This window comes from Bacillus sp. CH_48 (assembly GCF_038008465.1).
Taxonomy (GTDB): Bacteria; Bacillota; Bacilli; order Bacillales; family Bacillaceae_G; genus Bacillus_A; species Bacillus_A thuringiensis_S.
Genome location: NZ_JBBOZF010000001.1, coordinates 5,103,377 through 5,218,719 on the forward strand (window position 1 = coordinate 5,103,377; position 115,343 = coordinate 5,218,719).

Genomic DNA, 115,343 nt, shown 5'->3' on the forward strand with positions numbered 1-115,343 from the left:
CAGATGCTGAATGTAGCTTTTCAAAAAGAATTATATTACTGAAACTGATAGTACTTTGAATGTTTCATTTTTAGCATTTCATTATTTAGATAACGATGAAGAAATTAAATTATTTAATGTAATAAATACAAGAACCAAAGGAAATGGTTCGAATCGCTTTCTTAGTAGAGAAATTGATTACCTTATCTAGGTTTTTTAAACTATTTTTCATGACGCATTAATACTTATAGTAATTTTTCTACTTTTATTAAATCCGGTTGCACTTCATTTAATTACTGAATATTTTATAATGAAGCTTCTTTCTGCATAAAGTTATCGGTTTACTTTCAAATTCACTTCCGGGTATTTGGTCATCAGCCTTTTAAGGGTTGAGCCGTCATCCTTCTGTTTTACATACTGGTCAAAAAATGCCAGGCTGAATTCGTTGATAATACGATGAACTTCCTTTGGGTTTTCACCTGGGCTCTGCAACAGAGGGGAGAACAAATGTAAATCAGTGAGGCTTGTATGATCCGTATGAGGTATGACCATTGACATACCACCACCAGCTAACCCACGTCCATATCGCTCCCTCACTTCATAGGGATCTGCTTCATCAGGCTCTTCTGCACTCATGAGTAGAAATGGTTTTCCAATTCCACTTTCAGGAAAGATTTCTCCATACAATGTACCATCCATATTGATAGCTGCTTTGACACGAGAATCTTTTGCAAGTATTTGTGCTGCGGTAGCTCCACCGTAAGAGTGACCAAACATTCCAATTCGCGAAGTATCCATTCTTCCTGTAAAGAAGCCGATCTCATCGTTTTGATTAAGTTTCTCTATCTGATTAAGGACAAAGCTGACATCTTCCTCCCATAATTTTATGTGGCTATCCCCTTCATCAGTTAAATTGATGGGCTGTACGTAAGCAGTTCGACCATCTGGAAAGACGGTAGCTGCAGCATCAAAGGTATGATCGATACTTAGAACAATATATCCTTGACTAGCCAACTCCTCAACTTGAAACGTGTTTTGATTACGAAAACCATTAAAACCATGAGAGAAAAGTAATATGGGATAATGATTCTCTGAATCTGAGAGTTGTAAATCCATAAACGAATGAGATTTTACCAATTCCATGTGGCTGAATGCAAATGCAGGAATGGACAATGTTTTTTCCAATCCCTTGGAAAGCTCATTTATGTTACGAATATAAGGTTCTGGATCCCCTTTACTTTTTTCAGCTGTAGGATACCAAATTTGCACCATCAGTTCGCGCCGATCGGTTGGATTTTTCGAATATGGTTCATTTCTCTGATGATCAATCCAATGATATACCTTCGTACCGATCCTATGTGGGCCGGTTGGTTCTTCAAATGAAAATACTGGCATAAGTAAGGGTAGCGCCACTGCTACAGACAAATAGATACATAGCAACGAGGTCTTAACTATGAATATACCCCAACTTCTACAGCCCTTTTTCCGCCCAGTTAATAAATAGCATAAAATTAAGATAACTGGGGATACATATGCCGGAATCATCTGCCACCTAAAACCTTCTGCCAATAACTGAACTGTAACCATTACAACGGCAATCAAAGTAGCTAATTTAGACCACTTTTTCGTTTCTCTGCCTATTAACAGTATCCAACTCAATAGACTAAAATTCACTACTATCAAAACAACTTCCCAGAAATTCATTGGCCTATCTCCTTTGAATGTATTTTACTTCTAATTAAAGAGGTAGTTTTCAGCCTAAGCAAAAGCAGATGAACCCCCTATATAGTTGCACCAATTATGCTTAGTAACCGTTTCATCCACTCTACTCCTTTCTTCAAATTAAAAACTTAAAATGCCCAGCTACCTTTACGGAAAATTGGTTCTACAGTTCCATCTGGTAGAATACCGTCGATGTCCATCTCACTGCTGCCAATCATAAAATCCTCATGTGTTACTGAAATATTTGCACCTAACGTTTCAAGCTGATCGTTTTCTAAATCTCTTCCATCCTCTAAGCAAGTTGGATAAGCTTTACCAATCGCTAAATGGTTCGATGCATTTTCATCAAACAATGTATTAAAATATAAAATTCCCGATGCTGAAATTGGTGATTCATTTGGTACAAGTGCTATCTCACCTAAATAGCACGAGCCTTCATCCACATTAATAAGCTCCTGTAATAAATCATGTCCTACCTGTGCTTCAGCTTTAACAATTTTTCCTTCTTCAAATGTCAGTTTAAAGCCGTCGATAATATTCCCTTGATAAACTAATGGTTTTGTATTGCTTACATAGCCATTTACACCTTGTTTCATCGGTAACGTATAAACCTCTTCGGTCGGCATATTAGCCATAAAGATAGTATCATCAGGAGTTTTACCACCTCCAGTAATCCATTTATGCTGTGGTGCTAATGCAATTGTTAAATCAGTACCTGGCGCTGTATAGTGAAGCTTTATATATTTTTTATTGTTCAGTAGGACCGCACGAGATTCTAAATTTTTTACATGTTCACGCCATTTTTCAATAGCACTGCCTTCACCAATACGAACAGCTTTAAAAATAGCCTCCCATAATGCTGGTACTTGATCCTCAGCTGCTAAATCCGGGAACACCTTCGATGCCCACTTTGGTGAAGGAACTGCTACCATAGACCAAGCTACTGAATCCTTCATTACGGCGTTGCGATTGTTGCTCAGAGCAGCTCCTGCTACCTTTTGATAGGTAGCTAGACGATTAGATGAAATACCTGTAAATTTATCAGGATCTGTAGCATCTATCATTAATAATGCTCCTTTACATTCGATCAGCTCATCATTCATTTTGACTATCCACTCTGGGAAGCGATTAAATTCTTCATCTGAGGCATAATCAAAGTAAGCACGTTCCATTTCTTCATCCGAGAAATTAACATGAACACGCCCTGCCCCAGCCTTATAAGCCTCTTTCACAACTATACGGGCGAAATCCAATGCATCCACTGATGTATTGACTAATAAGTATTGCCCTGGTTGAATATTCACACCGATTTTCACCGTAAGTTCTGCATATGCTTGTAATTTTTCTTCAAAAGTCATATTATTTACCTCACTTTTATCAAATTGGTTTTGAATTCCCATCACTAACTTGCTTTCATACCATACTTTCTGAACAGGTTTTCTCAGAATTTTTCTTGCCTATTTTTTATGTTTTTCATCAAGACATGATAACAACTAATGGCTATTTTCTACTACTCATATATTTAATTTCTAAACTTTGATTCAATTAATATTGGTTTGTTTTTAAAAAAAATCTAATCAAAGGGCATCAAACACTACATAAAGTTATAGAGTTCTTTATTGTGAAAGCTCACTCATTTCTTCCCAATCTTTTCAATGTGGTTGCACCTAAAGGCTTACCATCAATGGGGCGTTTAACATTCTCAATCACTCCTTTATCTTTACAAAAGCATTTTTGATAGATAAATATATCATTTGACATAAGATTAAATCATTTTAAACGAATTATCAAGCCGTAAAATTTAATTTTTAAAAAATTCGGTAAAAAACCTATGTGAAAATGGATTCTATCAAAGGGAGCGATAACAAAAAGATTTTTTATACACACATGGATAAAACACATGAAAACTTATATATAAAATTACAAGTTCAACTCTCACAAAAAAACGGAATAAAAATAAACAGCGGAACTAGCCCACTGTTTACTTTGCCACACCTTCATGTAATTTTTCTGTATAATCCTTTACATCTTTCCAGCTATCTTTCGCTGTATGTAAATCTTCTTTTATAAACGTAAACTCTTCCGGACTAATTCCTTTTACGTTTTGTAGTAAATTATTATATTTTGCACCTACTGTATACCATTGGTTTGATATGTTTTGTAGTGCTGTAATTGCTGCATCAATTGTTTCCGTCATGTTTGTTGTTTTATTTTTTACATCAGTCAAAATTACGATTTCTGCTTGTGCTCCTGAAATTCTATCTTTTAAATTAGCTATCTCTCTTTCTGCATTTGCGATATCTTTTTTTGCAACCGCAATCATCGGCCCGCCAGCAAGACATGTTATTAGCGCTACGCAAAGTACGCCACCAGCAATGACCATATCATTACTCTTTTTAATCGAATCGTTATATGTATTTATTTGTTGCTCTAGAGCTGGAATACCAGCATTCGTACTTGCCAATATCGCTGTTAACTGATTTGTATCCTCTTTGAAACTATTTGTATCTTTCGCCATTCTATCGCGAAAAGCTTTCAAATTTCCTAATAATCCATCTACCTCATTTTGATTCTTTACAATATCCGCATACAACTTTTCTAAATCCGCTTTTAATTTTCCGCTATCCTTTTGGTCAATCGCTATTAACATGTCGTTATAATACGATTGAAAAGTATTATTGTAATTTATAATATTTTGATCCGTTTTCATAATTTGAGGCTTCATATTATTTAACCAATATGCTGCATTAATTTTTGCATCTCTTTGATGCTGAATCATATTCCCTTTAAATTCACTATTAATCGAACTTATTTTACTTAAATCCGTCTCTTGTTGATTTTGAATTAATTTTGCATATGAATCCATTGCAAATATACTCGATGTCGTTTGTGCCATTACATCTTGGAATCCAGCTGGTCCAAGAGAATAGTTTTTCACATTTTCTTGTAGTACCTTTACATTTTGTTCTGCTGCAAAAGGATGTAAAGGAGATACGTTACTCGTTGCCACCCCAGCAATCATTACCGCTAAAAGACATTTTTTATAAAATCTTTTCTGCATACTTTTCACCTATTTTCTTTATAAGAGTATAAAAAGCTCCTGCTCACAACTGAACAGGAGCTTCAAATCATTCATCAACACTTAACGCTCTAACGATTCGTATTCAATTATGCTTTTTTCGTATCTACTACTTTAATATCTTCAGCATAAATCTTTTCTGCATAGTCTTTAATATTTTTCCAGCTATCTTTCGCAATGTTTAAATCTTCTTTAATGAAAACAAGGTCGTTTGGACTAATTGAATCCACATTTTGAAGTAAAGAATTATATTTTGATCCCATTGTGTACCATTGGTTTGAAATATTTTGTAACGCTGTAATTGCAGTATCAATTGTATTTGTTAAATACTCTGTTTGTGTTTTAATGTTCGTTAATCCAGCTACTTCTAATTGCGCAGTTGTAACTTGTCCTGTTATCTTTTGAATTTCTGCTTGTGCATTATCAAGCTCTTTCTTCGCTAATACGATTCCAGCTGTACCACCGCCTACAGCTGCTGCACCACCTGCAATTAATGCTACTCCTAGCGGTGTTCCTGCGCCCGTAGCAATAACTACTGCACCACCGATAATTGCAATTGGTCCTAGAGCTGTCGCAACAGATGAACCGATAATAATTGCATTATATTTACTAATTGCTTCATTGTACGTTGTAATTTGATTTTGTAATAGCGGAATTCCTGCATCTTGACTAGCTAATATAGATGTAATTTGATTTGCATCACCCTTGAAGTTTTGCGTATCCGAAGTCATTTTATTTCGGAATTTCTTCAAGTCTTCTACTAACTGATCCACTTGTGCTTTATTTTCATTAATACTACTTGATAATCTAGTTAAGCCTTTCGTAAGAGTCGCTTTATCCTTTGCATCAACTGCAGCAACTAAAGTATCATAATAGTTTTGGAATTTCGTATTGTAGTTAATGATATTTTGATTCGTTGAAATAAGCTGTGGTTTTAATACATCTAACCATTGCTTCGCATTTCCTCTAGCTGTATCTTGGTGCTGAATTACTTTCCCTTTTAAAGCCGCATCAACAGACGATACATTTCCAAAGTTAACATTACCTTGTTTAATAATTGTTAAAGCGTACAGATCCATTACTAAAGCATTTGAACCTGTTCTTTCCATTGCATCTTTTAGGCCTTCTGGTCCTAATGAATATTCTTCATAGTCATTATAAGCTTTTGCTACCGCATGAACTGGAGCTTGTTTCACTGTACTTTCAGCTGCATACGTATGAGCCGGCATAATATTTCCTGCTGCAAATACTGCCATAAGTGCTGATAGAGCCATTACTTTATAAGGTTTTTTTGTCATTTTTCTTCTCTCCCTATATCGCTAATTATTTTTCTGTTTAATGTACTTCAACGTTTGTAACGTAATCTTCAAATTGATTTGTTTGCTTATTCATTTCATCACTTACTTTTTTAATTTGATTGAAATGTTTTTGAAGTAAACTACTGTCTGTATACGTGCCTTCTTCGACATTTGTTTGAATTTGAATCATATTATTATTTAAAACTTTCCAATCCGTTAATAACGTTTCTAAAGTTGTAATTTGACGATCAATTAATTCTGTAAAGCTATTTACTTGATCTTCAACGAATGTAATTTGAGTCGCCTCTGCTTCAGTTTGTGATAACTTTTGAATAAGTGGCAATAACTCCTTTTGCTTTTGTTGAATGCGAAGAGCTGCTTCCCTCGTTTGACTATCTGCAGCATTTACAATTTCATTACTTAAAGTACCGATAGAAACAAAATCGATTGTTTTCGTTTGTGCAGTTTGATTTGTGATTGTAAATACTTGTTTACCAATATTAATAGAACCTTTAATGATTTCTTGAGGTCTATTCAAAATAGTAGTTAATTCAGCTTGAATTTCACCTTGAATTCTTTTAATATCTTCTCTTAATTTCACAATATCTCCACTTGATCCTTGCAGTGTTTTTATTGCTTCATCGGCTTTAATTGATAAGTTGTTACTATCTTTGTCTAATACTGTTTTAAATCGATTTAACTCTAATAAATCTTGCTCCATACTCTCTTGTATGCTTTGTACTTGCAATTGTAATTTTCCATATGCACTCATAAAATCTGCTTTTGCTTGCTGATCTTCATTTACGTTTCCTGCTAATTCATAGAGCTTACTATAATAGCTATTAAATCTAGTGCTGTATCTCATCATCTCTTGATTTAAGTCAATTAGCTTCGGATTATATTCATCAATCCATTCTCGTACATTCGCCTTTGCAAACTTTTGATGATTCGTTAAGCTACTCATCGCATTTACCTTAATATCTGGCTGTTGTAAAATAATTAATCCGTATGCTTGAATAAGCGGTGATTGTGATCCTAACATTCTAATTGAATTGGATAATGTATTTGGAGCAATTACATTTTGTGCATATACTGTTTTCACTTCCGTTTGCCCCTCCTTAGCGTAAGCGCTTACAGGAATGAAGCAACTCGTAGATACTGCTGTAACCAATAACCCTGTAATTAAAGTCTTTTTCACTTTAACTCCTCCTATGTATTAGCAACTATTACTATCGCATTTTATTATTCTATTTTCTTACCTATAATTTGAGATGGTTAAAATAGAGAACGTTCTCACCGCGATCCATGTACGAACCACCTCTCTCGTATTGCTACAGTACTTACTTATCATCACAAAACATTTTATTATTTTTCATATGTGTTTAGTATGAATAATATTGTATAAATTTTCTATTTCATCGAAATCCCCACATTCACACAGTGAATATATTACATAAAAATATTATTCATTTTAAACTAAACAACATACGTAAATATGAAATTTCGTTTTGTTTTCATATATGTTTTGTACTGTAAGGTCATTTAAACACAGCTGTTTATATAACGTAAAGAAGTATTTTCATTCCCTTTATTTTCAAGCTTTCGTGTCCTTATTTCAAAATATAATCCGATTCACTTTATAGATTGAAATATCTACATATCACAACAGAAAACACTACTTGAAAATAACTGATAAAATTATATAAATATAATTTTCGAGCCCATATGCAATTATGCATAGCATATACACAAAAAGGATAGCTTCATTTTCACGAAGCTATCCTAAAAAAATCTTCTTATTTTTTCAAATGATATGGAACTGTCGTAATAACAACATTTCTTTTATAAAGTAAATACGCACGTATGAGTAAACTGGATTGATTATGAAGAATGTTATGCCAACCTTTTTTTGGAATGAACTGTGGTATAACGACCGTAACGCGGTAATTCGATTCACTTGCCTTATATTGCACTGTATCGATGAACTTCGTTAGCGGCTGGATAATACTTCTATAATGAGAATGTAATGTAACAAGCCTAACTTCAGGTTGCCACTTTTTCCATTTCTCTTCAAATTTCTTTTCCTCTTCCCTGTCAAAAGCAACATATACAGCAATAACTTGATCTGCCGAAAGAGCCTTAGCATAGTTCAATGAATTTTCTACTACGTGAGTCATACCAGCTACCGGAACGACGATTACATTTCCCTTAATCGGAACAAGTGGTTCACAAGTTTTTAAACTTAACTGATCACCTACCGCATCATAGTGCTTCTTAATTCTGTGGAATAAGAATATGATTGCAGGTAAGAAAATAAGTATCGACCAAACTTGTGCAAATTTAGTTAAAAAGAACATGCTCATTACGATAAAACTAATAACTGCACCAATTAAATTAACCGTTAATCTTAAAGCCCATCCTTCAGGTTTTTCCCGAAGCCATTTTAATACCATCCCTGTTTGAGAAAGTGTAAATGGAATAAATACACCTACTGCATATAGTGGAATTAAATGTTCTGTTTGTCCTTGGAAAGCTACAATTAAAATAATCGAAGCAACTCCAAGTATAATAATACCGTTTGAGTAACCTAAACGGTCTCCTCTAATCGTAAACATTCTCGGTATGAATTTATCTTTTGCAAGGTTAACCGCTAATAAAGGAAATGCAGAATAGCCTGTATTAGCAGCGAGAATTAATATTAAAGCTGTTGTACCTTGTATGAAATAGTACATGAAATTACGTCCAAATGTTTGTTCAGCAATTTGAGAAACAACTGTTACTTCTTTACTCGGAGTCACTCCGTAATAATAAGCTAAAAATACAATTCCTGAAAATAACACAGCAAGTAATGCACCCATTGCAAGCAATGTTTTTGCAGCATTGTTTGGCGCAGGATCTTTAAAGTTCGGAATTGCATTTGAAATTGCTTCAACACCTGTTAAAGCAGAACTACCTGATGCAAATGCTCTTAGTAATAAAAATAAACTAATTCCTGCAACTGGTGTTCCAATCGGCGCATGTAAAGTAGGTGAAACATGACCAGTTAAAATATTATATATGCCCACACCAATTAATATAAATAGTGCTAAAACGAATAAATAAACAGGATATGCTAGCACGGAAGCTGATTCCGTTACTCCTCTTAAATTTAATATCGTAATTAATATAACAAATATAACCGCAATAATTACGTTATGTGCATGTAAGCTAGGAAACGCAGAAGTAATTGCATCTGTACCCGCGGACACACTTACCGCAACAGTTAAAATATAGTCAACTAATAAAGATCCTCCAGCAATTAAGCCTGGATTCATCCCTAAATTTTCTTTTGATACAACATACGCTCCCCCGCCATGCGGATAAGCAAAAATAATTTGACGATAAGATAAAATAAGGGCTGTCAATAATACTAATACCCCAACAGCGATCGGAATGGAATACCAATAGGCGATCGCTCCAACACCTGCTAAAGCAATTAAAATTTGCTCTGGACCGTAAGCAACTGATGACAATGCGTCAGAAGATAAAATAGCTAAAGCTTTCGTTTTATTAAGCTTTTGTTCTCCAAGCTCCGTTGATTTTAACGGTCTTCCAATTAAAAATCTTTTAATAGATGAAACCAATGCTGTCCACTCTCCAATAATTTTGTACGAACTTTTCTGCTTGTTACAGCCAGTAAACTATTTCTTCAGAAAACAAAAAATGTCTACAAGCCATAGCGAAATAGACTTGTAGACATTATTTTTTTTGTCGCACAAGCTCCACCTTCCTTCTCAATATAACGCTTACGAGGTTAGCTGTCGGATTCGGGCCTATGAGTAGCCCTACCTTTTTCAAGGATTCACCCCATCGGATTATGTACTAATCCGTAAAAACGGGTCCCCCGTACCATGCGGTTTCAGCGATTTAGAAAATTGAAACTGTGGATTATAATACTCCTTTATTTTCAAAAAGTAAACAAAAATTTTTAATAAGAAAAAAATTAAAATGATTGCGCATAATCCGCTGAGAAATATACATAATGAATACTAAAAAATCCACAAAGGAGACCCATATGTCTAAAGAAAAGAAGCCTATTTTTTCCGATTCATATTTAGATGCAGTAGCAAATGAAATTAATCAGTTATATGGTAAACGTGAACAGGAAATAAATTTGACAGATAGAACGAAAAGAAATAAATGATTTGTCATACAAAAAAATAAAAAAGATAGCAATACACTTATATATTGCTATCTTTTTTATTTTTTCATACATCTAATTCTATTACAGATTTGTTAAAGGTCATCTCTTCATACACCTTTAAATTTTGATATATAGTTCCTAATAATGGTGCCGGTATAGAAAATTTCTCTGCTACATCCAGTAAATATCCTTGCAAGTGCTTCCCTTCAATAAATGAACCCTTTTCCATATCACGCTGCATCGATGACTTCATATCATACGAAATTTTATCAATCGTTTTCATATGTTCCTGGGCAATATTTTCCTTTACTGGAGCTCCTAATACTCTCATGATTTGTACAGATTCCTCAAACACATTACGGATAAAATCACGGCCGCCTTCACTTTCACGGATTGGTCCAATTGGTGCACGCATTAACGTTGTCACACCTGACATTACAGTAATAAATAAATATTTATGCCACATATCTTGCGTAATATTTTCACTTAAAACAAAACTAGACTTCGTACCTGCAAATGCTTTAGAAATATGCTTTACTCTCTCTGAATTTTGAGACTTAATTTCTCCAAACACAAGTCTGTTGGCAACACTAGTTTGTACAATTTCTCCTTGATCGTTTAACGTCGTCTCGATAAAGCATAAACCGCCAATTACTTTTTCTTCGCCGAATTCTTTTTGTAGTAGTGATAAATGAGCGATACCATTTAACAATGGAATGATTACAGTATTTTCGCCAACAAACGGCTTCAAATCTTGAATAGCCTCGTTTAAGTGATACGCTTTTGTTGAAAATAAAATGACATCAAATGGAGAAGTTCTCTCTTCTTTCGTTATTAATTTCGGTTGGAAGGAAAAATCCCCGTTAACACTTCGGATTACAAGTCCTCTTTCCTCTAATTGTTTTTTCCGTTTACTACGAACAAGAAATGTAACATCTTCTCCCTTTTCGACTAATCTGCCACCAAAAAACCCTCCGACTCCACCAGCGCCTAATACTAAAATCCGCATACAGCATCCCCCTTTTCAAAATACAATTTTACAACTTTTAGTATACATAACATTATACATGTCCTCTGCTAAATAAGCTGAATTTTCACTCTCAATTGAGTATAAAACAGTGGTTATTTTCAAATAAATTTGGGCATGTTGTTTCTATAGCATATATGGAAAGGAAACAATGTAGATGGAGGCAATACAAACAATTGAGGAAAAAGGTGTAGCAACAGCTATATTCCAATTTATATTCCCGTTTTCGTTTAAAACTGGATATGAACAAAATATGTTCCCTTTCTTACAAAAAAACGATTTTCGTCCTTTTCGGCTCGATCATCTCGATGATGAAAATACATATTATGGGGAGTTTAAAGTTTCACATCAAAATATGGAAGCATACTATCTCTCATTTACAAATAAAATTCTCTTTCCTCACTCAGAGCATCAAAAGGGCTTGCAACGTTATTCAAAAGATCTTAACTTAACTGGACATTTAACAACAAACCTTATTTCAATTCCATTCAAGATACACTCTATTGATGTAACACTTTGTCCTTATGAACTTGGCTTCTTAACAATTCGAACAGAAGTAAACACTGCTCCAAACATGACTTTATCTGAAGCAATCGAATTCGCAGATCGCTTCCGTGTACTTGAAACTAAAACTGATACAAATGAGTCTATTTGTATTGAATGTAACGGAAAAAAGTATTCCCAAGTTGAAAAATTCATTTTTGGTTATTTATTTCATGGCGTAACTGATTTCTTTGAAAAGAAGAGATTAAGAAGTTCATACTTTCAAACCTTCCCTTTCTTTGAAGACCAGAGAATGTACGTCCAAACTTTATTGTCACTAAAAGAAGGTATGGAACTTAATGAAGTGGATGTTTATCGTACTTCCAGTCTTTCCGGATTAACAAGTGATGGTAAGCCATATGTGAGTGCAAGTAACCTTCCTTACATTCATAACTATTTAAAAAAACACGCTTACCAGAGATGGGCTCCAAATCGTTATTTCATTATGGAAGAACATATTTTTACATGTGTAACAAATGAAGGAGAACGCGAAATCGATAAACTTGCTAGTCAAATGTACGGAGAATTTTATTACGCTTTATTATTAAACCTATTCCATAAAATTGTTTTATTAAAAATGGCAAACGCCTATGCTGAGCTAAATATTGAACAAGATACTAATGAAATAGAGAAATTAATTTATTCGATTAATTCGTTCACTGCTAATTATTTTTCTTTAGAATTAGTATCTCAATCACAAAGTGAAGATATTTTCTTCCGCTTAAGAAAACTTTTTAATATTGAGGTTTTATACTCGAACGCGAAACAAAATCTTGATAGTTTGTTTAAATATCAAGAAAATGTCGCCTCAAAAAAAGATAGTCTCTTATTATTAATTTTAACGCTCTACTCTGTAGTAGGCCAAATGTTAGGGTTTACTATGATCGATCTTCTAAGAAACACCGATTCAAACAAAATATCGTCACCTCTTGAATTTTTCGCTCTATTAATTGCGATTAGCGGCATTGTCATTTCACTTATTTTAGGGGCTCAAGGGTTATACCAATGGGCTGTGCAGCACAAAAGAAGAAAAGCATGGGTAAAACAAACTGTACTGTCTGCTGTAAAAGAAAAAGAGGATAAAAATTAAAGAAGGTTATTTCCAAATATGTGGTATGCTGCAGTAAATGAAATTTTTATCAGCGATTTTTCAAATATATCGAATTACCGACAAATGACAGAACCGTATAACAAAAAAGGTACTCCAAAATAAAGCTTGGAGTACCTTTTTATTATACGAATTCAGCTTACTTCCCTGCTTCGATTTTCTCTAATGCAGCAGCTACTTGCTCTTCCGTTAATTCATGTTGTATTACGTAGCGGTTACGTGGACTTACACGACATTTATGAGAACATGCACGTAAATATTTCGCTTCGTTTTCTTCAGAACATAAAATTTTCTTATTACATTCTGGATTTGAACAGTTTACATAGCGCTCACATGGTTCACCTGTAAAGTGGTCTTTACCAACGATAACATGTTCTTTTTGATTTACTGGTACAGCGATACGCTCATCAAACACGTAACATTGTCCATCCCAAAGCTCACCTTGTACTTCTGAGTCTTTTCCGTACGTTACAATTCCGCCGTGAAGCTGACTTACATCTTCATAACCTTCACGAACTAACCAACCTGAGAATTTCTCACAACGAATTCCGCCTGTACAATAAGTTAAAATCTTTTTACCTTCAAGTGTTTCTTTGTTTTCTCTAATCCAATCTGGTAATTCACGGAATGATTCAATATCAGGTTTAATCGCACCTTTGAAGTGTCCTAAATCAAATTCATAATCATTTCGTGCATCAATGATAACTGTATCTTCTTGTTTCATTGCCTCATAAAAATCTTTTGGCTCTAAATACTTCCCAGTTATTTCGTGTGGGTTAATGTCATCTTCTAGACGAAGTGTAACTAATTCTGGACGAGGACGTACGTGCATTTTCTTGAATGCATGCCCTTCTTCTTCATCTATTTTAAATACGATACCATCAAAACGTGGATCATTGTTCATTGCTTCCATGTATTTTTCTGTTTGCTCTACAGTTCCAGAACAAGTTCCGTTAATACCTTCTTTTGCTACAAGAATTCTTCCTTTTAATTCAAGTGAATTACAAAATTCTAAATGCTCTGCCGCGAATTCTTCTGGATTTTCAATTGTTGTGTACATGTAATATAGTAATACTCTGTATGGTTTTGTAGTTGCCAATGTATTTCTACCACCTATCTAATTTTTAAAATCATGTATAAGTTAACGTTCATATCAAAACATATATAATAAGAAAATGAATCCCATTTTCTTTTCTTTATACTATTTTCTATCAGTTAACAAAAATAAAAAAACAAGATTACACATCAAAACACTATGGTTATGTTGTAATCCCAATATATTATATATCATACAAATGCAATTCCATCAATTAATATGCTGTATTATCGGCTTTATGTTCACATAAATTTCAAAAACAGCCCTTTAATTCACTATGTTTCCCCATGTCATCACACCATAAACTCCCAATTCATTTTACATTATCACACCATCCATTGCATAAAGGCATATAATTTGCATTAAGGAAACTTTCGTGTTCAAATGAAATTATCACATAACATATTTAAATGTATTGAAATAATGAGTAAGAATAAATACAATAATTTCATCAAGTTAACATTTTAAAGGGGAAAACTACTATGAATAAAGATATAACAAAAGATGAACATCTCCCTTCTGAAAGTACAACTGTACAATCAGCTCACTTAGCTTTAAGTGGAGAAACAAAAGGCTGGAAAAGACTGTTACCATTTTTAGGGCCCGCTTTTATCGCGTCCGTTGCTTATATTGATCCTGGCAACTTTGCTACAAATATCGCAGCTGGTTCACAATATGGATATTTACTATTATGGGTTATATTCGCTTCTAACTTAATGGCTGTATTAATCCAAACTTTATCGGCTAAATTAGGAATTGCTACAGGAAACAATTTACCCGAAATAGCTCGTGAAAACTTTCCAAAGCCTGTGTCTATCGGCTTATGGATACAAGGTGAACTCGTTATTATGGCTACAGATTTAGCTGAATTTATCGGGGCAGCACTCGGATTGTATTTATTATTTGGAATACCTATGTTACCAGCTGCTTTAATTACAGCAGTCGGATCATTTATTATTCTTGAGTTTCAACGCAGAGGATTTCGCTCACTAGAAGCTATTATTACAGGGATGATCTTTATTGTAGTAATAGCATTTGGGATCCAAGTTTTTTATGCAAAACCAGAATTAAGTCCCCTTCTTTCAGGACTATTTATTCCGAAATTCCAAGGTGTAGACAGTATATTACTTGCAGCAGGGATTTTAGGTGCGACAGTTATGCCGCATGCAATATACTTGCATTCTGCATTAACACAACGCCGCGTGGTTGGAACAACTGACGAACAAAAGAAAAAGATTTTTCGTTTCGAATTTATCGATATTATTATTGCAATGGTTATCGCTGGAGCAATTAATGCAAGTATGTTAATTGTAGCAGCTGCACTATTCTTTAAAAACGGTATGCACGTTGAAGATTTAGATGTTGCTTACACTCAATTTACCAACTTAGTAGGTCCTGTATCGGCTGCATTATTTGGGATTGGACTTTTATCAGCAGGTTTATCAAGCTCTTCTGTCGGTACAATGTCAGGTGATATTATTATGCAAGGATTCATTCGCATGCATATTCCGTTATATTTACGCCGATTTATTACAATGATTCCACCACTAGTTATTATCGCTTTAGGTGTAAATCCAACTTACGCTCTCGTTATGAGTCAAGTTGTCTTATCATTTGGTATTGCATTTGCACTAGTGCCACTTATTATGTTTACAAGTAATAAAAAGATTATGGGTGCACTCGTTAACCACCGTATAACAACATTTATCGCATGGATAATTGCAGCACTCGTTATCATTTTAAATATTTTCTTACTGTATCAAACGTTTGTAGGGTAATGAAAAAAGGGTATTCCAATTTTAATTTGGAATACCCTTTTTCAATTCATTATTTGTATTAATCCTATAAAGTCTTTTTAAAATAAATTATATAATTTATTTCCAGCCAATAATTTCCCTACAATTTGAATAATCTTTATTTTCAGATTAAATTATATAATAACAAATACATTCTATTTTCATGTGCAAAGGAGCGAAAATATGTTTCCTTTATTAAAAACTGAAAGACTTATTTTAAGAGAACTGACCGAAGAAGATGCACCGCGTATACTACAATGCTTTTCTAATACTAATGTACTGCGCTATTATGGCCAAAAACCGTTACAAGATGTTGATCAAGTGAAACAAATCATTCATAACTTTAAGCTCAGTTACAATGCAAGAAACGGTATAAAATGGGGAATCGAATTAAAAGACAAGAAAGAACTCATCGGTACCATTGGTTTTCACGATTGGTCTTCTGAGCATAAACGAGCCAATATAAGTTATGCCTTTTTACCTGAACACTGGGGAAAAGGATATGCGACTGAAGCTGTTTCTGAGGTTATATCATACGGTTTCCATACGATTCATTTAAAGCGGATCGGGGCAATTGTATTTCTTGAAAATGAAGCTTCCAATAAAGTACTATTAAAATTAGGTTTTGAAAAAGAAGGCGTTCTAAAAAATTATATGTATCAAGATGATATCCCATATGATACGAATTTTTACGCTTTATTAAAATCGGTTTAATAGAATTCATGTGTAAAAAACCTTACTTTTAAAAAGTAAGGTTTTTTGTATTTATTCATTAGCAATATAAGCATTCTTATAAGTATAAACACCACCAAATTGATGTTTTTCAATCCCTTTTACATACTCCTTTTGTACATACGCTGAGCCAATATGATAAAGCGGCGCCACCGCAGCATCTTCTAATAATACCTGCTCGGCTTCTCGCAACGCTTCCCATCGTTTTTCCCTATCTAGTACAAAATCCGTTTTCGCTTTCTTTATTAATTCATCGTAACGAACATTAGAATAATTCATTTTATTATTCGGATTCCCTGTCGTAAATAACTCTAAATAACTAATTGGGTCTTTATAGTCAGGTCCCCAATTTGCCATAGTTATATCGTAATCACCTGTTTGTTCTAACTGTAATTTTTGCTTAAATGGCTGTTGTTTAATTTGTATCGTTAATCCATGCAAATACTTTTCTAAGTCACCTTTTATATATTCTGCCATACGTTTTGCGTTATCTTGTTCAAATGTTAGAAACTCAAGGTTTACTTCGCCTACTCCAAGTTCTTTTTTCGCTTCTTCCCAAATCTTTTTCGCCTTTTGTAAGTCATATAGAGAAAGATCTCCGTTTTCTTTTCTAAAATCTTTGCCAGTCTCTTCATTTACATGACCAACTGGTACAAGTCCACTTGCAGGTTTTGCTCCGTTATTAATAAAGTGAGCAACGAAATCATCTTTATTTAACGCTAATGAAATAGATTGACGCACCTTTTTATTTGCTAACGCGGTATTTTTTTCATTAAAACGAAGCATAGCAATTCCAGAATCACTCGACATATGTAATTCCTTATTCCCCTTATACTTGTCTACAACTTGCGAATTAATAGGTACCCGGTCCAAATCTCCGGCTTCATATAAATTTACAGCTGTCATTGTATCCTTCACGATATGAAAGTTTATTTCGTCTAGTTTCACTTTCTTTTGATCCCAATATGTAGCATTTTTCTTTAATTGAAACTCTTGTTCATGCTTCCATTTTTCTAATACAAATGGACCGTTATATATGAGATTACTAGGTTCCAATGCATAATTGTTTCCTTTTTCTTTCAAAAATGATTCATGCTGTGGTAAATATATAGGTAATGCTAACAACTGTAAAAAATACGGAATTGGCTGTTCTAGTTCAACTTCTAACTTATAATCATTTATAACCGTAACTCCAAGTTCATCTAGAGACATTGCTCCCTTATTAATCTCTTTCGCATTTTTTACATAAAAGAGCATGGACGCATATTGAGATGCTGTTTCAGGGTTAATTGCACGTTTCCACGCAAACATAAAATCATTTGCTGTTACATTATCCCCATTTGACCATTTTGCATCTTTACGCAAGTCAAATGTATATTTCTTACCATCTTCACTTCTTTTAAACGATTTTGCTATGGCTGGAGTAGGCTGATCTTGATCATTTAATACATATAACCCTTCAAATATATTCTGCATAACGTGCGCTGATGTACCATCTGTTGTTTTCACAGTGTCCAGAGAAGGAATTTCTTCTGATACTGTTACATTTAACACTTGTTTTTTAACCTCTATGTCACTTTTATCCGCTTTATTATTACAAGCTGTTAATAATAAAGATGTAACAAGTGCCATTACCATTAAATGGCTCTTTTTTCGCTTCATGAGTTGTTCTCCTTAAATATAAAATATTATAAAGCGTAATATATTATAGCAGAAATACTAACAGAAAGATGCGACATTCTTTTGAATATTTATTCGTTCAAGAAAAAAGCTATCCTTTTAAAAGGATAGCTTTTTCAACTGCCACATAATTATCTATCTTTGCAGACCTCGTTTATAACGACTTGCTTCAAATATAATACTCTCTTCATCTAACGTTTTACATTCACCATTCCAAACGACACGTTTTCCGTTAATAATTACATCGCTTATATCTTTACCACTCGCAGCATATACAAGGTGTGATAACACTTCATCTGCTGGTTGTAGATGCGGCTTGTTAGACGGGTCAATCGTAATAAAATCAGCACACTTACCAGCTTCTAGTGACCCTGTTTGTTTCATCCCGATTACTTCCGCAGCTCCTTTTGTCGCAAGAGAAAGAGCTGTTTCAACTGGTAATGCTGTTGCATCTTGGTGAATACCTTTTTGTAATAAAGTCGCTATGCGCATTTCTTCAAACATGTCTAAATTATTGTTAGATGCAACACTATCTGTTGCAATTCCTACTTTTATTCCTGCTTCTAGCATCGCTTTTACATTCGCTATACCAGAACCTAGTTTTAAATTACTATTCGGATTATGAGCTACTCGAACATCATGTTCTGCTAAAAATGCACGCTCATCATCATTTAATACTACACCGTGTGCAATAACTGTTGGGCGTTTAAACAATCCGCAGCTCGCTGCATATTCTACTGGACGTTTTCCGTACTGTGCTTCAATATCACGTACTTCACGCTCTGTTTCAGAAAGGTGGATATGAACCATTGTTTGATTCTCTACTGCAATACGAGCACACTCTTCTAACAATTCTGTACTACATGTATATGGACTATGTGGTGCAACCATCGTAGTTAACATGCCACTTTCTTTATAATAACGCTTCACATATTTCTCAGCTTCTTCAATCGCTTTCTTTTCATCGTCTTTCGTTCCGAAGCTAAATAAAGTCCTTGAAACAGCAGCTCGCATCCCGCTCCTTGATACCGTTTCCATAATTGCGTCTTGATCTACTCCAATTGGATTAAACATGTCAGAGAATGATGTTGTACCACTTTTCACCATCTCAAGTAATCCTAATTCCGTACTAGCGACCGCAAGCTCTGGAGTAAATTGACTTTCCAGTGGCCAAATTCTCGTCTCAAGCCATGGCTGTAATAACATATCATCTCCAATACCTCTTAGGAGACTCATTACAACGTGTGTATGTGTATTTACAAGCCCTGGTAAAACCCACTTTCCTTTCATGTCAATTACTTCATCTACTTCAAAATCATTTGCAAATTCTCCGCTCTTTACATCTATAATTTGATCATTTTCTACAATGATATATCCATTTTCTATCACTTCGTTTTGTTCATTCATCGTTACAATTGTAGCGTTTACATAAGTTGTTTTCAAAAGTATTTCCCCTTTCAACTCTATGAAGTTCCCTTTAATGAAGTTACCACCATTATAGTAACTTATTAAGGATTAAGAGTCAAAAGATAATTTGAATTCTTTCATTATCTTTTCCTTCAAAATGCTATATTGTTTTTCATTTGTATCTGCAAATGCTTCTTCTCGATTTGATCCTATATCCATATAATTCAGTTTTTTATTAAATTGAGCCTCTGTAAAATCAAACCTCTGTCCATCTATAAAGTTATAAAAGTGCCACGCCTCTCTTGCTTTTGTCTTTTTAATCTCTCCTCCGTATATGTCTTGAACGACTAGAGCTGTAACACCACATTGTCCCTTTGCTGGATTTTCAATTGTCCACTTTGAGCTTGTTTCAATCGACCACGATCTTATTAGTGCTTCATATATTTGCTTTCTCTTTACATGATCCATTCTCAGCTTCTCCTACTATTAATTGTTTTACACATCATATTTCAAAAGGGGCAGTAATCGGTCCTTAAAAACCGTTGATGGTGTCTCTCCGATTAACTTTGCTCCCATATTCAAATAATATCCTTTTGCATTCGGATCACTATCAATCGTAAAGCTTTTTATTCCTAGTTCCTTTGCTTGCTCTATTACAAACTTCCACATTATTTTTCCATACCCCTTTCCTTTATAACGAGGATGAATGTATAAGAAATCGAGAGCTTTATCGTTACGTAAAAATGAGAAAAACCCAATCTTCGTATTATCGTTTTCTAAAACATATACAAATTTTTTTTTATGTGCTCATCGGTAATTGTTAAATCTTCCTTACAAGCAAGTATGAATTCTTCACTATAGTTCCACGTTGCTTTTGAATGTAGTGCGAGTTCACTTAATTCATTTGCTTCACTTAATAACGCCGTTCTTATCTTCATGATTCTTTTTCCTCACTTTCAATATGTAAACTACTAAATTGATTCGGAAAGCACTTCAAAAAACCTTTTATTTTCATAAATTAGAAATTACTTTTATAAATCTTTATTATAATCAGTACGATTTTTAACAATTTATTTAAAGAAAAAGAACGCCATCCCTAAAAGTCGGCGTTCTCTTTTTCTAAAATTTAATCTTCAAGCTCACTCATTCGTTTTACTATTTCGTACGATACACACCTATACAGTTTCTACTACCGCTTCAAGCATTGTTCCATTTTTAGCATAGTTCGTATGCCAAGAAAAAGCTTTTTCTAAAATATGAGGAGTTTGTCCACCTCTTGTTTTTGCTTCTTCGTAATAAGCTCGTAGCTGGGCACGATACATTGGATGTACGCAATTCTCAATAATAAGTTCCACTCTTTCTCTTGGCGCTAATCCTCTTAGGTCAGCATACCCTTGTTCAGTGACGATAACATCTACATCATGTTCCGTATGATCTACATGAGAAACGAAAGGAACGATACTTGAAATGTTACCACCTTTCGCAATCGATTTAGTAACAAAGATAGCTAAGCGAGCATTTCTCGCAAAATCACCAGAACCACCAATACCATTCATCATCTTTGTACCTAAAACGTGAGTAGAGTTAACATTTCCGTATATATCTAATTCTAAAGCAGTATTAATCGAGATCAATCCGAGGCGGCGAATGATTTCAGGGTGATTAGAAATCTCTTGTGGGCGCATCATTAATTTGTCTCGGTATTTTTCAAAGTTAGAAAATACTTGTTGCATTTTCTCTTCAGAAAGCGTGATCGAGCAGCAGGAAGCGAAATTAACTTTCCCAGCGTCCATTAGATCAAAGACCGCATCTTGTAAAACTTCAGAATACACTTCTAAATCTTCAAACTCCGAATCTAGCATGCCGTGCAATACTGCATTGGCAACTGAACCAATTCCCGATTGTAACGGTGCTAAACTCTTTGTTAATCGGCCTACTTTAACTTCTTCTCGAAGGAACTCTATTAAATGTTGTGCCATAATGACAGTTTCTTCATCTGGAGGAACAATTGTCGATGGTGAATCCAGTTGATTCGTAAACACAATCCCCTTCACTTTTTCAGGATTTATCGGGATACCAATTGTTCCAATTCGATCATCCGTTTTTACGAGCGGAATTGGAAGTCTTTCCCCTTGTTTACCTGGTTCATATAAATCATGCAGCCCCTCTAATTGCGTAGATTGAGCCATATTCATTTCAATAATAATGGACTTAGCATTTAAGGAAAATGCTAAGGAATTTCCAATTGAAGTGGTTGGAATAATCATACCATCTTCAGTAATCGCAACCGCTTCCAAAATAGCGACATCTATATCCATAACGTCAGCACGGAGTAGCTCTGCTGTATGAGATAAGTGCTGATCTACAAATAAAAAGTCTCCGTTATTAATTCCTTTTCGCATAGTCGCATCGGCTTGGAAAGGCAATCTTTTCCCTAAAATTCCTGCCTCAGCAAATAATTTATCTACATCCGAACCTAAAGAAGCTCCTGTATAAACATTTACTTTAAAAGATTTATCGTTCTTCACTCGATTCACCAGCGCAAATGGGACTGCTTTTACATCCCCAGCACGTGTAAATCCACTTAAACCTAAAGTCATTCCACTTTCAATCCATGAAGCTGCCTCTTCAGGTGTAACTACTCGATCTTTGAAACGTTGATCCCTAATTCTATCTAAATTATTCTCCATATGTAATCCCTCTCTCAATGAATATTCATAATTATTTTACACATTAACACTATCAAAATAGGGATTTTTGTACAGAATGCCGAAAATTCAGATAAAAAAGCAAATCTAGGTTCTAAAGCAGAAAATTTTAGAATCCTAGAAGCTTACGAAAATAGCTAGCGTATGATTGACTAACTGGTACTCTCTCACCATTATCCATTGAAAGTACAAAAGTAGAATGGGTATCAGGGTAAATCGCTTTAATATGATTAACATTTACAATAAAGGAACGGTGGCATCTAATAAAGGAATCTTTCGGCAACAAGTATTCGAATTCTTGTAGCGAGTACTTATGTGTTCCTGTTAACTCTTCTGAATTCACATACGTCTTTTTGTCTTTAGCTTCTAAATACATGACCTTTGAAAAAGGAACCGGAACCCATCCGTCTGTTGTTTTTAAAGTAACGACTGACTTTCCATCCGTTAAAGCGGGATAAATTGCCGTCACGCACCCCTCAATCTTCCCATTATTTGAAAACGGTACGGCCATTCCATGATAAGGAATACCGAAAACGTCCCGGTTAATAAACTCAGAGGCTTTTTGCTTCGTTACCATTGCTTTATGAGCAATCGTTCCTTCTTTAATAGGATCCCCAGCACTAATCTTTAAATCAATTCGTTTACTTGGCCGATAGTAAATATATTCTTTCGTATTCGAAACGGCAATTGATATTTCATCTGAAAATAATTCTCCAACTACATCTAGTAGTATACCTAATGTTTTATCTTCCATAGTATGAACACCTCATTTACTATTATACTACTATTATGATTTGTAAAACCGTTCAGCACTTTGAACGGTTTTACAAATCATTTAGTTCACCTTAGCCCCATAACATCTTGCTACTGCAACTGCCTGTGCTATATCTAATTTCACATTTTTCAAATCAAAACTTGTAAAATCAATTCTATCAACTACCGCTCCTTTTAAATTTGCACCACTAAGTTTCGCCTTACCTAATTGTGCACCGGTTAAATCCGCTTCACGTAAATCTGCTTTTTCTAAATTGCATTCATATAGGTCCGCTTCCATTAAACGTATACCCTTTAATATTTGTTTACTTAAGTTGGCGAACCTTAAATTCGTATATGACCAATCACCCGATATGATAGTTATTCCGTCTAAATTCGCTTCTTCAAAATCAGAGCCGGTCATTTTACATTCTTCAAACTTCGATACGAATAAATTCGCACCAACAAACTTACAATTCGCAAATGTAGTTACTTTATGAATAGAAGCGTTAAAAAGTGCACCGGTAAAATCACATTCTATGAAATTACAATTTTCAGTAGAAATTTCCGATGCATCTATCCCTCTAAAACGGCATTTTATGAAAGTACAATTCTTCAATTCCTCTTCTTTAATCAAAACATCTTGAAAATCTATTTCTACATATTCTTTATTTACAAATTCACTCATAACTATTCCTCCGTTCTCTCAAAGAAACCTCACTTCAAAAAAGTGAGGTTTCTTCTCATACAATATGCTTATCTAACCATAAAATCAAATCTTGAAATACTTCATCTCGATTTACTTCATGAAACATCTCATGTCTCCCATTTTCATATAAACGCAGTGTTACATCTTTCACGTCACATTTTTTATAATTTTCATACACTTCTTTTACACCTTTCCCCATATCCCCAACAGGATCACGATCTCCTGAAAAAATATGTATTGGAAGGTTTTTCGGTGTTTTTTTGAACTCTTCTAGTTTATTTACTTCTAATACACCAGAAAATAATTCTCGATAAAAACTTGTCGTACAAATGAATCCACATAACGGGTCCGCAATATATTTATCAACTTGGTTATTATCTGAAGATAACCAATCAAATTTTGTACGATTTGGCTTAAAGTTCGAATTAAAGTTTCCGAAAGATAAAAAGTTTAGCATTGGACTTTTCGTTTTCTCCCCGCGTAGTTTCATCTCGATTGTCGCTACTTTATGGCCGATACTTCCTAAAAGCCCTGGATTTCCACCTGTTCCTGAAATCAGAAACCCATCATATAGTTCACCCCTAAGTTGTACAGCACGTCTTGATAAAAAAGAACCCATACTATGTCCAAGTAAAAATAACGGGCATGTCTGCTCTTTTCTTATCGTTTCTGATACAAAAATAACATCAGACACAGCCTCATTCCAACCTACATTTGGTTTAAAATGACCATAATCTTCTTCTCTTTTCACTGTTTTCCCATGTCCTTTATGATCATGTGCATAAACACCATACCCCGCTTCTAATAACGCAGCAATAAAGTCTGTATAAACACCTGCATGTTCTGTCATACCATGTGCAATTTGAATAATCCCTCGCGGATCTCCTTCTGGTAACCACTTGCGTAAATAAATTTCTGATCCATCCAATGCCGTAACGAAACTTTCCTGTACGTTCATTTCGTCAGCTCCCAACTCTATTATGTATCTTTAAAAATGAATATCCATTCATTATTCTTACTATGTATTATATGCAATTGCCTTCATTATGACAAATGACTCACTTTTCTAATTAGCTCTTAAATTAATATGTTGACGAACCATCCGTAAAATTATATAGTTACTTACATAAAGTAATTATTATATTTTTGGGAGGTTTCTATTATGATGCCATCATTATTTTTAGCACACGGATCACCAATGCTTGCTATTCAAGATACAGACTATACAAGGTTTTTAAAAACACTTGGAGAAACATATAAACCGAAAGCAATTGTTATTTTCACTGCTCACTGGGAAAGCGAAGTATTAACGATTTCTTCATCAGATAACGAATATGAAACAATTTATGATTTTGGAGGTTTTCCTCCTGAGTTATACGAAATTAAATATCGTGCGAAAGGTTCTTCTAACATTGCATCTATGTTAGAAACGAAATTTAAAAACAAAGGTATTCCAGTCCATCATAATATGACGAGAGGTTTAGATCATGGCTCATGGACACTCTTGCACCGCATGTATCCAGAAGCAAATATTCCTATCGTACAAATATCAGTCAATCCTTTCCTTCCTGCAAAAGAACAATTTGAAATTGGAGAAGCACTAAAAGGACTTGGACAAGAAGATATTTTAGTAATCGGTAGCGGTGTTACCGTTCATAACTTACGAGCACTGAAATGGAATCAAACTACCCCCGAACAATGGGCAATTGAATTTGATGATTGGATTATTAAACATATGCAGACTACTGATAAAGATGCATTATTTCATTGGGAGAACAATGCCCCTCATGCACAATTGGCAGTACCAAGAGCAGAGCATTTTGTTCCTTTATTTATCGCTATGGGAAGTGGTGAAAATAACGGTGAAGTCATTCACCGCAGTTATGAGCTTGGTACATTAAGTTATCTTTGTCTCCAATTTTAAAGAAAAGGATGAAGCAATCGTTGGCTTCATCCTTTTTCTTTTTCATTCACTTAGTTAACTAACTTCCAAATGTCGTTTCTCTGATACCTCTTCATTCTTATTATGAAAATAAACCCAAATGCACGCAATAAATAATAGTGATGAAGTAGAAAAGAAAACATATTGGAAGCCCGCATGTGCTGCAATTTGTCCACCAAGTACTGGTCCAATCATATTTCCTAAAAACTGAAACGATTGATTATACCCAAATATTCTTCCCGTTACATGGGTTGGTGTATGTTGTTTTAGTAGAGTTTGTACGGAAGGTAATAGTCCTGCTTGTGCAATACCTAATAAAAAGCGAAGAATTAATAGTTGCCAAGCTGAGGTTACAAATGCTTGTGGAATAAAAATAATTCCTGCAGCAAACAACGCTACAACTAACGTTTTTTGAGGACCGATATGATCTGATAATCTACCTAACTTAGGAGCTGCCATAATAATCGCTAAACCTGTCGCAGACATGACTGCGCCTGCAATCATTTCAATATGAGCTGTTCCTGGGCCTTCTAAATTCTTTACATACAATGTAATAATAGGTTGAATTGACATGTTCGCAAGTTGAATAATAAATGTTGTTACAAATAAACTAATAATTAAATGCTTTGCTGGAACCATCGTCCATACTTTTTTCTGTTGTACTTTTTTTGCTTGAGCGGAGTGATTCTCTTCATGTAGGAAGAAAAAAACGATGAGAAAAGAAAGGAATAAAAAAGCTCCTGTAACAAGAAAAACATGGCGCATTCCAATTAACTCCGACAAATAACCACCAAGTAATGGGCCAAGTAAAGAACCGCTCACGCCCCCAGTTGAAATTGTGGAAATTGCCCAACCTGAATGCTCTTTCGGAGTTTCTGCTGCAATAAATGTCATCGCCGTTGAAAGGAAACCAGATACCGCTCCCATCAAAAATCGTAGTGCGACTAGTTGATACACGTCCGTTACAAACCCCATAAGCGTCATAATAATCGCCATACCAAGGCTCGCACGAATAAGCATCAATTTCCGTCCATGTATATCACCAAGCTTTCCCCATATTGGTGATACGATCGCACCCATTAAAAATGTTATACCAAATGCAAGTCCCGACCACTGTGCAATACTAGAAGTGCCAGTTACTCCTAATTCCTCAATATAAAAAGATAAAAAAGGAATTACTAAACTCATACCGGCTGCAGTGGTAAAACAACCTAGCCAACAAATCATCAAATTTCGTTTCCAGCTGGCCATTTTCACACCTTCTTTCTTTAGATACCCATTCTACACCCTTTCTTGTAAAAAGTTTAGTAATTTGCTTTATTTGTAAAATTTACTACAAAACCCGCTATTTTCTAGTGAAAATCACTACATCTCTACATTATTTTCATAAAAAAAACAACTCCCATATATGGAGTTGGTTAATTACTCTCTACCGGTATTAAACGTGCATTACAACATCGCTCATAAAACTCAACCGGACCTGCTTGTCCAATAATTGCGTATTCATATCCTTCTTTCTTCATACTATGTAAACAACGATATAACAATTGCTTCCCTACACCATTCACACGATTTTTTTTCGCTGTGCCCATTGGACCAAACAATCCCTTCTTTCCTCTCACTACATCATAACAAGCGAAACCTACTATCACTTCTTCTTGTTCTGCTATATAAATAGGTAAATTATCTTTATATGTACGAAATCCATACTCTATTGAATGTAACCAACGTTCACCAAATTCCTCTTTAACAAAACTTGCTAATTTTTCAAAATCAGAAGGGCTAGCCTTTCTAACAGTACAAATTAAATGATTATAAGTAGGAACAAAACATTTTAGATCGACCGCTAAATCTCTTGGCTCAGCTATAATACGTAATATATCTTTTTTTATTTGTACATTTCCAATAAACGTATCTACATGAAATAGTGCATATATAACATGTCCTTCATTCATTATTACTTGCTGGAAACGTTCCATACGTTTCTTCGCTATTTGTAAAATTTCTAGCACCTTATAAGATACCTTATATTGTCCTATTTTTTCATACTCTTGATACGGTGAATCGTATTGTTTTCGTATTGAAAGTTTTTCTGAAAAATCTATCCCCACTTTACGGAACAAATACATATACAACTCGCTACAAACTCCAGTACCTTCTTTACACATACCGATAAACAGATGAGCTGGTTGAATGATATTACTTTCTGCCTCTTCTGCTGCAATCTTCAATATGTTATGAACACGTTTTGTAAATTTATACTCCTCCATATGTATCTCCACCCCCTATTACTTTACTAGTAAACCGTAACCATAAATAAGTGAAACGATTATTCCAACTACCAATATACCTGGCAATAAATTTGCCACCTTAATTTTAATAACACCAAGTAAGTTCAATCCAATAGCGGCTATCATAATACCACCTGTAGCTGTCATTTCCACTATAAATTGATTCATTAATTCTTTCGGGACCAAACTATTAATTTGTGTTGCAAAAACCGCGATCCCTCCTTCGTATAAAATAACTGGAATCGCCGAAAATACTACACCAATTCCTAAAGTTGTCGTTAATATAATAGAAATAAATCCATCGATAATCGCCTTTGTAAATAAAATATCATGATTGCCGCGAATCCCGCTGTCGAGTGCACCAAGTATGCCCATCGCACCTATTGCAAAAATTAAAGTAGCAGTTACAAAGCCTTCTGATATGCTCCCTTTCCCTTTTGATCCAACTTTATTTTCTAGCCAATCTCCTAACAGTTTTAACTTTCTCTCTAATTGTAGCCATTCCCCGATGACGGTACCAATCACTAAACTTAGTATGACAACAAGAAAATTTTCACTTTTCAATGCCATTTGAAGCCCAAGCACAGTAACCGCTAAACCGATTGCATGCATAATTGTTCCCTTCATACTTTCTGGAATCCTACTAAATAATTTACCTAGTAAAGTACCAAATATAATACAAATCCCATTTACAACTGCTCCTAATATAACCATTTCTTATTCTTCACCCTTCGAATTCTTTATTTCTATATTTTGGTTTATACATTGATTTACAGGTTATCTATATGTTAACTTAATATTGAGAATATTAACAAATGTTTTCCACAACATAAACCGCAATTTTTTTTGTAGTAATACATAATGTGAAACTTTAATTAACGTGAGTTTTATTGCCCACAAATTGCGGTATAAATTCAAAAGGGACGGTATTTATGAAAACTTTACTAAAACGATTTCTGTTAATAGCCTTTTGCATTACACCAATTGTTTTATTAATTAACTACTCTTTTACTTCAAAAGCGAAAGACAAACCCGATTTGCAAAACAAATCTAGTAAAACCGCTTCAACAAGTGAAAAGAAAATAGAAGACCCGGAAATTACACTCACTTTCTCTGGTGATACAATGTTCGATTGGCAATTACGTCCTGTAATCGAAAAAAATGGGGCTGATTATCCATTCCAACATGTAAAAGAAGAAATAACAAAAGCTGATATTTCTTTCGTTAATTTAGAGTCAGCATTTACAACGAGAGAAAAGAAAGCTCCTGGACAACTGTTTTGGATTAAAAGTGATCCATCCACGCTACAATCTATAAAAAACACTGGATATGACATCGTAAATATCGGAAATAACCATACACTTGATTATGGGCAAGATGGATTATTAGACACGATTTCTCACGTAGAAAAATTAAAATTCCCTTATATCGGAGCCGGAAAAAATGCAAAAGATGCATATACAGCACGAGAAATGACTGTAAAAGGGAAAAAGTTCAAATTTCTTTCCTTCGTTCGATTTATGCCTGATACGAACTGGGTAGCTGGTAACAATAAACCTGGTGTTGCAAACGGATATGATTTAAATCTCGTAACAAAAACAATTAAAGAGCAAAAACAAGATGCAGACTATTTAATCGTCTATATGCATTGGGGCGTTGAAAAATCAAATCGTCCGGTAGAATACCAAAAACAATATGTACCTAAAATGGTTGAAGCAGGAGCTAACGCAATTGTCGGAAGCCATCCACATTGGTTACAAGGGTTTGAGTATTATAATAAAGTTCCTATCGCTTACTCATTAGGTAACTTTTTATTCCCGAGTTATGTGAATGGGAAAAGCGCCGAAACTGGCGTATTAACTTTAACTTTTAAAGGAAAGGATGTACAAATGTCATTCAATCCTTACATCATTCGTAACAACCAAGTTTCCCCTGTAAATGTGGAAGAAAAGAAAAAAGCTCTTCAATATTTACAAACAATTTCAACTGATGTAGAAATTGATGCTACAGGGAAAATAAAAAACAAACGAAACTAGACAGCTCAAGATCTATTTCTCTGTAACATACATTACAGAATAGGTGATGAACATGCTGAAAGACTTATTAGAAAATGTAAGTTTGTTAGAGAATATTTATAAAATATCTATAGCCGTTCTACTTTTATGTTCAATTTTCTCTGTTAGACTTCTAAAAAAAATAAAACGCGAACGAAAACTTACTACCTTTGAATTTACTATGTATGTAATCATTCGTATTGCGATACTCTTTTGGTTAACTAGCTTTATCCTTCTTGAATATGGAAAATATTTAGTTTAACTATAAAAAGATAGATACAAGTAGCGTTTCTACTGCTTATATCTATCTTTTTTATTTCTAGTAAAACCGTATGTTATCCCTTTCCTTCTATTAAATAAGTAAATCAAACAAAATAGGATTTTTATTAAGCTCCATAAATTGAATATTATTTTCTTTAAAGCGAGTAATTAATTGCTCATAATCTTCTTTATGTTTCAACTCTACGCCGACTAACGCTGGACCATTTTCTTTATTATGTTTCTTAATGTATTCAAAGCGCGTAATATCATCTTCTGGTCCTAATCCTTTATCAAGAAATTCTCTTAGCGCACCTGAACGTTGCGGGAATTCAATAATGAAGTAATGTTTTAATCCTTCGTAAATGAGCGAACGTTCTTTCATTTCTTGCATTCTATCAATATCGTTATTTCCACCACTTAGCGTGCATACAACTGTTTTACCCTTTATTTCATCTCTATATAAATCAAGCGCTGCAATAGATAGTGCACCAGCCGGTTCAGCTACAATTGCATTTTTCTTATACAGTTCTAAAATCGTCGTACAAACTTTTCCCTCTGGTACTAAAACAATGTCATCAATTACATCTTTACAAGTTTCAAATGTTAACTTTCCTACTTTTTTAACAGCTGCCCCATCAACAAAACTATCTATTTTCTCTAATGCGACATTTTCATTTTGAAGAAAAGCCTCTTTCATAGATGCAGCTCCCATCGGCTCTACACCAATAACCTTTGTAGCAGGACTAACACCTTTCACATATGTACCAACACCTGATGCTAACCCACCACCGCCGATTGCTGTAAAAATAAAGTCAACCGATTTCTCCATATCATGCATAATTTCAACTGCAACTGTCCCTTGACCAGCAACTACATACGGATCATCAAACGGATGAACGAACGTCATTCTATTTTCTTCACAATAGCGCTGCGCTTCTTGGAAAGAGCTATCAAATGTATCACCAACTAATACGATTTCCGCAAAATCACCACCGAAAAATTGTACTTGTGATACTTTTTGTTTAGGTGTTGTCGTCGGCATGAAGATTTTTGACGCAATCTTCAATAAATTACACGTATAAGCAACTCCTTGCGCATGATTACCAGCGCTCGCGCATACAACACCGTTTTGTAATTGTTCTTTCGATAAACTTTGAATTAAATTGTACGCACCACGAATTTTGAAAGAGCGAATCAATTGTAAGTCTTCTCGTTTTACATAAACGTCACAATCATATTTCTCAGATAAAACTGTATCACGTTGTAACGGTGTTTTAATAACGATATCTTTCATGCAATTATGAGCCATTAAGATATCTTCAATTTTCACTCTCTCCTTTACCTTCTGCACCATTATATATCATCCTTATCTCTTTTAAATTGGCTCAATCAAAATCCGGGATTTTTAGAACTGCACCTGTATTCGCCGATGTTACCATCTGTGCATAACGTCCAAGCCAGCCAGTTTTCACTTTCGCTTCTGGTCGTTTCCATTCTTTTTTACGCTTATCTAATTCTTCATCACTAACTCTTACTTCTAGCAAGCGTTCTTCAACATCAATACATACAATATCCCCTTGTTCAAGAAGTGCAATCGTTCCACCCGCAGCTGCTTCTGGTGAAATATGTCCTACTGAAATACCACGTGAAGCACCCGAGAAACGACCATCCGTTAATAGCGCAACATCTGCACCTAATCCCATTCCAGCAATCGCTGAAGTTGGCGCTAACATCTCTGGCATACCAGGGCCACCTCTTGGTCCTTCATAGCGAATAACAACTACATCGCCTTTCTTCACTTTTCCAAGCATAATGCCCGCAAGCGCCTCATCTTGTGAATTAAAAATAACGCAAGGTCCTTCAAAACGCTTTACCTCTGTTGCACCGCTTTTAATAACCGCTCCATCTTTCGCAAGGTTTCCTTTTAATATACGTAATCCCCCTTCTTCACTATGAGGGTTTTCGAGAGAATGAATAACTTCCTTATCTTTAATCTCTGCATGAGCAATGTTTTCTCTTAACGTCTGCCCGGTAGCCGTTATTCGGTCTAGATGAAGCACCCCTTCTTTTCGGCTCATCTCTTTCAAAATTGCACTAATCCCGCCCGCTCGATCAATATCTTCCATGTGCCAATTGGAAGCAGGGCTTACTTTACATAAATGTGGTACACGTCTTGAAACGGCATCAATGCGATTCATATCGTAATCTAAACCCGCTTCTTGTGCGAGAGCTAATGTGTGCAATACTGTATTCGTTGATCCACCCATTGCCATATCAAGCGCGAACGCATCATCAATCGCTTCTTCCGTTACGATGTCTCTCGGTTTAATATCTCTTTCAATTAAAATTTTTAATTTCTCTGCTGCTTGTTTAATTAACTCTTCACGTCTTGGATCAATTGCTAAAATACTCCCGTTACCAGGAAGAGCTAAACCTAACACTTCACATAAACAGTTCATAGAGTTCGCCGTAAACATTCCGGAACAAGAACCACAAGATGGACAGCCATGATCTTCAATATCCTTTAATTCTTCTTCTGAAATTTTCCCAGATTGATAAGCTCCTACTCCTTCAAAAACAGAACTTAAATCGACAACTTCTCCTTTAGATGTTTTTCCTGCTGCCATCGGGCCGCCTGAAACAAACACAGTCGGAATGTTAATACGTAGTGCAGCCATCATCATACCAGGTGTAATTTTGTCACAATTTGGGATACAAATCATGCCGTCAAACCAGTGTGCATTTACAACCGTTTCTACTGAATCTGCAATAATTTCACGACTCGGAAGAGAATAACGCATACCGATATGTCCCATCGCAATACCATCGTCAACTCCAATCGTATTGAATTCGAATGGTACCATACCTGCCGCGCGAACTGCCTCTTTTACAAGTTTCCCAAACTCGTTCAAGTGCTTATGCCCTGGAATAATTTCAATAAAAGAATTACAAATCGCTATGAAAGGTTTATCAAAATCTTCATCTTTCAAACCAGTTGCTTTTAATAAACTACGGTGCGGCGCTTTATCAAAACCTTTTTTAATCATGTCACTTCTCATCTTGTCAAATCCCCTCTTACGTATTTTTCACTTACAATCACTTACTCTATTTTTTCACTAATTCTTTCGGTGCATGAATCCAGCTCATCATTTCACGAAGCTCTGCCCCTACTTTTTCTAACTGATGATTTCGCTCTGCTTTTTTCATCGCATTATACGTTGGACGCCCTGCTTGATTTTCTAAAATCCATTTCTTCGCAAATTCACCTTGCTGAATTTCTGTCAAAACTCGTTTCATTTCTTTCTTCGTTTCATCTGTAACAATTCTCGATCCTGTTACATAATCTCCGAACTCTGCCGTATCTGAAATAGAATGGCGCATGTTCGTTAAACCGCCTTCGTACATTAAATCAACAATTAACTTTAATTCATGTAAACATTCAAAGTATGCAATTTCAGGTCGATATCCACCTTCTGTTAATGTTTCAAAACCAGCTTTCACAAGCGCAGTTACCCCGCCGCAAAGCACTGCTTGCTCTCCGAATAAATCCGTCTCTGTTTCTTCTTGGAATGTCGTTTCAATTACGCCTGCACGTGTACAGCCTACACCTTTTGCATACGCAAGAGCTAAACTTAATGCTGTTCCTGTTGCATCTTGATGTACTGCCACTAATGCCGGAACACCATTTCCTTCTTGAAATACACGACGAACGAGGTGACCTGGACTTTTTGGCGCGACCATCGCTACATCTACGTAACTTGGCGGGTTAATTTGTCCGAAGTGAATATTAAATCCATGTGAGAAAAGTAACATTTGTCCTTCACGAAGATTCTCTTCTACCTCTGCTTTATACACATAAGCTTGCTGTTCATCTGGCAATAACATTTGTACAACTTGTGCGGTTCGAACCGCTTCTGAAACAGACATTACTTCAAATCCATCTGCTTTCGCTACTTCATACGACTTACCAGGACGAACACCAACTACAACTTCTACACCAGAATCACGTAAATTTTGTGCTTGCGCATGACCTTGTGATCCATAACCAACTACTGCAACAGTTTTTCCTTGTAATAACTCTACATTTGCATCTTTCTCATAATATGTTTTCATATTCCATACACTCCTTATAATTTATTTACTTGCAGTACATCAATTAATTTTTTCAACTGACTAACAAGTAATGTCGCTTCATTTTCAGTACAAACTGCTGTGAGTTTCATTTCAGAAACACCACTTGTATCTCTTTCATTTAAATGTAAAGAAGAAATATAATAACCACGCCGAGCAAAAATCCCACTTATACGTAATAAGACGCTTGGCTCGTTATGAATAACGAGTGAAAAAGTATGACTCATTCTTCCCACCTCTTCATAATCATTTCGTTATTCCCTTTGTTTGGCGGAACCATCGGAAATACGTTTTCACCTTCTTCTACACAAAAATCAACTACGGCAGGACCTTCATGAGCAAATGCTTCTAACATCACTTGTTTCGCCTCTGTTGAATTTGTCGCTCTTAATCCCTTCACTCCATAAGCTTCTGCCACTTTCACAAAATCTGGCGATCCAATTTTTGATTCTGATAAACGATTTTCATAAAACATTTCTTGCCATTGCCTTACCATCCCTAAAAATTTGTTATTTATGATAAATACTTTTACAGGGATGTTATTTTCAGCAATTGTTTGTAGTTCTTGAATGTTCATTTGAAAAGAAGCATCACCTGCAATACAAATGACAAGTTCTTCTTTTTTAGCTAGCTGAGCACCAATTGCTGCTGGAAAACCAAACCCCATCGTTCCTAATCCTCCAGAGGTAAGGAACGTCCGAGGTTTTCTTGCTTTATAGAAGTGAGCAGCCCACATTTGATGCTGTCCTACTTCTGTTGTGACAATCGCTTCACCATTCGTTAATTCACTTACTAAGTTGATCACATGCTGTGGTTTTAACTCAGATTCTTTTTGCTTATAAGAAAGTGGATATTCTTCTTTCCATGCCTTTACTTTCTGAAGCCATTCGTCTGTTTGTGTATAAATAGACATATGTAACAACATGTGTAACGCTTTTTTCACATCACCAACAATGGGATGCTCTACAGTTACATTTTTATGAAACTCAGAAGGATCAATATCAATATGTACTTTTTTCGAGTGCGGAGAAAAAAGTTCTAATTTTCCTGTTACACGATCATCGAAGCGAACACCTAATGCAAGTAGTAAATCACATTCTGTTACCGCCATATTAGCAGCGTATGTCCCATGCATACCAAGCATCCCTAAAAACAATGGATCTCCCGGTGGATATGCACCAAGTCCCATTAAAGTTGAAACGACTGGAATACGGTTCTCCCTTGCGAATTCAAAAAGTTCATCGGATCCACCTGAATGAATGACACCTCCCCCAATATAAAGAAGCGGACGCTTTGATTTTGAAATTGCTTTAGCTACCTCTCTAAGTTTCATGCTGTCTGGTACAAGTTCTGGTTTGTACCCCGGAATATCAACTTCTTCATTAAAGAAACTGGTGACTTTTGCATTTTGAACATCTTTTGGAATATCGATTAATACTGGTCCCGGGCGTCCGCTTTCGGCGATGTAAAAAGCTTCTTGCACAATTCGTGATACATGATTTACATCACGAACTTGGTAATTATGCTTCGTAACAGGTACTGTAATTCCGACAACATCCGCTTCTTGAAATCCATCTTTACCAATTAAAGGCGTTGCAACTTGGCCGGTAATGACAACTAAAGGAATCGAATCCATATAAGCGTCTGCTAAGCCGGTAACTAAATTTGTCGCCCCTGGGCCAGAGGTAGCAAAGACTACCCCGACCTTTCCAGAAGCTCTCGCATATCCTTCAGCCGCATGAATGGCAGCTTGTTCATGACGAGTTAAAACATGTTTCAAACCACTTTCGTATAACGCATTGTATACTGGTAAGATCGCTCCGCCTGGATAGCCGAAAACGGTCGTTACACCCAATTTCTTCAAACATTGAATCACGTGCCCAGCGCCTGTCATTTCTTCACACTGTAACTTCTCATACGCTGTATACTGCTGCTTCATTTCAATTAACTCCTCTCCTTATTTATGCTAAGCTTTCCGTCAGCCCGGGAACACGTACTCCTCTTTCTCTCGTTAATTTTTTAAATTCTTCGGTCAATTGTTTCGTTACACTTCCTGGTTTCCCATCTCCAATTTCTCTCGAATCAACTTTTACAACTGGAATTAACTCCGCTGCTGTTCCTGTTAAAAATACTTCATCCGCTACATATACATCATGGCGAGTGAATGGTCTTTCCTCACATGGAATACTCAGTCGTTCACATAGCTCGATAACACTATTTCTCGTAATACCTTCTAATGCTCCTAAATAGGATGGTGGGGTTAATACTTTTCCATCTTTCACAACGAAAACATTATCGCCAGAACCTTCACAAACATATCCTTGTTGATTTAACATAAGAGCCTCTAACACTCCTGCTTGTGCCGCTTCAATTTTTACAAGTACGTTATTTAAGTAGTTCATTGACTTAATGCGTGGATCTAATGCATCTGGCGTATTACGTCTTGATGCAACAGATACAACGCTTAATCCATTATCGTAAAATTCCTGAGGGAATAACTTTAATTGTTCTGCAATGATAATAACGCTCGGTTTCACACAACTTCTAGGGTCGAGCCCTAAGTCACCTTTTCCTCGTGAAACAATTAAACGAATGTAAGCATCCGCATACTCATTTTTTTGCAACGTTTGTAAAACTGCTTCTTCCATTTCGTCAACTGTCAGTGGGACTGTAAGTAAAATAGATTTTGCCGATTCATATAATCGTTTTACATGTTCTTTTAAACAAAATACATTTCCTCCGTAACTACGAATCCCTTCAAATACACCGTCTCCGTATAAAAAGCCGTGATCATATACTGAAACAACTGCCTTTTCTTTTTCTACAAATTCCCCATTCATGTAAATGTACTGGTTTCCCATCTCACATCGCTCCTCTTTTTTTCTCTATTTTTTGCAATCTATTTCTACATCGATTGCTGAGATGAGTATTTTTTACAGAATATTCAGTATATAAATATTAAAAATATACTCGTCTCAACAATCGATTACTTACATACTTGTAGCAATCCATTGCTGAGACGAGGGAATCGTGGTACCACTCAGCTTCCTTACACTTCTCACGAAATATAAGCTCTGCAAGTCCAATTAGACTTTTGTTTTTCTATCGGGAACAAACCCGCTACTTTTTACTAATTTTCAAAAGTAGTGCTCCGAGGTGATTTTCAATGAGTGCATTGTTACCACCCTCACAGCCTCGGGGCAGCTCTCTGAAACAATCTTTATCATTTACTCTCCTCTTCCACGCATTCTCTTATTCTATTTTCTAAAATAAAAACTCTCGCCTCAGCAATCAACTACTACAATTTAGTAGCTTTGATTGCTGAGGCGAGAGTTTCGCGTTACCACTCAGCTTCCTTATACTTCTCGCGAAATATAAGCTTCGTAGGTCCAATTAGACCCCCGTCCTTTTACCGGAGACGATGCCGCCGCCCTCTACTCAGTTTCCCTTTCGCAAGCGATGCTCCGAGGTGATCTTCAATGATTTGATTGTTACTACTCTCGCAGCCTTGGAGTAGCTCTCTGAAACGATCATAATCATCTACTTTCCTCTTCTTTGCATATACAACATATAAAGTTAGAAAATTTTTAATTAACTTTTATTTGTTACACGTATTATAGGACGTTGTTCTTTTCTTTGTCAACATGTTTTTTCAAAAAAAATCTAAATTCATTCTATTTATTTTTTCTCAAATCAAAATTGGAATGAATTACTTACATACACTCATATATTGCTTAAGTATGTTTGCACTACTACATAAAGAAAAATTTATGAGGAGATGAGAAAACTATGTTAAAAGGGAAAGTAGCGTTAGTTACAGGAGCAAGCCGAGGAATTGGACGAGCGATCGCTAAACGTTTAGCAAATGACGGTGCATTGGTTGCTGTTCATTACGGTAATCGAAAAGATGACGCTGAAGAAACTGTTCATGAAATTCAATCAAATGGTGGCCAAGCTTTTTCTATCGGCGCAAATTTAGAATCCTTACATGGTGTAGAAAACCTTTATAAAGCTTTAGATACTGAATTACAAAAGCGCACTAGTGAAACACAATTTGATATTTTAATAAACAATGCTGGCATTGGTCCTGGTGCTTTTATTGAAGAAACGACTGAACAATTTTTTGATAGAATGTTTTCAGTAAATGCAAAAGCACCATTCTTTATCATTCAACAAGCACTGCCACGTTTACGTGACAATAGCCGAATTATTAATATTTCATCCGCTGCGACCCGCATTTCTTTACCTGATTTTGTTGCATATAGTATGACGAAAGGCGCTATTAATACAATGACTTTTACACTAGCAAAACAGCTTGGAGCACGAGGAATAACGGTGAATGCAATACTTCCAGGATTTATTAAAACAGATATGAATGCAGAACTCTTGAGCGACCCGATGATGAAGCAGTACGCTACTACTATTTCCGCTTTCAATCGCTTAGGTGAAGTAGAAGACATTGCCGATACTGCTGCATTTCTTGCTTCTCCAGACAGCCGCTGGGTTACTGGACAATTAATTGATGTGAGCGGAGGATCTTGTTTATAAAAAACATATATTTTCAAATCTTTTTTATTGCGCAATAAAACAATTTATATAATACTATATAAAACATATACATTTAGGAGGATTACAGCAATGTCCGAAAAAACATACGAACTCGCAACCTTCGCAGGCGGTTGCTTTTGGTGCATGGTAAAACCATTTGATGAACTTCCTGGTATTCATAAAGTACTTTCTGGCTATGCAGGAGGTCATGTAGAAAACCCAACATATGAACAAGTAAAAACCGGAACATCTGGACATTTAGAAGTTGTTCAAATTACATTCGATCCTTCTATTTTTCCTTATCAGAAATTACTAGACTTATATTGGCCACAAATCGATCCAACTGATGATGGCGGACAATTCTTTGACCGTGGTCCATCTTATCGTACCGCTATTTTTTATCATAACGAAACACAAAAAGGGCTTGCTGAAAAATCAAAACAAGCTCTTGCAGAAAGCAGTATGTTTAAAGATCCAATCGTGACTGAAATTCGTCCTGCTGCACCTTTTTACGAAGCAGATGACTACCACCAACATTTCTATAAAAAGAATCCAGAGAAATATGCTACTGAGCAAAAAGAATCTGGCCGTGAAGACTTTATTAAAGAAAATTGGCAAAAAAAATAATAAAAACGCATCGTGCTTTTTTAGTACGATGCGTTTTTATTTTTGATAAAAGTACCATACAATTAACAGAACAATTGCTGTTAGTGACCAAAGTACTATCTCGTTTTTCACTCTATTCTTTTTCTTAGTCATTTCATTCCCTCCTAATAACAATTAAACATATTCAAGTTTTTCTTTGTTTAATTGTCCACCTTATATACATGAATACATCCTTACAAATTCTAATAGCAAGACCACCAATAATTCCGATTGCAATTGAAATTACTAACATCTGTCCAAAACTAAAAGAATTTGTGTACGTTATGTAGAGAACGATACATATAAGTAAAACATCCGGTAAAGAAAGTAAAAACCTTTTAAGCATTCCTTTATCTCCTCTATACTTTATTTATATCTTCTACTGTAATTTTGAAAGAAAGTTTGTTCAAAAATTCCATTTAGACCCTCATTTTACGAAAAATAATAAGAATCCCTTTTTAAAAGAAATTCTTATTCAGCAGATTTAAGTTTAATTATTTTCTACATATCCTATTCCATAATTACTCCTAAAATAGAATAATATTACTAATCATTTATTGTAAATTGACTATTTGCCAGGCGACCGAATGTCGCGCCAGCTACCTACATCACATTGGCCAAATTCATTATTACCTACCGCGACCACCGTGCCGTCTGATTTTAGTCCGACTGTATGTGCACAACCAGCCGCTATCGCTACAATATCGCGCCAATCGCTTACGTTACATTGACCATACTCATTCCAGCCCACGCCCACCACGGTACCGTCTAATTTTAGTCCGATTGTATGATTCGTACCAGCCGCTATTGCTACAATATCTATCCAGCCACTCACATCACACTGGTTATGTTTATCATTCCCCACTGCTGTCACCGTACCGTCTCGTTTAAGACCAACAGTATGAAGATACCCAGCCTTGACCGATACAATACCTCGCCAGCTACTTACATTGCATTGACCATATCGATTATTTCCCACAGTCGTCAATGTGCCGTCCAATTTAAGACCGACTGTATGCCAGTCACCCGCTGTGACTGCCACAATACCTTGCCAACTGCTTACATTGCATTCTCCTTCTTTATTTCGGCCCACCGCTACTACCGTGCCATCCGATTTAAGGCCAATAGTACGACGCCACCCTGCCGCAACCGCTACAATATTATGCCAATCGTTTACATCACATTGTTCATGCTTATTCCAACCCACTGCTATCGCAGTATTGTCACATGTAAGACCGATTGTGTGAGCATTACCTGTGTTCGTCGCCATATGAACATTGCCTGCTGCAACTGCTTCAATATCTCGCCAGCCACATACATTGCATTCTCCTTCTTTACTCCGGCCCACCGCTACTACCGTGCCATCCGATTTAAGACCAACAGTATGACCACGCCCCGCCGCTATCGTATCTTTTGACCATCGCTTCAATTTTTCTTTCGGTAAAATGTAATCCATGTTTTACCTCCTTGCATATAAGCAACTGTATCATAATAGATATTTTTATCAAATTTCATTATAAATCTACATTTACAAAGAAAGCTTATTTTACTTCTTCAAAAAATAAAAACCTCCAGTTTAAATACTAGAGGTTTTCTCGTTATTTCTTCAAGCGGTCAATAAAATCGTTCAATTTATCTAGCGATTTCATATTCAGATTGCAAGCTACACCATCTTTGCAAATGTAGTTTCCCTTTTTAACGAAAGTTCCTGGTACATCACCTTTAATTTCAACTAAAAACATTCCTACTTCTTCATGCCCATGACATAATGAACAAATGCTTTTTTTATTTAAACTTTGGAACGTTCCTTGCAGACCAACAAATTTATTTTTATCATTTTTCGCTATAATAAATTTCCTGCTTGATCCCTTATCAATCCAGCTTAAATAAGATATTTCTTTCATATCCATTTCTTCCATATCAGGAAGTTTTAACTTTTTCGCCTTAGGAAATAACTTTTTTAATGTTTGTGCTGTAACTTCTTGAAACGGAATTACATACGGATTTATTTTCATTAAAAATGATTCTGCATCTTCTCTATTTTGAACTGTTAATACCGTATCAATTAAATCTTTCTGTTCATCCGTTAAATTCTCAAATACATGTATTATCTTTTCAATCGCAAGCGATTTTAACGCTTGAATAACACCTCTATCATTTGCCGTTGCATGCCCATTTGCTAAAATATAAGCTTGTGATTTTATAAAATTATATTGATCACTTCTAATAAACGCTTCCATCTTTATCACTCCATACAAATTGTTGATCTAGTTTTATTGTATACAATGATTACGTTTTTTGATATGTAAAAGATAACTTAGAAACAAACATTACATATATCACTTATTCTCTACCGCTGCATTTCCTGACAAAAGAAGCCATCATCTGTTTTCCATTCCGCATATAATACGTCTTCAAATTTAGTAATTCCTTTTTGCTTTATTTGTTTATAAAGCCATCCTTCATCAAATCCCGCTTCCCTCAAATTATCCTTAACTACTTTTCCATCACTAATTAATGAAATTGGTAAGTATACAGGCTTATGTTTTAAACTTAAATCATTTATAGTAGGAGATTCGTATTTACTTTTTTTCAGAACGCTTATGTTTCCGTTAGGCTCCAATATCATATATTCAACTTCTCGGATTGAAAATATATCTTTTTGTTGTCTTAACATTTGTTGTAATTGGTTAATGTCCAAATGATTTGATTTTAATTGTTCTCTATCAATATGCCCATTACGAATGATAATAGAAGGGTATCCTTCAAAGAACTTTCTTGTCCTTCTAAATTTTTGTGTTATTACTTCTATTGCGTAAATTAATATTACCCATACAAACACAGCGTATAAAATAGACCATACTCTCACCTCAGGATCATATACAGTGTTTCCAACTAGTTCTCCGATTACAATCGCAGAAATAAAATCAAAAGGGGTTAGCTGTGATATTTGTGTTTTCCCTAATATTTTAGTAGCAATTAATAAAACAAAAAAACCAACAAAAAGTTCTATCGTTATCTGTCCAAGATGATTCATATGTGTTCACCTTTCTGTAATATGAAATATAACGTTTTTATTCCTATTCACATTTCTATACAATACTATTGCGATTCATTTTTTCTATTATCATGCCCATTCACACCCTATATATCCAATACATACAAAGCAAAAAGAGTCTAGTTCAAAATAATATTTGAACTAGACTCTTTTATGCTCATTTAGAATACACAATCTTTTTAATCGTTTCCCCAGAAAGAAAATATTCTTCTGCAAGTTGATGAATAGCAATCCCACTTTTAAACGCTTCTTTAATTGCTTTATTTCTTTCATCTAGTTGTTTTCTTCCGCCAGATCGTGTACCCCATTTATAATGTTTCGTTTCTTGTTTCGGAATGTAAATTGTTTCACCTTGTATATACTTTTGAATTTCAGTAATTAAACTCTCTGGTAAAACAGCATTAGCTTTTACGTATTTCATTTCTGCTCGCCCCTTATTTTTTATGGTTCATTTCAATAAGGTGCAAAGCCAAATATAAAAAATGATACGAGCTCATATAGGCGATTGTATATTACTTGTCTACCTCACGCAAAGTATCGCCATTTCCATACTTGGCTTTGCATGAGACGTTGCAGTGTCTGGCAATTGAATTATAATCGCCATATAAACACCTCCTAATATACCTTTTGCATTTTATTATATGATAAAATCCCTCTCCTTGCATCTTCATACTTTTTCAGCAATAAATAATTAATTTTGATATAATACTTTTTATTGAATCAAAAATCATTGTGAGGTTACGTTATGAGGAAAAAAATTATCATTACAATCGTTACACTATTCTTTATTATCACGGCATTATTCGGAACATACAAATTGATGAACGCAAGAAGCTTTCAATTATTTGGAGATTTAACACAACGCGTAGAAACAAATGAAAAAGTGATCGCTTTAACTTTTGATGATGGCCCTACTAACAATGTAAAACAAATATTACCGTTACTAGATAAATACAACGCTAAAGCTACTTTCTTTTTAATTGGAAATGAATTAGAGAAAAGTCTATCATTAGGAGAAGCTATCGCGCAATCTGGGCACCAGCTTGGAAACCATACATATTCTCATAAAAGAATGATTTTCAAAACACCTTCTTTTATTAAAGATGAAATAGAAAAAACGAATTCATTAATCCGCCAAACAGGATTTACAGACGAAATTGATTTTAGACCGCCTAACGGAAAAAAATTAATTGGACTACCCTATTATTTAAATAAAAATAATATTGAAACGATTATATGGGATCTTGAGCCCGATACTTTTTATAAATCTGCGGCTGATAAAATTAAATATGTTAATAAAAATGTAAAACCAGGTTCTATCATTTTACTGCATTCTATGTATGATGAGTCTGATGACAATTTAAAAACGATTGAAGGTATTTTAGATTCTTTATCTAAGAAGGGCTATCAGTTCGTAACAGTAAATGAATTGCAAAAAAGAGCAAAATAAAAAGAAAGGTAGCGTATCTTTGTATGATACGCCACCTTTCTTTTTATATAATGCCAAGTACATTTAAGAATACGATAATAATCGCAATTGGTGCGATAAAGCGAAGTAAGAATAACCATAATACGAATAGTTTATAACCTTTATTTTTACTTACACCTAGCTCTTTCATTAATACATCTTTCTTCATTTTTAAAGGAACAAAGATAGAAACTAATAATACACCAAGTGGCATTAATACGTTACTTACTGCATAGTCCGCTAAATCAAAGACTGTCTTTCCGAAAATCTTCAGATCACTTAATATACCGAATGATAATGCTGATGGTACCCCAACAACGAAGATTAATAACCCTACGATTAAGGCCATTTTTTCACGTTTCCCTTTACCTTTTGATGTTAACGACGCAACACTAATTTCTAACATCGAAATTGCTGATGTAATCGTAGCGAAGAAGAATAGTAATAAGAAAACGATGAAGAATAATTTTCCGAATGCCATTTTACTGAAAATAGCTGGCAATACGATAAATAATAGTCCTGGTCCTTGAGATGGTTCCATTCCGAATGCGAACACAACTGGGAAAATTGCAAGTCCTGCAAGTAATGTAATAACAAGAGTTAATGCTACGATAGAAAATGCTGAACGTGGTAAGCTTTCTTCTTTCGGTAAGTACGAGCTATACGTTACCATAACGGCTACCCCGACAGATAACGAGAAGAACGATTGCCCCATTGCGTATAAAATAACTTCTGATGTTACATGTGAGAAATCAGGTTGTAAGAAGAAACGAACTCCTTCTCCAGCACCATCTAATGTAAGTGCACGAACGATTAATACAAAGAATAAAACGAATAGTGCTGGCATGAAATATTTATTTACTTTTTCAACACCATTTTGTACACCTTTACTTACGATGAAAATAGTAATAAGAATGAATAATAGCTGTGATCCAACTGCTAAATATGGATTGGAAATGATTTCACCAAACGTAGCTTCGTATGCTCCATTTCCTTCCCATAGTCTACCTGTAATTGCATTCCATAAATATAATAAAATCCAGCCTCCTACAACACTGTAAAAAGAAAGTAATATGAAACATGTTACAATTCCTAATTTACCTAACCAAGGCCATAACGTTTTAGGAGCAATCTCTCTATATGCATCAACAGCCTCTTTTTGTGTACTTCTTCCAATAACAAATTCAGCTAATAATAGCGGTAAACCAATTAATAATGTGAAACCGATGAAAATTAGGAAGAACGCTCCGCCTCCTCCAATGCCGGCCATATATGGGAATTTCCAAATCGCCCCAAGACCAATTGCCGAACCTGCTGCAGCTAATACGAAACCTAATTTCGATGTCCATTGCTGTGAATTCATTTATTAATCTCCTCTCTGTCTCTTTTTCTTTGTTACAATTCGGTATTTATATTGTTCTATCAATACTCTTTTCTAATACGTTCACTTCCTCCCTAATAATAAAAAACGCCCCTACGTAAATACGTAGGGACGACAAAAATATCGCGGTACCACCCTAGTTGTGAAGAATACTAAGAAACCACCTAAATAAAAATGCCCCTACGCAAAAACGTAGGGACGATAAAATATCGCGGTACCACCCTAGTTATGAAGCCACACCAAAGTTAGGACCTAAATAAAAAACGTCCCTACGTAAATACGTAGGGACGATAAATATCGCGGTACCACCCTAGTTGTGAAACAATCTTCACCACTTTATTTGATAACGGTATAAACTACCGTCTTTCATTTCCTCATAATGCGAGATTTATGAAAGATGCTCCAGGACGAACTTCATGAATAATCTATATACTGATTCACACCAACCATCAGCTCTCTGAAATAGGGAGATATTCACTACTATACCCTTTCATTGCCCAAATATTATTTTCCGAATTGATTACTATCATTTTTATCACACATTAAAAATAGTGTCAACTTATATTTTGAATTTTTATGTATTACAATCTATTTAAAAATTTGAAATATAAGTTTTAGTTTAGAAAACAAGTAGATTAGTACATAACGAATTCTAACAGGCAATAGAAAAAGAATTACGTATTATTGATACTTATTCCAGAAGAAAAATCATCTAGAAACATAACCTATCTCTATCTGTATTAGTTTTTAAGAGTTTGATGGATACCAAGAAAATTTCGCATCACTATCCAGTGGTCTATTTTTCGTTTCTTCTTTAATTACACGAAACCATTCATTTAAAATTTGAGTTTTGGGCAATTGAGCAGCAAGGTTATCTTCCCAAATTATATGTGAGAACCAGGCTTTCGTTTCCCATTCAAACTGCAATTGTGCGAACGAAATTATAGGGTGATCAGCTTCACGAAATTGCTCATTTACTGCATTTGAAACTTCTGGAGCTTGCGGTAACAACTCGTTCTGAATTCTATTTCTTATCGTCACATTTTCTAGCTGATCCCAGAAATACAATTGCCCATTTATTTGATAAAAAATATCAAATGAAGCCTCACCTTTCTTCAAATTCAATAATACGAAAGCACGTTCCACATCATTGTCAGCCGCCTTTACAGCATTAACAATTATATTTTGTGCCATTGATACCCAGTAACTAGTCGCTTCCTCTACCGGTGATTCAACATACAATTCTTCACTTAATTCATGAAGAGTGGCTTCTTGCTCATTTACTTTTTCAACTTTTTTAAAAAACCTATTAAAAAAACCCATAACTTCCCCCTTATTACTGTTTTCTATTTCACAAAATAAAAAATAGATTTTTCTTGCTCATCCACATTTACTCCTGGCGCGTATGTATGAACTTGTTGCAACACTTCTTCTATTAGCAACTCTAACTCCTGCACACTATTTTCTGGATTCCCTATTAATGTGTCCGCCATACGTTCATATAATTTTTCAGGTTTAATAGTCATTCGTTCCACATTATTAGGCATCCATTTAAACGCTGGATGATGTACGTACATTTTATTCAAACCAAATAAAACACCGAATACGTTCCTTTGTACTTCGCAAATAACGTCATAAAGCATAAGCCAATCTTTCCGTTTTAAAAGCGCCTTTCGATTGTGCCAACGATTACTTAACCATAGATTTTCTGAAATCATCCGTTTTACTAGTTCATCTGGATATGCCGCTACTTTTTCTTTTAATTCATTCACTTTCCCTTCTCCATACAAACTAACACCATCATGAACGGATGATACAATACATTGTTTTTCATAACTTATATCATATTGATCCACCACATCCGAAATCACTTTCTCTACTGTCTCTGTTAAAAAGTTACTAATCTCTAATTTAATTCCCTCTTTCGTTAAATACGTTTCCGACCATTCTTCTTCCTCATACGGATGATACGATAATATTTTCCCATCAATATGATAAATAGGGGCCCTACGATCCTCATCTTCCGGCGGTGTTGACCATAAAATATGTAATTCTATATCTGAATGTTCATCTTCAAGCTTTCTAGCTACTGAACCCGCTAAAATAATGGCTTCTACTTTCGGATTTTTCCTATAAATCTCTGACATCTCTATCGCTTTCTCTTTTAATCCCATTTCATTTCCCCCTAAAATTGCAGTAATCCCCTATATTCCATTTATCTATTTCGATATTACAGCTTGCATTACCTTTTCAAATTCCTACTGCATCATATTTCTATCCAAAAGCGCTGAATAACTTCACCAGTACGAGAAGAAACTATTTCATTTTCTAACACACCGCCGACCTTTTGAATCGTTTTAGCAGAACCGATATTGGATTTATCGCAAGTTATTAATACTTTCTGCAATCCTAATTTTTGCGCTTCAGCTAATGCAAGCTTTAGTTGTTTCGTAGCGTAACCGTGGCGACGTTTATTCGGATGGACACTATATCCAATATGACCGCTTTCCCGTAATAATTCTGGATTTAATCTATGTCTAATATTCACAAAACCTATAAGTTCTCCTTTTTCAAAACTTAAAAACTGACTAGATGGCATTCGATTAGCTAGTAAATTTTCTCCTAATTCTTGTTTACTCACTTTTTCAAACCATTCATCAAGAGAATCAAAGTTTTGTAAAGAACTACTTCCATGTGGTTGTTCCCCTGAGTGTAAAAACGCGTGTCTATACGCTGTAATATGCTCACTATATTCATGGGTTGGTTTTAATAGTTTCATTGTTCTTCTCCCCCTCTTTATTCCATAAAACAAACACCTTAATAGCAGTTATTCACTATTAAGGTGTTTCTATCCTTTTTATTCAAATAACCCCATACTCAAATAACGTTCACCTGTATCAGGCGCAATACATAAAACTTTTTTACCAACGCCTAGGCGTTTCGCTATCATGATTGCAGCGTAAACAGATGCTCCAGAAGACGGACCAACTAATAATCCCTCTTGTCTAGCTAAGTTTCTCATTGTCGTTAAAGCCTCTTCGTCTGCAATTTGAATAATTTCGTTATACACTTCTGTATTTAAGTTTTTCGGGATAAACCCTGGGCTTGTTCCTACTAGTTTATGAGGACCTGGTACACCACCTGATAAAACGGGAGATCCTTTCGGTTCCACTACTGCAATATATAAGTTTGGTAATTTCTCTTTTAACGTTTCACCAGTCCCTGTAATCGTTCCGCCTGTTCCTGCCGTTGCAACAAAGGCGTCAAGCTCTCTATCCATTTGTTCATAAATTTCAAGCGCAGTCGTATAGCGGTGAATATTCGGATTAGCTGGGTTTTCAAATTGTTGCGGAATAAAACTATTCGGTATTTGCTTTTGCAATTCTAACGCCTTCGCAATTGCTCCTGGCATTCTTTGTTCTGCTGGTGTTAAAACTACTTCTGCTCCGTATGCTTTCAATAAATTAATACGCTCTTTTGACATATTATCTGGCATAATTAAAATCGCTTTATACCCTTTAGCTGCTGCATTCATCGCTAAACCAATCCCTGTATTCCCGCTTGTCGGTTCAATGATTGTATCTCCTGGTTTGATGAGACCATTTTCTTCTGCAACGTGAAGTAAATTATAAGCAGCACGGTCTTTCACACTGCGCGATGGATTAAACATTTCTAGTTTCACATACACATCTGCTGCGTCTTCCGGAATAAATTTAGATAATCGGACGACAGGTGTATCGCCTATTAATTCTGTTACGTTTTCACATAATTTCATAGCGCATCCCCTATTCTATCGTTTTCTTATCACTTGGCAGTAACCATGAAGTGAGTCCAATTAATGGTAGACAACTACATAATAGCATAATAAATTGCAGGCTATATATATCTGCTAATTTCCCAAGAACTACTGCACCTAATGCTCCAAGTCCAAACGCAAGACCTACGATTAATCCTGACACCATTCCCACTTTTCCAGGTACAAGCTCTTGTGCATATACAACAATTACACTAAAACTACTTGAACTAATAAAACCGATACATAAAAATAACGGTACGACCCACACAAGTGAGACATGTGGTAATAACAGTGCAAGTGGCGCTGAACCTAACATTGAAAATACGATGATATTTTTCTTACCAAATCGATCTGCTAACGGTCCTCCGAAGAAAGTTCCTAACACACCAGCAATCATAAATGCGAATACGAAATACTGGGCATTTTTTATAGATAAACCGTAATGCTCTATTAAGTAAAATTGATAGAAATTCCCGATACCAGCACCGTACCAAGAGCGTACAAAAGTAAGAAAAACAAGAAGTATAATAACGAATTTAATGTGTGTACTTACAATTGCATTTTCCGCCTCAAGCGCAGCCCTCTTCTTCCTTCTTACAGCGCCGGTTGCTAATTCATTTTTGTACCAATTCGATACGAAAATTAATAATACAATTCCTACTGCTGCAAATGCTGTAAAACCTAATGAACCAATTTGACCGAGTGGAACGAAAATTAGCGCTGTAAAAATAGGAGCTAAGGAATTCCCCGTGTTTCCCCCAACTTGATAAATCGCTTGCGCTAACCCTCGTTTTGCACCTGCCGCCATATACGCAACACGAGCGCCTTCTGGATGAAAAACTGCGGAACCTAAACCAATAAATAAAACAGAAATAATAACAATAATAAAGTTTGGTGCAAACGCGAGTCCAATCATTCCAAGCATGCTTGAAAACATACCGAGTGGTAATAAAAATGGTGATGGCTTCTTATCTGAATACATACCAAACACCGGTTGCATAATCGATGACGTCATATTTAAAGCAAACGCAATCCACCCTACTTGCATATAGGATAAATTCATCGTTTTTTCCAAAATAGGAAACAACGCCGGCACAACTGCTTGCATCGAATCATTTAAAAAATGCCCAAAGCTAATCGCAAATAAAATTCGATATATTGTCGGTGTTTCTACAGTTTTTTTGTGTGAAACTGCCTGCATATGTGAATCTCCCCTTTCTGTACAAAATATATATTTATTACAGTAGGTGTAATAAATTCTGACTTTTGAAACATTTCTATTCTATACTGCTTTCATTTCTTTTTCCAGAAATATAACTTAACTCCCGTCATTGGCTTGCATCCTTGTAACTTTCAGCGGTAAAACAGTACAAAAAAAGACAACCCAATCACATACTGGGTTGCCTCTTACATTAAATTGCAAAATGCTTATACTTCTCGTAATCACTCGTCTTACATTCTATTTCTAATTTGGTACCTTCGTTTTCGTAACTCGTAGATAAAACGTGTGCATGATTATTGAAATACGAAACTACCTGTCCTTGATCATACGGAATTAACATTTCACATTTCGTATATTCTTTATAAATATGGGAACGAACCATTTCTACAAGCTCTTCAATTCCAACATGTTTCTTCGCAGATAAATACACGCGGTCTTCTTGTATTTTCGGAATTTCAACATCCACCATATCTGATTTGTTATAGGCATAGATTGTTGGAATATTTTCTACTCCAATTTTCTTTAACGTTTCATTTGTAATATCAATTAATTGTTCATAATTTGGATTTGCGTAATCTACAACATGAATAAGTAAGTCTGCTTCCGCTACTTCTTCTAATGTTGAACGGAACGCCTTCACAAGATGATGTGGTAATTTACTTACAAATCCAACTGTATCTGTTAATAAGAATGATTTATTATCTGGCAAATCAATATTTCGTACAGATGTTTCTAACGTCGCAAATAACATATCTTTTTCAAATACTTGTTTTTCTTCTGTACCATTATAAATTTCAAGCATTGCATTCATCGTCGTAGACTTTCCTGCATTCGTATAACCTACTAATGCTACTACAGGTATTTCAGTTTTCTTACGTTGCTTTCGCTGCGTTTGACGCTGGGCAACGAGCGCTTCTAAATCTTTATTTAAAACTGAAATTTGTTCTTCAATTTTACGACGGTCTAACTCTAACTTCTTCTCACCGACACCTTTATTTTTCGTACCAACGCCGCCGCTCTGTCTTCCTAACGATTCACGAAGACCGATTAAACGAGGCATCATATACTGAAGATGGGCTACTTCTACTTGTAGCTGTGCTTCTTTCGTTTTCGCACGTTGCGCAAAAATATCTAAAATTAAAATGGTACGATCAATTACCTTACAATCTAAATCCTCTTCTAAATTTCGAATTTGTGAAGGAGATAATTCATCATTAAAGATGACCATATTCGCATCTATTTCTTTTACATACGCTGCTACTTCTTCAATCTTTCCTTTTCCGATATAATGCGACGGATTTACTCGTTGTAAATTTTGCGTTACTTGCCCAATTACCTCTACATCACAAGCTTCCGCAAGATTTGTTAACTCTTCCATCGAATATGCAAAATCATCTTCATTACCTACATTTACTCCAACTAAAACTGCTCTTTGTAATACTTCTTCCATATATTTATTCCTCCATTTCGATTACGTAAAATAAAAAACACAGGTCGCTGCCTGTGTTTTCGTAAACGGATAAGGGTTCATCAAAGAAATAGAAGAAAGCTGTGCTTTCATCCTATCTCATAGTAAAAAAAGTCCCAAAATCGTATACGTATCCACAATAAGTGTTCACCTATACAATCCCATTCTATTTATAAAGGCAAAACAAAAAGAGGGCGTATTCGTCCCTCCCTCTTTTTCACATATAAGCTTAATAAAGGGTTCCTTTAAAATAGGCAGACCAATCCCGTTCACTCTGTACACAGACAGAGCCTTTGAGCGCTATTCAATTATTGGCACAAAGTATTGAGACGTAATCTGATTAAGATCAAAGGAAGCCCCTCCGTTCATTTTAAGTTACATAAAGTGTAGCATAAGTAATTCGCTTTCACAAGGTTTAACAACCTATATCACACTAAAGAAAATCGTTATATTTTTACTTTAATCGTCATTTTTTGCGAATTTTTCTCACAATAAAAATAACAAAAGCAATTATCAATTTTAGAAACTTCTCGTATATTATTTTTACAACACTCGCTAAATTCCTTCATAGTAAGTTAAGTCGTTCAATACATCAAAAATCTATATTGACATTTTTATAACCTAATATTAGTATCAGGTTATAAAAATAAAAATTAGGAGATGTTCCTATGCATTCTAAATCTCGTATTACTGCAATTGGTACTTATGTTCCAAATCAAATATTGTCTAATAACGATTTAGAAAAGATGGTCCATACGAATGATGAATGGATTGTACAAAGAACAGGAATGAAGGAAAGAAGAATCGCTAGCGAAGAAGAATATTCCTCAAACTTAGCCATTAAAGCAATTAAAAATTTATGTACAACATATAAGAAAAACTTAGAAGATGTCGACTGTATCATTGTCGCTACTACTACTGCTGATTACGTTTTCCCTAGCGTTGCTTGCCAAATACAACAATACTTCAACATACCTCATACACTAGCTTTTGATTTAAATGCAACTTGTGCTGGTTTTACATATGGACTACACGTCGGTAATAGCTTAATCACTTCTGGATCACATGAAAAAGTACTTGTCGTAGCGACAGAGACATTATCTAAAGTTACTGATTATACCGATAGAACGACCTGTATTTTATTCGGTGATGGTGCTGGAGCTATTTTATTAGAAAGAGATGAAGACACCCCAAGCTTTATCGCTGCTCACATGGGAACAAACGGTGATGGCGGCATTCATCTATATAGAACAAACTTATCTACTACTATGAATGGCACACCACTGCAAACAAATGAAAAAATCGTTCAAAATGGAAGAGAAGTATATAAATGGGCAACACGTACAGTGCCAAAAGGCATAAAAGATTTAATACATACCGCAAATATGCCAGTAGATGATATAGACTGGTTCATACCCCACAGCGCTAACTTACGAATGATCGAATCTATTTGCGAAAAATCTCAAATTTCAATACAAAAAACATTAACGAGCGTGGAATATATGGGGAATACCTCTTCAGTCACCATTCCACTCGCTCTAGATTTAGCTATAAAAGAAGGGAAGTTAAATAATGGAGACACACTTTTACTATACGGATTCGGTGGTGGTCTTACACATTTAGGGCTTATTGTAGAGTGGAATTTAATTTAAGTGTATAAAAAGAGGCTCTAGTCAGTAACTAGAACCTCTTTTTCATTTAATTTCTTGCCCCTTTTCGAGACCATATCACAACAGGAATAAGTAATAACGCTAACACGCCTCCAGCCAATGACAATACCGCATAACTTGAATTCGCTACTACCATACCTGACATCGCTCCACCAGAAGCTCCAGCTAGCGCAATAAAAACATCTATTTTCCCTTGTGTTTTAGCACGTGTAGACGGTGTTGTGGAATCAACGATTTGTGCTGTACCACTTATCAATCCGAGGTTCCATCCTAGCCCAAGTAAAGAAAGAGCAACGATTAATAATAATAAAGAATCACTTGGCGCTATCGCAGCTATGACACCCGCTGCAAGTAAAATCACTCCACCAGCTATACTCATTGTAGTTCGGCCAATTTTATCAATTAACATTCCTGTAACGAGAGATGGAAGATACATTGCACCTACATGAAAACCTATCACAAGTCCTACTGCACTTAAACCGTGACCGTGGTGTCCCATATGAACTGGCGTCATCGTCATAATCGCAACCATCACTATTTGCGTAAGTATCATTACGATTGCTCCAACTGTAATACCTCGTTTATTTTCTTTCGCTTCTTCTGTTACTGGTTGCCCTTTATATGTATGTTCCTGTTTATATCTTTCTATTATGTTAGCAATAATTAACGGATCTGGACGAAGCATAACAAAAAGAACTAGACCCGCCAGTATAAATGCTGCTGCCGATAGTATGAACGGACCTGCAAGTTTAGGAACTCCAATTGAATGAGCAAAACTTCCCATTACCCCTACTAAATTTGGTCCTGCAACTGCACCGAAAGTCGTCATTACCATCGTAATACTAACAGCCGTTGCTCTCTGCTTCTTATCTGCTAAATCTGTACCTGCATAACGAGCTTGTAGATTCGTGGCTGTACCGGCACCATATATGAGTAAAGAAATAAGTAAAAGAATAATACTATTTGTTAAAGCTGCCATTACAACACCAATTGCTCCAAATCCACCTACTATGAACCCTGTTGCAAGACCTATCCGGCGTCCATATCGTTGCGAAAGCTTCCCTACTATGAAAGCTGCTAATGCCGATCCTAATGTAAACATAGCAGTTGGTAATCCTGCAAATGCATCTGTTCCAAGCATTTGCTGCGCAAGAAGTGCTCCCACTGTAATACCAGCAGCTAGTCCTGCACCGCCAAACATTTGTGAAATGCTGACGATTATTAACGTTCGTTTGTATAGTTTTTGTTGCTCTTCTTCTGTGTACACATGATTATCTATTAAAGCCCCTGCCTTATCTAGCAATTCCCCATCCTCCTTTTAAAATTAAGCCCTCTTGTTAATGTACTATGTATAACGTTACATATTCAATGGCATTTTCCATTCATCCCTTTCATTCTAAAAAACTTTCTAATCATACTCGACTTATCCCATGCTATATTAAAAATACTACTATTCACAATATGCAAGGAGGAAACAATGAAAAAAACAGGCTGCTATAGCCTGTTTTTCTTTACGCTTCTTCTACTAATCTTCCCCTTCTCTTTTTACTCAAAGCTTTCCCTTCCCAAAACAACAAACTTACGAAAGCACAAATTAAAATAATTGGCACACTTGCTTTATATAAATCTGTAAAACTCATAGCCATCTGATTCTTGGCATAATGATTCACATCATTTGAAAATGTGAGTACCTCTTTCTTTATACTTTCCTCTTGTTTTTCAACTTCTTTTGTCACTTGCCTCATAACTTCTTCTCTTTTTACATCTCTATATTCTACTGGAACTTCTCTTAATATTTCATCCGTCTTGTCGCGAATCAATTCTTCCTTTTTCTCTTTACTTAATCCTATTGTCATTGCATTTTGTTTCTTATTTATATTCGACTCTAAACTTTGATTCTCTATTTTCTCTTTAGTCATTTGTAAAATTTCAGTTTGCTCAGCACTATTCACATGAATATTACGCACCTTTTCTTCTGCATAACGATATACTTTTTCTTTATTTACAGTTAAATTGTGAGTTAAGTTAGAGACAAATATTGCAACCGCCAATACAATTCCAACTTGTCGTAACATTGATACAACACTTTGAGAAGCAGTTAACAGTTCTCCTTCAAATGAAGAAGCACTTAAAACTGTAATTGGCCCCACTACTAAACCATATCCAACACCTAATATCATACACGGAATAATAATTTCTATATTTGTTGAATGAACATCAATCATTTGCAACCAATAGTAGGAAAGCCCCATAACAAGAAATCCTGACAAAATAATAGTTACTTTTCCGAGTTTTTTAATTAAAGTTGCTGCAACTGGTGAGATTAAAAATATCATTGCTGAAATAGGTGTCACTAAAAAAGCCGCTTCAATTTCCGTCCGACCTTGTAGTTTCGTCAAGAACGTTGGAAGCAATACAGTAACTCCAATTAAAAATAAATTACTTAATATAACAACGATAGACGCTCCGACAAACATTCGATCTTGAAATAACTTTAAATTCACCATTGGGTTATGAATCTTTCGTTCTACTAAAACAAATAGAATAAGAGAAATAGTGCTAATTGCATAACAAGACAAAGCAACATTACCTTGCCATCCCCATGTATTACCTTTTACTAATATGAGAGTAAATGAAAAAATTGCTGTGCTACTTAATAGTAGTCCTATCCAATCTATTTTTGAGATAATACGTTCTTCATTTTTTATTTGTAGCATGATGCAACATAACACGATTCCTATTATACAAACCGGAACATTAACGAAGAACACCCATCTCCATCCTAAATTTTGCGTAATAATTCCACCTATCACTGGTCCCATAGCAGCTGACAATCCTTGTGTTACTCCTAAAATCGCAAGCGCAACATGCCTCTTAGCTAATGGCATAGCTGATACACCAATTACCATACTTGTTGGAAATAAAATCGCCGCACCAATACTTTGTATAAAACGAGAAAAAATAAGAAAATCACCTGTATTAGCAAAAGCGCAAAGTACCGATCCACCACCAAAAATCACCAGACCAAGAACATACATCTTTGCTTTTCCAAAGATATCAGCTATCCGCCCTAACGGAATGGCAAGTACTGCAATCGTCATTGTATAAACATTTAATACCCAAGACATCTTTTCTAATGAAGTATTTACACTCGATTGTATTGCTGGTAAAGCTATATTCATAATTGTCGTATCAATCATACAAAGAAAGATACCTAGACACATTAAAAAGACAATCTTAATACCCTTTGATTGTTCCATCTTTATATACCCCTTTATTTATTGTGAACGCGTTTTTCATTCTTCTGTTTTATTGTTTTCTTCCGCCTCTAACTCTTCTAATTTTTTCTTCAAAGTCTCTACTTGTGCACTATACGATGCAATACCTACATCTAGTGAAATTTCTTCGACGAAAGTAATACCTACTCTCCACTTTTCATATTTCAATCGAAGATCTGCAATGTACGCTTCTTTTCTTTCAATTTCATCTTTAATCCATTTTTTTATCGTCACATCATCACTATAGTTGCCAAAATACATTCTCATTAAAAAATCCGAACGTAAAACATCCTTCTCTACAGGCGTCTGCATATATTGATAAAACTCTTCACGTCCTTCATCTGTAATAAAGTACATTTTCTTATTCGGTTTCCCCTCTTGCATGACAACCTCTTTTTTTATTTTCCCCTCATTCTCCAATTGTCGTAACGTTGGATAAATCATTCCAAAACTTCCATCAAAAAAGTGGGTAAATACGTCTTCAAAAACAATTTTAATATCGTAACCAGACATTTCTTTTCCCATTAATAAACCTAAAACAACATCTCTTCCCTTCAAAGTAAAACCCCCACATATTATATAATCAATAATCATATTAACAATGTTAATATGATTATTGATTATATACCTTATTCTGTTAATTGTAAAATGTTTCTAAATAAAAAAGCCCCATAATTTGGTTTTACCAATTCACAGGGCCATTTTCTTATTTACTCCTTCACACCTACATCTTGCAAAACTTCAATATCCTCTTTCATTTCATAATAATAAGAAGGCAATTCTATACCATGTTCTAAGAAATAATCCTCTATGAATGAAATAATGATTTTTAACGTTTTCACACGGGCATACAATTTATCGTTACTTTCAATAATATGCCACTTCGCATTTGGCTTACTTGTTCTTTCAAACATGTCTTCCATCGCTTCAACATACTCATCCCATTTTTCACGATTACGCCAATCTTCATCTGTAATTTTCCATCTTTTCAAAGGATTTTTCTCTCTATCGTTAAATCTCTTTAACTGTTCCTCTTTACTTATATGGTAGAAGAACTTCCCTATTATGTAATGGTCATCTGTTAGTAGTTTTTCAAAATCATTAATCTCATCATATGCTCTCATCCACTCTTCCTTTGTAGCAAAACCTTCAACACGCTCAACTAACACACGACCGTACCATGAGCGATCAAAAATGGTAATTTGCCCGTACTGTGGAATTTTGCGCCAGAAACGTTGCAAATAATGGTAACGTTTTTCATGAGGTGCAGGCGCTCCAATTGGATCTACTTGGAACCCACGTGGGTCAAGATGTTCCGTCACCCGCTTAATTGCCCCACCTTTACCAGCCGCATCCCATCCTTCCATAACAAGCATAACCGCGATTTTTTCTTCTTTCAAAATTTGTTGTAATGCTAATAAGCGCCTTTGATATTTTTCGAGTTTCTTGTTGTACTTAGATTTTGATTCAATTTTTTTCGTTAAATCTACTTTAGCAAGATGTCCATTTTCCATAAAACAAATCCCCCTTGTTGTATGACAATGTTATTTTAACATATTTTTGGTAATTTTTTCATATCCTAAAAAGCTGTGTAGGAACATCTCTACACAGCTTCCTTCTCTAATTTCACATCTACAAGCACATTTAACTACATTAAAATAAATAATTTATACGGAACTCTTAGTATATTCTTTTTTTAAAACGTAAAAATAGCCCTTTTAAAAAGGGCAGTAATCTAAGTATAGAAAAAACAAATTTATTCTTTCTTACTACATACGTAATTATGCCAGCTATAAGAGTAGTGAATAAGATATTGATTCACTACTCACAATACTCACTTTACATTATATGGTATATTTACTCGTAAAAAGAAGATAATAACAAGTAAATCCATTAAAGAATGGGAGCTCTCAAAAAATGAAACGAAAAATATTAACTCTCTTTACGCTTATATGTTTAGCACTACCAATGCAAGCTAGTGCTTACACATTTCAGTCACTACCGATTGCGTCAAAGTCTAAACAATGGTATGTCGAAATTGATAAATCTCATAACTCAAACAAGCAAGCAATCCAGCCAAAGCAAGGTGTATTTGATACGTATAGTTTACTCGTAAAAAACATCGGTCATGATGTATCAAACGTATCTGTGGAAATACTTGATAACAATCCTACCTCTAAGGCTACCTTTAAACCTACTACACCTAATGAAAATATTTCTAAAAGTCATACAAGCTTTGAGTACATGGTATTCCCATTAGACTTTAATAGTCATAATTTTAAAGTTGTGATCACTTGGGAAGAAAAGAATTTCTCTTATAACGGCCATCCGGTAAATGAAGGTAAAAAAATGAAACAAACATTTGTATTTAATGAAGAATAAGTCCTAATTTCTTTAGGGCTTATTCTTCTTTTTTGAAACCTGCTTGTATCGCTTCCGTCACTTTTTTTGTGATTTCTAATTTTGTTGCTTCGATACTAATTTTTTGCGCCAAATATGTATGGAAGGCTTTTCATTACAAAGTTGTTTTATTAATACTGGTTGATTATATGCTAGGTTATTTTCTATATAGGTCTAGCCCTCTTTTCCCATATAATCAATTAAATCGACGAATACTCGGTACAGACAATGCTATTCCAATTGTTAAAATTACTAAACTAGCTAGTGTTATAATAGTTATCTCGCCACCTATGACAGTAGCTAACCAGCCTACAACTACATACCCTAATGGCAATAAAGCAAAAGAACCCAACATATCAAGACTTGCCACTCTTCCGAATGCTTCTTCTGGTACAAGTTCCTGTAAACTCGTTTCCCAAATGAGTCCAAATATCATCATGCCAAATCCTTCAATTGCCATTAAGAATATTAAAGCGGGTGCCCAAGAAATGAATGGCATAATTAATAAAGCAATACCACTCATTAAAACACCTCCATAAGCCAGTAATCCTCTCTTATGCCACCGCTCTTTCCCACCAAATATTAATGCAGCAATTACAGCCCCACCACCAGAAAAGGCCATGCCAAGTCCATACACGTAAGCTTCAAAATGATGATGAACATTAAATAACCACGGAATTAATACGACGATAATGCCGGCATAACAAATATTTATAAAAGAAAAAACTAAAATTGTAATCCACAGCCACGGATGACTTTTTAAAACTAATACACCTTCCATAAACTCTTGTTTGTAATTAAGCTTACTCTTTTCAATGGGTTTTACTTTTTCAAACTTAATTTCTTTTAAAAATAATAAACATAAAAATGATAATAAGTACGTTACTGCATCTAGTCCGAAACCTATCCCTGCAGACGCAACCGATACGATTAACCCACCAAGTGCTGGTCCAATTAATCGTATACCTTGATTACTCATTTGAGTGAGTGCGTTAGCTGCATTACGAATTTCAGGAACGAATACTTTCGCCCTTACAGCAGAATATGCTGGTTGGAATATCCCTTCCATAAGTCCGTATAAGGCAACGAGAATGTATAAAACTGTAATTGTTAATAAATCCATAAATATAAGCGATGCAAGTAATAGCATTAATATACAGCGGAGTATATCCGTAAATAACATTAATTTAACCCGATCAATTCGGTCTACAATTAAACCTGCAAACGGTAAAGCGAGAATATTAGGTAGCATGGACATTGCCATTGTCATTCCCATCACAACTGTTGAGCCAATTAATGAATACACAACAACTGGGAGTATGACCATAGTTATCGAACTACCTAAGGCCGAGAGTAATTGTCCAATCCATAAAAATTTAAAGTGTGGTGATACTTTAACCGGTAATAATAATTTACCAACATAACCTAAACTTTTCTCCTTTTGTATTTCTCCTTGCATGTCTCTTCCCTCTTTTCGAATGACTATAGAATTTATAATTTATAACTTAAAATTTATAATATTCAATTTATAATTATATAAGAAACAATTATGTTATGGTAAAATTATCAAAAAAATATAAAGGAGAATACATCATTATGCCTCTAAATTCACATAACATCGAACACCAGATCTATACAATGTGTATGATCCAACGTAACAATGAAGTTTTACTCATAAAACGCCCCAACCATCGAGGTTTCCCTGGCTACATCGCTCCTGGCGGCAAAGTAGATTTCCCCGAAAGTATCGTTCAAGCCGCTATAAGAGAAGTAAAAGAGGAAACTGGATTACTTGTTTCGAATTTAACTTTTAAAGGATTAGATGAATATGTAAATCCGAAAGGTAATGTTCGGTACATGGTATTTAACTACTGGACAGACTCATTTGAAGGTGAACTTCTTTTAAACCCTCCTGAGGGCGAATTATTATGGATACCAATCGATACAGCACTACATCTTCCTATGCAAGATTGGTTTAAAGAGAGATTCCCATTATTTTTTGAAACAGGCACTTTTGAAATTCAACGTGTTTGGGATAATGAGCTAAATAAACAAATTTCTATGACAATTACCCATACATAAAAAAAGCTTGGAAACCTGTCCAAGCCTTTCTTACTTCTAAGTAATTTTTTCAATCTTATAATGAATATGTAAAAATTTAAGTCCAAATATCCACATGCTATGATGAGCTGTTAACATTTTATCCTTATCCTCTGTAATGACGAAAGTCTCTGCTAACGGTAAACGGATTGTTAAGAACCGAGTATGTAAATAAATACCCTCATCTCCCTGACCATTTTCTCTTAACTTACTAGTAATGATTAAATCATGACTATCATTATATATTTTCAAAATACCAGTCATATTCGAATAAGGTAAAGGTAAGGCGATATTCATATATGTCTCATTCTTATTTGTATGCTTTGAATAAAGAGCTACAAAAATAGATTCACCTGCTTCATTTTTCCTTAGCCAAGCCCTTACATTCTCTCTTCCATCTTTCTCATCCATTACACCAATGATAGAGCCATGCATCGGTTCCCACTTGTCGCCCATTCCTAAATGTATTTGTCCTACACGCTTGCTCATTTTCTCATAACAAAATGCAAATGGGCGGAACCAACGAGCCCATTTAATATTTGATTGCAACTCATACTCTGTTGTATTTTCATAAAAACGAATAATACTTAAAGGTACCTTCGTCACGTCAAATGACTCACTATGAAAGTCATTTACTTTATCAACTAAACCGTTGTATTCCTTACTGCCTACTAAGTTGCCGCTATATAAAAAAGCCTCACCAATTGCCACACTTCCTCTTAATTTACTCATTGGTTTCCCATAGTATTTATAATTCGGAACACTCTTTTCGATCATCCAGCCGACAAATGCCGGTAACGCTACTCCAATTCCGTTGACAACACCGTGAATCCAAACCATTTGAGCAATTGTAATCGTCATTACATGCTTCAAATTCCCGTATGAGTATATAAGTGAGAACATAATTGTAACCATGAGTGTACTAGACGAAACGATTAGAAGAATCTTTGCACTGATAGCATTAAATTTTGCTCTCCAAACGTAAAATCCATACCCATAAATCGCACATAAATATAGAAACACTGCAAAAAATTCAAATATTCTCGAGTATGTAATTCCTATTGCGACTGTCATAGGTGAAATCATGATGATAAACATAATAACATCATATACTTTACTTCTCTTTTCTCTTTTTCTCCCTATTAAACCAGCTGATAATGGCAATAGAAACGCCGAATAATGAAAATGTGCAGCTGTGAGTAAAACAATGTCAGAGCTAAACTGCATAATTGAAAGTTTTGCTACTGAAGCAAAAAACCAAAAACCACCTAAAAACAAATAAATAAACGCACTATCTATGGCGGTCTCTTCTAACGGCTTCCATCCTCTTTCTAGCAATCTACTTACACCAAATAACGCAACAATTCCTGTATATACAAACCAAACTAGCGCAAATACATAGTGATTTGTGACGAAAGCTAGCATTGCACAAATTGCTGCAATTGGATATAAAAACGATACGAATTTATAAAATAATAAATACGAGCCATCTCTTTTTCTTTTATCAATAATACAAAGTGACATTGGTATAAATAATAAAACAGATAATAATATAATTGCTTCAACAGGATTTATATTCGACCGCTCACATAATAGAAAAACAACATAACCAGCAAGCCCAAATATTATATTTTTCATATCGTTTATTTCCTTTCCACAAATGTTCCCTTATATGAAAAAAGCGAGCCAATTAACGGGTTTCGTACTTGTACATGAATTCGAAAACACTGTAGTGTTGCATCATAACTTTCAACAATTTTTGCTTCACCATACAAGAATTTTGGCAACGGAATTTTTCTTCCAAACATATAAAACCATTGTTTCTTTGAAGTAATATGCATTGCCCCTAACTCATCGATATGAAAATGTAGTGTAGAAACGAGTAAATGTGGTTCGCCAAAATAATCTACAATTTCATTTTCGTTTTCATCCAATTGCATAACTGCGTTAAAATATCTTTTCTTATTATGAAAATAAAAAGTACGGTTCCACCTTACTAATTCTTGTCCATATTCATCTCGCTCAGCTATGTTTTGTATCGTAAATGGAATTTCCTCTCCTCGTTCCGAGAAAAATATTCGAAACTTCGATGCAATTTTTAATATGAATTTTACGAAAAAAGAACCACCGTAAATTTCATCCATCTTTCCTTCCCCTGTAAAACTATTTTCTTCTGTAATCGCATAACGCTTCTGCAATTCAGGATGAAGATTTTTATAGATATCCCCTAATAATCGTTCATACATATTAGCCATACACTTATCCCTTTCTCGTCCTCTTGCAATTTTTCGCGCTTGGTAAATCGAAACTATTTATATAACCGATAATTGATAACCCCATTAGAAGAATATTTAATGTAATCGGATTAAACGGACCTGTAAAACTTGCGATATTCGTAAATCCTGCCGCTATCGTTAAAACCAATAACACAATAATATGCAGTATAAATAATTTTCGTTTTGTTAGTGGCAACAGCCATACGACACCGAAAATTATTTCTAACACCCCAATTATTTTAAGTATATATACACTATTTTCATTTGAACCGATTAATACAGAAAGCATCTTTACTTCTTCTGAATGAGTAAACAGTAGTTTCGGCACTATCCCTTGATATATCCATACAAAAGCAAATAAAGAACATACGAGCCAATACGTCATTGTTCTTCTAATTAGTAACCTAGGATGAAGCCCCTTTTCTAACCATAATTTTAAGGCATCAAAACTCCAAGCGGTCGCCCAACCTAATAACGGACGAAAAATATAGGAATCTATTACATTTCCTATACGACCAAATCTTGTATCATAATCATATTGTGTCTCAAAATGGATGTATTCTTTATTCGGCGTATACTTCCAATAACCACGTCCTATTTGAATAAGAGATAATGTATTATCCGTCCAAAATTTTAAAGAGGAAATTCTTTCACCAGTTTCTTTTCTTATTTCACCTATTGATTCCCCTTCTCCAGCTATTTCAAGCCCAAATCCAATCTTTGTTTTATACAAAAACTTCTGTGGTTCTCCTTCTTTTTTCTCTAAATACGAAATTTCAGTAAAGCGAGCATCCCACTCTGTATGTATATCTGGTTCTTGCGTATATTCCCATAATTTTTCCATCGTCGTGTTCATTTTTGTCGCAACATAAATAGGCTGTTTCCTTTTCATTCTCCCCACCTCCTATGCACTATAAGTTTAATGTACATGCAATGAATTTATTTTGCTACATTTTTCACAAACTTCCTCATAAAAAAGAAAGAATTTTTAAAATATATATAAAACACTTGATTCCACGAAAAATTTAAATTATTATAAAACAAATGTTACCAACAACTTCATAAATCAAACACTCTCGCCTAAAACGTGAGATAGAGGTTGCGATACTTATGAGTATTCTAATGGAGACACAGAGATGTCTATGAACTTAGATGAAAGGAAGTATTGCCGAAATTGATAAATTTCTCTGCATTTATCAATTGGGGCTGTTTTCGAATAGAAACAGAACTGTCATATGTACAGACGTGTACATATGAAGAGCTATCTACAAAAAAGAGATATCATTTTTTTATGATATTCCTTTTTTGGCGGTTTTTTTATTAGCTCCGTTTTCTGTTTCCCTTTTCCTGTAACAGCACCATCCTCACTTATTTGAGATGGTGTTTTTTGTTTGTCTTTCTGGTAACTACAGGAGTATTGGGATTTATATATTTCCTAATCTATTCTTAAAAATAGACGAAAGAAGGAATTTGTAATGGAAACAATTGTTCAAAAATTTGGTGGCACTTCTGTCGGAAGCGTCGAACGCATTCAACATGTAGCAAATTTAATTATTGAAGAATATGAACGAGGTCATAGCATTGTCTCTGTCGTTTCAGCAATGGGAAAAAGCACAGATGAACTTGTCGCACTCGCTAACGCTATCACAGAAAATCCAAGTAAACGTGAAATGGATATGCTTCTATCTACAGGAGAACAAGTAACTATTTCATTATTAACAATGGCACTGCAAGCAAAAGGCTATCATGCAATTTCATTAACAGGGTGGCAAGCAGGTATTACGACAGAATCTGTACATAGTAGTGCACGGATTACTGACATTCATACAGATCGTATTCAATCTTATCTTGCTGAAGGCACGATTGTTATCGTAGCTGGTTTCCAAGGTATAAGTGTAGAAAATGAAATTACAACGCTTGGCCGTGGTGGTTCTGATACGACTGCTGTCGCACTAGCCGCTGCACTTAAAGCAAAAAAATGTGATATTTATACGGATGTGACAGGCGTATATACGACGGACCCACGAGTTGTAAAAGATGCTTACAAATTAGATGAAATTTCTTATGACGAAATGTTAGAGCTTGCTAATCTCGGTGCTGGCGTATTACACCCGCGCGCTGTTGAGTTTGCTAAAAATCATAACGTAGTTTTAGAAGTTCGCTCAAGTATGGAACAAGAAAACGGAACAATTGTAAAAGGAGAATGTAACATGGAACAACAATCAATCGTTAAAGGTATTGCATTTGAGGATAACATTACACGTGTCACAATTAAAGGACTAGAACAAGGCTCGCTTTCAACAGTTTTCTCTACATTAGCAGCAGCACACATTAATGTAGATATCATCATTCAAAGTATTACAAATGAAGGAACTGTACATCTCTCCTTCTCCATTCACTCGAATGATTTAAGAGAAACTTTAAAAGTTTTGGAACAAAATCAAGAAACTCTTCACTACGAATCTGTAGAACATGAAAATCACTTAGCAAAAGTATCAATCGTAGGATCTGGCATGGTATCTAACCCTGGTGTCGCTGCAAATATGTTCACTACTTTAAAAGAAGAAAATATTCATATCAAAATGGTAAGTACATCAGAAATTAAAGTGTCTGTCGTTATTGACCGCCTTCATTTAGTAACAGGTGTTGAGGCGTTGCATCAATCATTTATGGCGAAAATTGAGCCTTTAGTGCAAATGAGCTAATTTGATATTTTCAGTAACGCTTATAAAAAAATCATATTAATCTACTTCCTTCCTATTAAATAAAATGCTGTTCGTTAACAAGATGCTATATGACATATAAAAAAACACCTTGTCACCTTTTCATATACTATGACAAGGTGTTTTTGACTGAAAGGAATTTGTAACTACTTAGTAGTATAATTATGAGGATGATTAAATAATAAACTTTTATACATAAGGAGATAAGACTATGGCAAAAAACAAATTACTACGAATGGACAATGTCAGCATCGTTGTAGAATCCCTTGATAACGCAATCTCTTTCTTCGAGGAGATTGGCTTGAACCTCGAAGGGCGAGCCACTGTCGAAGGTGAATGGGCTGGTCGCGTAACTGGACTCGGCTCTCAGTGCGTAGAGATTGCTATGATGGTCACTCCAGATGGCCACAGCCGAATTGAACTTTCGCGATTTCTCACCCCACCTACTGTATCAGATCACCGAAATACTCCTGTAAACGCCCTCGGTTATCTACGCGTCATGTTCACCGTTGAAGACATTGACGAAATGGTATCCAGACTCACTAAGCATGGTGCAGAACTCGTTGGCGAAGTAGTTCAATACGAGAACTCGTATCGTCTCTGCTACATTCGTGGAGTCGAAGGAATTTTAATCGGTTTAGCGGAAGAACTCGGTAATAAATAAGCAAGTGACGTTTTATAAAAAAGAAGGAATAGCTCTATATTTAAGCTATTCCCTCACTTCTATTAAAACAGATGAATGTTTTCTTTTTTACAAGCTGCACGTAAATCGTCAGGCCATACAGAAGATTGAACTTCACCGATATGTGCTTTACGTAAGAAGTACATGCACATTCTTGATTGTCCAATGCCACCGCCGATTGTTAATGGTAGTACGTCTTCTAATATACCTTTATGGAAATCATACTCACGTTTGAAGTCTTCACCAGTTTTCGTTAACTGCTCACCAAGTGATTTACTATCAACACGAATTCCCATTGATGATAATTCAAATGAAGATTGTAGTACTGGGTGCCAGAATAAAATATCACCGTTTAATTTCCAATCGTCATAATCAGCCGCGCGTCCATCATGCTTTTCACCTGAACGAAGTGCATCACCAATTCCAATAATAAAGACTGCACCGTGTTCTTTCGCAATTGCGTGTTCACGATCTTTCGGTGTTAATTCTGGATATTTATCTTCTAGTTCTTGAGAAGTAATGAAAACAATCTCTTCTGGTAAATACTTTCCAAGGAACGGATATTTTTCAAATAAGTGATCTTCTAAATCTTTGAATATTCCATAAATTGTTTGTACTGTTTTTTGTAAGTAATCGACAGTACGCCATTCTTTTTGAACGATTTTTTCCCAATCCCATTGGTCAACGTAAATGGAATGCGTTGCATCAAGTTCTTCATCACGACGAATCGCGTTCATGTTTGTATATAAACCTTCACCAGCTTCGTATCCGTATTCATGTAATGCAAATCGTTTCCATTTCGCTAGTGAATGAACAATTTCTAATTCTTCTCCTGAATGTAACATATCAAATTCAATTGGGCGTTCTACACCGTTCAGGTGATCGTTTAATCCTGATTTTTTCGTTACGAATAATGGTGCAGATACGCGGAATAGTTCAAGGCGTTTTGCTAATTGGTCCTCGAAAAATGTTTTAACTTCCTTAATTGCGATTTGAGTCTCTCTTACTGTCATTAATGATTGATACATGGTGGTTTCCTCCTAAAATGTTTGGATGTTGTGAAAAGAAGCCAACAAAAAAAGCCCTTCTTTCCCAAAAAACTGGGACGAAAGGCTTTGGTTCCGCGGTACCACCCAAATTAGCAACAGAGGTTGCTCACTTATACAGTACGGAGATGAAATATCTCGATACTGTTCTTCTTGTAACGGCGAAGTTCCCGGCTAAGTCTACTTTCCTATAAAGGATTTCGGTTAGCAACTCCAGGAGGTTCTTCATAATAGGCTTCGTATCAGGCTCACACCACCCCTGACTCGCTTAAACTACGTCCTACTACTACTCGTCCTTTCATAGTCGTTTTGTTGTCACATCTCTGAAACATTTTATTAATGATTATTCTATACAAAAAATAAAGAAAGTCAACAAAAAGTTTTAAAATGTTTTTCAATTCTTTATTTTACGGCTTTATTGATTGTTGTTAATTTAACATCTTTACTTTTTCTGCCTCGTCAATCCAAAAAATGTTTCACTGATCGAAACTAACGTATACACAACAATTAATGTGATCGTTCGGAATATCGAATCCGCAGTATTTCTTATTATTTTCATTTTCTTTATAATTCCTTTCAGTTTACTTGCAATTTCATGATATACTATAGCATTCAAGCAGTTTATTTTTACTTAAAGTAATCATAGTCATTTATAAAGAGTATTTTCTAAATCATTGACTATTATCAAATAAGATTTTTATATAACGGAGTGATCATATGAGTAAAACGAAAGCAAAACCGAAAAAAGGTGTAGGACAAGGTACAGGAAGTAAAGGATGGAACCGTTGGCAATCAAGTGCAAAGAAAAAGGCAGCTGCCAAACCATACAAAAGTAAAGGTACAAAGAAGTAATTTAAATAACATTTGATTTCTTTACTTTGTAAAAAACAAAATATAATTATTACAACAAAAAAGCTATGCCCCTCATAAATTTGAAGGCATAGCTTTTTTATATTAAATCATTAAAATATCTCGAATTTCTTCCTCTGTGATTGAGGACAATTTCTCTTCTCCCGGCTCAATCACTTCAGCGATTAAATTTTTCTTACTTTCTTGCAGTTCATGCATTTTCTCCTCAATTGTTCCCTGAGCTACTAGCTTTATAACTTGCACTGTATTTTTTTGTCCCATTCGATACGCTCTATCGGCCGCTTGTTGTTCAACAGCTGGATTCCACCATAAATCATATAATATTACTGTATCTGCACCAGTTAAATTAAGTCCGGTACCACCAGCTTTTAAAGAAATGAGAAAGAGATCTTCTTCTCCTTCGTTAAACCGATCGCACAGCTCTACACGTTCCTGCGCTGGTGTACTCCCGTCTAAATAAAAGTATGGAATTGCTTGTCGATTTAACTCACGACCAATAATAGAAAGCATCTTCGTAAATTGAGAAAAAATTAATATTCTCTTCCCTGTACTTCTACATTCCTCTAGAATCTCTAACAGTTGTTCAAATTTAGCTGAACTTCCTTTGTAATCATCAACAAATAAAGCGGGATGACAACAAATTTGTCGCAATCTCGTTAAACCAGCTAAAATTCTAATTTTATTTTTACGTAACGTGTCTTTGTCTAAATGCTTCAACGTTTCTTCCCTTAACTTCGCTAAATAAGCAGCATAGAGACTCTTTTGATCGGGTAATAACTCCGATGATTGTAAGTGCTCTATTTTCTCTGGCAACTCATTTAATACGTCCCCTTTTAACCGTCTTAATACGAATGGTTTCACTCGCTTCGCTATATCTTCACGCCTTAAATCACCGAACTCTTTTCTTCCTGGTAATAATTCCGGGAAAACGACATGGAAGATAGACCATAGCTCTTCTAATGAATTTTCTACAGGTGTCCCCGTTAGTCCGAAACGGTATTCAGCTTGAATTGTTTTCACAGCTCTTGCCGTTTGTGTTGTAGGGTTTTTAAACGCCTGTGCTTCATCAAGAAATAGTGTATGAAATGGTCTTGCATATAATCTTATATCTCTTCTCAGTAATGGATATGACGTAATTATGACATCAAATTCCGCTATATCTTTCAAAATCTTCCGGCGCTCTGCTTGGTTTCCATCTGCAATAACCGCTCTAATATGCGGGGCGAATTTTTTCAATTCACTAAACCAATTATAAACAAGAGATGATGGTGAAACGACTAATATAGGCAGCTTCTTTTCTCGAATCTCAGGCAAAACAGAATCTATAAAAGCAATGCTTTGCAACGTTTTTCCAAGTCCCATATCATCTGCCAAAATACCGCCAAAACGGTAATAAGCAAGTGTTTTCATCCATTCGAACCCATATACTTGATACTTTCTCATTTCTGCATTTAAAGTATTTGGCACAGCAAACTTTAATTTTTTCGGATTTTGAATGTTTTCTACTAACTCTTGAACAGAATCATCCACACTTAAAACATTGCCTTCATGAAGTCCATTCATCCATTTTACACTCCGAATAAGCGGAACATTTACCTCTTCTCCATGTAAAAATTCTTTCCGAATACCTGATTCTTTTATAAACTGATTAATTTCATTAAACTCTTTACTCTCTAGCGATAAAAAAGAACCGTTCGCCAATCGATAATATTTACGTTTCTCTTCAAGGGCCGCTAATACACCTTTAATTTCTGCTTCTGGTATTCCTTTTATATCAAAACGAAATGACAACCAATCAATTCTTTCTTTTCTTCTCACTCTAATAAGAGGAACTACATCCCCTTTACTAATTCGCAATTTAATTGCTGTCGTCGCATAAATATCAACTAAACCTTTTAATGTTGGCACGACGTGATATAAAAAGTTATACTCAGCTTCTTCATTATGCATAAAGTAACCGCCTTCTGTTTTTGCAAAGGCACTTTCACTCATAATGTCTAAAATCTCTTTTTCCTTTTTCTCATCACGATTAAAAACAGACGGCTGTCCATCCTCTTCTAGCGGATTAATCATGACGTTCCCATAGTGAAATTCAAGACCTGCTAATAAGCGATTTTTCACGCGGTCTAAATACAATTTCGCTTTTAGCGAAGGTGTTTCAACACGATCCGATATTACTTCATCAATGTGTACAGTTCCGAGCTTCATTAATCCTGGTACAACTTTCCCGACGAAATGTTCCATCTTACTTTCTGGAATATAAAACTGATTACTATTTGAGCGACTTATCATCTTTTGTAATTCAATAAGTCGCATACAATCTTCAATGTGTAAGTGATATAATTTCCCATCGTAAAGTGCATTGTTATACATATCCATAACTCGTACACGATTTAGACCATCTATATGAATTGTAAATCCGCCATTATTTCCCTTTTTAAATTCAAAGTGTAACGGCAACAAACCTTTTGAAACTTGTAATCCCTGAAACAGTTGTTCATTTTGTTTCAGCTGTACATATTCAACTTTAGAAAGTGAAGAGAGCATATCTTTCCATGAAGCTGGTGGTATGAATATCATACTTTCATCTTGTTTCGCATGTACTTCTAGCGCATCCTCATACATTTTTTCGTTATGATACATTTTAATGAGCTGCTGGATAATCGCATCCGTTTCTTGTTTAAAACTATGTACATCTGGCGTATATGTAAATTCATTTGAACAATGAAAAGACTCTCTTTTCTCCACCTTAGAAAGAAATTCTCTAATATGATTTATGAAATACACTTTGGCAAGTTTCAATTGAATTCCAAGTAGAGCTCCACCACTTCTCGTAGCTACTGGTGTACATATAAACTCAACATCTAATATTTCGCGTGTATCAAAACGGTGTTGTTTACTTTTTGGCCTCAGTGGTTTGTCCGCAAACAGCTGAAACATACCACTTGTCAATTGATCGTTTCTGTTACTAGTGGAGCTCATTCCACCTGTTTGTTGATTATAGTTTATTTGTATTAATACTGCTGCAACATGTTGACAATACGTTTGAAAAGACGATAATGAAGGACAACTACATTTTGCAACAACATCACCCTTTTTAGCTTTTTCTACTGTAACATGGAAATCCTCGTTCCCTTTTACTGTAGCCTCGCAAATTTCTTTATTTTTATCATAATGATTTATTATCACTTTATTTGATTTATAATAGGCTTCACCTCTTTTATATGAGGTCTCTCCGCACACTTCTTTAATAATCGATTTATTCAATGTGAAACTCATCGCTTTGACACTTCCTTAATATAAAACCATTTTCTCTTACTTAACATTTTACATGCTCCACGAGAAAATATAAAATGTTGATTTAACAAAAAAGATGCTTATTTATAAGCATCTTCTTCACTCTATTTCCATCAACCTCTTCGCCTCAAAATACAACACTTGAATAAACTTCTTTGTATTAATTCGCGTATGACCAGAAGATGCAAGTTCATCTTTCGTCATTTCTGTCATCCGTTTTCTAACTACAGTGAAATCGAAAAATTTTGGAGCATAGCTTTCAAATTTTGGATTTGAAAAGTCTGTTAGTCCTAAAGAAGCCAAATGATTTAACGACTGATAAATAGCTCGACGTACTCTTTGTTCAGACGCTTTTTTCTCTTTATCAATATCCGCCTCTAAAGCTATATCCCCTAATTTCCTTATCGTAATATGATGAAAAATTTCTTTTAACGCAGGAAAGCCAAAGTCAAATGTCTGTGCCTTTTCTTGACCATATAAATATTCCAGCATACTAAGTAAATCTTTACTTCCATTCTCTCCCGCAATACCGAGTTCTGATAGTAAAAATCGCCCTAAATCCCCTATCTTTTTTCCTTCTTGTACTGGTTCAGTACGCAATTGCGGTTTTTCCCACTGAAACACGTTATTCAATGATTTTTGAATATCATGTATAGAACGCTCCAATCTAATACGCTCTATCACTTTGCGTACAACAGATACAACTTCGATTTTATTTAATGGTTTTGTAATATAATATTCTACACCAAATGTATATGCCTCACCTATAAGCTGCTTCGATTCCACTTGAGAAATCATAATAATTTTCCCCGTGAAAGTTGACGCAATGTGACGAACTGTTTCAATTCCGTCCCTCATCGGCATCAACAAATCAATAAATAAAATATCTATTTTTTTAAAATTTAGTTGATCCGCTTCAATAAAAGCTCCGTCATCCGCCTCACCAATTACTTCTCCAAGATCTCCATCTTCAATAATTTGCGACAGCATTGAACGGAAAACTTCATCATCGTCTACGATATAATAAAACAAATCTATTCCCCTTCCCGCTTTAAACTGCACTCCGGTAAACAAACGATAAACTTACACCCTTTTCCGGTTTCATTGTCTTCTAATCTTACTTCTCCGCCTAGCTCTGTTACCATTTCATGTATGTAAGAAAGTCCAATGCCTGTTGACGGTGTTCCTGTTTGATCATACTTGGAAGTAAACCCGGGCTTAAATACTAATTTTTTATACTTTTGTGCAATACCAGGGCCATCGTCAATTACTTCAAATATTACATGTTGCTCTCGTTTATATAAATCAATATGAATGAGACCTCTATCTTCAATTGCTTCCACTGCATTGGCAACTAAGTTATTAAAGATTGATAGCACTGTATACACGTGATATGCAGCGTGTTCACCTTCTATATATTTAGAAAAACGTATATCTTTCTCTAGCATTCCAGCGTACTTTTCATTTATTCTTACAATCATTTCTGTAAGCTCATGTCCTTCTACATACTCAGCTACATTTTTATCTAATAACAGTTTAGATAATCCCGCAAAAATTCTTTGATTATCCTTTTTTATTTCGTGCACTTCTCCTGCTATTTTCAATGCTGTTTTACTATTGGGATCATCGTTCGCTTGTAAATTTCGATATAGTTGATATGCTTCTTGTGTAATTAACTCTGCATTTTGTAATGTCTTTTTCAAATGAACAGATTCCACATATAAATTAGAAAGATGCATTAACATGTTTTCATTTTCTTTTCGAACTTGCGATTCTTTTAATTTCGTTTCATATAAATTCATCATATTTAAAAAACCAAGTGCAAAGAAACTACGAAAAATAGCAATAATAATAAGTTTATTTACTTCAGAAATCGTTATTGTTGTACCGAGTACTAACATGTGATAGAACGCAAGTTCTGACATACTTGCAACAATTTCAATTGAAATGCCAAGGCATCCAATAATGATTGGTTTCTGATGGAACTTATTTACCCTGCAAAGCGAAAAAAGACTGCCATAAATAAAATAATAGAAGAACACAGGATAACGCAAATAAAATGATTCTGTCATATGAAATGAACCTTGCATGATCCAGTCAAGACATACTCGGAATAAGACTACAGATATACCAACAAGAATACCTGCAACTCCTGCTGGTACTCTTCTTAAAAATAATAATAAAAAGAAAAATAGCGGTGTACCGAAGCTAACTCGAAACGTATCATTAAAGGGATGAAAGTTCAGCTCCCCAGCAATAGGAACAACGACCATTAATATAATTAAAAGGGACATATCTTTCTTCCATAATTGATTCCAATTCAAAGGTGCCACTTCCTATACTTTTTTTCAGTAGTAAAGCGAAAGCCCGCTTATTGTTATAAACGGGCTTTTTTTCTATATTCTAACCTTTTCTACCGCTTTTATTTGGCGGTACTCCGGCTCCCATATTGCTTCTTTCACTGCCATCTTAATATCGTTATCACTTAAGTTCACTCTTGCAACACCTTCTGCAACTGCAACTTTAGCTACTTCAATTGCAACCATTTCTGAGATATTACGTAATTCTTCGACCTCTGGTAAAATAGGTGCTCCTGGCTGACTTGTATCTACCATACTTGCAACTGCTTCAGCAGCTGCTGCGAACATTCCATCCGTCATAACGCTTGCACGTACTACAATTGTTCCAAGACCAAGCCCTGGGAAAATAAGTGCATTATTTGATTGTCCAATCACATACGTTACACCGTTATATGTAACTGGTTCAAATGGACTTCCTGTTGCAACTAATGCTCTTCCTTCTGTCCACTCGATTACATCTGCTGGCTTTGCTTCAGCAAGCGGTGTTGGATTCGACATTGGTAAAATGATTGGTCTTTCTACGTGAGAAGCCATTTCTTTAATAATTTCCTCTTTAAATGCGCCCGCAACAGTAGATGTACCAATTAAAATTGTCGGTTTTACATGTTTCACAACTTCAGCAAGTCCGATCATATCATTTTGCTTCCACTCACTTACTTCCGCTTCTTTTCTTGCGTACGGAATTTGGAAATCAAGAAGGTCTTCCATATTATCTGTAACTAATCCGTTACGATCAATACACCAGAAACGCTTATATGATTCTTCTTCAGATACGCCTACGCGGACCATCGCATCTCTAACTTGATCTGCGATACCGATTCCAGCCGTACCAGCACCAAATACAACAACGCGGTGTTCACTTAATGGTACACCAGAAGCTTTCACTGCCGATAACACAGCAGCAAGTGAAACTGCACCTGTACCTTGAATATCATCATTAAATGTACAAATATCATGACGATATTTATCTAAAATTTTTCGTGCATTTCGAGAACTAAAGTCTTCCCAATGTAAAAGTGCTTTCGGGAATTGTTTATTCACTGCTTGTACAAATGTATCAATAAATTCATCGTAAGCTTCACCAGTTATACGAGGGTGACGATTTCCAATATAAAATGGATTGTTTAATAGTTCCTCACGATTTGTACCCACATCTAAAATTACCGGTAATACACGGCTAGGATCGATACCAACTGCGGCCGTATAAACAGCTAATTTCCCGATTGCGATGTTTATACCACCAACACCCCAGTCACCAATTCCAAGTATGCCTTCTCCATCTGTTACAACGACTAAATCAATGTTTTCAGCTGTTGCACCGATATTGGCGAATGCTTCTTCGATACCCGACGGATCGTTAATTGATAAATACACACCACGCGGTTTACGGTATTCATGACTATACCTTTGAATTGCTACACCGACTGTTGGTGTATATACAATTGGTAACATTTCACGTAAGTGATTTGTTAATATACGATAAAATAATACTTCATTTCGATCATGTAACGCTGTTAAATATACGTTCTTTAATAAATCATCCGGCTGAGAACAGAATTGTTCATATGCTCGGCGTGCTTGTTCTTCTAATGTTAAAACTGCTGGCGGTAATAACCCTTTTAAACCTAATTCTTCTCTCTCTTCTTGCGTGAAAGCGACCCCTTTATTTAAAAGTGGTGTCGATAATACTTCTACTCCTCTTAATGTCGTTTCTAATGAACCATTAGAAGCTACTGTAAACTTACTCATAACATCCCTACCTCTATTCATATATAGCATTTCTATATTGTAAACAAAAAAGAGGGGATTGTCCCCCCTCTTCTTTTAATTTTTCTTTAAAAGAGTTGCTCCTGCAATCCCTGGGTGCGTCATTTCGAATGGATCTAGAATTAACTCTAAGTCTTCTTGTGACAGTACACCGTTTTTCACACAAAGTTCTCGAACGGATTGACCTGTTGCAATTGCTTCTTTCGCAACGCGAGCTGCTGCTTCATAACCGATATGAGGGTTCACGGCTGTAATAATTCCTACACTCTTCTCAACATACTCTTTTAAGCGATCTTCATTCGCTTCAATTCCTTTTAAGCAATTATCTGTAAAGGCACGGAAACCGTTATTCATAATGCTAATAGATTGAAGTAAGTTGAAAACAAGTACTGGTTCCATAACGTTTAATTCTAACTGTCCTGCTTCTGAAGCAAGGCAAATTGTATGGTCGTTACCAATTACTTGGAACGCAATTTGATTAATTACTTCTGGCATAACAGGGTTTACTTTCCCTGGCATAATAGATGAACCTGGTTGACGAGCAGGCAACATAATTTCCGCTAAGCCAACACGTGGACCTGATGCCATTAAGCGAAGGTCATTCGCAATTTTAGACATATTCATCATACATACTTTCAGTGCTGCTGATACTTCTGTGTATGCATCCGTATTTTGCGTTGCATCTACTAAGTCTTCTGCACCAACAAGTGGCAGTTCACTAATTGTAGCTAAATGTTTTACAACTGCTTCAATATATTCTGGATCTGCATTTAAGCCTGTACCAACTGCAGTTGCTCCCATATTTACTTCATATAGATGTTGACGTGATTGCTTGATACGTTTCATATCACGTTCAAGTACGCGAGAATACGCTTTAAATTCTTGTCCAAGACGAATTGGCACAGCGTCTTGTAAATGTGTACGACCCATTTTAATAACATGATCGAACTGCTCTGCTTTTAATTCAAATACATCGTGCATATAACCCATCGTTTGTAATAAGCCTTCTAATGCATTTAATGTTGCAATATGAATCGCCGTTGGGAATGCATCGTTTGTTGATTGCGCCATGTTTACATGACTATTTGGACTAATATAATGATAGTCTCCCTTTTCCATTCCTAATAATTCAAGAGCACGATTGGCCATGACTTCATTTGCATTCATATTCATTGAAGTACCTGCTCCGCCTTGGATTGGATCTACGATGAAATGATCATGCCATTTTCCATCAAGAATTTCTTGAGCGGCTTCTGCGATCGCGCCGCCCTTGTTCAATTCCAATCTTCCTACATCTGTATTAGCAAGCGCTGCAGCCTTTTTTACAATTGCGAATGCTTTAATTAAGCCTTCATGGATTTTGTATCCTGTAATTGGGAAGTTTTCTACTGCACGCATTGTTTGTACGCCGTAGTATGCATAGTTTGGCACTTCTTTTTCACCTAAAAAATCTTTTTCAATTCGAACACCATTTTTAACTTCAGTTAATGTTGCCATGATTATTCACTCCTTAACGATTTCTTATGCTGCTTTTGTTTCTTTGACTGTTTCTACATATTGTTTTGCTTTCTCATTATCGAATTCGCCTTCCCACTTCGACATAACAATGGCCGCTAATGCATTTCCTAATACATTGACAGATGAGCGAATCATATCTAAAATGCGGTCAATTCCCGCAATTAACGCGATACCTTCTAGTGGTAACCCCATTGAACCTAACGTTGCTAATACAACAACGAACGATGCACCTGGAACTCCCGCCATACCTTTGGATGTTAACATGAGAACGAATAATAACGTTATTTGCTCCGTTAATGACATGTGCACACCGTACATTTGTGCAACAAACAATGCCGCTAACGCTTGATAAATAGCCGATCCAGTCAAGTTAAATGTATAACCTGTCGGAATTACGAAAGAGGCAACTGCCTTTGGACAACCGAACTCTTCCATTTTTCTCATTATATTAGGTAAAACAGCTTCTGAACTTGCTGTCGTAAACGAAAGAATCAGTTCTTCTTTTAAAATTTTCATTAATGTAAAAATGTTTACGCCAACCATTCGTGCATTAATACCTAATACAATCACAACGAATAGTATAACAGTTACGTATACAGCTAGCACTAGTTTTCCTAGCGGAAGTAATGTCGCTACACCAAATTTTGCAACCGTAACGGCAATTAATGCGAATACACCAAATGGTGCAAATTTCATCACTTGATTTGTAACCCAAAACATGGCTTCGAGTACGCCTTCAAAAAAGTTAAAGACAGGCTTTCCTTTTTCCCCAATTGCCGCAACTCCTAAGCCGAATAATACTGAGAAGAATATAATCGGTAATAGGTCACCTTGTGCAATCGATTCAAATACGTTTTTCGGTACAATGTGAACAATTGTCTCAGCAAAACCTTTCTTCTCGGTTGCATCTGCAGTTTGTTTATAAGAAGAAATATCACTTTGCTGTAAATTACTCATATCAACACCAGTACCTGGTTGGAATATATTCGCTGCAAGTAATCCCATTAAAATAGCAATTGTCGTAATAATTTCGAAATAAAGAATTGTCTTACCGCCCAGTTTCCCAAGCTTTTTCATATCTCCTACACCAGCTACTGCAACAATTAATGCTGAAATAACAATTGGTACTACAATCATCTTAATTAAGTGAATAAATATATCTCCAATTGGTGTGATATAAGAAATCGCCGTTTTATTGCCATAAAAGACTGCCCCTACTACAATCCCTAAAACAAGCGCTACAAAAATTTGTGTTGCCAATCCGAATTTTTTCATTTATGTTCATCCCCTTCATGCGAACGCTTTCAATTTGAATTTATAAAAGCTACTTACACATCTTATAAGCGAACCTACAAAATCATACAAAAACCTACAAGTTCGTCACAAAAAATTCAAATATTTTTCTTCTTTTTTTCATTGACACCATTTTGTTAAAAAACGATAAAATAAACTTGATAAGTAATCAGATTGTTTCGTATAATCAAAAAGATATATACTTAAAAAAAATCGAAATGAAAAGGAGTGGATGTTATGAGAAACTATACAAAGAAATTCGTCCTATCTTCTTCTTTTCTTTTTCATTTTCTTAAAAAGGAACAAAGGCATTCGCCTTTGTTCCTTTTTTATTGCGATCTATATAGGGGGAATAGTTATGAGACCATATAAACGTGTCTTAATTAAATTAAGCGGCGGTGCACTTGCCGATCAAACTGGAAATAGCTTTAACTCCAAACGATTAGAACATATCGCAAACGAAATTTTATCCATTGTTGATTTAGGTATCGAAGTATCCATCGTCATCGGTGGCGGTAACATTTTTAGAGGTCATCTAGCTGAAGAATGGGGAATTGATCGCGTAGAAGCTGATAATATCGGTACGTTAGGTACAATTATTAACAGCTTAATGCTTCGCGGTGTTTTAACAAGTAAAACAAATAGAGAAGTGCGCGTTATGACTTCCATTCCATTTAATGCAGTAGCTGAACCATACATTCGTTTGCGTGCAGTCCACCATTTAGATAACGGTTATATCGTTATCTTTGGAGGCGGAAACGGGCAACCGTTCGTGACGACAGATTATCCAAGCGTACAAAGAGCTATTGAAATGAATAGTGATGCCATATTAGTCGCAAAACAAGGTGTCGACGGCGTTTTTACAAGTGATCCAAAGCATAACAAATCAGCAAAAATGTACAGCAAACTAAACTATAATGATGTTGTTAGACAAAATATACAAGTCATGGATCAAGCAGCATTACTGCTTGCCCGAGACTACAATTTACCAGCACATGTCTTTAACTTTGATGAGCCTGGAGTGATGAAACGAATTTGTTTAGGGGAGCATGTAGGGACGTTGATTAATGATGATGCTTCATTGCTGGTGCATGAAAAATAATGATTTCCCACCAAAAAAGGGTGTCTTTTGTAGGCACCCTTTCCTAATTCATCATCACAAATAGAAGTCAACCAATCCCGCTACTTTCTCCTTACAACGCTCCCAAAAAGATAACTTTTCAAAAAACTCTTTCGTCATTTCTTTCGAATCATGAAAATCCTCTGTTAACGCCTTATTAACTTGTTCTACAATAGGACCACCATAAATATAAAAATTCATTTCATCATTTATATTGAAGCTACGCGAAGTAAAGTTTGTTGTACCTATAACAGTTAACTCATTATCAATCAGCATTAACTTTCCATGAAACATTCCTTTTTTATACCCATATACAGTAATCCTATTATTAACAGCCTGACGTATGTATGGATACGCCGCTTCTTTTATAAGAGGTAGATCTGGTTTATATGACCAAAGTATTTTTACTGTAACACCACGCTTTTGCGCCGCGATTAAAGCATTCATAGATTCTTTATTTTTCGCTATAAAATACGGCGTTGCAATTACAATTGAGTGCTGAGCTTGTTTTATGAGCTCTATATATTTCTCAGCAACGTAATGGCCATTGTAACTAGTCATAGTATGTAATGTATTCCCTTTGCTAGCCTTATTCGTACTTCTCTTTATATCTTCTTTCGTATCTCGCTTCCAATCTAAAGCGAATTGCTCCTCTAAATCTTTTGCTCCTTCTCCTTTAAGCCGTACATGATAATCACGCCAATATCCAAATCGCTTATCTTTCCCCAAGTACTCATCTCCTATATTAAATCCGCCTGTATAGCCAATTTCTCCATCAATCGTCGTAATACGGCGATGATTACGATGATGTAGGGAATAAAACCCGAATGGTAATTCCTGTTTTCTACTATATGTAAAATGCACGCCACTTTCCTGTAATTCTTTTTTCACCTTTCTTTCAAATGATAAATCGTTAAGTAAATCGACAGATAAATATACGTTTACTCCTTCTCTCGCCTTCTCTTTTAATAAGTTTAAAAAAGTATGGCTACTTTTATCATCCGACAAAATGAAAAAGTACGTGTAAATAGATTGCTTCGCCTCTCTTATATCAGTAAATAACTGTTTATAAAATGACTTTCCTTCTACATATAATTGAAAATCACTATAATGAGGAGCGTACTCTGTCGGCATATTTTTCCCGACTTCCATTTTTCTTCCGAGCGTAACGTCAATATGCATCCAAATTAAAACAAAAACGAAAATAGTAATTACAATAGAAGTAACTCGCAATATTTTTTTAATCATTTTGATTTCCTTCCGCTCATTTTCTTTCCACCTTTCTATTTTGTCATTCAAATTTAGATTTCATGCTTCATACAAAAAAGGATGCGACTTAACGTCACACCCTTTTCATATTAAACAAAGTTTCTCGCATCATTATTTCTTCCAAACTTATAAATAGCAATTAAGAAGAATGCTACTGCAAAGGCAAATAAGATTAAAATATTTAAATACAAATCTGAAATTGGAATTCCTTGTTGTAGTTTTGATACTGTGTCTAATAGCCATCTCTGCGGAAGAAAATCAGCTACTTTTTGTACCGCTTTTGGCATAATGTCATAAGGAAAATAACATCCAGCCAGTAAACATGTCGGTACAATAATCATATTTTGCAGTGCATTTGCTGATGCTGAGTTTTTCGAAAAAGCGACAAGGACTAACGATATTCCAATCGCTATTAAAGCAAATAGCATGAGTACACCAATCATCACTATGAAAGGCATATTGATATTTATATGAAAAATATTCGTTAGGAATAAGATTGTAATCAGAATTTGTACTGTTAATAGCAGCATATTTACCCCGACATTAGATAATATGAATTTCTTCCCATCTATCGGCGTTGATAAGAGTCTAAAATACGTTCTATTTTCTTTTTCTTTTAAAATATAACCTGATAAGTTCGCTGCTGAAAATAGCATAAACATAATAAGGTAACCCATCGTTTGGTTTGTCATATCTTTATTTTTCGAAGTATCTTCTAGCGTCTCAGTTTTCATTTTAAATGAACCTTTTTGATATCCTGCGTACATAGTATCAAATGCACTTTGATCTGTTCCTGCTACTTTACTAATAGCTGCTACATTATCAATATAATTGTATAAATATGATTTTATAAATCCTGTTACTTGATCACCTTTAATCGATGAAATTTCAATATGATTTGGTTTCCCTTCTCGAACACTTTTTGAAAAACCAGAATCTAATGTAATAACTCCATCAAGTTTTTTGGAAGTGAGTTTATCTTCTACTTCAGATTCTTTAATTTTACTTACCTTTACATGATTTAATCCTTCTAAAAATTTCACCGTATCATTTGCTATAGATTGATTTTCTTTATTAATAACCCCGATATTTAACGTCCCTTGCCCCATATTCCCATACATCGAGAAGGAGATTAGTGTTCCAATTATCGGCAAACTAATAATAATGAATAACCCTTTTTTATTTTTCAAAAGTACAGATAACGTTTTTTGTATGAGCCATAAAATATCTTTCATACTATAGCCCCTCCCGTCTACGTAATGCAATAATTGCAATTAATAAAAAGAGTGCTGAAATGCCAAGGTTTAAACATATTACCGGTAGTGCTGCTCCTACATCATTTGCATAAATAATTTTCATAACAGCTGTGTTTGCCCACGTTAATGGTGATAAATTCGTAACGAAATTTTCTTCTATTACGAAATATGCACCACCAAAAATAGAGGATAATTGCACAATAACCATAATAATTGCTCTAGATGATTCCGGTGTTTTTGTAATATATCCAATTCCTAAACCGAAGCTAATTGCTAGAAAAATTTGTGTTAATAAAATAAGAAATATGATTCCAAGATGGTCGCCCCAATTCGCTTGAAAAACAAATTTACTAAATAACATGACGAGTAATATGCACAGAGCATTTGCTACTAGGCTACCAAGTACTTTTCCAATGAATATTTCAGCCTTACTTATAGGTGCAGCAATGAGACGATCTCCTGTTTTACGTATTCGTTCTCCTCGAATTAAAGAACTCGCTCCCATCGCAGCATATAGTGCAATCATCGTTGTCATTACAACCGCGTAGTAATCCATAGAACCTGGTTTTTTCGCAGCTTGTAAAGATGTTTCTTTTATATAATCATTATGATTTCCGCTTGAAAAAACTGTGCTCACCTTACTAGGATCTACTTTTGCAACTTCGGCCGCTACATTGTACTTATCAACAAATGTTGTAAGCATGCCTTCCACAATACTTCCCTCAACACTACTTTTGTCACTTCCATAAAATTTTGCACCATCTTTATTTAACTCTACATAAGCAGCATATTTATTTTGCTTCACTTCTTCTTTCCCATCTATACCTTCGGAAGCTTTTTTAAAATGAATACCCGATTTATCGACTTCTTTCGTAAATGCTTCGAACGATTGAGAAAATGTGCTACTCGCTTCATCTTTGTAGAGCACTTGTATATCTTTAATCGCTTGACTATCGCTATCAAATGCATTCGTTAACGCTGTTCCTAACACAAGCATAAGTACAACCGGAAATGCTAACATAAAAACTAAAGTTCTTACGTCTCTGAAATCTCTTTTAATATGCATAACTGCAATATTGAAGATGTTCAATTGATGAACCTCCCTTTACCTTTTCTTCATTTACCTTTTATTTATCTCGTAAGTTTCTTCCAGTCAACGTAAGGAATACTGTTTCTAAGTTCGGGGCCTGCTCCTCTACCGAACGAATTTCAATATCATGATTAATGAAGTGCTGAATAATTTTATTTAAATTGTTTACTCCTGCATCCGAGTTTACTTTAATTACGTTCTCTTCAATTTGAACAGCTTTCACACCGTTTATCTCTTTTAACTTTTTTACATCTAAATTTTCTACTGACTTCACTTCAACCCAAATATCTTTCGTATCAGTAATAATCGCTTTCAACTGTTCTTTCGTACCTTCTGCAATTACTTTACCGTGATCTACAATTGCTATTTTCGTACAAATCTCTTCTACTTCTTCCATGTAGTGGCTCGTGTAAATAATGGTACTTCCCATTTCATTTAATTTTCGAACAGACTGGAGAATATAGTTTCTTGACTGTGGATCAATTCCCACTGTCGGCTCATCCATAATAATTAACTTCGGTCTATGAGCGATCGCACAAGCGATATTCAATCTTCGTTTCATCCCGCCAGAAAAGTTTTTCGGATAACTTTTATGTTTATCACTAAGCCCCACAAACTGAAGCGCTTCCTCTACTCTTGCTTTTAGCTCTGCTCCTCTTAAACCGTACAATCCAGCAAAGAATTTCACATTTTCATAGGCAGTTAACTCTTCATAAATCGCAATATCTTGCGGAACGATACCGATATTCATCTTCGCAAATCGATTATGTTTTTTTATATTTTTTCCTAATATGCTAATTTCACCTTCATTACTTCTTAACAACCCAGCAATCATATTTATCGTTGTACTTTTACCAGCACCATTTGATCCTAAAAAGCCAAATATCTCTCCTTCTTTAATAGATAAAGACATATTATCTACCGCGATGAAATCACCAAATTTTTTCGTTAAATTTTTAATTTCTAATGTATTCATCATTTCACCCCTATTTCGGTTTCTCTGCTTTTAGTATAAACAAAAAAAATGAACCTGCTCAGTGCAGAAGTTCATTCTTTTCACATGAGATTATTCACTTTTTTCATATGAGATGGTTCATCTTCGTCCCATTCTCTTATATCGGCAACAACATCGTCACTGAAAAACCACTTGTTCCATCTACAATAATTTTCCCATTTACAGACGCTGTTCGCTCCTCCATCCCCATAATACCGAGACCTTTCTTAACAAGAGCTGCGCCTTTTCCGTTATCCTTCACTTGCACCTTAACCATCTTATTAAGTACATGAATATCTATAGAAATAACTGTCGCATCAGCATATTTCATCGCATTTGTTAGTGCCTCGGTAACATTTTCACCAATAATTTTCCACTGAATGGGAGAAATCATATCTAAGTTTCCCTTATATACGAAAGGAATGTTTACATCATGCTTACTAGCAAACTCCTCTATGAATAATTTCATACGGTGAATGCCAATTTGCTCAGTTGGTGGCTTCATATTTTTTAATGTAATGCGAATACTTTCAATTCCATCTTTTGAAATATGAATTGCATTTTGTAATAACTCCGCAGATTTTTCTTTATCTATCCCCATTAATCTCTTTGCAGCTTCCATTTGAATTAATGCACCTGTCATCGAGTGACCAATTTTATCATGAATTTCTTGTGATAACCGATTTCTCTCTTCTAGCTTAAATGTGTATTCTGATTGTCTTATGTACTCTTTATTTTCATGTAAGTTTTTCGTAAGTCGTTGCATATCTTTTCGCATCTTATCATTTTGCGATTCAAGCTTTACTACACGTGATATATATCGATCTGCCATAGTTAAAACGAGAAAAGAAAATGCAACAATTAATCCATAAGTCATTCGAATGCTTTCATCTGTAATTGTAATTGGAAGCATCATAATAACAAAGCGTGACCAATTCTTGTCTATGTAATGGAATGTAATTTCGTATAAATTCAAAGGTAAAAACAAAATAAAAAACGGATGAACCCTCCATGTTAATAACATAACTACACTAATTGAAATACAAATCAATATTTTTTTGTACGTATCTTTTTTTAATATAGAGATTAGCACGTTTACAGAAAGATATAAAAGCAAAGCAAATATAACCCATGGTAAGTTCGTAACATTTGAATGTATGTAACTGAACACAATATATATAAAGACAATTAATTTACTTACAGTTAACCAAAATTCCATATCATTAATCTACTTTCCCTGTTAAGTAGTAAATCGCAATTTGTGTGCGATGTTCAAGTCCCGTTTTCCCTAAAACTGATGTAATATAATTTGCGATTGTTCCTTCAGATATAAAAAGCTGTTTCGAAATTTCTTTATTTGAGAAACCTTTTGCAATTAATGCGATAATACTAAGCTCTCTTTCAGTAAAAAGACTTTTATCTATTTTACATTCTTCCTCTTTACTTTCCATTAAATTGGACTTAATTTTATCGAGAACTACATCTTGCATAACAGTTTGGCCATTATATACCCCTTTTATTGCATCACGAATACGCTCCGGATCGTTATTTTTTAATAAATACCCTTTCGCTCCGTTTTTTACTGCATCCAAAATATATTCATCATCATCAAACGTCGTTAAAATAAGCGGTTTTGTTTTCGTCTCTTCACAAATAAACTTCGTCGCCTCTACACCGTTCATATTTGGCATACGAACATCCAAAAGAGCAATATCAACTTCATGCTTTTTACAATATGCTACAGCTTCTTCTCCATCATTTACTGTATCTACCACTTCGAACTCTTCATATGTATTTAAAATAATTTTCATGCCTTCTCTAATAAAAGAATTATCGTCTGCTATTAATATTTTAATTTTCATGTTTGTTAGTATGGACCTTCCTCCTACTAACATTCACATCCTTTCTCCGTATAACATTTCCTACTTGCTCATTATATACTTCTGCTTACCATTTTTTCACACTTTTTTCATCTAGCTCTTCTGCAAAAAATATATTATTCTTTTTTTACAAAATGTGTAGGGTGACTTATCATTCTTTACGTCTATATAATAGAATGCGTCAAAAAGGAGGGAGAGACCCATTGAGGAAAAACAATTAATTGAAAAAGCACAACAAGGAAGCGAACATGCTTTTCGTATCCTCGTGCAAACATATCGTCATTATATTTTTCAAGTTATCTTTTCTATTGTAAGACATGAAGAAGATGCGAAAGATGTTACACAAGAAGTATTCGTAAAAATTCACGCCTCTCTCCCAAATTATCAATTTCGCGGATTAAAAACGTGGATGGCACGTATTGCCACCAATCACGCTATTGATTATAAGAGGAAGAAAGCTCGAGAAAGTGAAGAACTCTCCTTATGTAAAGAAAATGAGGAAAATATACAGTCCTCTCATAATATTGAGGCTTTATTATTGACGAAAGAGCAGAAATTACTCATTGCTCAAAAACTGAGAGAACTTCCTGAAAATTACCGTGACGTCGTTCTCGCACATTACTTACAAGAAAAAAGCTATCAAGAAATTGCTTTACAGGAAAACATTGAAGTAAAAACAGTCGAAATGAAACTGTATCGGGCAAGAAAATGGATTAAAAAACATTGGAAGGAGGAAGAGTTTCTATGATGCATTATTCAAAAGAAGATTGGCGCAATTATACATTAGATTTTATAGAAAGCAATGAACGTGAATCTATGGAAGAACATCTTTATGAATGTGATCATTGTTTAGCACTTTATATGGAAAGTATTGATGAACAACATGAAAACCTTCCAATGATAAATGATGATTCATTTACGAACGAAGTTATGACGCAAATTAATTTTGAAACACTACAGTCTAATGAAAATATAAAAACAACCTCACTAAAGCGCACGATCATTCACTACATAATTGCGACTGCGGCTACAATTATTTTTATGGTAAGTGGTTTATTTCAGTATATTTTTACAGCGACATCAAATTTAGAGAAATCTTCAAAACATAACGAGTCTTCTATCTCACAACAAATTGTAAACAAATCGGTAGACACATCGAAAAAGGACGGAGGTTCAAAGCATGAATAAAAATCCCTTTTTAGCACTTGTATTAGGGCTAATTCCTGGGCTTGGACATTTATATTTAAAGAAATTTGGACGGTTTATTTTATATAGCGGAGGGGCTGTATTTCTATTTATCTTTGCAGCATTTTGTACAATAGCATTAGGAGCCCGTGATATTGCTTTTCTTTCTCTATTTTTACTAGTCGTGTTATGGGCAATCAATTTATTAGATTTAGTTATCACTATTATTAATCAATCGAAAAAACAAGCTGCCGGAGAATTCATAGAATCCTCTAAAGAGAGCGAACGATTTTATATCATTCTCTTATCCATCATCCCTGGACTTGGCCATTTTCAATTAGGACTTATGCAACGCGGACTTACATTTTTAGTAGCTTGCACAGGAATCGGAAGTATGATCATTTTCGTTGCACTTTTAACATCGCAAGAAAGTTTTCTTATCTTCCTTATTACATTACCTGTTTTATGGATTTACAATTTCTTTGACGTTGTTCAGCAACTCCAGAAAAAAGAACGTGGCGAGCAATTAGATGATCGTACTATTTTCGAAGAGTTTGAAGAGCACCGCGAGCAAGGAAAGAAAAATAAAACATTTGCTTCTATTTTAGCGATGTTCCCCGGAGCAGGTCATATGTATTTAGGCTTACAACGCCGTGGTCTTCAGCTTATGGCAGCCTTTTTACTATCTATTTATTTACTCGACTTATTAAGACTTTCTGCGTTTTTATTTTTAGTGCCAATCATTTGGTTCTATAGCTTTTTTGATGCTTTACAGCAAACAGCAAAATACGGAAAAGAACGAGTACAAGACGAACCCATTATCGATTATTTTATAAATCATCAAAGATGGATTGGTATCGGATTAATTACACTCGGTGTTTATTATTTATTAGATCAAACAGTCCTTCCTATTTTGAATGATTATTTTGTAACTATATTTAATATTCATCTTAGTGAACTATATTATCGCTATTTCCAAACATCTATCGTTGCGCTCCTTTTAATTGGCGGCGGCTTTAAATTGTTACTTGGAAATAAAGAAAACAAAGGTGGGACAAGCGAATGAGGACTTGGCGTGTTGGAACATTCTCAATGGGGCTTTCTATTATATCGTTAGGATGCTTTTTACTATTTTCAGTCGTAAAAGGAATTCAAGTATTAGATACACTAACTGCATGGTGGCCAGTTTTACTTATCATACTTGGAGCTGAAGTTTTACTATACCTTCTATTTTCTAAGAAGGAACAATCATTTATTAAATATGATATTTTCAGCATTTTCTTTATCGGCGTTTTAGGAAGCGTCGGAATTGCTTTTTACTGTTTATTATCAACTGGATTACTAGAAGAATTTCGTCATTCTATTAACACAACGAGACAAACGAGTAATATTCCAGACGGACAATTTGATATACCTGAATCTATCAAAAAAATTGTAGTAGATGCAGGGCATCAGCCTCTAACGATAGAGGGAAATAATACAAATCAAATTCACCTTTTGGGAACTTATGAAATGACGACGAAAGCAAATGAAAAACTCAATTTAAAACAAGATGATTTCCTTTCAGTTCAAACGGCTGGAGAAACGATGTATATCAATTTAAAATCATTACCTGTTCAACATACGTTATTTAGTTCAGCACCACAAGTGAAACCAACGCTTGTTCTTCCACAAAATAAAAATGTGGAAATCCGTGCTTCAAATAACGAACTATCTCTTTATCCAGGTCAATTACAAAATAATTGGTTTGTACAAGAAAGCTCAAGAGTGTCTGTCCATCTTGCAAAAGAGAGTGATGTTTCTTTAACAGCAGTAACGAATCAAAAAGAAACACACGGAAGCACACCTTGGGAACAAGTAGAAGATTTAACAAAAAAAGAAAATACTTCTTCAGAAGAACATCCAGAATTAAACAACCAAGAACATTGGTATAAAAATTCAATTAAAACTGGAAATGGCACGCACAAGTTAAATATTGAGAAAACTTATAATTTAAATATGAGCGTTATTGAAAAATAAGAAAAACCTTCCGCAATTGCGGAAGGTTTTTCTTATATAATCGCTTTAATTCCTTCTAACACTAATCCAATCATAAATCCGCAAACCGCCCCGTTCACTCGGATCCACTGCAAATCTTTACCGACATTATTTTCAATCATTTCGATTAACGTTTTATCGTCTAACTTATCAAGGTTTTCTTGTACAAGCTTACCAATTTTCGAATGGTTCTTCTCAATAAGATTCACAACTTGTTTTTGTAACCAATCTTCTATTTTTTGAACTGTCTGTTCATCTTCTTTTATTTTATTCATTTGTTTTTGTAAAAATGGAATAACATATTGATTAGCAAATTCTTCATTATTTACAAAAGCAACTGCTCTTTGTTGTACTTGCTCTAGCATCTCTTTTATTTTGTCAGTAGCATTCCAATTCGCAATCCACTTTTCTTTCCAATTTTCTAATTCCTGTAATAAAGCTTCATTTTCTTTTACATTGATAATTTCTTGACGAATCTTCGCTAATATAAGTTGTCTTGTGCTATTATCAGCCTCTTGTAAGCTGTTAATATTACTAATGATAAACTTCTGCAAAATACCGCCAATTTTATCTTCATCTACAATATTCATAAATGATTTCAAAGTAAACTGCAAGAATCCATCTACTTTTATATTTTCCATCGCCTTCATACCTAAGCTACCGAGCTGGTAACGAGCTTCATCTTGCGCTGTCCAATCTTTTACCTTCACTAATATGTAATCAAGTGTCTTTTCATCATATTCTTGCACAACTAATTGATCAACAAGCACTTGTAAAATATTACTTGTATTGATTGTATGTAAATATGTTTTTAATTCTTTTTCAATAATAACAGCTAACTTTTCTGTATCTATTGTAACAATTGCTTTCTCTGCAATCGTTACAATCCCCTTTTTCACAGCATCAGACTGCATTTCTCTCTCAGCAATTTGCAGTACCATTTGTGCTAACTGCATCTCTTTTACTTTATTCGTAATACTTTCTTTCGTTAGCCATTCATTTTCTAACGTATGAATGAGCCCTTTCGTTACCCGTTTACGGTTTTTAGGTAACAAAGCTGTATGCGGAATTGGTATTCCCATCGGATGACGGAATAAAGCAGTAACCGCAAACCAATCCGCAAGTCCCCCAACCAATCCAGCTTCAAATCCACCTTGTATAATCTCTCCAGCTACCGTTCCTTGAAAAGGGATAGAAGCCGCAAAGCCGACACCCATAACCCCAAGCGAAATACCCGCTATATATTTAGTCTGTAATAACATCGTATACACATCCTCTTATTATGTAAAATAAAGCTTTTTTGTTATATTTATTCAATATTAGTTATCCTTTATATATACTATAAAGAACTATTGTGAAAATAACAAAGATTTTTATGTACATGAAAAAATGAGGCTACAACTAGCCTCATTTTTCTTATATCGTTAATTCCAAACCTTTCCTATAATATTCATTCATTACATCTTTAGGAACCATGCTTCCACCCGTTCCCCACACAATATGAGTACCTTTTTTCACTTTCTCTGTTAACTGTTGCTTTTGTAAATACTCATCTTCTTTACACACTTTCACTGGCCCTATCATACCTGCTAGTGCAGAAGGCTCTAAATAAATATTCTCCGTATCAGCTAGTTCTTTTAACAATCTATATAACTCTTCATCGTTTACTGTATAATTTCCACTTAAAAATGGTTCCATCGTTTTCCCGACAAATCCAGACGGTCTTCCTACCGCAAGTCCATCCGCATCTGTTACATTATCAATTCCGATATCTTGAACGGCAATTTTGTCATGAAGGCCTGTCATTAAGCCGAGTAACATACATGGTGAGTGTGTTGGCTCTGCAAAGAAACAATGAACGTTGTCTTTATACAATAACTTTAAACCGAATGCTACTCCGCCAGGTCCTCCTCCTACTCCGCACGGAAGGTAAACAAATAAAGGGTGATCTTCATCTACTACAACCTCTAACTCTTCTAATTGCTTTTGTAATCGTGATGCTGCTACTGAGTATCCTAAAAATAGATCATGTGAGTTTTCATCGTCTACAAAATAACAGCTAGGATCCGCATCTGCCTGTCGTCTTCCTTCTTCTACTGCTTTGCTATAATCATCTTCATATTCAATAACGTTTACACCTTTACTTCTTAATAAACTTTTCTTCCATTCTTTTGCGTCTGCTGACATATGAACAGTTACATTAAAACCTAGATTCGCACTCATAATTCCTATGCTAAGTCCTAAATTCCCTGTAGAACCTACCGCAATTGAATACTTCGAGAAAAACTCTCTACATGTATCACTATCTAAAATGGAATAATCATCTTCTTCTGTTAACATTCCGTGCTGCAATGCTAGTTGCTCAGCATGTTTCAACACTTCATAAATGCCACCTCTAGCTTTAATTGATCCTGATATCGGGAGATGACTATCACATTTTAATAATAATTCTCCTAAAATAGGTTGCTTGTAATTTGTCTCTAAAGCTTCTTTCATAGAAGGTATTTTTACTAAAGGTGATTCGATTATGCCGTTAGTCCCTTTCGTTTCAGGAAAAACTTTCGCAATATATGGCGCAAAACGCTTTAATCTCTCTTCCGCATCTTTTACATTCTCTTCATTAAGTGGTGAATCTTTTATTGCCCTTTCATACTTTTCTATGTGTGGGTTTATCCAAAATACTTCTTTTGTTGCAATAAGTTTATTCACTAATGGGTATTCTGCTTGTAATGCCCCTATTTCTTTCATTTTGTTTCCTCCTTATATCCTTGTAGCTCACCATATAATAAATTATAATTAAATTAATTTTAATATAGTTTAACACAAATCGTTCACTTTAGTTAATTTTAATTTAATTTATTTAAATATAATTTAATAACCCTTGAGGAGATTTTCATTATGGAAAATATAGATATTGGTAAAAAAATTGAAAAACAAAGAAAAGAAAAAGGTTTAACTAGTAAAGAACTAGCAAAGATGGCCGATATTACACCATCTATGTTAAGTCAAATTGAGCGTGGGTCGGCTAACCCTTCTATTCAAACATTAAAAGTGCTTGCTAAAGCTCTTGATGTGCCAACATTTAGCTTTTTACTTGAAGATACAAATACAGACGATTTAATTGTACGTTCCCATAAACGAAAGAAAATGATTATCGATAATTTATCATATGAAATGCTTTCACCTGATTTCACTGGAAATTTAGCAACAGCAATTATGACCGTCCCGCCTAATACAGCTTCATCAGAAAATGTGCTAGAACATAAAGGAGAAGAATTAGCATTTGTCTTAGATGGGAAAATCACATTATATTTAAACGAGGAAGAATACGTATTAGAAACTGGTGACAGTGTAAAGATACCTGCTTATTTAAAGCATAAATGGGTGAATCATTTTGAAAAAAACGCGATAGTTTTATTTTCTGTTACTCCGCCGATTTTTTAATGTATAAATAAAAACAGGATGGTTCTTATAAAATGCGGATTATCCTGTTTTTATTAAATAAGAAAGTGAAATTTTTGTTAAAAACTTAACAGTTGGACCCAATCCGAACAATCCTCCTAAAAACATATTTACAACTGAAACTATCCCTCCCATTGATGCTAACGTATCATGAGTCAGATTCATCCCACCACTACCAGAGGCACTTGTAATATTCACATAAAAATAAGAAATACGTAAAAATTAATTGATTTTTCAGAATTTTTTTGAAAAATATGGTAAAATCACTCTTATACTTCTTCTATTTTGTTATTATAGAAATAATTAAATTAGGATACTTTTATCGGATGGGGGAATATATAATGAGTTTGTTATTAAAAGGGCATGAACAGATTGTCAACGAATTAAACATTTTATATCAAGTAATGGTAGCGGAGCAATTAATTGAAGCGAAACAATTAAAAGAAAAAATAGAGAAACAGATTAATAAAATTGAAGCTGATTAAAATCTATCGCTTTACTACTCCCTACTAAACTTTAAATATAAGGTCCTAACCGATTGGACAAACATTAAGTATGATACTTTTAGTCAAATTGTTCGTTTAGACAATCCAATAACTGAAGACTTTATTACTTATTATTATCACTTTTTTAAAGCTGAACATGCTACCATTATTGGAAATTATGATGAAGCAAAAAAAGAATACGAAAAAGCTGAATCCCTTTTAAAACATGTACCAGGCGAACTAGAAGAAGCTGAATATAAATATAAATTTGCTATATTTAATCACCATACAAACAAACCACTTACAGCAATCAATTATGCAAATCAAGCTAAAGAGATTTTCTCAAAATATCCACGTTATGAAATTAAAATAGCTCTATGCGAAAACATTTTAGGCTCATGTTCTGTTTATTTAAAACAATTCGAACAAGCCGAAGAGAACTATAATTCAGCAATCAATATTTTACAAAAGCTGAAAGACGATACACTAATCTTAAAAGTTCGAAATAACTTAGGTTGGCTCTACTCTTCTCAAAATCTATCAACCCTTGCTATTAGACATCTTACAATAGTTACAAACAAATTACCTAAACACCTAAAAGCCAATTTTCTACAAGCCAAAGAACATTTTATTTTAAATGAAAAAGAACTTGCAAACCATTGGGTTCAAAAAGGCTTAGAAATTTGTAATGAATTAAATAATCAAGAATATAAACACCATTTCACTATCTTAAAAACACAACACACTGGTATTCTAGACGACTTAGAAAACGCAATCATTGCAGGCACTACATATTTTAACAGTAAAGAATTATACGATTATGCACAAGAATATTACGAATTATTAGCAGTAGAATTTCATAAAGTGAATAAAATAGAGAAATCTCAAAAATATTTTTTCAAAACTTACGAAGCAAAACAAAAATTATTAACTAAGGAGGCACTAAGATAATGAAAAAGATTAGTTTAGCTATTTTAACCTTTACATGCATACTTGCTTTTGGATTTAATAATTTTACTGAAAGTCAACAAGCAAAACAACTTCCAAAATGGGATACAGATAAACAAGAAACACATGCAGACCTATAGAAACCTAAAAACCCCTAATAAAGGGGTTTTTAGATTTCTACAATATAATGATTTAGCATATGATGAAGAAATATGCTTATAAAAGATAGCCATACACAGATACTCTCTGTACATGGCTATTTTTTATTTTTTCGACACTAACAAAATCCCTAAACTAATAATACAAAAGCTCATTATTTGCTGTGCTGATAGACCAAACAGAACCGAATTTTGTTCACTAACAAGCGAAATAATGATTTGAGCAAACCCCTCAATAATTAGAAAAACACTTATATTCTTTCCATTTCCAAGCCTTTCATTTTTCATCCATAAAAAGCCCATTATACAAAGAGCAAGGATGATCTCATATACGAAAATAGGGTGATATAAAAGTTTAGATTCATATATTTTTATTCCCCATGGTAGTGTCGTTTGTGCGCCTACTTCATGATGTAATAGAAAATAAAAGATAATACTCACACACAGACTAAAAGGCAATACATCAAGTAAAATACGAAGCGAAAATTGCTCCTTTTTACTTTTCCAAACAATGTATACACTCGCAATTACGCATCCTACTACAATATGTTGCATACTCCCAACAGCTAATATTGCTTGCACTGGCGCCCCAAAAGCCCATACAGGATTTAAAATTACTGGCGCAAACTTCCATACAAATACGATGATAAGAAAAGCATTTGTTACGGCATCCATCATTTTTTCATATGATACATTTTGATGCCTCATCTTTCGTTTCATCAACATAAATCCAAATAGACTTCCAATTATAAGAGATATGGGTTGTAGCCTCACGATCCACTCCATCGTCACGAAATCTCCTTTTAATTCTCAATCAATTTCTTAAATTTCTTTTCTAATTGATCTGGTGGTAATACACCTCGTACATGATCTACTATGATTCCATCTTTATTAACAAAAAATGTCGTCGGTAAAGAGAATACTTTATAATCTAGTCCAGCTACTCCGTCCATATCTAGTAGAACAGGAAACTCAAACCCATAGCGATTAGCAAATGCGCTTGCTTCTTGTACTGGGTCACTAACAGTTGCATTCACCGCAAAAATTTCAACATCCTTTTTATATTTATCATACATATGAACTAAGTCAGGTGCCTCCATTTCACACGGCCCACACCATGATGCCCAAAAATTAATAATATACGGTTTTCCCTTGGCATCATTTAACGACTGCAACTTTCCGTCTAATCCTTTTAATGTGATGCCAGGTGCTTTAAAACCTACTTGTGGTAATACTTCTTTCTCTTGTAACTCTGCTTGCTTTGCTTTTCTTTCCTTTTCTTCTTTCTTTGAATTATAAAAGTTAACCCCCGCCCAAACGAGAGCACCTACTAGTATAATAGCAATTAGTTTCTTCACTTTTCTTCCTCCTCATTTTTAAAAGCCTGTAAATCCACCGAATAGACGAATAAAGAATGCTGTAATTTTCGTCATTTGATTTGTATACAATAAAATACCTGTTACAATCATCATTCCACCGCCAATTTTCATCATGACATTCGCATATGTAACAATCCATTTTACCTTCCCAATAAAGAATGCCATCACGAAAAATGGAACCGCAAACCCAAGAGTGTACGCTGTAATATAAAGAAGTGCCCCTTCAGGATTCGTCGCGCCAAGCATGAGTACAGCTGAAAATATCGGTCCAACACATGGCGTCCAACCCGCTGCATATGTCATACCGACTAAAATCGAGCGAATATATCCAGTCGATTTACTTCTATACTGCACCTTTTTCTCTGCCATAAGCCACTTAGGCTGAAACAAGCCCGTCATAAATAGCCCCATTAAAACAATAAAAATCCCACCAATTTGTTGAATCAATTTTTGGTTAGATGAAAATGTTATTCCAATCCAGCTTACCGATAAACCTAACGCGTAAAATATAACCGAAAATCCGATCATAAAAAATATGGTATGTATAATCGCTGATTTTTGCATAATCCCACGATTTTCTTTTAAATCTTGGATAGACACACCTGTAATATAAGATAAATAAGATGGATATAACGGTAAAGAGCACGGTGATATAAATGACAATACTCCCGCCCCAGCCACAAGCCAAATTGTTAAATCTGCTGCATTCATTTTATTCCCCCTAAAACACTACAATAAGTAGTGTTTATTCTTAAAAAAAAGAGGCTATATGCACTCTCCGACAATAAGTACAACCGACATACAGAATAAACCTACTGTTACATATACCGAATTCGTATGTAACGGAATAGTAAGCTTAACAACCTTTTCATTTAACACTTGCTCGATTCGTAAATTTATTGCTGTTTTTGCAAATGAAGCGGTAACACATCGATTTTCCATTGTCTTTATTTTAATTAATTTTAATAACGCGCTACCTAACTCAAATGAAGATTCCATTTTTTGCATCGCATATTTATCAGCAGCTAGCTCCTGATACGTATGATATCGCTGTAACAACCCTTTTAATATCGGGATGTACATCATTCCTTCTGCTAATAACGTAAAACAAAATAATTTTAGCGGATCCCAATTCTTTTGATGATATTCTTCATGGAAAATAATTGCATCAATTTCTTCATCTGAAAACGTCTGAAGCAAACCTTCCGACATGACAACTTTCGGACGGAATAATCCAATTGTAAATGCCACAACTTCCGTAGTCGGCAATATATATATTTGTTTTCCTTTTCGGATGAAAGGGATAAGTACTTTTTGTAATTTTTTACTATAGAAAAATTGTCGCCAAATTCTTTTGCACACGATTAATATAGTAAGTAATAATAATCCAGCGATTATAATACGAATCAGCGATAATTCTTTCATATGTTTTTCTAACTGGAACAAGCAAAAATTTGAAAGAAAGAACATCTTATTTTGAAACAGAAATGGATATGTAACGTAATACACTAACATACTGAAAAAGAGGGTACTAACAATTACTGCTAACAATACGATTTTACGCATTTGCCATTTCATTTCATTAATCCTCTTTTTTTAACTGACTCAATTTGTCTTCTAACTTTTTTATTAAAGTCGGATCAGCCTGCTCTAACTCATCTAACATATGATTTACAACTAAATCTCCAAATTCCCCCATCAATTCCTGTGTCATTTTCTTCGTTTGCTTGGATAAGAATTCTTCTTTTGTTTGTACAGCACGATATATGCCACTTCTTTTTACAATCTGTTTTTCTAAGTGTAACTTCTCTACTAACCTGTTCATAACTGTCATAACAGTGTTAAAATTCACAGGCGATTCTTCACTTAATTTCTGCTGCACTTCTTTAATCGTAATACCTTTGTTAGACCAAACAATCTCCATAATTTTCGCTTCAAGCGGTCCAAAGAAATGATTTAACCCGTGCTCATTTAATTTATAGTTTTGAGTAAACATAGTATGACTCCTTTCACACTACGAATTGTAGTACAAATTAAATAAAAGGTCAAACACGAATGAGATACACTAAAATTCACTACTTATAAATACGTACGCCATTCCATTAATTATAAGCCTAACTTATCTCCAAATGTATCAAAAAGATACTGCTCTAATATTTGTACACTAAACTTCTCATTACGCCCAAGTGCAAATAATTCCCGATCTTTCGCTACGATAGTATCTAACGGAATAGCTACATTATCCACTATTTTTGTAATTTCAATTATATTACTTTTTACATTTACTTCTGTTTTAAATTCAACATTTTCTAACACTATATGTGAACGTCTTCCTGATGCAAAAAAAGTAAAATTAGGATTTTTAACAACGCCAATTTCAGTCTCTAACGCATATAAATAGTGAAAAATTACATCTCTGTGCCCATCTTTTATTATTTTTTCATCCTTCTCATCGTCTAAGTATTCTTTCAGCTTCGTTGTAAATTCAAATCGAAAATCCACTTTTTTCACGCTCCTTCTTTGTATTTCATATTAAATAAATATATTGAAATAATTTTACCATATTGTAATACAACTTCCTATTAAAAGTAAAAACTGTTTTGGAAAATCGCTATTATTTCCGATTTCCTTTTAAAATATAAATATAAATTCAATATGAATTAATACTTCATTATATCTATTTAAACATATTTTTTCCATTTTTTGAAACATTAGTATGAAATATTATATATCAATGAATGGTTTCTAATTCACTGATATATATAATCAGTGTTTTCTTTACTATTCCGATATACTTAAGCTACATTTTCTAATTATTGATTACATTACAGAAGGAATGTAACTCTCTTCTATCGAATTTTTATATAACAAAAATGATTAGGTGGTGCTTTACTATGAAATTAGCTGTCATTGGTGGCGGTGATTTACAAGATTCAAATCACTTGCCTATTAATGAACGCCTTATAGAATTAACAAATAAACAGTATCCAAAAGTATTGTTTATTCCAACGGCAAGTCATGATGATGAAAGCTATATAAAATTATTTTTAGACACGTTTGAAAAACAATTACATTGTGAAGTACAAATTTTACGTACTACAACAGATTCACCTTCTAAGTATGAAATAGACGAGATGATTCATTCAGCCGATTTAATTTATCTAGGTGGCGGGAATTATATTCACATGTTTACGCAATGGAAAGAACATAGACTCGATGAAAAATTATTATTGGCTCTGCAACAAGGAACACTTATTGCTGGTTATAGCGCTGGTGCTATGTGTTGGTTCACGTCTAGTATCCGATCAGATTATGAAGGTTCTGGTTATATAGAGAGTAACGGATGGGGGATTGTTAATAAAAGATTTTGTCCACATTATAATCAATTAAATAGAATGAACGCCTTCCATTCCTTTTTACAAAATCATCAAGGGAATATAGAAGGAATTGCACTGGAGGATAATTGCGCTTTATATATTACAGAGGAATCCTTTGAGATTATCGGTGAACCAGAAAAAGCGTGGGAGTTTTATATGAGTGATAAAACACTCATTAGACAACATTTTGATATAACTTTAAAAAGCTATTTGTAAACCTGCACCTACAAAAAAATGTCCCTAAGTCAAATAACTTAGAGACATTTTTTCTATTTAACTAACTAATCGTGTAATTCGTTTCTTTTGCCATGAAAGCTTATAATATGCATACTGTAGTATTAAGCTGACAATAAATGCTGCTGGATACCCGATCCAGATCCCTTCTATTCCAAGACTTGTATGGTAAGAAAGATAATATGCTACGGGTACTTCCACAAGCCAAATTGAAACAACTCCAATAACAGTTGGCCAAAGTACTGTACCACTCGCTCGCATTGTCGCACTAATAATTTGTGCATGACCGAAAATTAAATAACTCCATAACGTAATCATAACTAAGCTATGAGCAATTTCAATTGTTGTTTGACTCGTTAAAAATAGTGATAAAATGTCTCTTGAGAATAAGTAAATAAGAGCTATTAACACACCACCGATGACGTAGTTCATAATAATTCCGACCTTCACAACTTTCTGCAATCGATCAAATTGATTCGCCCCAATTGATTGTGCTGCAAAAATAGAAACTGTAATACCAAGGCTAACTGCTGGCATTTGTACATAACTTGCAACTTGATTCACAACTCCGTAAGCAGCTGTTGCATCCGAACCGTAACGATTTACAAACGCGATTACAGCAATTTCAGATAATGAAACTAATATCATATTAATACTCGCTGGAATACCGAGCCTTAGCAATAGCTTTAATAACTCCCCATCCATTCGAAGGTATTTTCTAACCGTGCTATCTAGTTGTAATGGGTGATTTTTCTTCTTTAAATACAAGAGCATGACAATAAACGTAATAACTGTAGATATAACAGAGGCATAGGCTGCTCCATACACATCTAATTTCGGAGCTCCTAACCATCCAAAAATAAGAATTGGTAATAAGATCATATTTAGCGCTGTACTTACAATTAAAAAGTAAAATGGCGTTTTAGAATCTCCTGTACCTCTCATAAATGTTGTGTATGCGAAATATAAAAATAATACTGGCATCGATATAAATAAAATTCGTGCATAATGTACACTTATTTCAATAATATTTTCTGGCGTTCCCATTAGACGCATAATATCCATCGCAAAAATACTGCCTATTATCGCCAACACAACTCCAATAATAAAGGTAAATGTCAGCGTCGTACCAACGATAGCTTTTAAACGATCTTCGTTTTTAGCACCAAACGCCTGACCAATTAAAATAGAGCTTCCTGAACCGATACCAATTACAAATGAAACGAGCAAGAAAAATAATGGGAAGAATGCTGATATAGCCGCTAAATCATTAACTCCAAGCCATCTTCCTACTACTACCATACCAAATAATTGTCCAACTGATTGTAGTACATTACTTAATAATAATGGTACTAAAAACATCGACATCGATTTCCAAATCGGTTTACTCTCACTTTCCAACTTATGTGACTCCGCACCTTCTTTATTGTTATCTGCAGGTGGTTTCAAATTTCATTTCTCCTTTTATTAAAAATCAATTTTCAATATCTATCTCTTTGTATAGTTGTTATAATACTGTGCTTCTATTCACTTTCTTTTCGTATGATTATAACTTCACCCAATATTGACTTCCATCGGCTGTTCGATCTAAAAATCCATACTCGATTAAATATCTTCTTAAAGTTACGAAATCAGGGTATACATTTTCTATCACTGTATTTACTTCTTTTTCAGTATACTTTTTATTACTATCAAACTTCTTTACTAAATGACGTAATATAATTAATTTACGCTTTTGTTTTTTCGGAAATTTAGAAAGAGGTCCATCTAATCCTTCTGTAAAATGAGCTTTTAATACTTCATCATTTTCTTCTTCCGTAATATTGTATCGATCATCCACCATCGTTGCTGTTCTATGAATTGGTACAAATTTCGTTTGTACTTTTGATTTTTCTTCTGATAATTCCATTAGAGCTAAAAATACTTTTGCTTGCTTCATTTTCTCTCGCAGTGTAAATCGATGATTACGAATTGTTGATGTACTTCCGCCATCCAACTCTTTTACAATTTCTTTATCATTCAGTCCCATATGGAAAAACTGAACCATTTTCTTTTGTAAATCCGTTAAACCAGTAAATTTCTTATCCATATTTAACAAATAATCAAACATAGACGTATGCTCATTTTGAATATGCAATCGGACGAACTTCTCTGCTTCATACAAAACTTGATTATCTTGATAAATAACACCTTTAATAAATGTTTCACCACAAGCTAAGCAAATGTACTCCTCTTTTTCTCCATCAAACACATACCCTTTCTTTAATTCCTCTATTGACGCATCCCAAAACTTCTCTGAAATACCACTCATACTAAACACTCCTTCAAAATGTTTATTCAAAAACCAAACAAATCACTATAACGTTTATTATCACTTCACCATCTTATCATAACACAAACAAACATTTCAACATTTCGTTTACCCATTTTACAAACTTTTATAAAAACATCTACCGAAAGGGTTTAATACAACGAAAAGCGAATATGTTTATACAAATTCATTTTATAGGATGTAAAATAGAACATGGATATTCTTCAAGACTCTTGGTTTACCGTTAAGCAAATTGCACAGAATACATATGCGATTAGTGAATATGGAACCGGTATTCATCCATTACAAAACTTCAGTATTCAATTTCAACTACAAAAAAGATGTTTCCGTATAAGAAAACACCTTTTACTTTTTATCCCACATTTAAGGGCAGTAAGACTCCCACATCAAAATTCAGCGGAAGCAAAGAAGTTAAATGAGGGCTAATAATCAGTTGAATAAAGTTTCAATTTATATATTCTATTTACAGTCTCTACTAAAACCTTACTTGCTTGTACAAATGTATGCTTTCGATTTCTATCTTCAACAAATTTATTAGCACAACTACTCATAATCATCATACAACTAATTATGACTAACACTATCTTTCTATTCTTGTAAGTCACTTCATGTCACTCCACTATTACAAAACTTCTTTTGAATTTATCCTATCAAGAAATTTTACATGAATAATAAAACGTGTGAATATGCAATTCTGCATATTCACACGTTTTATCACAATGTTATGATTTAATTTAGTTAAAGAACAAGTATACCGAGGTGACTAACTTGAAATTTAAAGCGAAAAAAAATCCATTCCACGTCATTTTCATTACATTATTTCTAATTATTTTTTTCGTTTCGTTATTCTTCCAAAATGAAAATTCTATTTTTTTCACTCTCATGATGCTATTAAATATCGTGAATCTTTCTTCATTCTATTTCTCTCACTACAACGTAACGGAATCATCTCTTGTTGTAAAACACGGTTTCATACTTCGTACTGAAATCCCATTTAAAGACATTCGCCATATTAAGTACTCTGGCAAAAAACTTCGTTCAAAAAAATGGACTAGGCAACAATTAGAAATTAATTATAATTTATTTGACTCAGTGACCACTTTCGTACCACAAGAAGAAGAAAAATTCATTTCACTCTTAAAAGAGAACTGCCCACAGATGAAAGTAATGAATACGCCTGCTAACAAATAATATATTTTGAAGCTTGCAGTATTGCAAGTAGATGAAACATAAAAATGAACATCAAAAAAGCCAAGATTCTATACTAAGAACCTTGGCTTTTTCTATTACTCTTTTGGAGCAATCATTTTCTTTGGATCTACAATTTCATCAAATTGCCCTTCTGTTAGTAGCCCAGATTGCAATGCTGCTTCTTTTAAAGTTAATCCTTCTTTATGAGCATGCTTCGCAATTTTCGCTGCATTTTCATATCCGATATGTGGGTTTAGCGCTGTTACAAGCATTAGTGAACGATTCACATTTTCATTAATTACTTCTTCATCTGCTTCAATACCAACTGCACAATTGTCATTAAACGAAACAATTGCATCCGCTAATAAGTGAGCTGATTGTAAGAAGTTATAAGCAATAACAGGTTTAAATACGTTTAACTCAAAGTTACCTTGGCTCGCAGCAAATCCGATTGTTGCATCATTCCCCATCACTTGCGCTACAACCATCGTTAATGCTTCACTTTGCGTTGGATTTACTTTACCTGGCATAATAGAGCTTCCTGGTTCATTGGCTGGAATAATAATTTCTCCAAGACCACTACGTGGACCACTTGCAAGCCAACGTACATCGTTAGCGATCTTCATTAGATCTGCAGCTAATGCTTTTAATGCACCGTGAGTATATACAACTTCATCATGGCTCGTTAATGCATGGAACTTATTTGGTGCAGAAACAAATTGTTTACCTGTAAATTGACTAATTTCCTCTGATACCATCTCACCAAATTTAGGATGAGCATTAATACCTGTTCCAACCGCAGTTCCACCAATTGCTAACTCTTTCATATATGTATTGCTCTCTGCAATCATACGCTCTGTTTTTTCAAGCATACGGTGCCATCCGCTAATTTCTTGCCCTAAAGTTAACGGTGTTGCATCTTGTAAATGTGTACGACCAATTTTTATAATATGTTCAAATGCAGTTACTTTTTCTGCTAAAGTTCCTTTTAATTTCCTGATTGCTGGTAATACGTGATTTTCTACTGCGATTACACAAGCTACATGGAGCGCCGTTGGAAATGTATCATTTGAACTTTGTGACATGTTCACATCATCATTTGGATGAATATGTACGTCAGATCCATTCTCTTTCAAAATTTGATTCCCACGATTTGCAATTACTTCATTCACATTCATGTTTGACTGTGTACCACTACCTGTTTGCCATACGACAAGCGGAAAATGTTCATTCCATTTCCCTGCAATCACTTCATCAGCAGCTTCTACAATTGCTTCTGCTTTTTCTTCTGATAGCTTTCCTAATTTTTGATTGCTAAGCGCTGCACTCTTCTTTAAAATTGCAAATGCTTTTACAATTTCAAGCGGCATTTGCTCTGTTCCAATTGGAAAGTTTTCTTTACTACGTTGTGTTTGTGCTGCCCATAATTTATCAGCTGGAACTTTTATTTCTCCTAATGTATCTCTTTCAATTCTGTACTCCATGTTTTCATCCCCTTGAAAATATAATACCTACATCTCTTATAATAACAGACTTTTTCTTAAATGATAATAATTCTCACTCTTATATATAGATATTTTATATTTATTTTAAAAAATTCCTCTTGACCTAAACTTAAGTTTAGGCTGTATCCTTTCCATTGTAACCTACTATAACACTACTGGAGGAATTCAATATGAAAAAATATGCTTTTATAACAGGTGCGAATAAAGGAATTGGATATGAACTTGTTCGTCAATTAGCAGAAAAAAATTATCACGTATTTTTAGGTGCTCGTAATGAACAACTTGGACAACAAGCCGTAGACTCTTTAAATGTTTCAAACGTTTCCTATATTCAAGTAGATATTTCAAATTCACAATCCATTCAAGAAGCAACAAAGAAAATTCACGAAACGACTGACCATTTACATTTATTAATTAATAACGCAGGCATTGCATTAGACTTCAATACGCTACCTAGTGAATTAAATATTGAAACTTTACGTCAAGGATTTGAAGTTAACTTTTTTGGAACTTTCCAAATGATACAAGCCTTTTTACCATTATTAAAGAATTCAAGCAACAGTAAAATACTAAATGTAACAACTGACATGGCCTCACTAACAATGTTTGCTAATGGTGAAACACATCCAATCAATACACTAGGATATAATTCTTCCAAAACTGCTATTAATGCTTTAACATTAGCTTTTAGTAAAGAATTTGCTACTAACGGTCCAGAAGTATTTGGGATAACTCCTGGTTTTACAACTACTGATCTTAATGGAAATTCCCCTGGTGGCCATACAACTATTGAAAGTGCTAAAATTATTATTAAATATGCATTAAGTGAAACAAACTATAATGGTAAAATACTAAATAAAAATGGCATTATACCTTGGTAACAAAAGGATGAATGATATGTATTATACAATTGGGCAAGTCGCCAAAATGCAACACTTAACTATTTCTCAAATACGTTATTATGATAAACAAGGACTGTTCCCTTTTCTGCAAAGAAATGAAAAAGGAGATCGAGCTTTTGATGAAGAAGCACTCAAATACTTAGAAATGATTTTGTGTTTAAAAAACACTGGTATGCCTATTCAAAAAATAAAACAATTTATCGACTGGTCTATGGAAGGAGAATCTACCATCTTTCAACGGTTGGAATTAATGAAACAACAAGAGACCAATGTCTTACAGCTCATCCAAGACACTGAAAAAAACTTAAAAAAGATACAACAAAAAATTGCTAAATATGAGAATGAAGTAACTTCAGCAGATGCTATTACAAAATAAAAAATCACCTTCTACATATTGTAGAAGGTGATTTTTATTTTATGATGCTTGCTTTCCTTTATCTGCATCATCTACATACCAGATGAATTTGCCTGTATATCCGTAAATAACTGCTAAAATTAACGATACGAAGCTTAACCACATAAACGGAACGTATGAGAACGTTGCTACACCTAAAATACCCGCCATAAAAATACCATTATCAGACCATGGAACCATACCTGAAGTTAACGTTCCACCTACTTCTGAGTTACGCGCTAATACACGACGGTCTATTTTTAATTTATCATAGCTATCTTCCATAATTTTTGGTGTTAAAATTAGTGATACATACATCGCACAACCAAATATATTAGCTAAGAATGCCACGATTAATGTAGACAATGTTACATTACCTGCAGAATTTAATTTCTTCTCAAATTTTGATACGATTACTTTTAAAACACCTAGTTTTTCAAGTAATCCACCAAATCCTAAACCGAAAATAATAACAGCTACTGAGCCAAGCATGCCGTTAATTCCACCACGGTTTAATAACTTGTCAACAAACTCAACACCAGATTGAATTGAGAATCCGTTATAAGCTGTTCCAATCGCCTCTCCAAAGTTCATCCCTTGGAAAAGAGTTGCCCAAATTGCACCAATTAAAGCTCCCATTGCAATTGTTGGCATAGACGGTTTCTTCATCGCTAATAGAACGATAACAATGACCGCTGGAATAAGCATCCATATTTTAATATCAAATTGCTTTAATAAAGCTTCTTTTAAAAATTCTACTCGATTCAAATCTACATTATCGCCGCCATACATCCAACCAGCTACAGTAAACATAATACTAGTAATAATATAAGCTGGAACATCTAATACGAGCATAGCTCGAACGTGAGCAATAACATCTACTTTCGCCATAGAAGCTGCAAGAACTGTGCTATCAGAAAGTGGTGATAATTTGTCGCCGAAATAAGCTCCTGAAAGAACTGCACCAGCAACAAGCGGAAGTGGTAAACCAAGTCCTTCACCAATCGCCATCATAGCAATACCTGCTGTTCCCACTGTTCCCCAAGACGTTCCTGTTGCGATAGAAGTTATAGAACAAATAATTAATGTTGCTAATAGGAATATGCTAGGGTGAATAAATTCTAATCCATAATAGATTAATGTTGGTACTACCCCACCAGCAATCCACGTTCCAATTAAAGCACCTACTGCAACTAAAATCAGTATTGCTTCTAATCCGTTAGAAATCCCTTTCGTAATTGCATCTTGCAATTCTTGATAACGAAATCCTAATCTTAATCCAAGCGCAATTACTAAAAACCATGAAATAAATAGCGCTAATTGAATTGGGAGATCAAAAATCGTTTGGAAGGAAAAGACAACAGCAAGAAATAGTAATAAAAGAACTATGATTTCTAGCATCGATGGTAATCTTACACTTTTCATTTTTTTCTCTCCTTACAAGTCGATAACATGACGTATGTCGTCTTACATGTATGTAATATACAATTAGCGAAGACAAAACAAAATTTTCATATTATTTCGATTTATTTTTCCAGTATAATATATTCACAACCCTTTCTATTGTAAAAGTAGATTACGTTTTTCGCAATGAAAAATATAAAAAATGTTGTATTTTTATTTATCCCGATATTTTCGGCCAATAAGACCTCCGCCTTAAAATTCAGTAAGCGCAAAGCACTTAGATAAGAAATTAACTACTGTAAAATTCCGAATTGATATGAACGTATTAAAGCTTCACTTTATTTACAAAGAACAATCCCATACTAACTTTTTTAATATTTGCTGCAACAAAACTTTTTACAACTATCTTCACTTTTTAATTAACACCATTATTTTCTACACAAAAAATAGGGCACACATCATTAAAATGATGCATGCCCTATCTTTATTTATACATATTTTGTATTTCTTCTTTATTTTTAAGTATTTCCTCAAACTTATCACTACAACCCTTCGGAAATAACACTCCCAGTCCATATGAATGCGCAAATTGAAAATGAGGGTACTTCGCTTTTACCTCATCCCAAAACTGATATACGCCGAAATCACCACTTCTAACTTCAATATCATGAAATAATACAATACCGTTTTTCGCGACTTTCGGTAGCCATGTGTTATAATCGTGAGAAACAGCTTCATACGTATGATAGCCATCAATATGCAAAAGATTTATCGTTTCATCTTGAAACTGGTCTACAGCATCATCAAAAGTAGATCGAATTAAATTTCCTATATTAAGGTAGTTATCGCTCACTACTTTTTCTACTATTTGAAAAACCCCTTCTCCATATGGACCTGTATGCCCATCTCCAGCCCAAGTATCTACTGCAAAGCATTTAGTCGATAACCCTCCATCTTTTACTCCCTGACAAAAACTGAAGAAAGAAGCACCTAGATGTGTACCTAACTCAACTAAAGTTTCTGGTTTTTCAAATCTTACTAAGTCATATGCAAAATCTAAATGTCCACTCCACGCAGATTGTGACCGAATAATAGGACTAAATGTTTCAAATTCAAATGATGGTTTATGAGTAACCCAGTTCATCGCATAACTCCTTCTGCACATATTTTTAACAAACCAAATTACTCTTATCTTTATTTTTTTATCGCCATGATTATGATTCTATTTCATGAAAATATGAAGAATTTATTCTTTTCTATTGAGGTAAAGCGTCATATACATATGGTTCAGTTGGCTTATCAATTTTCTCGATTTTGTTTACTTTTACAAGTGGAAAGACTGTTCCTTTATATGTCGTTTCATCTAATAATCCTGTTATTTTCACCCATGTTTCTTTTGGAATTTTCCCAACGTTTTTCCCGGTAACAATCATCCCCCAGACTGATGCATCCGCAATACAACAAGTTATGCCATATCGAGCCACTACTGCTTTATTACCCGTCACATCCTTATCATTATATATAAACCCTGAGAATATAATTTCTTTCCCTTTAAACCCTTTTACATCTTGACCAATTATACTCATTGTTTGAACATAATCCTTATCCTCTACTTGTAGTTTATGCTGTCCTAACATACTTTTTACTACTTGCTCTTCCGTTTCATAAGTCGTTGATAAATTTGATGTTTCATCTGGATCATCGAATACCTCTCGCCCATCAAAATCATCCTGTTTCCCCTCTTTTTCGTTCCCTTCCATACTTCTCGCCTGTACACTTTGATTCATACCCCTTTTTCCTGCTAAACTTCCATCAATTGTTACATTTCCAAATAGAAAAGCACTAATAATCGGAACAACAAATAAAACATATACAAAGAAACTTTTCATCCCTGATTTTAATGCTGTATGATGCTTACAACAATTACAATCATCCTCTTTTTCTCCCCCATCTCTCCAAACTTGTAAAGAACCAAGAAGTAAAATCACTACAAAAGCTATATACGTAAATTTAATCATTTTTGGAGCGATAAAATTATAAATATTCCCTGTTACAAGTAGTTTAAATAAGAGCATTGCTAAACCAATTAAAATAATGCCACGAATATAGCGATGATATGCCTTCTGCTCCTCTTTCTCCATTCTTTCTCACCTCCTATAACATTATAATTTGCAGGATGGTATACACAGATACAATGACAATTCCCATTAAAAAGAATACAAATTTCTTTTGAAAATATGCAAATAGCATTAACGTATTTTTCATATCAAGCATCGGCCCAAACACAAGAAATGCGAGAAGTGCCTTTACTGAGAAAACATGTCCAAAAGATGCCGCTATAAAAGCATCGGCTGCAGAGCAAATTGATAAAACATAACCAAATCCCATCATAATAAAGGGGGCAATTACTTCGTTATGTGCTACTGCATCCAGTACATTCCGATCAAAAAACGTTTGAAATACACTTGCTAAAAAAGCACCAATCAATAAATACTTACCAGTATCAAAAAACTCATCTACAGTGTGATTCATAACATCCTTCCAACTCTTTTTTTTGCTTGTTTGAACTGAAACCTCTACGTCTTTTAAAACATTTCTTTGGCGATAGCAATAATACACAATTAGACCTATGAATAGAGCAACTAAAATTGTTATCCCAAAGCGTGCATATACAACATAATCATTTTTTTGAAACGCATATACAGTAGATAAAAAAACGACTGGATTCATAATGGGTGCACTCAGTAAAATAACAATGCCTACATGAAGTGGTAACCCCTTTTGAATGAGCCTTCTTACAATTGGTATAATGACACATTCACACATTGGAAAAAGAACTCCCACAAATACTGCTGGAATCATTGCAACAATCGGAGATTTCGGCATTACTTTTTGAATCATATCTTCCGTCACAAACACTTGAATAAATGAAGAAACAATTACCCCTAATAAAATAAAGGGTATTGCTTCAAAAATGATACTTAAAAATACTGTATTCACATTCAACCATTCCTGTGGTATATTTTTGTGCAAATTTGCTAGACTTGTAAAATCTACAAAAAATAATAAAAAGAGAAACATAGCGATAAGAGCTATGCCTACTAATTCTTTTGAAACTCTATTAAAGACCAAGCTTCTCGCCTCCATTTTATTTATATGTAAACATGTGCTTGTCCAAATGCTTCATACTACAGCACAAATTTTATAGTCTATTTCTATTCTCAAATCGTAATCATTATGATTTATTATTGATTTTTCTTTTTCCATCGTTTAATATAAAACGTAATCATTACGATTTAAAGGGGAGATCATTTCATGAAAAAAGTACCTATCACTGTATTAAGTGGGTTTTTAGGATCTGGAAAAACTACCTTACTACATCACATTTTGACTAATAAGAACAACTTAAAAGTAGCTGTTATCGTTAATGATATGAGCGAAGTAAACATTGATGCATCTCTTATAAAAAAGGCTGGTTTTTCACGTACGGAAGAGAAATTAGTAGAAATTCAAAATGGTTGCATCTGCTGTACACTACGAGAAGATTTAATGATAGAAGTGGATCGTCTTGTTGAAAATGGTGATATTGACTATATTATTATTGAATCTTCTGGTATAAGTGAGCCTATTCCAGTTGCTCAAACGTTTACTTATACAGACGAAGTTCTTAACATTGATTTAACGAGAAATTGTCGCCTCGATACGATGGTTACAGTTGTAGATGCAAATAGGTTTTGGGATGATTTTGCAGATGGAGAAAGTTTATTAGAGCGAAAACAAGCAATCGATGAGAATGATACCCGGGAAGTTATTGATTTATTAATAGATCAAATTGAGTTTGCAAACGTAATTATTCTTAATAAAATAGATTTGCTAGAAAAAGAAGATGTGATAGAGCTTCATCATTTACTAAAAAAATTAAATCCTAATGCAAAAGTTCTTAAATCTTCGTTTAGCAAAGTACCATTACAAGAAATTTTAAACACAAATCTATTTAATTATGAAGAAGCCAGTCAATCGGCCGGCTGGATACAAGAATTAAATAGTGAACATCATACACCGGAAACGGAAGAATACGGTATCAATTCCTTTGTTTACCGTCGCAAATATCCTTTCCATCCCGAGCGCCTTATGAATTGGCTAGAAAAATGGCCTTTAGATGTTGTAAGAGCGAAAGGATTCTTCTGGCTCGCATCTCGTAATAATATGATAGGGCTTCTATCTCAAGCAGGTTCCTCTATTACAATTCAAGGAGCCGGTGAATGGATAGCCGCATTACCTGAAACTGAAAGAAATCAAATGATTGCAGAAGAACCAGAAGTATTAAAAAACTGGGACGAGCGATATGGAGATCGAATAACTGAGCTCGTATTTATCGGTATTGATATGAATCGTTCTGTGATTGAACAATCATTAGATGATTGTCTATTAACAGAAAAGGAAATGGAACAAAAGTGGAATACATTTATTGATCCTATTCCGGCTTTTACTTATACTTCATAATAATTAATAAAAGGCTTCAGTAGAATGAAGCCTTTTTATTTTATAGCACTCTTATTTAATAGGTTTGCTTTAATTATAAATACAACTGTACCTAAAACAATTAATATAGTATATATGTTACCAACTACATCACCTATTTTTTCTAAGCCAAGCGGTAATATTATAGTAGCAACTCCGACTATATAAGAAAATGCTCCTGAAAGCTTCACTAATTTATTTTTATCTCCAACAAACGTTTCTTCTTGATATCCTGCTAACAAAAACAACCTCTAAAGAACAGCACCCTATTATTCAAGCGCTACAAAAACAAGATGAAAAACAAATGGAACAAATGGAACAAATGATGTCTCAAAACTGGCTCCGTCCCATGAAAGAAATATAAAAAATGATTTCTATGAAATAATAAAGCTGGCTACACAAAAGTGTAACCAGCTCCTTATTTACTAATCTATGTGCTATGCCTGAATATTTGCGTAATCCTCAATATCTTCATACTCTTTTTCTAATTCCTCTAAAGACAGCTCGTATAATTGTCGGTCACGAATTTTAAACACACCTGCTCCAATTAACTCATCAATTAAATGCCTCTTACGATTTTCAACAGCAAAACGGAGTTGACTACTCATCTTTAAAAAAACTCCTTTCCACGATCATTGAAAATGATAATCTTTATCAATTACCACTTTTGATTATAAAAGATGACTCTTTATAAGTAAAGTAATTTCATGAAATATTTACCTGGCAAAGTATTTGTGGCCACATTATATATATGTATGCCGTGCGAAAAATGTTATGACACATTTTCTTATCCTTTTTCTTTCATACTTTGCAGGTTGTCTCACTATGATTAAATTCACCATCTATTTCTACTTGAATGGTGACATGTTCTACATGAAACTTCTCCTTTAATACATCCGTAGCCTCTTTTAATACATTTTGCGTTTCATCACCTTTAATAATCAAATGGCAAGTTAATACTTGAAAATCAGATGTGACAGACCATATGTGCAAATCATGAACTTCTTTTACAACCGTAATATTTAATAATGTACTTTTTACCTCTTCAACATTTATGTGCTGGGGTGCACCTTCCATTAATATATGGACGGTATCACGTGTTACACGCCATCCACTAATAATGACTAAAATAGACACAAGAATACTAGCAATCGCATCAGCAACCGTCCATCCGAAAAATTTAATACATAGCGCTGCAATAATCGCTCCGACTGATCCTAATAGATCGCCTAATACGTGGAGGAAAGCACTTCTTAAATTCAAGTTCCCCTTCACATCTCCGCCTCTCATTAATATCCAAGCTGATAAAATATTAATAAGCAGACCAAGTACAGCAATAATGAGCATCCCATTACTAGCAATCTCAACTGGTTCTTTAAAACGGCGGATTGCTTCAATAAAAATGTATACCGAAATGACAATAAGAACGACACCGTTACATAATGCTGCTAACATTTCGACTCGCTTATATCCATATGTTTTCGCAGTTGTTGCTGTTTTTTCTCCGAGCTTAAACGCAAGTAAACTTAAGGCTAAAGATACCGCATCACTTAACATATGCCCCGCGTCAGATAATAGTGCTAAGCTATTTGTTACAAATCCACCAACAACTTCTGCAATCATAAAACTTGTTGTTAGTAGGAAGGCAATTAGTAACGCCTTTTTATTTTTTGAATGACCATGATCATGCGAATGTCCCATACGAATACTCCTTTAAGTACAATATCTGTATGTTAGTATGAAACAAACTCCCCATCTTTATCCCGAATTGACTGATTGTAAACGCCCGCTTCCTCTGTATACACACTTCGCTTCTTTTTAAACAATCCCTTTTTCTCAAATAAAACAAGACTACTTCTTTTTTATTTTCATATTGTTTACTAATGAAAGAATTTTTAAGGAGGTTACTAAAATGAAACGTTTATTTCTCTGTATGGAACGTGAACTTGTTGTAGTGAAAGAACAATATGATGACTATGAAACGACTTACCACTTACAAAATATGCAACCTACCTGTATCGCTGTTGATCCATTTCAAAAAAATCGTGTATATTGCGGAACATTTGGACGAGGTCTATGGTTAAGTGACGATAGCGGGGATTCATGGAGACCAATTGGAGATTCTTATCGTTACTTTGATTTTCCTAAAGAAGATGGTATTTTGCACTCCTCTATCACTTCCATAACAATAAGCTCAAATGAACAAGTTAACGGATATGGTGTCGTTTATGTTGGCACAGAACCGAGCGCTTTATTCCGCTCTGAAAATGGTGGTGAAACGTGGACTGAACTTAAAAATATGAAATCATTATTATCTTCTTATACGTGGGCATTTCCGCCTAGACCTTTTACCCATCACGTACGCTGGATTACAGTTGATCCAAACAACCCTAATACAATACACGTTTCAATCGAAGCTGGTGCTGTTATTCAAAGTAATGATAAAGGGCATACATGGATCGATAAAAAATTCGGTGCCCCTATCGATGCTCATCAATTACTTATGCACCCTGAAGCACCAAATCGCCTTTATGCATCATGTGGTGACGGATTTATGGGCGGACCTGATCGTGCATATCTTGAAAGTTATAACAATGGAAACAGCTGGATCTCATGCAGTGAAGGACTTGAACATCATTATTTATACAGCATGGCTATCGATCCCGCTGATTGCAATACGATTCTCGTTTCAGCTGCACCGAGTGCTGATCTCGCTCATCACCATATTCCTTATGAATCTTATATTTATCGAAAAACGAAAGATACTCCTTTCCAGCAAGTACAACAAGGACTACCATCCGCAATCGGTACAGTCATTTCGATGTTTGCGACAAACAAGGCAGAACCACATACGT

General features: G+C 34.7%; 107 protein-coding genes, 3 pseudogenes, 2 riboswitches and 4 other annotated features (1 of these 116 cut by a window edge). Of the genes and pseudogenes, 32 read left to right on the forward strand and 78 right to left on the reverse strand.

Translation table 11 applies throughout. The annotated features are described in order from the left end of the window. Window positions 1–312: 312 nt before the first annotated feature. The 6 genes from N2V92_RS25725 to N2V92_RS25750 form a co-directional block, all read right to left on the reverse strand. The gene (locus N2V92_RS25725; protein ID WP_001012299.1) at window positions 313–1,683 is read right to left on the reverse strand and encodes an alpha/beta hydrolase family protein; all 1,371 of its coding nucleotides are present in this window, start codon (window positions 1,681–1,683) and stop codon (window positions 313–315) included. Window positions 1,684–1,829: 146 nt separating this feature from the next. Further along, the gene (locus tag N2V92_RS25730; RefSeq protein ID WP_000141970.1) at window positions 1,830–3,059 is read right to left on the reverse strand and encodes an aminopeptidase; all 1,230 of its coding nucleotides are present in this window, start codon (window positions 3,057–3,059) and stop codon (window positions 1,830–1,832) included. Window positions 3,060–3,682: 623 nt separating this feature from the next. After that, window positions 3,683–4,762, reverse strand: coding sequence for a non-hemolytic enterotoxin NHE subunit C (nheC, locus tag N2V92_RS25735; protein WP_001171999.1), 1,080 nt, complete (start codon window positions 4,760–4,762; stop codon window positions 3,683–3,685). Between the two features lie 107 nt (window positions 4,763–4,869). After that, window positions 4,870–6,078 (reverse strand): non-hemolytic enterotoxin NHE subunit B, encoded by a 1,209-nt coding sequence (gene nheB, locus N2V92_RS25740; protein ID WP_000162968.1) that lies wholly within the window; start codon window positions 6,076–6,078, stop codon window positions 4,870–4,872. 37 nt (window positions 6,079–6,115) lie between these two features. Then, window positions 6,116–7,276: a non-hemolytic enterotoxin NHE subunit A gene (gene nheA / locus N2V92_RS25745; RefSeq protein ID WP_000751828.1), complete on the reverse strand. Its 1,161-nt coding sequence runs from the start codon at window positions 7,274–7,276 to the stop codon at window positions 6,116–6,118. 598 nt (window positions 7,277–7,874) lie between these two features. Beyond that, the gene (locus tag N2V92_RS25750) at window positions 7,875–9,701 is read right to left on the reverse strand and encodes an APC family permease (RefSeq protein ID WP_000254886.1); all 1,827 of its coding nucleotides are present in this window, start codon (window positions 9,699–9,701) and stop codon (window positions 7,875–7,877) included. A 144-nt stretch (window positions 9,702–9,845) separates the two neighbouring features. Beyond that, window positions 9,846–9,992, reverse strand: a riboswitch (cyclic di-AMP (ydaO/yuaA leader). Window positions 9,993–10,132: 140 nt separating this feature from the next. Between N2V92_RS25750 and N2V92_RS25755 the strand changes: the two genes are divergently transcribed. After that, window positions 10,133–10,261 carry a hypothetical protein gene (locus tag N2V92_RS25755; RefSeq protein WP_000031873.1) on the forward strand — a complete coding sequence of 43 codons (129 nt, stop codon included), beginning with the start codon at window positions 10,133–10,135 and terminating at the stop codon, window positions 10,259–10,261. Between the two features lie 64 nt (window positions 10,262–10,325). Here N2V92_RS25755 and panE read toward each other — a convergent pair whose 3' ends face one another. Next, a complete protein-coding gene (gene panE, locus N2V92_RS25760) occupies window positions 10,326–11,270 on the reverse strand; it encodes a 2-dehydropantoate 2-reductase (protein ID WP_016077864.1) in 945 nt (314 codons plus the stop codon). A 175-nt stretch (window positions 11,271–11,445) separates the two neighbouring features. Here panE and N2V92_RS25765 point away from each other — a divergent pair, with 175 nt between their 5' ends. Further along, window positions 11,446–12,921 (forward strand): hypothetical protein, encoded by a 1,476-nt coding sequence (locus N2V92_RS25765; RefSeq protein ID WP_000387459.1) that lies wholly within the window; start codon window positions 11,446–11,448, stop codon window positions 12,919–12,921. A 157-nt stretch (window positions 12,922–13,078) separates the two neighbouring features. On the opposite strand, the gene trhO is transcribed toward N2V92_RS25765, so the two are convergent. Continuing rightward, window positions 13,079–14,038 carry an oxygen-dependent tRNA uridine(34) hydroxylase TrhO gene (trhO, locus tag N2V92_RS25770; protein ID WP_016077865.1) on the reverse strand — a complete coding sequence of 320 codons (960 nt, stop codon included), beginning with the start codon at window positions 14,036–14,038 and terminating at the stop codon, window positions 13,079–13,081. Between the two features lie 479 nt (window positions 14,039–14,517). Here trhO and N2V92_RS25775 point away from each other — a divergent pair, with 479 nt between their 5' ends. Continuing rightward, window positions 14,518–15,813 carry an Nramp family divalent metal transporter gene (locus N2V92_RS25775; RefSeq protein ID WP_001030674.1) on the forward strand — a complete coding sequence of 432 codons (1,296 nt, stop codon included), beginning with the start codon at window positions 14,518–14,520 and terminating at the stop codon, window positions 15,811–15,813. 201 nt (window positions 15,814–16,014) lie between these two features. Then, entirely contained in the window at window positions 16,015–16,545 is a 531-nt protein-coding gene (locus tag N2V92_RS25780) for a GNAT family N-acetyltransferase (RefSeq protein WP_000484220.1), read from the forward strand. 51 nt (window positions 16,546–16,596) lie between these two features. On the opposite strand, the gene N2V92_RS25785 is transcribed toward N2V92_RS25780, so the two are convergent. The 8 genes and pseudogenes from N2V92_RS25785 to N2V92_RS25820 form a co-directional block, all read right to left on the reverse strand. After that, entirely contained in the window at window positions 16,597–18,225 is a 1,629-nt protein-coding gene (locus N2V92_RS25785) for a peptide ABC transporter substrate-binding protein (protein ID WP_016077866.1), read from the reverse strand. A gap of 153 nt (window positions 18,226–18,378) precedes the next feature. Next, window positions 18,379–19,704, reverse strand: a complete 1,326-nt coding sequence (locus tag N2V92_RS25790; protein WP_016077867.1) for a bifunctional S-methyl-5'-thioadenosine deaminase/S-adenosylhomocysteine deaminase — start codon at window positions 19,702–19,704, stop codon at window positions 18,379–18,381. 54 nt (window positions 19,705–19,758) lie between these two features. After that, the gene (locus N2V92_RS25795; protein ID WP_016077868.1) at window positions 19,759–20,118 is read right to left on the reverse strand and encodes a YunG family protein; all 360 of its coding nucleotides are present in this window, start codon (window positions 20,116–20,118) and stop codon (window positions 19,759–19,761) included. A gap of 27 nt (window positions 20,119–20,145) precedes the next feature. Continuing rightward, window positions 20,146–20,588, reverse strand: a pseudogene (locus tag N2V92_RS25800) (GNAT family N-acetyltransferase). A 237-nt stretch (window positions 20,589–20,825) separates the two neighbouring features. After that, window positions 20,826–22,340, reverse strand: coding sequence for an acetyl-CoA hydrolase/transferase family protein (locus N2V92_RS25805; RefSeq protein ID WP_016077870.1), 1,515 nt, complete (start codon window positions 22,338–22,340; stop codon window positions 20,826–20,828). A 127-nt stretch (window positions 22,341–22,467) separates the two neighbouring features. After that, window positions 22,468–23,112, reverse strand: coding sequence for a LytTR family DNA-binding domain-containing protein (locus N2V92_RS25810; RefSeq protein ID WP_000389701.1), 645 nt, complete (start codon window positions 23,110–23,112; stop codon window positions 22,468–22,470). A gap of 81 nt (window positions 23,113–23,193) precedes the next feature. Continuing rightward, the gene (locus N2V92_RS25815) at window positions 23,194–23,799 is read right to left on the reverse strand and encodes a pentapeptide repeat-containing protein (protein ID WP_001288921.1); all 606 of its coding nucleotides are present in this window, start codon (window positions 23,797–23,799) and stop codon (window positions 23,194–23,196) included. A 55-nt stretch (window positions 23,800–23,854) separates the two neighbouring features. Next, window positions 23,855–24,778, reverse strand: a complete 924-nt coding sequence (locus N2V92_RS25820; RefSeq protein ID WP_001102579.1) for an alpha/beta hydrolase — start codon at window positions 24,776–24,778, stop codon at window positions 23,855–23,857. A 204-nt stretch (window positions 24,779–24,982) separates the two neighbouring features. Between N2V92_RS25820 and N2V92_RS25825 the strand changes: the two genes are divergently transcribed. Then, window positions 24,983–25,744: a DODA-type extradiol aromatic ring-opening family dioxygenase gene (locus tag N2V92_RS25825; protein WP_000982903.1), complete on the forward strand. Its 762-nt coding sequence runs from the start codon at window positions 24,983–24,985 to the stop codon at window positions 25,742–25,744. 54 nt (window positions 25,745–25,798) lie between these two features. On the opposite strand, the gene N2V92_RS25830 is transcribed toward N2V92_RS25825, so the two are convergent. The 3 genes from N2V92_RS25830 to N2V92_RS25840 form a co-directional block, all read right to left on the reverse strand. Continuing rightward, the gene (locus N2V92_RS25830; protein WP_000179291.1) at window positions 25,799–27,013 is read right to left on the reverse strand and encodes a multidrug efflux MFS transporter; all 1,215 of its coding nucleotides are present in this window, start codon (window positions 27,011–27,013) and stop codon (window positions 25,799–25,801) included. A gap of 167 nt (window positions 27,014–27,180) precedes the next feature. Then, on the reverse strand, window positions 27,181–28,032 hold the full coding sequence (locus N2V92_RS25835; protein ID WP_000393443.1) for a GNAT family N-acetyltransferase: 852 nt from the start codon (window positions 28,030–28,032) through the stop codon (window positions 27,181–27,183). 18 nt (window positions 28,033–28,050) lie between these two features. Beyond that, complete coding sequence (locus N2V92_RS25840; protein ID WP_000236050.1) at window positions 28,051–28,767, reverse strand: DUF554 domain-containing protein; 717 nt, start codon at window positions 28,765–28,767, stop codon at window positions 28,051–28,053. Window positions 28,768–28,985: 218 nt separating this feature from the next. On the opposite strand from N2V92_RS25840, the gene N2V92_RS25845 reads away from it, so the two are divergent. Both N2V92_RS25845 and N2V92_RS25850 read left to right on the forward strand, forming a co-directional pair. Beyond that, window positions 28,986–30,089, forward strand: a complete 1,104-nt coding sequence (locus N2V92_RS25845) for a CapA family protein (RefSeq protein WP_000854497.1) — start codon at window positions 28,986–28,988, stop codon at window positions 30,087–30,089. Window positions 30,090–30,141: 52 nt separating this feature from the next. After that, the gene (locus N2V92_RS25850; protein ID WP_000910225.1) at window positions 30,142–30,369 is read left to right on the forward strand and encodes a hypothetical protein; all 228 of its coding nucleotides are present in this window, start codon (window positions 30,142–30,144) and stop codon (window positions 30,367–30,369) included. A 90-nt stretch (window positions 30,370–30,459) separates the two neighbouring features. Here the strand turns inward: N2V92_RS25850 and ilvA are convergent, their stop codons facing one another. Genes ilvA through ilvE form a run of 6 tightly spaced genes read right to left on the reverse strand, consistent with a single transcriptional unit; the run spans window position 30,460 to window position 37,360 of the window. Then, on the reverse strand, window positions 30,460–31,722 hold the full coding sequence (gene ilvA, locus N2V92_RS25855; protein ID WP_016077871.1) for a threonine ammonia-lyase IlvA: 1,263 nt from the start codon (window positions 31,720–31,722) through the stop codon (window positions 30,460–30,462). Window positions 31,723–31,753: 31 nt separating this feature from the next. After that, window positions 31,754–33,427 (reverse strand): dihydroxy-acid dehydratase, encoded by a 1,674-nt coding sequence (ilvD, locus tag N2V92_RS25860; RefSeq protein WP_001255822.1) that lies wholly within the window; start codon window positions 33,425–33,427, stop codon window positions 31,754–31,756. Between the two features lie 46 nt (window positions 33,428–33,473). Beyond that, complete coding sequence (gene ilvC, locus N2V92_RS25865; RefSeq protein WP_000861150.1) at window positions 33,474–34,481, reverse strand: ketol-acid reductoisomerase; 1,008 nt, start codon at window positions 34,479–34,481, stop codon at window positions 33,474–33,476. 14 nt (window positions 34,482–34,495) lie between these two features. Then, complete coding sequence (locus N2V92_RS25870; RefSeq protein WP_000019916.1) at window positions 34,496–34,726, reverse strand: ACT domain-containing protein; 231 nt, start codon at window positions 34,724–34,726, stop codon at window positions 34,496–34,498. Next, window positions 34,723–36,438 carry an acetolactate synthase large subunit gene (gene ilvB, locus N2V92_RS25875; protein ID WP_000813470.1) on the reverse strand — a complete coding sequence of 572 codons (1,716 nt, stop codon included), beginning with the start codon at window positions 36,436–36,438 and terminating at the stop codon, window positions 34,723–34,725. Before ilvB ends, N2V92_RS25870 begins: the two co-directional genes overlap by 4 nt. A gap of 22 nt (window positions 36,439–36,460) precedes the next feature. Continuing rightward, window positions 36,461–37,360: a branched-chain-amino-acid transaminase gene (gene ilvE, locus N2V92_RS25880; protein ID WP_000528163.1), complete on the reverse strand. Its 900-nt coding sequence runs from the start codon at window positions 37,358–37,360 to the stop codon at window positions 36,461–36,463. A gap of 151 nt (window positions 37,361–37,511) precedes the next feature. Beyond that, window positions 37,512–37,751: a binding site (T-box leader), on the reverse strand. A gap of 67 nt (window positions 37,752–37,818) precedes the next feature. Continuing rightward, window positions 37,819–38,064, reverse strand: a binding site (T-box leader). Between the two features lie 224 nt (window positions 38,065–38,288). Here ilvE and N2V92_RS25885 point away from each other — a divergent pair. Beyond that, complete coding sequence (locus N2V92_RS25885) at window positions 38,289–39,047, forward strand: SDR family oxidoreductase (RefSeq protein ID WP_170264787.1); 759 nt, start codon at window positions 38,289–38,291, stop codon at window positions 39,045–39,047. 90 nt (window positions 39,048–39,137) lie between these two features. Then, a complete protein-coding gene (msrA, locus tag N2V92_RS25890) occupies window positions 39,138–39,674 on the forward strand; it encodes a peptide-methionine (S)-S-oxide reductase MsrA (RefSeq protein ID WP_001291894.1) in 537 nt (178 codons plus the stop codon). Between the two features lie 163 nt (window positions 39,675–39,837). Here msrA and N2V92_RS25895 read toward each other — a convergent pair whose 3' ends face one another. From N2V92_RS25895 to N2V92_RS25915, 5 genes are all read right to left on the reverse strand, one after another. After that, on the reverse strand, window positions 39,838–40,038 hold the full coding sequence (locus N2V92_RS25895; RefSeq protein ID WP_000919318.1) for a hypothetical protein: 201 nt from the start codon (window positions 40,036–40,038) through the stop codon (window positions 39,838–39,840). A gap of 222 nt (window positions 40,039–40,260) precedes the next feature. Continuing rightward, window positions 40,261–41,148: an RCC1 domain-containing protein gene (locus N2V92_RS25900; RefSeq protein ID WP_016077872.1), complete on the reverse strand. Its 888-nt coding sequence runs from the start codon at window positions 41,146–41,148 to the stop codon at window positions 40,261–40,263. Window positions 41,149–41,290: 142 nt separating this feature from the next. Next, the gene (locus N2V92_RS25905) at window positions 41,291–41,932 is read right to left on the reverse strand and encodes a FusB/FusC family EF-G-binding protein (RefSeq protein WP_016077873.1); all 642 of its coding nucleotides are present in this window, start codon (window positions 41,930–41,932) and stop codon (window positions 41,291–41,293) included. 110 nt (window positions 41,933–42,042) lie between these two features. Continuing rightward, entirely contained in the window at window positions 42,043–42,729 is a 687-nt protein-coding gene (locus N2V92_RS25910; RefSeq protein WP_001015968.1) for a DUF421 domain-containing protein, read from the reverse strand. A 178-nt stretch (window positions 42,730–42,907) separates the two neighbouring features. Beyond that, window positions 42,908–43,171: a CD3324 family protein gene (locus tag N2V92_RS25915; RefSeq protein ID WP_000878325.1), complete on the reverse strand. Its 264-nt coding sequence runs from the start codon at window positions 43,169–43,171 to the stop codon at window positions 42,908–42,910. Window positions 43,172–43,495: 324 nt separating this feature from the next. Here N2V92_RS25915 and N2V92_RS25920 point away from each other — a divergent pair, with 324 nt between their 5' ends. Beyond that, window positions 43,496–44,200 carry a polysaccharide deacetylase family protein gene (locus N2V92_RS25920; RefSeq protein ID WP_001227581.1) on the forward strand — a complete coding sequence of 235 codons (705 nt, stop codon included), beginning with the start codon at window positions 43,496–43,498 and terminating at the stop codon, window positions 44,198–44,200. Between the two features lie 43 nt (window positions 44,201–44,243). On the opposite strand, the gene N2V92_RS25925 is transcribed toward N2V92_RS25920, so the two are convergent. From N2V92_RS25925 to hflX, 7 genes are all read right to left on the reverse strand, one after another. Beyond that, window positions 44,244–45,581, reverse strand: coding sequence for a sodium-dependent transporter (locus N2V92_RS25925; RefSeq protein ID WP_001088185.1), 1,338 nt, complete (start codon window positions 45,579–45,581; stop codon window positions 44,244–44,246). A 298-nt stretch (window positions 45,582–45,879) separates the two neighbouring features. Continuing rightward, window positions 45,880–46,102: a binding site (T-box leader), on the reverse strand. Between the two features lie 244 nt (window positions 46,103–46,346). Further along, window positions 46,347–46,922 (reverse strand): hypothetical protein, encoded by a 576-nt coding sequence (locus N2V92_RS25930; RefSeq protein WP_000505549.1) that lies wholly within the window; start codon window positions 46,920–46,922, stop codon window positions 46,347–46,349. Between the two features lie 23 nt (window positions 46,923–46,945). Further along, window positions 46,946–47,773 (reverse strand): DUF4037 domain-containing protein, encoded by an 828-nt coding sequence (locus N2V92_RS25935; RefSeq protein ID WP_000523177.1) that lies wholly within the window; start codon window positions 47,771–47,773, stop codon window positions 46,946–46,948. Window positions 47,774–47,865: 92 nt separating this feature from the next. Further along, window positions 47,866–48,378: a GNAT family N-acetyltransferase gene (locus N2V92_RS25940; RefSeq protein WP_000771300.1), complete on the reverse strand. Its 513-nt coding sequence runs from the start codon at window positions 48,376–48,378 to the stop codon at window positions 47,866–47,868. A 78-nt stretch (window positions 48,379–48,456) separates the two neighbouring features. Continuing rightward, the gene (cysK, locus tag N2V92_RS25945) at window positions 48,457–49,374 is read right to left on the reverse strand and encodes a cysteine synthase A (protein WP_000762276.1); all 918 of its coding nucleotides are present in this window, start codon (window positions 49,372–49,374) and stop codon (window positions 48,457–48,459) included. 10 nt (window positions 49,375–49,384) lie between these two features. Further along, window positions 49,385–50,596, reverse strand: a complete 1,212-nt coding sequence (locus tag N2V92_RS25950; protein ID WP_001149399.1) for an MFS transporter — start codon at window positions 50,594–50,596, stop codon at window positions 49,385–49,387. Between the two features lie 211 nt (window positions 50,597–50,807). Next, window positions 50,808–52,067, reverse strand: a complete 1,260-nt coding sequence (gene hflX / locus N2V92_RS25955) for a GTPase HflX (RefSeq protein WP_044797936.1) — start codon at window positions 52,065–52,067, stop codon at window positions 50,808–50,810. A gap of 686 nt (window positions 52,068–52,753) precedes the next feature. Here hflX and N2V92_RS25960 point away from each other — a divergent pair. Next, window positions 52,754–53,737, forward strand: coding sequence for a ketoacyl-ACP synthase III (locus tag N2V92_RS25960; RefSeq protein ID WP_000555770.1), 984 nt, complete (start codon window positions 52,754–52,756; stop codon window positions 53,735–53,737). A gap of 46 nt (window positions 53,738–53,783) precedes the next feature. On the opposite strand, the gene N2V92_RS25965 is transcribed toward N2V92_RS25960, so the two are convergent. The 4 genes from N2V92_RS25965 to N2V92_RS25980 all read right to left on the reverse strand — a co-directional run bounded on the left by N2V92_RS25965 (window position 53,784) and on the right by N2V92_RS25980 (window position 58,547). Next, window positions 53,784–55,058, reverse strand: a complete 1,275-nt coding sequence (locus N2V92_RS25965; RefSeq protein WP_000884518.1) for an MFS transporter — start codon at window positions 55,056–55,058, stop codon at window positions 53,784–53,786. 208 nt (window positions 55,059–55,266) lie between these two features. After that, a complete protein-coding gene (locus tag N2V92_RS25970; RefSeq protein WP_000438125.1) occupies window positions 55,267–57,015 on the reverse strand; it encodes an MFS transporter in 1,749 nt (582 codons plus the stop codon). A 36-nt stretch (window positions 57,016–57,051) separates the two neighbouring features. Further along, window positions 57,052–57,591: a PadR family transcriptional regulator gene (locus tag N2V92_RS25975; RefSeq protein ID WP_000678344.1), complete on the reverse strand. Its 540-nt coding sequence runs from the start codon at window positions 57,589–57,591 to the stop codon at window positions 57,052–57,054. Between the two features lie 152 nt (window positions 57,592–57,743). After that, window positions 57,744–58,547 carry a polyphosphate kinase 2 family protein gene (locus N2V92_RS25980; protein WP_000427314.1) on the reverse strand — a complete coding sequence of 268 codons (804 nt, stop codon included), beginning with the start codon at window positions 58,545–58,547 and terminating at the stop codon, window positions 57,744–57,746. A 403-nt stretch (window positions 58,548–58,950) separates the two neighbouring features. Here N2V92_RS25980 and N2V92_RS25985 point away from each other — a divergent pair, with 403 nt between their 5' ends. Continuing rightward, window positions 58,951–59,415: a hypothetical protein gene (locus tag N2V92_RS25985; RefSeq protein WP_000823338.1), complete on the forward strand. Its 465-nt coding sequence runs from the start codon at window positions 58,951–58,953 to the stop codon at window positions 59,413–59,415. A 214-nt stretch (window positions 59,416–59,629) separates the two neighbouring features. Here N2V92_RS25985 and N2V92_RS25990 read toward each other — a convergent pair whose 3' ends face one another. After that, window positions 59,630–60,892 (reverse strand): MFS transporter, encoded by a 1,263-nt coding sequence (locus N2V92_RS25990; RefSeq protein ID WP_016077879.1) that lies wholly within the window; start codon window positions 60,890–60,892, stop codon window positions 59,630–59,632. A gap of 137 nt (window positions 60,893–61,029) precedes the next feature. On the opposite strand from N2V92_RS25990, the gene N2V92_RS25995 reads away from it, so the two are divergent. Beyond that, entirely contained in the window at window positions 61,030–61,515 is a 486-nt protein-coding gene (locus N2V92_RS25995) for an 8-oxo-dGTP diphosphatase (RefSeq protein ID WP_001130579.1), read from the forward strand. Window positions 61,516–61,551: 36 nt separating this feature from the next. Here the strand turns inward: N2V92_RS25995 and N2V92_RS26000 are convergent, their stop codons facing one another. Genes N2V92_RS26000 through N2V92_RS26010 form a run of 3 tightly spaced genes read right to left on the reverse strand, consistent with a single transcriptional unit; the run spans window position 61,552 to window position 64,701 of the window. After that, window positions 61,552–63,171 carry a YndJ family protein gene (locus N2V92_RS26000; protein ID WP_016077880.1) on the reverse strand — a complete coding sequence of 540 codons (1,620 nt, stop codon included), beginning with the start codon at window positions 63,169–63,171 and terminating at the stop codon, window positions 61,552–61,554. A gap of 5 nt (window positions 63,172–63,176) precedes the next feature. Continuing rightward, the gene (locus N2V92_RS26005) at window positions 63,177–63,788 is read right to left on the reverse strand and encodes a DUF4166 domain-containing protein (protein ID WP_000002624.1); all 612 of its coding nucleotides are present in this window, start codon (window positions 63,786–63,788) and stop codon (window positions 63,177–63,179) included. A 4-nt stretch (window positions 63,789–63,792) separates the two neighbouring features. Next, window positions 63,793–64,701: a DoxX-like family protein gene (locus N2V92_RS26010; RefSeq protein WP_016077881.1), complete on the reverse strand. Its 909-nt coding sequence runs from the start codon at window positions 64,699–64,701 to the stop codon at window positions 63,793–63,795. A 193-nt stretch (window positions 64,702–64,894) separates the two neighbouring features. Next, a riboswitch (Lysine riboswitch) is annotated at window positions 64,895–65,081 on the forward strand. Window positions 65,082–65,284: 203 nt separating this feature from the next. On the opposite strand from N2V92_RS26010, the gene N2V92_RS26015 reads away from it, so the two are divergent. Together N2V92_RS26015 and N2V92_RS26020 are read left to right on the forward strand one after the other, a co-directional pair. Continuing rightward, a complete protein-coding gene (locus tag N2V92_RS26015) occupies window positions 65,285–66,514 on the forward strand; it encodes an aspartate kinase (protein ID WP_000448034.1) in 1,230 nt (409 codons plus the stop codon). 229 nt (window positions 66,515–66,743) lie between these two features. Then, window positions 66,744–67,196, forward strand: coding sequence for a VOC family protein (locus tag N2V92_RS26020; RefSeq protein WP_001107268.1), 453 nt, complete (start codon window positions 66,744–66,746; stop codon window positions 67,194–67,196). A 62-nt stretch (window positions 67,197–67,258) separates the two neighbouring features. On the opposite strand, the gene asnA is transcribed toward N2V92_RS26020, so the two are convergent. After that, the gene (asnA, locus tag N2V92_RS26025) at window positions 67,259–68,242 is read right to left on the reverse strand and encodes an aspartate--ammonia ligase (RefSeq protein WP_016077882.1); all 984 of its coding nucleotides are present in this window, start codon (window positions 68,240–68,242) and stop codon (window positions 67,259–67,261) included. Between the two features lie 70 nt (window positions 68,243–68,312). After that, window positions 68,313–68,571 (reverse strand) — a binding site (T-box leader). 406 nt (window positions 68,572–68,977) lie between these two features. Here asnA and N2V92_RS26030 point away from each other — a divergent pair. Further along, entirely contained in the window at window positions 68,978–69,112 is a 135-nt protein-coding gene (locus N2V92_RS26030; RefSeq protein ID WP_000047588.1) for a DUF3934 domain-containing protein, read from the forward strand. Between the two features lie 102 nt (window positions 69,113–69,214). Here N2V92_RS26030 and N2V92_RS26035 read toward each other — a convergent pair whose 3' ends face one another. From N2V92_RS26035 to N2V92_RS26060, 6 genes are all read right to left on the reverse strand, one after another. Continuing rightward, on the reverse strand, window positions 69,215–72,409 hold the full coding sequence (locus tag N2V92_RS26035; protein ID WP_016077883.1) for a DEAD/DEAH box helicase: 3,195 nt from the start codon (window positions 72,407–72,409) through the stop codon (window positions 69,215–69,217). Window positions 72,410–72,526: 117 nt separating this feature from the next. Continuing rightward, window positions 72,527–73,459 carry a response regulator gene (locus N2V92_RS26040; protein ID WP_000500296.1) on the reverse strand — a complete coding sequence of 311 codons (933 nt, stop codon included), beginning with the start codon at window positions 73,457–73,459 and terminating at the stop codon, window positions 72,527–72,529. 2 nt (window positions 73,460–73,461) lie between these two features. After that, window positions 73,462–74,760 carry a sensor histidine kinase gene (locus N2V92_RS26045; protein WP_079997134.1) on the reverse strand — a complete coding sequence of 433 codons (1,299 nt, stop codon included), beginning with the start codon at window positions 74,758–74,760 and terminating at the stop codon, window positions 73,462–73,464. Between the two features lie 63 nt (window positions 74,761–74,823). Then, complete coding sequence (gene malS, locus N2V92_RS26050; protein WP_000033289.1) at window positions 74,824–76,536, reverse strand: oxaloacetate-decarboxylating malate dehydrogenase; 1,713 nt, start codon at window positions 76,534–76,536, stop codon at window positions 74,824–74,826. A 75-nt stretch (window positions 76,537–76,611) separates the two neighbouring features. Beyond that, on the reverse strand, window positions 76,612–78,051 hold the full coding sequence (aspA, locus tag N2V92_RS26055; RefSeq protein WP_000224183.1) for an aspartate ammonia-lyase: 1,440 nt from the start codon (window positions 78,049–78,051) through the stop codon (window positions 76,612–76,614). Between the two features lie 24 nt (window positions 78,052–78,075). Continuing rightward, the gene (locus N2V92_RS26060) at window positions 78,076–79,347 is read right to left on the reverse strand and encodes a cation:dicarboxylate symporter family transporter (RefSeq protein ID WP_000713293.1); all 1,272 of its coding nucleotides are present in this window, start codon (window positions 79,345–79,347) and stop codon (window positions 78,076–78,078) included. Window positions 79,348–79,723: 376 nt separating this feature from the next. On the opposite strand from N2V92_RS26060, the gene pyrH reads away from it, so the two are divergent. Further along, complete coding sequence (gene pyrH / locus N2V92_RS26065; RefSeq protein WP_001248060.1) at window positions 79,724–80,467, forward strand: UMP kinase; 744 nt, start codon at window positions 79,724–79,726, stop codon at window positions 80,465–80,467. A gap of 54 nt (window positions 80,468–80,521) precedes the next feature. On the opposite strand, the gene N2V92_RS26070 is transcribed toward pyrH, so the two are convergent. The 6 genes from N2V92_RS26070 to N2V92_RS26095 form a co-directional block, all read right to left on the reverse strand. Beyond that, complete coding sequence (locus N2V92_RS26070; RefSeq protein ID WP_016077884.1) at window positions 80,522–81,733, reverse strand: phospholipase D-like domain-containing protein; 1,212 nt, start codon at window positions 81,731–81,733, stop codon at window positions 80,522–80,524. Between the two features lie 110 nt (window positions 81,734–81,843). Beyond that, window positions 81,844–82,989: an ABC transporter permease gene (locus N2V92_RS26075; protein WP_000651861.1), complete on the reverse strand. Its 1,146-nt coding sequence runs from the start codon at window positions 82,987–82,989 to the stop codon at window positions 81,844–81,846. A 1-nt stretch (window position 82,990) separates the two neighbouring features. Beyond that, on the reverse strand, window positions 82,991–84,100 hold the full coding sequence (locus N2V92_RS26080; protein ID WP_001020189.1) for an ABC transporter permease: 1,110 nt from the start codon (window positions 84,098–84,100) through the stop codon (window positions 82,991–82,993). A 37-nt stretch (window positions 84,101–84,137) separates the two neighbouring features. Then, window positions 84,138–85,076: an ABC transporter ATP-binding protein gene (locus tag N2V92_RS26085; RefSeq protein WP_001093814.1), complete on the reverse strand. Its 939-nt coding sequence runs from the start codon at window positions 85,074–85,076 to the stop codon at window positions 84,138–84,140. A 136-nt stretch (window positions 85,077–85,212) separates the two neighbouring features. Then, window positions 85,213–86,313: a sensor histidine kinase gene (locus N2V92_RS26090; protein ID WP_016077885.1), complete on the reverse strand. Its 1,101-nt coding sequence runs from the start codon at window positions 86,311–86,313 to the stop codon at window positions 85,213–85,215. A gap of 4 nt (window positions 86,314–86,317) precedes the next feature. Continuing rightward, entirely contained in the window at window positions 86,318–86,956 is a 639-nt protein-coding gene (locus N2V92_RS26095) for a response regulator transcription factor (protein ID WP_000694093.1), read from the reverse strand. Between the two features lie 283 nt (window positions 86,957–87,239). Between N2V92_RS26095 and N2V92_RS26100 the strand changes: the two genes are divergently transcribed. The 4 genes from N2V92_RS26100 to exsE are packed head-to-tail and all read left to right on the forward strand — an operon-like array spanning window position 87,240 to window position 90,178. After that, on the forward strand, window positions 87,240–87,722 hold the full coding sequence (locus N2V92_RS26100) for an RNA polymerase sigma factor (protein WP_001195483.1): 483 nt from the start codon (window positions 87,240–87,242) through the stop codon (window positions 87,720–87,722). Then, the gene (locus tag N2V92_RS26105; protein ID WP_000972351.1) at window positions 87,719–88,162 is read left to right on the forward strand and encodes a hypothetical protein; all 444 of its coding nucleotides are present in this window, start codon (window positions 87,719–87,721) and stop codon (window positions 88,160–88,162) included. Before N2V92_RS26100 ends, N2V92_RS26105 begins: the two co-directional genes overlap by 4 nt. Beyond that, window positions 88,155–89,225 (forward strand): hypothetical protein, encoded by a 1,071-nt coding sequence (locus N2V92_RS26110; protein WP_001039098.1) that lies wholly within the window; start codon window positions 88,155–88,157, stop codon window positions 89,223–89,225. The genes N2V92_RS26105 and N2V92_RS26110 overlap by 8 nt, the downstream gene beginning before the upstream one ends. Further along, a complete protein-coding gene (exsE, locus tag N2V92_RS26115) occupies window positions 89,222–90,178 on the forward strand; it encodes an exosporium protein ExsE (protein ID WP_001261414.1) in 957 nt (318 codons plus the stop codon). The genes N2V92_RS26110 and exsE overlap by 4 nt, the downstream gene beginning before the upstream one ends. Before the next feature lie 32 nt (window positions 90,179–90,210). Here the strand turns inward: exsE and N2V92_RS26120 are convergent, their stop codons facing one another. Both N2V92_RS26120 and N2V92_RS26125 read right to left on the reverse strand, forming a co-directional pair. Further along, window positions 90,211–91,458, reverse strand: a complete 1,248-nt coding sequence (locus tag N2V92_RS26120; protein WP_042597539.1) for a DUF445 domain-containing protein — start codon at window positions 91,456–91,458, stop codon at window positions 90,211–90,213. 154 nt (window positions 91,459–91,612) lie between these two features. Next, complete coding sequence (locus N2V92_RS26125) at window positions 91,613–92,944, reverse strand: D-serine ammonia-lyase (protein ID WP_000658546.1); 1,332 nt, start codon at window positions 92,942–92,944, stop codon at window positions 91,613–91,615. Window positions 92,945–93,094: 150 nt separating this feature from the next. Between N2V92_RS26125 and N2V92_RS26130 the strand changes: the two genes are divergently transcribed. Beyond that, entirely contained in the window at window positions 93,095–93,640 is a 546-nt protein-coding gene (locus N2V92_RS26130) for a helix-turn-helix domain-containing protein (RefSeq protein ID WP_000427637.1), read from the forward strand. Window positions 93,641–93,679: 39 nt separating this feature from the next. Here the strand turns inward: N2V92_RS26130 and N2V92_RS26135 are convergent, their stop codons facing one another. Further along, window positions 93,680–93,856, reverse strand: coding sequence for a hypothetical protein (locus tag N2V92_RS26135; protein ID WP_003309331.1), 177 nt, complete (start codon window positions 93,854–93,856; stop codon window positions 93,680–93,682). Window positions 93,857–93,999: 143 nt separating this feature from the next. Between N2V92_RS26135 and N2V92_RS26140 the strand changes: the two are divergent. Continuing rightward, window positions 94,000–95,094 (forward strand): annotated as a pseudogene (locus N2V92_RS26140) (response regulator aspartate phosphatase). Next, window positions 95,094–95,231 carry a hypothetical protein gene (locus tag N2V92_RS26145; protein WP_000724012.1) on the forward strand — a complete coding sequence of 46 codons (138 nt, stop codon included), beginning with the start codon at window positions 95,094–95,096 and terminating at the stop codon, window positions 95,229–95,231. Before N2V92_RS26140 ends, N2V92_RS26145 begins: the two are co-directional and overlap by 1 nt. 123 nt (window positions 95,232–95,354) lie before the next feature. Here the strand turns inward: N2V92_RS26145 and N2V92_RS26150 are convergent, their stop codons facing one another. The 6 genes from N2V92_RS26150 to N2V92_RS26175 form a co-directional block, all read right to left on the reverse strand. Next, a complete protein-coding gene (locus N2V92_RS26150) occupies window positions 95,355–96,035 on the reverse strand; it encodes a prolipoprotein diacylglyceryl transferase family protein (protein WP_000454851.1) in 681 nt (226 codons plus the stop codon). Window positions 96,036–96,052: 17 nt separating this feature from the next. After that, window positions 96,053–96,607: a TlpA family protein disulfide reductase gene (locus tag N2V92_RS26155; RefSeq protein ID WP_000733184.1), complete on the reverse strand. Its 555-nt coding sequence runs from the start codon at window positions 96,605–96,607 to the stop codon at window positions 96,053–96,055. Between the two features lie 18 nt (window positions 96,608–96,625). After that, a complete protein-coding gene (gene ccdA, locus N2V92_RS26160; protein ID WP_000990435.1) occupies window positions 96,626–97,339 on the reverse strand; it encodes a cytochrome c-type biogenesis protein CcdA in 714 nt (237 codons plus the stop codon). Window positions 97,340–97,393: 54 nt separating this feature from the next. Further along, window positions 97,394–98,206, reverse strand: a complete 813-nt coding sequence (locus tag N2V92_RS26165) for a M56 family metallopeptidase (RefSeq protein WP_016077887.1) — start codon at window positions 98,204–98,206, stop codon at window positions 97,394–97,396. A gap of 4 nt (window positions 98,207–98,210) precedes the next feature. After that, entirely contained in the window at window positions 98,211–98,624 is a 414-nt protein-coding gene (locus N2V92_RS26170; protein WP_000495050.1) for a BlaI/MecI/CopY family transcriptional regulator, read from the reverse strand. 110 nt (window positions 98,625–98,734) lie between these two features. Further along, entirely contained in the window at window positions 98,735–99,130 is a 396-nt protein-coding gene (locus N2V92_RS26175) for a DUF3942 family protein (RefSeq protein ID WP_000347524.1), read from the reverse strand. Between the two features lie 392 nt (window positions 99,131–99,522). Here N2V92_RS26175 and N2V92_RS26180 point away from each other — a divergent pair, with 392 nt between their 5' ends. Further along, window positions 99,523–100,221: a peptidase E gene (locus N2V92_RS26180; protein ID WP_000762125.1), complete on the forward strand. Its 699-nt coding sequence runs from the start codon at window positions 99,523–99,525 to the stop codon at window positions 100,219–100,221. A gap of 57 nt (window positions 100,222–100,278) precedes the next feature. On the opposite strand, the gene N2V92_RS26185 is transcribed toward N2V92_RS26180, so the two are convergent. Then, window positions 100,279–101,688, reverse strand: a complete 1,410-nt coding sequence (locus N2V92_RS26185) for an MATE family efflux transporter (RefSeq protein ID WP_000804121.1) — start codon at window positions 101,686–101,688, stop codon at window positions 100,279–100,281. 97 nt (window positions 101,689–101,785) lie between these two features. After that, window positions 101,786–102,550 carry a DUF2087 domain-containing protein gene (locus N2V92_RS26190; protein WP_000014491.1) on the reverse strand — a complete coding sequence of 255 codons (765 nt, stop codon included), beginning with the start codon at window positions 102,548–102,550 and terminating at the stop codon, window positions 101,786–101,788. A gap of 213 nt (window positions 102,551–102,763) precedes the next feature. Between N2V92_RS26190 and N2V92_RS26195 the strand changes: the two genes are divergently transcribed. Then, window positions 102,764–102,997, forward strand: coding sequence for a hypothetical protein (locus N2V92_RS26195; RefSeq protein ID WP_002083208.1), 234 nt, complete (start codon window positions 102,764–102,766; stop codon window positions 102,995–102,997). Here the strand turns inward: N2V92_RS26195 and N2V92_RS26200 are convergent. Then, window positions 102,994–103,176, reverse strand: a complete 183-nt coding sequence (locus N2V92_RS26200; RefSeq protein WP_016077888.1) for a hypothetical protein — start codon at window positions 103,174–103,176, stop codon at window positions 102,994–102,996. The genes N2V92_RS26195 and N2V92_RS26200 overlap by 4 nt on opposite strands. A 163-nt stretch (window positions 103,177–103,339) precedes the next feature. On the opposite strand from N2V92_RS26200, the gene N2V92_RS26205 reads away from it, so the two are divergent. Continuing rightward, window positions 103,340–103,762: a PH domain-containing protein gene (locus tag N2V92_RS26205; protein ID WP_000669083.1), complete on the forward strand. Its 423-nt coding sequence runs from the start codon at window positions 103,340–103,342 to the stop codon at window positions 103,760–103,762. 95 nt (window positions 103,763–103,857) lie between these two features. Here the strand turns inward: N2V92_RS26205 and fumC are convergent, their stop codons facing one another. Further along, window positions 103,858–105,246 (reverse strand): class II fumarate hydratase, encoded by a 1,389-nt coding sequence (fumC, locus tag N2V92_RS26210; RefSeq protein WP_000456611.1) that lies wholly within the window; start codon window positions 105,244–105,246, stop codon window positions 103,858–103,860. A gap of 191 nt (window positions 105,247–105,437) precedes the next feature. Between fumC and N2V92_RS26215 the strand changes: the two genes are divergently transcribed. Together N2V92_RS26215 and N2V92_RS26220 are read left to right on the forward strand one after the other, a co-directional pair. Next, complete coding sequence (locus N2V92_RS26215; RefSeq protein ID WP_000759560.1) at window positions 105,438–106,148, forward strand: SDR family NAD(P)-dependent oxidoreductase; 711 nt, start codon at window positions 105,438–105,440, stop codon at window positions 106,146–106,148. Between the two features lie 16 nt (window positions 106,149–106,164). Beyond that, the gene (locus N2V92_RS26220) at window positions 106,165–106,545 is read left to right on the forward strand and encodes a MerR family transcriptional regulator (protein ID WP_000291857.1); all 381 of its coding nucleotides are present in this window, start codon (window positions 106,165–106,167) and stop codon (window positions 106,543–106,545) included. 39 nt (window positions 106,546–106,584) lie between these two features. Here the strand turns inward: N2V92_RS26220 and nhaC are convergent, their stop codons facing one another. The 4 genes from nhaC to N2V92_RS26240 form a co-directional block, all read right to left on the reverse strand. After that, window positions 106,585–107,988 carry a Na+/H+ antiporter NhaC gene (gene nhaC / locus N2V92_RS26225; RefSeq protein WP_000843986.1) on the reverse strand — a complete coding sequence of 468 codons (1,404 nt, stop codon included), beginning with the start codon at window positions 107,986–107,988 and terminating at the stop codon, window positions 106,585–106,587. Between the two features lie 463 nt (window positions 107,989–108,451). Further along, complete coding sequence (locus tag N2V92_RS26230; RefSeq protein ID WP_001104666.1) at window positions 108,452–109,111, reverse strand: class I SAM-dependent methyltransferase; 660 nt, start codon at window positions 109,109–109,111, stop codon at window positions 108,452–108,454. 112 nt (window positions 109,112–109,223) lie between these two features. Then, window positions 109,224–110,108, reverse strand: coding sequence for a TIGR03943 family putative permease subunit (locus N2V92_RS26235; RefSeq protein WP_000409942.1), 885 nt, complete (start codon window positions 110,106–110,108; stop codon window positions 109,224–109,226). A 13-nt stretch (window positions 110,109–110,121) separates the two neighbouring features. Next, window positions 110,122–111,114 (reverse strand): permease, encoded by a 993-nt coding sequence (locus N2V92_RS26240; protein WP_003277678.1) that lies wholly within the window; start codon window positions 111,112–111,114, stop codon window positions 110,122–110,124. 168 nt (window positions 111,115–111,282) lie between these two features. Between N2V92_RS26240 and N2V92_RS26245 the strand changes: the two genes are divergently transcribed. Next, window positions 111,283–112,470, forward strand: a complete 1,188-nt coding sequence (locus N2V92_RS26245; RefSeq protein ID WP_016077889.1) for a GTP-binding protein — start codon at window positions 111,283–111,285, stop codon at window positions 112,468–112,470. A gap of 35 nt (window positions 112,471–112,505) precedes the next feature. On the opposite strand, the gene N2V92_RS26250 is transcribed toward N2V92_RS26245, so the two are convergent. After that, entirely contained in the window at window positions 112,506–112,736 is a 231-nt protein-coding gene (locus N2V92_RS26250) for a hypothetical protein (RefSeq protein WP_102981840.1), read from the reverse strand. Between the two features lie 8 nt (window positions 112,737–112,744). Between N2V92_RS26250 and N2V92_RS30080 the strand changes: the two are divergent. Continuing rightward, window positions 112,745–112,852 (forward strand): annotated as a pseudogene (locus N2V92_RS30080) (GntR family transcriptional regulator); the annotation flags it as partial. Between the two features lie 73 nt (window positions 112,853–112,925). Here N2V92_RS30080 and fbpA read toward each other — a convergent pair. Then, entirely contained in the window at window positions 112,926–113,096 is a 171-nt protein-coding gene (gene fbpA / locus N2V92_RS26255; protein ID WP_000098300.1) for a Fur-regulated basic protein FbpA, read from the reverse strand. Window positions 113,097–113,289: 193 nt separating this feature from the next. Beyond that, window positions 113,290–114,189, reverse strand: coding sequence for a cation diffusion facilitator family transporter (locus N2V92_RS26260; protein ID WP_000510030.1), 900 nt, complete (start codon window positions 114,187–114,189; stop codon window positions 113,290–113,292). Between the two features lie 211 nt (window positions 114,190–114,400). Here N2V92_RS26260 and N2V92_RS26265 point away from each other — a divergent pair, with 211 nt between their 5' ends. Continuing rightward, window positions 114,401–115,343: the 5' portion of a WD40/YVTN/BNR-like repeat-containing protein gene (locus tag N2V92_RS26265; protein ID WP_000825316.1), read on the forward strand. 131 nt of this gene lie beyond the right edge of the window; the window shows 943 of its 1,074 coding nt (coding positions 1–943); the start codon lies at window positions 114,401–114,403; the stop codon falls past the right edge of the window.

What these genes read in the sequence shown, in the direction of transcription:
- N2V92_RS25725 (WP_001012299.1), bottom strand. Translation starts at nt 1,683, where the DNA reads ATGAATTTCTGGGAAGTTGTTTTGATAGTAGTGAATTTTAGTCTATTG.
- N2V92_RS25730 (WP_000141970.1), bottom strand. Translation starts at nt 3,059, where the DNA reads ATGACTTTTGAAGAAAAATTACAAGCATATGCAGAACTTACGGTGAAA.
- nheC (WP_001171999.1), bottom strand. Translation starts at nt 4,762, where the DNA reads ATGCAGAAAAGATTTTATAAAAAATGTCTTTTAGCGGTAATGATTGCT.
- nheB (WP_000162968.1), bottom strand. Translation starts at nt 6,078, where the DNA reads ATGACAAAAAAACCTTATAAAGTAATGGCTCTATCAGCACTTATGGCA.
- N2V92_RS25755 (WP_000031873.1), top strand. Translation starts at nt 10,133, where the DNA reads ATGTCTAAAGAAAAGAAGCCTATTTTTTCCGATTCATATTTAGATGCA.
- panE (WP_016077864.1), bottom strand. Translation starts at nt 11,270, where the DNA reads ATGCGGATTTTAGTATTAGGCGCTGGTGGAGTCGGAGGGTTTTTTGGT.
- N2V92_RS25765 (WP_000387459.1), top strand. Translation starts at nt 11,446, where the DNA reads ATGGAGGCAATACAAACAATTGAGGAAAAAGGTGTAGCAACAGCTATA.
- N2V92_RS25775 (WP_001030674.1), top strand. Translation starts at nt 14,518, where the DNA reads ATGAATAAAGATATAACAAAAGATGAACATCTCCCTTCTGAAAGTACA.
- N2V92_RS25780 (WP_000484220.1), top strand. Translation starts at nt 16,015, where the DNA reads ATGTTTCCTTTATTAAAAACTGAAAGACTTATTTTAAGAGAACTGACC.
- N2V92_RS25785 (WP_016077866.1), bottom strand. Translation starts at nt 18,225, where the DNA reads ATGAAGCGAAAAAAGAGCCATTTAATGGTAATGGCACTTGTTACATCT.
- N2V92_RS25795 (WP_016077868.1), bottom strand. Translation starts at nt 20,118, where the DNA reads ATGGATCATGTAAAGAGAAAGCAAATATATGAAGCACTAATAAGATCG.
- N2V92_RS25805 (WP_016077870.1), bottom strand. Translation starts at nt 22,340, where the DNA reads ATGGAGAATAATTTAGATAGAATTAGGGATCAACGTTTCAAAGATCGA.
- N2V92_RS25810 (WP_000389701.1), bottom strand. Translation starts at nt 23,112, where the DNA reads ATGGAAGATAAAACATTAGGTATACTACTAGATGTAGTTGGAGAATTA.
- N2V92_RS25815 (WP_001288921.1), bottom strand. Translation starts at nt 23,799, where the DNA reads ATGAGTGAATTTGTAAATAAAGAATATGTAGAAATAGATTTTCAAGAT.
- N2V92_RS25820 (WP_001102579.1), bottom strand. Translation starts at nt 24,778, where the DNA reads ATGAACGTACAGGAAAGTTTCGTTACGGCATTGGATGGATCAGAAATT.
- N2V92_RS25825 (WP_000982903.1), top strand. Translation starts at nt 24,983, where the DNA reads ATGATGCCATCATTATTTTTAGCACACGGATCACCAATGCTTGCTATT.
- N2V92_RS25830 (WP_000179291.1), bottom strand. Translation starts at nt 27,013, where the DNA reads ATGGCCAGCTGGAAACGAAATTTGATGATTTGTTGGCTAGGTTGTTTT.
- N2V92_RS25835 (WP_000393443.1), bottom strand. Translation starts at nt 28,032, where the DNA reads ATGGAGGAGTATAAATTTACAAAACGTGTTCATAACATATTGAAGATT.
- N2V92_RS25840 (WP_000236050.1), bottom strand. Translation starts at nt 28,767, where the DNA reads ATGGTTATATTAGGAGCAGTTGTAAATGGGATTTGTATTATATTTGGT.
- N2V92_RS25845 (WP_000854497.1), top strand. Translation starts at nt 28,986, where the DNA reads ATGAAAACTTTACTAAAACGATTTCTGTTAATAGCCTTTTGCATTACA.
- N2V92_RS25850 (WP_000910225.1), top strand. Translation starts at nt 30,142, where the DNA reads ATGCTGAAAGACTTATTAGAAAATGTAAGTTTGTTAGAGAATATTTAT.
- ilvA (WP_016077871.1), bottom strand. Translation starts at nt 31,722, where the DNA reads ATGGTGCAGAAGGTAAAGGAGAGAGTGAAAATTGAAGATATCTTAATG.
- ilvD (WP_001255822.1), bottom strand. Translation starts at nt 33,427, where the DNA reads ATGAGAAGTGACATGATTAAAAAAGGTTTTGATAAAGCGCCGCACCGT.
- ilvC (WP_000861150.1), bottom strand. Translation starts at nt 34,481, where the DNA reads ATGAAAACATATTATGAGAAAGATGCAAATGTAGAGTTATTACAAGGA.
- N2V92_RS25870 (WP_000019916.1), bottom strand. Translation starts at nt 34,726, where the DNA reads ATGAGTCATACTTTTTCACTCGTTATTCATAACGAGCCAAGCGTCTTA.
- ilvB (WP_000813470.1), bottom strand. Translation starts at nt 36,438, where the DNA reads ATGAAGCAGCAGTATACAGCGTATGAGAAGTTACAGTGTGAAGAAATG.
- ilvE (WP_000528163.1), bottom strand. Translation starts at nt 37,360, where the DNA reads ATGGGAAACCAGTACATTTACATGAATGGGGAATTTGTAGAAAAAGAA.
- N2V92_RS25885 (WP_170264787.1), top strand. Translation starts at nt 38,289, where the DNA reads ATGTTAAAAGGGAAAGTAGCGTTAGTTACAGGAGCAAGCCGAGGAATT.
- msrA (WP_001291894.1), top strand. Translation starts at nt 39,138, where the DNA reads ATGTCCGAAAAAACATACGAACTCGCAACCTTCGCAGGCGGTTGCTTT.
- N2V92_RS25895 (WP_000919318.1), bottom strand. Translation starts at nt 40,038, where the DNA reads ATGCTTAAAAGGTTTTTACTTTCTTTACCGGATGTTTTACTTATATGT.
- N2V92_RS25900 (WP_016077872.1), bottom strand. Translation starts at nt 41,148, where the DNA reads ATGGATTACATTTTACCGAAAGAAAAATTGAAGCGATGGTCAAAAGAT.
- N2V92_RS25905 (WP_016077873.1), bottom strand. Translation starts at nt 41,932, where the DNA reads ATGGAAGCGTTTATTAGAAGTGATCAATATAATTTTATAAAATCACAA.
- N2V92_RS25910 (WP_001015968.1), bottom strand. Translation starts at nt 42,729, where the DNA reads ATGAATCATCTTGGACAGATAACGATAGAACTTTTTGTTGGTTTTTTT.
- N2V92_RS25915 (WP_000878325.1), bottom strand. Translation starts at nt 43,171, where the DNA reads ATGAAATACGTAAAAGCTAATGCTGTTTTACCAGAGAGTTTAATTACT.
- N2V92_RS25920 (WP_001227581.1), top strand. Translation starts at nt 43,496, where the DNA reads ATGAGGAAAAAAATTATCATTACAATCGTTACACTATTCTTTATTATC.
- N2V92_RS25925 (WP_001088185.1), bottom strand. Translation starts at nt 45,581, where the DNA reads ATGAATTCACAGCAATGGACATCGAAATTAGGTTTCGTATTAGCTGCA.
- N2V92_RS25930 (WP_000505549.1), bottom strand. Translation starts at nt 46,922, where the DNA reads ATGGGTTTTTTTAATAGGTTTTTTAAAAAAGTTGAAAAAGTAAATGAG.
- N2V92_RS25935 (WP_000523177.1), bottom strand. Translation starts at nt 47,773, where the DNA reads ATGGGATTAAAAGAGAAAGCGATAGAGATGTCAGAGATTTATAGGAAA.
- N2V92_RS25940 (WP_000771300.1), bottom strand. Translation starts at nt 48,378, where the DNA reads ATGAAACTATTAAAACCAACCCATGAATATAGTGAGCATATTACAGCG.
- cysK (WP_000762276.1), bottom strand. Translation starts at nt 49,374, where the DNA reads ATGAAATTATGTGAAAACGTAACAGAATTAATAGGCGATACACCTGTC.
- N2V92_RS25950 (WP_001149399.1), bottom strand. Translation starts at nt 50,596, where the DNA reads ATGCAGGCAGTTTCACACAAAAAAACTGTAGAAACACCGACAATATAT.
- hflX (WP_044797936.1), bottom strand. Translation starts at nt 52,067, where the DNA reads ATGGAAGAAGTATTACAAAGAGCAGTTTTAGTTGGAGTAAATGTAGGT.
- N2V92_RS25960 (WP_000555770.1), top strand. Translation starts at nt 52,754, where the DNA reads ATGCATTCTAAATCTCGTATTACTGCAATTGGTACTTATGTTCCAAAT.
- N2V92_RS25970 (WP_000438125.1), bottom strand. Translation starts at nt 57,015, where the DNA reads ATGGAACAATCAAAGGGTATTAAGATTGTCTTTTTAATGTGTCTAGGT.
- N2V92_RS25980 (WP_000427314.1), bottom strand. Translation starts at nt 58,547, where the DNA reads ATGGAAAATGGACATCTTGCTAAAGTAGATTTAACGAAAAAAATTGAA.
- N2V92_RS25985 (WP_000823338.1), top strand. Translation starts at nt 58,951, where the DNA reads ATGAAACGAAAAATATTAACTCTCTTTACGCTTATATGTTTAGCACTA.
- N2V92_RS25990 (WP_016077879.1), bottom strand. Translation starts at nt 60,892, where the DNA reads ATGCAAGGAGAAATACAAAAGGAGAAAAGTTTAGGTTATGTTGGTAAA.
- N2V92_RS25995 (WP_001130579.1), top strand. Translation starts at nt 61,030, where the DNA reads ATGCCTCTAAATTCACATAACATCGAACACCAGATCTATACAATGTGT.
- N2V92_RS26000 (WP_016077880.1), bottom strand. Translation starts at nt 63,171, where the DNA reads ATGAAAAATATAATATTTGGGCTTGCTGGTTATGTTGTTTTTCTATTA.
- N2V92_RS26005 (WP_000002624.1), bottom strand. Translation starts at nt 63,788, where the DNA reads ATGGCTAATATGTATGAACGATTATTAGGGGATATCTATAAAAATCTT.
- N2V92_RS26010 (WP_016077881.1), bottom strand. Translation starts at nt 64,701, where the DNA reads ATGAAAAGGAAACAGCCTATTTATGTTGCGACAAAAATGAACACGACG.
- N2V92_RS26015 (WP_000448034.1), top strand. Translation starts at nt 65,285, where the DNA reads ATGGAAACAATTGTTCAAAAATTTGGTGGCACTTCTGTCGGAAGCGTC.
- N2V92_RS26020 (WP_001107268.1), top strand. Translation starts at nt 66,744, where the DNA reads ATGGCAAAAAACAAATTACTACGAATGGACAATGTCAGCATCGTTGTA.
- asnA (WP_016077882.1), bottom strand. Translation starts at nt 68,242, where the DNA reads ATGTATCAATCATTAATGACAGTAAGAGAGACTCAAATCGCAATTAAG.
- N2V92_RS26030 (WP_000047588.1), top strand. Translation starts at nt 68,978, where the DNA reads ATGAGTAAAACGAAAGCAAAACCGAAAAAAGGTGTAGGACAAGGTACA.
- N2V92_RS26035 (WP_016077883.1), bottom strand. Translation starts at nt 72,409, where the DNA reads ATGAGTTTCACATTGAATAAATCGATTATTAAAGAAGTGTGCGGAGAG.
- malS (WP_000033289.1), bottom strand. Translation starts at nt 76,536, where the DNA reads ATGAGTAAGTTTACAGTAGCTTCTAATGGTTCATTAGAAACGACATTA.
- aspA (WP_000224183.1), bottom strand. Translation starts at nt 78,051, where the DNA reads ATGGCAACATTAACTGAAGTTAAAAATGGTGTTCGAATTGAAAAAGAT.
- N2V92_RS26060 (WP_000713293.1), bottom strand. Translation starts at nt 79,347, where the DNA reads ATGAAAAAATTCGGATTGGCAACACAAATTTTTGTAGCGCTTGTTTTA.
- pyrH (WP_001248060.1), top strand. Translation starts at nt 79,724, where the DNA reads ATGAGACCATATAAACGTGTCTTAATTAAATTAAGCGGCGGTGCACTT.
- N2V92_RS26070 (WP_016077884.1), bottom strand. Translation starts at nt 81,733, where the DNA reads ATGATTAAAAAAATATTGCGAGTTACTTCTATTGTAATTACTATTTTC.
- N2V92_RS26075 (WP_000651861.1), bottom strand. Translation starts at nt 82,989, where the DNA reads ATGAAAGATATTTTATGGCTCATACAAAAAACGTTATCTGTACTTTTG.
- N2V92_RS26085 (WP_001093814.1), bottom strand. Translation starts at nt 85,076, where the DNA reads ATGAATACATTAGAAATTAAAAATTTAACGAAAAAATTTGGTGATTTC.
- N2V92_RS26090 (WP_016077885.1), bottom strand. Translation starts at nt 86,313, where the DNA reads ATGGAATTTTGGTTAACTGTAAGTAAATTAATTGTCTTTATATATATT.
- N2V92_RS26095 (WP_000694093.1), bottom strand. Translation starts at nt 86,956, where the DNA reads ATGAAAATTAAAATATTAATAGCAGACGATAATTCTTTTATTAGAGAA.
- N2V92_RS26105 (WP_000972351.1), top strand. Translation starts at nt 87,719, where the DNA reads ATGATGCATTATTCAAAAGAAGATTGGCGCAATTATACATTAGATTTT.
- N2V92_RS26110 (WP_001039098.1), top strand. Translation starts at nt 88,155, where the DNA reads ATGAATAAAAATCCCTTTTTAGCACTTGTATTAGGGCTAATTCCTGGG.
- exsE (WP_001261414.1), top strand. Translation starts at nt 89,222, where the DNA reads ATGAGGACTTGGCGTGTTGGAACATTCTCAATGGGGCTTTCTATTATA.
- N2V92_RS26120 (WP_042597539.1), bottom strand. Translation starts at nt 91,458, where the DNA reads ATGTTATTACAGACTAAATATATAGCGGGTATTTCGCTTGGGGTTATG.
- N2V92_RS26125 (WP_000658546.1), bottom strand. Translation starts at nt 92,944, where the DNA reads ATGAAAGAAATAGGGGCATTACAAGCAGAATACCCATTAGTGAATAAA.
- N2V92_RS26130 (WP_000427637.1), top strand. Translation starts at nt 93,095, where the DNA reads ATGGAAAATATAGATATTGGTAAAAAAATTGAAAAACAAAGAAAAGAA.
- N2V92_RS26145 (WP_000724012.1), top strand. Translation starts at nt 95,094, where the DNA reads ATGAAAAAGATTAGTTTAGCTATTTTAACCTTTACATGCATACTTGCT.
- N2V92_RS26150 (WP_000454851.1), bottom strand. Translation starts at nt 96,035, where the DNA reads ATGGAGTGGATCGTGAGGCTACAACCCATATCTCTTATAATTGGAAGT.
- ccdA (WP_000990435.1), bottom strand. Translation starts at nt 97,339, where the DNA reads ATGAATGCAGCAGATTTAACAATTTGGCTTGTGGCTGGGGCGGGAGTA.
- N2V92_RS26165 (WP_016077887.1), bottom strand. Translation starts at nt 98,206, where the DNA reads ATGAAATGGCAAATGCGTAAAATCGTATTGTTAGCAGTAATTGTTAGT.
- N2V92_RS26170 (WP_000495050.1), bottom strand. Translation starts at nt 98,624, where the DNA reads ATGTTTACTCAAAACTATAAATTAAATGAGCACGGGTTAAATCATTTC.
- N2V92_RS26180 (WP_000762125.1), top strand. Translation starts at nt 99,523, where the DNA reads ATGAAATTAGCTGTCATTGGTGGCGGTGATTTACAAGATTCAAATCAC.
- N2V92_RS26190 (WP_000014491.1), bottom strand. Translation starts at nt 102,550, where the DNA reads ATGAGTGGTATTTCAGAGAAGTTTTGGGATGCGTCAATAGAGGAATTA.
- N2V92_RS26195 (WP_002083208.1), top strand. Translation starts at nt 102,764, where the DNA reads ATGGATATTCTTCAAGACTCTTGGTTTACCGTTAAGCAAATTGCACAG.
- fumC (WP_000456611.1), bottom strand. Translation starts at nt 105,246, where the DNA reads ATGGAGTACAGAATTGAAAGAGATACATTAGGAGAAATAAAAGTTCCA.
- N2V92_RS26215 (WP_000759560.1), top strand. Translation starts at nt 105,438, where the DNA reads ATGAAAAAATATGCTTTTATAACAGGTGCGAATAAAGGAATTGGATAT.
- N2V92_RS26220 (WP_000291857.1), top strand. Translation starts at nt 106,165, where the DNA reads ATGTATTATACAATTGGGCAAGTCGCCAAAATGCAACACTTAACTATT.
- nhaC (WP_000843986.1), bottom strand. Translation starts at nt 107,988, where the DNA reads ATGAAAAGTGTAAGATTACCATCGATGCTAGAAATCATAGTTCTTTTA.
- N2V92_RS26230 (WP_001104666.1), bottom strand. Translation starts at nt 109,111, where the DNA reads ATGAACTGGGTTACTCATAAACCATCATTTGAATTTGAAACATTTAGT.
- N2V92_RS26235 (WP_000409942.1), bottom strand. Translation starts at nt 110,108, where the DNA reads ATGGAGAAAGAGGAGCAGAAGGCATATCATCGCTATATTCGTGGCATT.
- N2V92_RS26240 (WP_003277678.1), bottom strand. Translation starts at nt 111,114, where the DNA reads ATGGAGGCGAGAAGCTTGGTCTTTAATAGAGTTTCAAAAGAATTAGTA.
- N2V92_RS26245 (WP_016077889.1), top strand. Translation starts at nt 111,283, where the DNA reads ATGAAAAAAGTACCTATCACTGTATTAAGTGGGTTTTTAGGATCTGGA.
- fbpA (WP_000098300.1), bottom strand. Translation starts at nt 113,096, where the DNA reads ATGAGTAGTCAACTCCGTTTTGCTGTTGAAAATCGTAAGAGGCATTTA.
- N2V92_RS26260 (WP_000510030.1), bottom strand. Translation starts at nt 114,189, where the DNA reads ATGGGACATTCGCATGATCATGGTCATTCAAAAAATAAAAAGGCGTTA.